Annotated in this window: 97 protein-coding genes and 1 pseudogene (2 of these 98 cut by a window edge); 49 read left to right on the top strand and 49 right to left on the bottom strand. The window is 57.9% G+C overall.

Going from position 1 to position 115,343, the window contains the following annotated elements; genetic code table 11:
- The 6 genes from ACTJK5_RS14545 to ACTJK5_RS14520 form a co-directional block, all read right to left on the bottom strand.
- Positions 1-734, bottom strand: partial view of an MFS transporter gene (locus tag ACTJK5_RS14545; RefSeq protein WP_440612769.1) — the 5' portion only. 511 nt of this gene lie to the left of the window's left edge; the window shows 734 of its 1,245 coding nt (coding positions 1-734); the start codon lies at positions 732-734; the stop codon falls past the left edge of the window.
- 225 nt (positions 735-959) lie between these two features.
- The gene (locus tag ACTJK5_RS14540) at positions 960-2,399 is read right to left on the bottom strand and encodes a M81 family metallopeptidase (protein ID WP_113225986.1); all 1,440 of its coding nucleotides are present in this window, start codon (positions 2,397-2,399) and stop codon (positions 960-962) included.
- 14 nt (positions 2,400-2,413) lie between these two features.
- Positions 2,414-4,333 (bottom strand): beta-N-acetylhexosaminidase, encoded by a 1,920-nt coding sequence (locus tag ACTJK5_RS14535; RefSeq protein WP_113225987.1) that lies wholly within the window; start codon positions 4,331-4,333, stop codon positions 2,414-2,416.
- A gap of 27 nt (positions 4,334-4,360) precedes the next feature.
- Entirely contained in the window at positions 4,361-5,143 is a 783-nt protein-coding gene (locus ACTJK5_RS14530) for an SDR family oxidoreductase (protein ID WP_440612768.1), read from the bottom strand.
- A gap of 4 nt (positions 5,144-5,147) precedes the next feature.
- The gene (locus ACTJK5_RS14525; RefSeq protein WP_062600045.1) at positions 5,148-6,014 is read right to left on the bottom strand and encodes a MurR/RpiR family transcriptional regulator; all 867 of its coding nucleotides are present in this window, start codon (positions 6,012-6,014) and stop codon (positions 5,148-5,150) included.
- Between the two features lie 10 nt (positions 6,015-6,024).
- Positions 6,025-6,411, bottom strand: coding sequence for a RidA family protein (locus ACTJK5_RS14520; protein ID WP_440612767.1), 387 nt, complete (start codon positions 6,409-6,411; stop codon positions 6,025-6,027).
- Positions 6,412-6,523: 112 nt separating this feature from the next.
- Here ACTJK5_RS14520 and ACTJK5_RS14515 point away from each other — a divergent pair, with 112 nt between their 5' ends.
- Together ACTJK5_RS14515 and ACTJK5_RS14510 are read left to right on the top strand one after the other, a co-directional pair.
- Positions 6,524-7,012, top strand: coding sequence for a hypothetical protein (locus tag ACTJK5_RS14515; protein ID WP_313058298.1), 489 nt, complete (start codon positions 6,524-6,526; stop codon positions 7,010-7,012).
- A 34-nt stretch (positions 7,013-7,046) separates the two neighbouring features.
- On the top strand, positions 7,047-8,522 hold the full coding sequence (locus tag ACTJK5_RS14510; protein WP_440612766.1) for a M81 family metallopeptidase: 1,476 nt from the start codon (positions 7,047-7,049) through the stop codon (positions 8,520-8,522).
- Positions 8,523-8,661: 139 nt separating this feature from the next.
- On the opposite strand, the gene ACTJK5_RS14505 is transcribed toward ACTJK5_RS14510, so the two are convergent.
- From ACTJK5_RS14505 to ACTJK5_RS14485, 5 genes are all read right to left on the bottom strand, one after another.
- Positions 8,662-9,780: an ABC transporter ATP-binding protein gene (locus tag ACTJK5_RS14505; protein ID WP_062600583.1), complete on the bottom strand. Its 1,119-nt coding sequence runs from the start codon at positions 9,778-9,780 to the stop codon at positions 8,662-8,664.
- 127 nt (positions 9,781-9,907) lie between these two features.
- Positions 9,908-11,071 carry an ABC transporter substrate-binding protein gene (locus ACTJK5_RS14500; protein ID WP_440612812.1) on the bottom strand — a complete coding sequence of 388 codons (1,164 nt, stop codon included), beginning with the start codon at positions 11,069-11,071 and terminating at the stop codon, positions 9,908-9,910.
- Between the two features lie 95 nt (positions 11,072-11,166).
- Positions 11,167-12,027, bottom strand: a complete 861-nt coding sequence (locus ACTJK5_RS14495) for a carbohydrate ABC transporter permease (RefSeq protein ID WP_062424129.1) — start codon at positions 12,025-12,027, stop codon at positions 11,167-11,169.
- Positions 12,024-12,908 carry a carbohydrate ABC transporter permease gene (locus tag ACTJK5_RS14490; protein ID WP_112954070.1) on the bottom strand — a complete coding sequence of 295 codons (885 nt, stop codon included), beginning with the start codon at positions 12,906-12,908 and terminating at the stop codon, positions 12,024-12,026. Before ACTJK5_RS14490 ends, ACTJK5_RS14495 begins: the two co-directional genes overlap by 4 nt.
- Positions 12,909-12,921: 13 nt before the next feature.
- Positions 12,922-14,100, bottom strand: coding sequence for a Gfo/Idh/MocA family protein (locus ACTJK5_RS14485; protein ID WP_113175931.1), 1,179 nt, complete (start codon positions 14,098-14,100; stop codon positions 12,922-12,924).
- Positions 14,101-14,570: 470 nt separating this feature from the next.
- Here ACTJK5_RS14485 and ACTJK5_RS14480 point away from each other — a divergent pair, with 470 nt between their 5' ends.
- Genes ACTJK5_RS14480 through ACTJK5_RS14465 form a run of 4 tightly spaced genes read left to right on the top strand, consistent with a single transcriptional unit; the run spans position 14,571 to position 18,455 of the window.
- Complete coding sequence (locus ACTJK5_RS14480) at positions 14,571-15,320, top strand: GntR family transcriptional regulator (RefSeq protein ID WP_062424132.1); 750 nt, start codon at positions 14,571-14,573, stop codon at positions 15,318-15,320.
- A 23-nt stretch (positions 15,321-15,343) separates the two neighbouring features.
- On the top strand, positions 15,344-16,366 hold the full coding sequence (locus ACTJK5_RS14475; protein WP_440612765.1) for an SIS domain-containing protein: 1,023 nt from the start codon (positions 15,344-15,346) through the stop codon (positions 16,364-16,366).
- Positions 16,363-17,544 (top strand): N-acetylglucosamine-6-phosphate deacetylase, encoded by a 1,182-nt coding sequence (gene nagA / locus ACTJK5_RS14470; protein WP_440612764.1) that lies wholly within the window; start codon positions 16,363-16,365, stop codon positions 17,542-17,544. Before ACTJK5_RS14475 ends, nagA begins: the two co-directional genes overlap by 4 nt.
- Positions 17,541-18,455 (top strand): ROK family protein, encoded by a 915-nt coding sequence (locus ACTJK5_RS14465; protein WP_440612763.1) that lies wholly within the window; start codon positions 17,541-17,543, stop codon positions 18,453-18,455. The genes nagA and ACTJK5_RS14465 overlap by 4 nt, the downstream gene beginning before the upstream one ends.
- Positions 18,456-18,488: 33 nt before the next feature.
- Here ACTJK5_RS14465 and ACTJK5_RS14460 read toward each other — a convergent pair whose 3' ends face one another.
- Positions 18,489-19,421, bottom strand: coding sequence for a methylenetetrahydrofolate reductase (locus ACTJK5_RS14460; RefSeq protein ID WP_440612762.1), 933 nt, complete (start codon positions 19,419-19,421; stop codon positions 18,489-18,491).
- A 262-nt stretch (positions 19,422-19,683) separates the two neighbouring features.
- On the opposite strand from ACTJK5_RS14460, the gene ACTJK5_RS14455 reads away from it, so the two are divergent.
- The 11 genes from ACTJK5_RS14455 to ACTJK5_RS14405 all read left to right on the top strand — a co-directional run bounded on the left by ACTJK5_RS14455 (position 19,684) and on the right by ACTJK5_RS14405 (position 34,613).
- Positions 19,684-21,894: a putative bifunctional diguanylate cyclase/phosphodiesterase gene (locus ACTJK5_RS14455; RefSeq protein WP_440612761.1), complete on the top strand. Its 2,211-nt coding sequence runs from the start codon at positions 19,684-19,686 to the stop codon at positions 21,892-21,894.
- A 10-nt stretch (positions 21,895-21,904) separates the two neighbouring features.
- The gene (locus ACTJK5_RS14450; protein ID WP_440612760.1) at positions 21,905-22,846 is read left to right on the top strand and encodes an amino acid ABC transporter substrate-binding protein; all 942 of its coding nucleotides are present in this window, start codon (positions 21,905-21,907) and stop codon (positions 22,844-22,846) included.
- Positions 22,843-23,745: an amino acid ABC transporter substrate-binding protein gene (locus tag ACTJK5_RS14445; RefSeq protein WP_313591069.1), complete on the top strand. Its 903-nt coding sequence runs from the start codon at positions 22,843-22,845 to the stop codon at positions 23,743-23,745. Before ACTJK5_RS14450 ends, ACTJK5_RS14445 begins: the two co-directional genes overlap by 4 nt.
- 438 nt (positions 23,746-24,183) lie before the next feature.
- A complete protein-coding gene (locus ACTJK5_RS14440; RefSeq protein WP_062424591.1) occupies positions 24,184-24,405 on the top strand; it encodes a hypothetical protein in 222 nt (73 codons plus the stop codon).
- 42 nt (positions 24,406-24,447) lie between these two features.
- The gene (locus tag ACTJK5_RS14435) at positions 24,448-25,008 is read left to right on the top strand and encodes a DJ-1/PfpI/YhbO family deglycase/protease (protein WP_440612759.1); all 561 of its coding nucleotides are present in this window, start codon (positions 24,448-24,450) and stop codon (positions 25,006-25,008) included.
- A gap of 668 nt (positions 25,009-25,676) precedes the next feature.
- On the top strand, positions 25,677-26,357 hold the full coding sequence (locus ACTJK5_RS14430) for a sugar transferase (protein WP_062424139.1): 681 nt from the start codon (positions 25,677-25,679) through the stop codon (positions 26,355-26,357).
- A gap of 119 nt (positions 26,358-26,476) precedes the next feature.
- On the top strand, positions 26,477-27,760 hold the full coding sequence (locus ACTJK5_RS14425) for a polysaccharide biosynthesis/export family protein (RefSeq protein WP_113265682.1): 1,284 nt from the start codon (positions 26,477-26,479) through the stop codon (positions 27,758-27,760).
- A 7-nt stretch (positions 27,761-27,767) separates the two neighbouring features.
- Complete coding sequence (locus tag ACTJK5_RS14420) at positions 27,768-29,039, top strand: O-antigen ligase family protein (RefSeq protein ID WP_440612758.1); 1,272 nt, start codon at positions 27,768-27,770, stop codon at positions 29,037-29,039.
- Positions 29,040-29,156: 117 nt separating this feature from the next.
- On the top strand, positions 29,157-29,918 hold the full coding sequence (locus ACTJK5_RS14415) for an ImuA family protein (protein ID WP_335323713.1): 762 nt from the start codon (positions 29,157-29,159) through the stop codon (positions 29,916-29,918).
- Positions 29,833-31,350, top strand: a complete 1,518-nt coding sequence (locus tag ACTJK5_RS14410) for a DUF6504 family protein (protein WP_335323714.1) — start codon at positions 29,833-29,835, stop codon at positions 31,348-31,350. Before ACTJK5_RS14415 ends, ACTJK5_RS14410 begins: the two co-directional genes overlap by 86 nt.
- Positions 31,347-34,613: an error-prone DNA polymerase gene (locus ACTJK5_RS14405; protein ID WP_440612757.1), complete on the top strand. Its 3,267-nt coding sequence runs from the start codon at positions 31,347-31,349 to the stop codon at positions 34,611-34,613. The genes ACTJK5_RS14410 and ACTJK5_RS14405 overlap by 4 nt, the downstream gene beginning before the upstream one ends.
- Positions 34,614-34,664: 51 nt before the next feature.
- On the opposite strand, the gene ACTJK5_RS14400 is transcribed toward ACTJK5_RS14405, so the two are convergent.
- The 5 genes from ACTJK5_RS14400 to ytfQ form a co-directional block, all read right to left on the bottom strand.
- A complete protein-coding gene (locus ACTJK5_RS14400; protein ID WP_111847082.1) occupies positions 34,665-35,396 on the bottom strand; it encodes a FadR/GntR family transcriptional regulator in 732 nt (243 codons plus the stop codon).
- Between the two features lie 21 nt (positions 35,397-35,417).
- Positions 35,418-36,398: a galactofuranose ABC transporter, permease protein YjfF gene (gene yjfF, locus ACTJK5_RS14395; RefSeq protein WP_312804543.1), complete on the bottom strand. Its 981-nt coding sequence runs from the start codon at positions 36,396-36,398 to the stop codon at positions 35,418-35,420.
- Positions 36,395-37,438, bottom strand: a complete 1,044-nt coding sequence (locus ACTJK5_RS14390; protein WP_440612756.1) for an ABC transporter permease — start codon at positions 37,436-37,438, stop codon at positions 36,395-36,397. Before ACTJK5_RS14390 ends, yjfF begins: the two co-directional genes overlap by 4 nt.
- Positions 37,438-38,961: a sugar ABC transporter ATP-binding protein gene (locus ACTJK5_RS14385; RefSeq protein ID WP_116493546.1), complete on the bottom strand. Its 1,524-nt coding sequence runs from the start codon at positions 38,959-38,961 to the stop codon at positions 37,438-37,440. Before ACTJK5_RS14385 ends, ACTJK5_RS14390 begins: the two co-directional genes overlap by 1 nt.
- 174 nt (positions 38,962-39,135) lie before the next feature.
- Positions 39,136-40,095: a galactofuranose ABC transporter, galactofuranose-binding protein YtfQ gene (ytfQ, locus tag ACTJK5_RS14380; protein WP_062441680.1), complete on the bottom strand. Its 960-nt coding sequence runs from the start codon at positions 40,093-40,095 to the stop codon at positions 39,136-39,138.
- A gap of 495 nt (positions 40,096-40,590) precedes the next feature.
- Here ytfQ and ACTJK5_RS14375 point away from each other — a divergent pair, with 495 nt between their 5' ends.
- On the top strand, positions 40,591-42,402 hold the full coding sequence (locus ACTJK5_RS14375) for an IlvD/Edd family dehydratase (protein WP_062424148.1): 1,812 nt from the start codon (positions 40,591-40,593) through the stop codon (positions 42,400-42,402).
- Between the two features lie 80 nt (positions 42,403-42,482).
- Here the strand turns inward: ACTJK5_RS14375 and ACTJK5_RS14370 are convergent, their stop codons facing one another.
- Together ACTJK5_RS14370 and ACTJK5_RS14365 are read right to left on the bottom strand one after the other, a co-directional pair.
- Positions 42,483-43,205, bottom strand: coding sequence for a metallophosphoesterase (locus ACTJK5_RS14370; RefSeq protein WP_112954044.1), 723 nt, complete (start codon positions 43,203-43,205; stop codon positions 42,483-42,485).
- Between the two features lie 170 nt (positions 43,206-43,375).
- Positions 43,376-44,296: a LysR family transcriptional regulator gene (locus tag ACTJK5_RS14365; protein ID WP_440612755.1), complete on the bottom strand. Its 921-nt coding sequence runs from the start codon at positions 44,294-44,296 to the stop codon at positions 43,376-43,378.
- A gap of 109 nt (positions 44,297-44,405) precedes the next feature.
- Here ACTJK5_RS14365 and ACTJK5_RS14360 point away from each other — a divergent pair, with 109 nt between their 5' ends.
- The 12 genes and pseudogenes from ACTJK5_RS14360 to ACTJK5_RS14305 all read left to right on the top strand — a co-directional run bounded on the left by ACTJK5_RS14360 (position 44,406) and on the right by ACTJK5_RS14305 (position 57,220).
- Complete coding sequence (locus ACTJK5_RS14360; RefSeq protein ID WP_440612754.1) at positions 44,406-45,182, top strand: SDR family NAD(P)-dependent oxidoreductase; 777 nt, start codon at positions 44,406-44,408, stop codon at positions 45,180-45,182.
- A gap of 93 nt (positions 45,183-45,275) precedes the next feature.
- Positions 45,276-46,269 (top strand): annotated as a pseudogene (locus tag ACTJK5_RS14355) (aldo/keto reductase).
- A gap of 198 nt (positions 46,270-46,467) precedes the next feature.
- The gene (locus ACTJK5_RS14350) at positions 46,468-47,103 is read left to right on the top strand and encodes a hypothetical protein (RefSeq protein WP_440612753.1); all 636 of its coding nucleotides are present in this window, start codon (positions 46,468-46,470) and stop codon (positions 47,101-47,103) included.
- Positions 47,104-47,105: 2 nt separating this feature from the next.
- Complete coding sequence (alkB, locus tag ACTJK5_RS14345) at positions 47,106-47,759, top strand: DNA oxidative demethylase AlkB (protein ID WP_440612811.1); 654 nt, start codon at positions 47,106-47,108, stop codon at positions 47,757-47,759.
- 179 nt (positions 47,760-47,938) lie between these two features.
- Positions 47,939-49,681, top strand: coding sequence for a chemotaxis protein (locus tag ACTJK5_RS14340; protein ID WP_440612752.1), 1,743 nt, complete (start codon positions 47,939-47,941; stop codon positions 49,679-49,681).
- A gap of 254 nt (positions 49,682-49,935) precedes the next feature.
- Complete coding sequence (locus ACTJK5_RS14335) at positions 49,936-50,829, top strand: DMT family transporter (RefSeq protein ID WP_440612751.1); 894 nt, start codon at positions 49,936-49,938, stop codon at positions 50,827-50,829.
- Positions 50,830-50,933: 104 nt separating this feature from the next.
- Entirely contained in the window at positions 50,934-51,185 is a 252-nt protein-coding gene (locus ACTJK5_RS14330) for a DUF2188 domain-containing protein (RefSeq protein WP_440612750.1), read from the top strand.
- Positions 51,160-51,696, top strand: coding sequence for a 2'-5' RNA ligase family protein (locus tag ACTJK5_RS14325; protein WP_440612749.1), 537 nt, complete (start codon positions 51,160-51,162; stop codon positions 51,694-51,696). The genes ACTJK5_RS14330 and ACTJK5_RS14325 overlap by 26 nt, the downstream gene beginning before the upstream one ends.
- Positions 51,697-51,747: 51 nt before the next feature.
- Positions 51,748-52,407: an ABC transporter ATP-binding protein gene (locus ACTJK5_RS14320; RefSeq protein WP_440612748.1), complete on the top strand. Its 660-nt coding sequence runs from the start codon at positions 51,748-51,750 to the stop codon at positions 52,405-52,407.
- The gene (locus ACTJK5_RS14315; RefSeq protein ID WP_440612747.1) at positions 52,404-54,812 is read left to right on the top strand and encodes an FtsX-like permease family protein; all 2,409 of its coding nucleotides are present in this window, start codon (positions 52,404-52,406) and stop codon (positions 54,810-54,812) included. Before ACTJK5_RS14320 ends, ACTJK5_RS14315 begins: the two co-directional genes overlap by 4 nt.
- Positions 54,802-55,872, top strand: a complete 1,071-nt coding sequence (locus ACTJK5_RS14310) for a lipocalin-like domain-containing protein (RefSeq protein WP_440612746.1) — start codon at positions 54,802-54,804, stop codon at positions 55,870-55,872. Before ACTJK5_RS14315 ends, ACTJK5_RS14310 begins: the two co-directional genes overlap by 11 nt.
- Positions 55,873-55,978: 106 nt before the next feature.
- The gene (locus ACTJK5_RS14305; protein ID WP_440612745.1) at positions 55,979-57,220 is read left to right on the top strand and encodes a glucoamylase family protein; all 1,242 of its coding nucleotides are present in this window, start codon (positions 55,979-55,981) and stop codon (positions 57,218-57,220) included.
- Between the two features lie 17 nt (positions 57,221-57,237).
- Here ACTJK5_RS14305 and ACTJK5_RS14300 read toward each other — a convergent pair whose 3' ends face one another.
- On the bottom strand, positions 57,238-57,978 hold the full coding sequence (locus tag ACTJK5_RS14300) for an MOSC domain-containing protein (protein ID WP_440612744.1): 741 nt from the start codon (positions 57,976-57,978) through the stop codon (positions 57,238-57,240).
- Positions 57,979-58,030: 52 nt separating this feature from the next.
- A complete protein-coding gene (locus tag ACTJK5_RS14295; RefSeq protein WP_440612743.1) occupies positions 58,031-59,710 on the bottom strand; it encodes an FAD/NAD(P)-binding protein in 1,680 nt (559 codons plus the stop codon).
- 202 nt (positions 59,711-59,912) lie between these two features.
- Between ACTJK5_RS14295 and ACTJK5_RS14290 the strand changes: the two genes are divergently transcribed.
- Entirely contained in the window at positions 59,913-60,146 is a 234-nt protein-coding gene (locus ACTJK5_RS14290) for a DUF2171 domain-containing protein (protein WP_062424162.1), read from the top strand.
- A 77-nt stretch (positions 60,147-60,223) separates the two neighbouring features.
- On the opposite strand, the gene ACTJK5_RS14285 is transcribed toward ACTJK5_RS14290, so the two are convergent.
- The 3 genes from ACTJK5_RS14285 to fba all read right to left on the bottom strand — a co-directional run bounded on the left by ACTJK5_RS14285 (position 60,224) and on the right by fba (position 63,928).
- Entirely contained in the window at positions 60,224-61,852 is a 1,629-nt protein-coding gene (locus ACTJK5_RS14285) for an ABC-F family ATP-binding cassette domain-containing protein (protein WP_111847097.1), read from the bottom strand.
- A 166-nt stretch (positions 61,853-62,018) separates the two neighbouring features.
- Positions 62,019-62,678 carry a peroxiredoxin gene (locus ACTJK5_RS14280; RefSeq protein ID WP_062424164.1) on the bottom strand — a complete coding sequence of 220 codons (660 nt, stop codon included), beginning with the start codon at positions 62,676-62,678 and terminating at the stop codon, positions 62,019-62,021.
- A 185-nt stretch (positions 62,679-62,863) separates the two neighbouring features.
- Complete coding sequence (fba, locus tag ACTJK5_RS14275; RefSeq protein ID WP_062424165.1) at positions 62,864-63,928, bottom strand: class II fructose-bisphosphate aldolase; 1,065 nt, start codon at positions 63,926-63,928, stop codon at positions 62,864-62,866.
- 413 nt (positions 63,929-64,341) lie between these two features.
- On the opposite strand from fba, the gene ACTJK5_RS14270 reads away from it, so the two are divergent.
- The 4 genes from ACTJK5_RS14270 (at position 64,342) to ACTJK5_RS14255 (ending at position 68,578) form a co-directional block, all read left to right on the top strand.
- Positions 64,342-65,343 (top strand): ABC transporter substrate-binding protein, encoded by a 1,002-nt coding sequence (locus ACTJK5_RS14270; RefSeq protein WP_062424166.1) that lies wholly within the window; start codon positions 64,342-64,344, stop codon positions 65,341-65,343.
- Between the two features lie 152 nt (positions 65,344-65,495).
- Complete coding sequence (locus ACTJK5_RS14265; RefSeq protein ID WP_062441642.1) at positions 65,496-66,383, top strand: ABC transporter permease; 888 nt, start codon at positions 65,496-65,498, stop codon at positions 66,381-66,383.
- The gene (locus ACTJK5_RS14260) at positions 66,376-67,464 is read left to right on the top strand and encodes a quaternary amine ABC transporter ATP-binding protein (protein WP_113260919.1); all 1,089 of its coding nucleotides are present in this window, start codon (positions 66,376-66,378) and stop codon (positions 67,462-67,464) included. The genes ACTJK5_RS14265 and ACTJK5_RS14260 overlap by 8 nt, the downstream gene beginning before the upstream one ends.
- A gap of 91 nt (positions 67,465-67,555) precedes the next feature.
- A complete protein-coding gene (locus tag ACTJK5_RS14255; protein WP_113260920.1) occupies positions 67,556-68,578 on the top strand; it encodes an LLM class flavin-dependent oxidoreductase in 1,023 nt (340 codons plus the stop codon).
- A 133-nt stretch (positions 68,579-68,711) separates the two neighbouring features.
- On the opposite strand, the gene ACTJK5_RS14250 is transcribed toward ACTJK5_RS14255, so the two are convergent.
- The 8 genes from ACTJK5_RS14250 to ACTJK5_RS14215 all read right to left on the bottom strand — a co-directional run bounded on the left by ACTJK5_RS14250 (position 68,712) and on the right by ACTJK5_RS14215 (position 77,151).
- Positions 68,712-70,433 carry an ABC transporter substrate-binding protein gene (locus tag ACTJK5_RS14250; protein WP_113175941.1) on the bottom strand — a complete coding sequence of 574 codons (1,722 nt, stop codon included), beginning with the start codon at positions 70,431-70,433 and terminating at the stop codon, positions 68,712-68,714.
- A gap of 80 nt (positions 70,434-70,513) precedes the next feature.
- On the bottom strand, positions 70,514-70,795 hold the full coding sequence (locus ACTJK5_RS14245; protein ID WP_062441633.1) for a DUF2160 domain-containing protein: 282 nt from the start codon (positions 70,793-70,795) through the stop codon (positions 70,514-70,516).
- A 14-nt stretch (positions 70,796-70,809) separates the two neighbouring features.
- A complete protein-coding gene (locus ACTJK5_RS14240; protein WP_062424172.1) occupies positions 70,810-71,625 on the bottom strand; it encodes a carbohydrate ABC transporter permease in 816 nt (271 codons plus the stop codon).
- A gap of 14 nt (positions 71,626-71,639) precedes the next feature.
- A complete protein-coding gene (locus ACTJK5_RS14235; RefSeq protein ID WP_427927935.1) occupies positions 71,640-72,506 on the bottom strand; it encodes a carbohydrate ABC transporter permease in 867 nt (288 codons plus the stop codon).
- Between the two features lie 3 nt (positions 72,507-72,509).
- Positions 72,510-73,580 (bottom strand): ABC transporter ATP-binding protein, encoded by a 1,071-nt coding sequence (locus ACTJK5_RS14230; RefSeq protein ID WP_440612742.1) that lies wholly within the window; start codon positions 73,578-73,580, stop codon positions 72,510-72,512.
- A 12-nt stretch (positions 73,581-73,592) separates the two neighbouring features.
- Positions 73,593-74,675: an ABC transporter ATP-binding protein gene (locus tag ACTJK5_RS14225; RefSeq protein ID WP_440612741.1), complete on the bottom strand. Its 1,083-nt coding sequence runs from the start codon at positions 74,673-74,675 to the stop codon at positions 73,593-73,595.
- Between the two features lie 87 nt (positions 74,676-74,762).
- On the bottom strand, positions 74,763-76,271 hold the full coding sequence (gene glpD / locus ACTJK5_RS14220; protein WP_440612740.1) for a glycerol-3-phosphate dehydrogenase: 1,509 nt from the start codon (positions 76,269-76,271) through the stop codon (positions 74,763-74,765).
- A gap of 82 nt (positions 76,272-76,353) precedes the next feature.
- Positions 76,354-77,151 carry a DeoR/GlpR family DNA-binding transcription regulator gene (locus ACTJK5_RS14215; RefSeq protein WP_440612739.1) on the bottom strand — a complete coding sequence of 266 codons (798 nt, stop codon included), beginning with the start codon at positions 77,149-77,151 and terminating at the stop codon, positions 76,354-76,356.
- A 379-nt stretch (positions 77,152-77,530) separates the two neighbouring features.
- Here ACTJK5_RS14215 and ACTJK5_RS14210 point away from each other — a divergent pair, with 379 nt between their 5' ends.
- The 5 genes from ACTJK5_RS14210 (at position 77,531) to ACTJK5_RS14190 (ending at position 83,376) form a co-directional block, all read left to right on the top strand.
- Positions 77,531-79,129 carry a peptide ABC transporter substrate-binding protein gene (locus tag ACTJK5_RS14210; RefSeq protein ID WP_111847107.1) on the top strand — a complete coding sequence of 533 codons (1,599 nt, stop codon included), beginning with the start codon at positions 77,531-77,533 and terminating at the stop codon, positions 79,127-79,129.
- Positions 79,130-79,189: 60 nt separating this feature from the next.
- Positions 79,190-80,113: an oligopeptide ABC transporter permease OppB gene (gene oppB / locus ACTJK5_RS14205; RefSeq protein WP_062424177.1), complete on the top strand. Its 924-nt coding sequence runs from the start codon at positions 79,190-79,192 to the stop codon at positions 80,111-80,113.
- Positions 80,106-81,236: an ABC transporter permease subunit gene (locus tag ACTJK5_RS14200; RefSeq protein ID WP_113272532.1), complete on the top strand. Its 1,131-nt coding sequence runs from the start codon at positions 80,106-80,108 to the stop codon at positions 81,234-81,236. The genes oppB and ACTJK5_RS14200 overlap by 8 nt, the downstream gene beginning before the upstream one ends.
- A 1-nt stretch (position 81,237) precedes the next feature.
- Positions 81,238-82,845, top strand: coding sequence for an ABC transporter ATP-binding protein (locus ACTJK5_RS14195; RefSeq protein ID WP_111847108.1), 1,608 nt, complete (start codon positions 81,238-81,240; stop codon positions 82,843-82,845).
- 183 nt (positions 82,846-83,028) lie between these two features.
- The gene (locus ACTJK5_RS14190) at positions 83,029-83,376 is read left to right on the top strand and encodes a hypothetical protein (protein WP_062441615.1); all 348 of its coding nucleotides are present in this window, start codon (positions 83,029-83,031) and stop codon (positions 83,374-83,376) included.
- A gap of 224 nt (positions 83,377-83,600) precedes the next feature.
- Here ACTJK5_RS14190 and ACTJK5_RS14185 read toward each other — a convergent pair whose 3' ends face one another.
- Both ACTJK5_RS14185 and ACTJK5_RS14180 read right to left on the bottom strand, forming a co-directional pair.
- Positions 83,601-84,341: a hypothetical protein gene (locus ACTJK5_RS14185; RefSeq protein ID WP_440612738.1), complete on the bottom strand. Its 741-nt coding sequence runs from the start codon at positions 84,339-84,341 to the stop codon at positions 83,601-83,603.
- A 292-nt stretch (positions 84,342-84,633) separates the two neighbouring features.
- Positions 84,634-88,437, bottom strand: a complete 3,804-nt coding sequence (locus tag ACTJK5_RS14180; RefSeq protein ID WP_062441610.1) for a vitamin B12-dependent ribonucleotide reductase — start codon at positions 88,435-88,437, stop codon at positions 84,634-84,636.
- Positions 88,438-89,192: 755 nt separating this feature from the next.
- On the opposite strand from ACTJK5_RS14180, the gene ACTJK5_RS14175 reads away from it, so the two are divergent.
- Together ACTJK5_RS14175 and soxR are read left to right on the top strand one after the other, a co-directional pair.
- Complete coding sequence (locus ACTJK5_RS14175; protein WP_440612737.1) at positions 89,193-89,771, top strand: histidine phosphatase family protein; 579 nt, start codon at positions 89,193-89,195, stop codon at positions 89,769-89,771.
- A gap of 187 nt (positions 89,772-89,958) precedes the next feature.
- Positions 89,959-90,426 (top strand): redox-sensitive transcriptional activator SoxR, encoded by a 468-nt coding sequence (soxR, locus tag ACTJK5_RS14170; protein WP_440612736.1) that lies wholly within the window; start codon positions 89,959-89,961, stop codon positions 90,424-90,426.
- 103 nt (positions 90,427-90,529) lie between these two features.
- Here soxR and gpt read toward each other — a convergent pair whose 3' ends face one another.
- From gpt to purC, 5 genes are all read right to left on the bottom strand, one after another.
- Complete coding sequence (gpt, locus tag ACTJK5_RS14165) at positions 90,530-91,027, bottom strand: xanthine phosphoribosyltransferase (protein WP_062424236.1); 498 nt, start codon at positions 91,025-91,027, stop codon at positions 90,530-90,532.
- Between the two features lie 186 nt (positions 91,028-91,213).
- A complete protein-coding gene (locus tag ACTJK5_RS14160) occupies positions 91,214-91,618 on the bottom strand; it encodes a hypothetical protein (RefSeq protein ID WP_062424237.1) in 405 nt (134 codons plus the stop codon).
- Between the two features lie 66 nt (positions 91,619-91,684).
- Positions 91,685-92,356 (bottom strand): phosphoribosylformylglycinamidine synthase subunit PurQ, encoded by a 672-nt coding sequence (gene purQ / locus ACTJK5_RS14155; protein WP_062424238.1) that lies wholly within the window; start codon positions 92,354-92,356, stop codon positions 91,685-91,687.
- Between the two features lie 119 nt (positions 92,357-92,475).
- A complete protein-coding gene (purS, locus tag ACTJK5_RS14150; RefSeq protein WP_062424239.1) occupies positions 92,476-92,718 on the bottom strand; it encodes a phosphoribosylformylglycinamidine synthase subunit PurS in 243 nt (80 codons plus the stop codon).
- Positions 92,719-92,735: 17 nt separating this feature from the next.
- Positions 92,736-93,500, bottom strand: coding sequence for a phosphoribosylaminoimidazolesuccinocarboxamide synthase (gene purC, locus ACTJK5_RS14145; RefSeq protein WP_027673419.1), 765 nt, complete (start codon positions 93,498-93,500; stop codon positions 92,736-92,738).
- A gap of 247 nt (positions 93,501-93,747) precedes the next feature.
- Here purC and ACTJK5_RS14140 point away from each other — a divergent pair, with 247 nt between their 5' ends.
- The gene (locus ACTJK5_RS14140) at positions 93,748-94,089 is read left to right on the top strand and encodes an ATPase inhibitor subunit zeta (protein WP_111847114.1); all 342 of its coding nucleotides are present in this window, start codon (positions 93,748-93,750) and stop codon (positions 94,087-94,089) included.
- A gap of 194 nt (positions 94,090-94,283) precedes the next feature.
- Here the strand turns inward: ACTJK5_RS14140 and ACTJK5_RS14135 are convergent, their stop codons facing one another.
- The 9 genes from ACTJK5_RS14135 to bcp all read right to left on the bottom strand — a co-directional run bounded on the left by ACTJK5_RS14135 (position 94,284) and on the right by bcp (position 103,234).
- The gene (locus tag ACTJK5_RS14135; RefSeq protein WP_111847115.1) at positions 94,284-94,871 is read right to left on the bottom strand and encodes an RBBP9/YdeN family alpha/beta hydrolase; all 588 of its coding nucleotides are present in this window, start codon (positions 94,869-94,871) and stop codon (positions 94,284-94,286) included.
- A 152-nt stretch (positions 94,872-95,023) separates the two neighbouring features.
- Positions 95,024-96,331: an adenylosuccinate lyase gene (purB, locus tag ACTJK5_RS14130; RefSeq protein ID WP_440612735.1), complete on the bottom strand. Its 1,308-nt coding sequence runs from the start codon at positions 96,329-96,331 to the stop codon at positions 95,024-95,026.
- Between the two features lie 114 nt (positions 96,332-96,445).
- On the bottom strand, positions 96,446-97,123 hold the full coding sequence (gene rpe / locus ACTJK5_RS14125) for a ribulose-phosphate 3-epimerase (RefSeq protein WP_062424243.1): 678 nt from the start codon (positions 97,121-97,123) through the stop codon (positions 96,446-96,448).
- A gap of 139 nt (positions 97,124-97,262) precedes the next feature.
- The gene (locus tag ACTJK5_RS14120) at positions 97,263-98,336 is read right to left on the bottom strand and encodes an ABC transporter substrate-binding protein (protein WP_082479279.1); all 1,074 of its coding nucleotides are present in this window, start codon (positions 98,334-98,336) and stop codon (positions 97,263-97,265) included.
- A 149-nt stretch (positions 98,337-98,485) separates the two neighbouring features.
- Positions 98,486-98,896, bottom strand: coding sequence for an NUDIX domain-containing protein (locus tag ACTJK5_RS14115; protein WP_440612734.1), 411 nt, complete (start codon positions 98,894-98,896; stop codon positions 98,486-98,488).
- A complete protein-coding gene (locus ACTJK5_RS14110; RefSeq protein ID WP_062424246.1) occupies positions 98,896-100,398 on the bottom strand; it encodes a DEAD/DEAH box helicase in 1,503 nt (500 codons plus the stop codon). The genes ACTJK5_RS14115 and ACTJK5_RS14110 overlap by 1 nt, the downstream gene beginning before the upstream one ends.
- 187 nt (positions 100,399-100,585) lie before the next feature.
- Complete coding sequence (locus ACTJK5_RS14105; RefSeq protein ID WP_440612733.1) at positions 100,586-101,848, bottom strand: peptidoglycan DD-metalloendopeptidase family protein; 1,263 nt, start codon at positions 101,846-101,848, stop codon at positions 100,586-100,588.
- A 72-nt stretch (positions 101,849-101,920) separates the two neighbouring features.
- A complete protein-coding gene (locus ACTJK5_RS14100) occupies positions 101,921-102,742 on the bottom strand; it encodes a ferritin-like domain-containing protein (protein WP_440612810.1) in 822 nt (273 codons plus the stop codon).
- A gap of 24 nt (positions 102,743-102,766) precedes the next feature.
- Positions 102,767-103,234 carry a thioredoxin-dependent thiol peroxidase gene (gene bcp / locus ACTJK5_RS14095; protein WP_440612732.1) on the bottom strand — a complete coding sequence of 156 codons (468 nt, stop codon included), beginning with the start codon at positions 103,232-103,234 and terminating at the stop codon, positions 102,767-102,769.
- 175 nt (positions 103,235-103,409) lie between these two features.
- On the opposite strand from bcp, the gene ACTJK5_RS14090 reads away from it, so the two are divergent.
- The 6 genes from ACTJK5_RS14090 (at position 103,410) to ACTJK5_RS14065 (ending at position 115,058) form a co-directional block, all read left to right on the top strand.
- On the top strand, positions 103,410-106,811 hold the full coding sequence (locus tag ACTJK5_RS14090; protein ID WP_440612731.1) for a YhdP family protein: 3,402 nt from the start codon (positions 103,410-103,412) through the stop codon (positions 106,809-106,811).
- Positions 106,812-106,917: 106 nt separating this feature from the next.
- Positions 106,918-109,845: a valine--tRNA ligase gene (locus ACTJK5_RS14085; protein ID WP_440612730.1), complete on the top strand. Its 2,928-nt coding sequence runs from the start codon at positions 106,918-106,920 to the stop codon at positions 109,843-109,845.
- A 403-nt stretch (positions 109,846-110,248) separates the two neighbouring features.
- On the top strand, positions 110,249-111,466 hold the full coding sequence (locus ACTJK5_RS14080; RefSeq protein WP_440612809.1) for an OmpP1/FadL family transporter: 1,218 nt from the start codon (positions 110,249-110,251) through the stop codon (positions 111,464-111,466).
- 181 nt (positions 111,467-111,647) lie between these two features.
- Positions 111,648-111,983: a hypothetical protein gene (locus tag ACTJK5_RS14075; RefSeq protein WP_440612729.1), complete on the top strand. Its 336-nt coding sequence runs from the start codon at positions 111,648-111,650 to the stop codon at positions 111,981-111,983.
- Positions 111,977-112,771 (top strand): exopolysaccharide production regulator ExoR, encoded by a 795-nt coding sequence (gene exoR / locus ACTJK5_RS14070; RefSeq protein WP_062424253.1) that lies wholly within the window; start codon positions 111,977-111,979, stop codon positions 112,769-112,771. Before ACTJK5_RS14075 ends, exoR begins: the two co-directional genes overlap by 7 nt.
- Positions 112,772-113,072: 301 nt before the next feature.
- Positions 113,073-115,058 carry a methyl-accepting chemotaxis protein gene (locus tag ACTJK5_RS14065; protein ID WP_440612728.1) on the top strand — a complete coding sequence of 662 codons (1,986 nt, stop codon included), beginning with the start codon at positions 113,073-113,075 and terminating at the stop codon, positions 115,056-115,058.
- Positions 115,059-115,145: 87 nt separating this feature from the next.
- Here the strand turns inward: ACTJK5_RS14065 and xth are convergent, their stop codons facing one another.
- A protein-coding gene (xth, locus tag ACTJK5_RS14060; protein ID WP_113180485.1) for an exodeoxyribonuclease III crosses the window boundary here: on the bottom strand, positions 115,146-115,343 show its 3' portion. The gene runs 597 nt beyond the window's last position; only the last 198 of its 795 coding nucleotides appear in the window; the start codon falls outside the window, past its right edge; the stop codon is at positions 115,146-115,148.

Here is a 115,343-nt window from a genome sequence, read left to right as displayed (position 1 = left end):
AGCGGCAGCACGATGCCGTTGACATGCAGGGTGCATGAGATCAGCGCGATGGCAAGCACGAAGGGCCAGATCTGGCGTGAGCCGAGATGGCGAAGGGATGCCAGGAACGCATAAGCTGGCTCCTGCCGTTCGGCATGGGCAATGGTTTCTTCACGCATGAAGCGGGCAAAGAGAATGAAACAGAAGGCGCATGCGATCGCCGCCAGCAGAAAAGCCGGGAGCATGCTGGTTCGGCCCGCAAGCGCGTAACCGACAATGCCGGGCACAAGGACCCAGGAGAGCGATATCGCGGCACGAACCGCGGAGTTGACGGCGATAAGATCACGCGGCGGCATGCCGGTGCAGCTTGCGCGGACATAAGCAAAAATCAGCGAGTTGAGCGCTCCATAAACCGGAACGGGAATGAGCAGCGCAAGTGCGAAGGTCCAGATGGTCGGAAAGGCATAAACCACGCCATAGCCAAACGCCCCGGATATACATGCTCCGAGAATTGGAAGCTTATAGTGGCCGAGCCGGTCCGAGAGGATGCCCATGCTGATGCTGGCCGAAACGTTGACCAGCGCTGCAACGAAACTCAGGATCGAGAAACCGGCATCTGTCAGGCCAAGCTCGCGAATGCCGATCAGCGACATATAGGGCGCGGTCGCCGCACCGGTGAAACCGAAGACGAAAATACCGGCAGCAGAAAGCCGCAACTGGTCATGTCGATAAACAAAGGGCAGCGCCGACAGCATGGATCGTCCACTTAAAGCATGGTCCAAGCAAAAGTGTGGAGTGATTTTGCGATGACGACATGCGGTAAAAACAGGACCTGAAGCGTATGAGCGAATCTGAAAGATCGCGATATTCTTCAGGAGAGACAGCCTGCGCTCACGCAGGATGGGAAAGTTGAAGGGGCGCTCGGAAGGTATCCCGAGCGCCCGCGAGCAATTCAGCAGTCAGCGGCTTGGCCGAAAGCCTCAACGCCATCGTGCGGATGGTTTCGCAGACGGGGTATAGTCGAAGTCTTTGACGAAAGGAAATATCGGTTGCACCCGCCGCTTCGATGGCAATGTCTCGATGTCCTGATTGATAACGCCATCCGTCAGCGCCATCAGGTTGGGATTGGACAGCGGCTGAAGCTCTGGCGAGAGATAACCGGATTTCACCACCAACAGCCTCACCTTGGCGGGGTCGATGCCATGACGGGTGAAGTCTGCGATATTGTGGTAGGGGCGACGGCGGGCTGCCAGAATGAGCGTTATGCCGCCGATCTTGACGACAGCCTGTCGCTCATCCGCTGCGCCTGGATCATCGAGGCTGACAATCTCGGCACCAACTTCGACAAAGGGACTGGCGGGATCGAGTGAACCGCCGATCTTGAGGCTGAGCGTCTTGCCGATGCCGGCGGCAAAACACGCTTCCACCGCTGGACGGTCGGTAATGCCGCCAATGACGGCACCTTCGAAGCCACGCAGGATCAGCGACTTCAACACGTCCGCACGATCGCCCACGCCACCACCAGTGGGATTGTCGCCGGAATCGGCAAGAATGACCGGCTGCGTCTCAGCCTTTTCGGCCAGGTCAAGCATATCTTCGAGATCGCCGGTGACGGGACCAAAGCGAAAGTCTTCTCTCGCCTGCCAATAGGACAGTGCAATCTCTTCCGCAGCGCGTTTCGCCGCTTCGGGATTTGACCCCGTTACCACGGCGCAGGCGGTTGCTCTCGGCTCATCTGCCCAGACATAGCCGACCATCAGATTGGCATCCCAGACGCCGTCGATCCGATCATGCTCCGGCAGGCGGTGGTAGAGCGATTTGGCAGGCTCATCTTCCGTCGAGGTTTTCTCGCCCGGCAGCAGAACCGGAACCGGAGCCCAGGCGACACCTGGCTTTTCGCCCGTTTTCAGCGTCCTGATCAGCATGGACCAAGTCCGCACCATCGTCTCGCGCACATCGATATGAGGCGCGGTACGATAGGCAGCGAAGATGTCGATCTGATCGACGATCTTCTGGGTCACGTTGCCGTGCAGATCGTAACTGACTGCCAGTGGAATATCCGGACCGATGATCGAGCGGGCATTGGCAATCCAGTCGCCTTCGGCATCATCCATGCCTTCGACATTCATTGCGCCGTGCATGGCAAGATAAAGACCGTTGAGCGGCAGGGCCGCCCGCAGCTTCTCGGAAAATTCTTGCCTGAATTCCTCATAGGTCGCCCTAGAGACCGGCCCACCTGGAATGGCACGAGCGTGAAGGAGCGGAAAGATTTCCACACCCTCGGTCGGCAGGAAGCTGAAATACTCAGCGCCCGTCAGATCGCCACCACGCAACACGCGAAAATCTTCCGGCTGCATGAGAACCGGCGAATAGGTGGAGCACTCCGTATGAATGCCGCCGACTGCAATGCGTAACACCATGGCACTGTCTCCGATCAAAGCGTGGGGCTGAGGCGCACGAGCGCCGAGAAGCGATCCCAATCCTTGCGCTCACGCGGTGTCCAAGCGGCTTCTGCCACGGCGGGAAGACGCGGGAAGACCAGATGGTTGAAGTAGTCGCGGTTGAGAAAGTGTTCGGTCCAGATGCAGGCCTGCACGCCACGAAGACGCGGCTTCAGGTCCTCGGGAAAATCACCCACGGCCTCGTAGTGATAGGTGTGATGCGGCGGCACGGTGCCGGCCCAGCTGGCGCCCGGCTCCTGCCAGGCTTCGTCCTGCACCATGTCGAGATAATAGGCCTGTCCCGGCGTCATCACGACGTCGTAACCTTCTTTCGCCAGCTCGACGCCGACTTCGGGCGCGCGCCATGCCATCAGCAATGTGCCGTCCGGATCGACGCCGCCGCCATGGGAGACTTCGTCCCAGCCGGCCATGCTGCGGCCTCTGTCGGCCAGCATTTTCTGAATCCGCTTCATGAAGTGGCTCTGGAGCCCGAAGGTGCCATCCAGCCCCTCCTTCTCCATCAGCTTGCGCGCCAGCGGCGAGGCCATCCAGGTGTTGTCGGCGACTTCGTCGCCACCGATATGGATGAGCTTTGACGGGAAGAGCTCGACCATTTCATCGAAGACCTTGCCGAGGAACATATAGGTCTCTTCGATGGCGGGATTGAGGGCGTTGTTCGGGAAGCCTTGAACCGAGCGATAGCTGTCCGGCGCTTCCTGACCATCGACCAGTTCGGGAAGAGCGGCCAGGATTGCAGTGCTGTGGCCGGGAATATCGACTTCCGGCACGACTTCGACATTCAACTCGCTCGCATGGGCGATGATGGCAGCGACATCCGCCTGGGTGTAGAAGCCCCCAACCGGTTCTGCGGCGTTGCCAAGCTGCGGAAGCATCGGCTCATCGGGGCCACGCATAACGCCCACGGTGGTCAATTGCGGATAGGCACGAACTTCGAAGCGCCACGCCTCATCATCGGTCAGGTGCCAATGGAACACGTTCATCTTGTACCAGGCGAGAATATCGATGAGACGAAGCACGTCTGGTGCCGGAGCAAACTGGCGCGATACATCAAGGTGGCACCCGCGCCATCCGTAACGCGGTTCGTCCGTGATGGTGCCCGAAGCTGGGAAGCGGAACAGCGCCGCATTTCTACGCGCGCCATCATGGAGCTGCGCCAGTGCTGTCAGACCATATTGGCGGCCCGCATCGCCGCCATAGGCAAGCACGATCTCATCTTCGGCGAATGTCAGCTCATATGCTTCCGCTGCAAGCGAACTGCTGTGTTGAAAACCAATAGCCTTACCCTGTTCAACCGCGATCAGCGAAAATGGCTGGTGGGCTGCAGAAAACAGGCGGCGATGGAGGCTGAGGACTGTATCCATCGCCTTCACGTCGGCGGGCGTGCTGCCCGCTGCCGGGAAGAGCACGACGGGTGTTTCACCGGCTTGCAAGTGCGCATGCTTCGGCCAGGGTAAAAGCGAGAAGGGCTCAGTGATGCGTCCTTCCGGCAGGAGCGGCTTTTGTGGATCGCTGACCCTGCCTTCCAGCATCAGATCGGCAACGTCGATGGTGTGATGGGTGCCATCGGAGAATGTCAGATAGGCGGATTTCGCCCCGTCGGTTCTATGCTTGGCAGGCCGCCAGAGGCCGCGCACGGTAAAGCGCCAGCTGGCGCCGGGCTCCAGAACGAAGCCGGCAGGCGGCGCGTATTGGTGGAAATTGGCGTTGCGCAGCAGGAACGTCGCGTTCTCGCAAGCCGGATTGTCTATGACGCGCGTCAATGCCGTATAGGCGAGTTTGAAGTCGCTGATTGGCGTGTCGGTGAGGTTGACGAGGGTAAAGACAAACCCGCCTGACGGGTCGCCCTCAATGGGATGCCATGCGTTTTCGAGGCGGAATCCGGTCTTGCTCATCGTCGTTCCCTTGATTTTTATGCGTGTTCAGTAATGTTCGGATTGAGAGAAGGTGTGGGCCAGTTCGGCCTGGCCTGCCGTCAGCCCGCAATCGACGGGCAGGCAGACGCCGGTGATCGCCGCTGCCTGATCGCTTGCCAGAAAATGGACGGCATTGGCGACGTCGTGCGTGGTGGCGATACGGCGCAGCGCATACCAGCGTTTCACCTCCTCGAAGACATTCGGATTGGCCGCGGCGCGCGCTTCCCAGGCTTGGGTGCGCACGGTTCCGGGTGCCACGGCGTTGGCTCTGATGCCGAATTTTCCGTATTCGACCGCAATCAACTTGGTCAGATGGATCAACCCCGCCTTGGCGGCGCTATAGGCCGGATGGCCGAAGACAGCCATGCCGTTGACGGAGGCGATGTTGACGACGGATCCTTGCATTTCCGTCAGGTCGCGCTCGACCGCGCGGAAGGTCAGGAATGCAGCCTCCAGATTGAGGCTCGAATCCATGCGCCAGATTTCCGGCGTCGTGTCGTGCAGTGAAACGGCGCGTGCCGCACCGGCATTGTTGACGAGGGTTACGACCTTGCCGAGCGCCTCTAATTGGTCCGTCATGGCCTTGAGGCTATCGGCATTGGTGACATCAGCGACGATCGTCACGTAAGCGGCTCCACCGCCAAGCGCGGCAACCGCGCTTTCCAGAGCACCCTGATCAATATCGACAAGGGCTATAAGGTCATGGCTTGCTGCGAGACGGGCAGCGATTGCGCGCCCGATATCGCCGGCAGCGCCTGTCACCACGGCGATGCGCTTATGGATCGTCATGTCGTCAGTCTCCCAATATCTGGCGGTCGTCGCCGCCATCGCGATGCTCCAGCAACTGCTGCTTGATCTGGCGCAGCGTGATGGTGGAGTGTTTGCGGTTCTTGTAGGCCACCAGGCTGGCAAGCACGTCGATCACCGCGAGATAGGCAAAGCGCGTCGAGGTGGGGCGATAGATGTTGTCGCCTTCCGGAAGGTCGATGCCGATGACATGGTCTGCGAGCCTCGCCACCGGGCTTTTCACTTGAGTGAGTGCAATGGTGCGAATGCCGTTTTCTCTTGCGAGTTTGAAGCAGCGCATCAGTTCCTGATTGCGGCCCGAAAAGGACGAGCCGATAATCACATCGCCCTCCTGCGCTGCCGCCGTCAGCATGAGTTGCATATTGTGGTCGTTGCTGGCGGTGATGCGGGTGCCCAGGCGAAAAAGCCGGTTCTGCAGTTCGAGGGCGACCATGGAGGAATTGCCGCCGGAGCCGAAGGCATAGACCATGGAGGCCGCAGCAATCCGCTCGGCCACGGTATCGAGTGCCTGCGGATCGAGCGCGCGGTGAACCATGAAGAGTGCGTTCTGCGCTTTGGTTATGATGTCTTCGGCGACATCCTCCGCCGACGTGCTCTTGGCTTCCGGGTTGAGGTAACGGACGCCGACGAAAGCGGTCTTGGCAAGACGGACCTTGAAGTCAGCGAAGTTCTGGCAGCCGAGCCGGCGGCAGAAGCGGGTCACCGTCGGCGGAGAGACATCCGCCTTTTCCGCCAGTTCGATGATCGAAGCGCCGACGGCGAAGTCGAACTCGTTCAGCAATATCTCCGCGATGCGCTGTTCGGATGGCGAAAACTGCGCTCTTTCATCCTGAATGGTCGCAAAGATATCCATCGGCCTGCTTTCAGGACTTGGGTTTATAGGCGATGCAGTCGATCTCGACCTTGCAGTCCACCATCATCGAGGCCTGAACGCAGGCGCGTGCCGGCGGATATTCGCCGAAATAGCTCTGGTAGATGCGGTTGAACGTCCAGAAGTCGCGCGGATCATCCAGCCACACGCCGCAGCGCACGACATGCTCGACGCCGTAGCCGGCTTCGTGCAGAATAGCGATCACGTTCTCGATGGTCTTGTGAGTCTGTTCGATGATGCCGCCGGAGATGATCTCGCCATTTTCCATGGCCACCTGACCGGAAACGTGCAGCCAGCCATCGGCCTCGACCGCGCGTGCAAAAGGAAGTGTCTGTCCACCTGCTCCGGATTTTTCAGCGCCATATCGTTTGATGCTCATGGGATGGTCCTTGCAAATTATTTTCGTTATTCATTGACAAGTGACCATAGAAAACGGATTTTTGCCAGAGATTTTTGGTCATCATGAAAATAATTTAGATATGGAGCCCTCGATGCGTGACCCCTTCAGAAACCCGTTTCCTGCCTCGGATGCGGCGCGACACGCCATTTGGGAGATGTTGGTTCCGCGCGATATCGATGCATTTCTGGCCGCAGACTGGTCGATGGTGGCAGATGACTTCGTGGAAGACGGTTTCATCGGCATCAGCGGCAATCGCGAACCGAATCCCGACAAGTGGGCGCTGGCCTTCCCCAATCTTCCCGCCTACCGCGACGAGTGGCTGAAACAGGCACGCGAGTTTGCAGAAGGCAGTTACGGCGAAGACCCACGGACGGCGATTTTCACCACGACGACCCTGGAGGAGATCGAGATTTCTGGCGAAACGGCGTTGGTGCGCAAGAAATTCGACGGCAGCATCAAGAAGGCTGATGGCTCGACCGATGTGATGAAGTGGCAGACACTCTATTATTGCCGCCTGCATGAAGGTCGCTGGAAGATTTCCGGCTTCACCGGTTATCTGCCGAACCCAATGGGCCAATAAACGTCCTGCCCTTCAGCAAAAAAGGCCCAAGCCCTTGCGCATTTTTACCGCGGCTCTCGCCACTGAGACCAACACTTTCGCGCCGATCTGCATCGACAGGCGGGCTTTCGAGGAATCGCTCTATGCACCGCCGGGCCAGCATCCCGTCACACCCACGCTTTGCACCGCTCCGATCACTGTCGGTCGCGCGGTCTGCGCCGCCAAAGGCTGGACGCTGATCGAAGGAACGGCGGCATGGGCGGACCCGGCGGGCCTCATCAACCGTCAGGCCTTCGAAAGCCTGCGGGATGAAATTCTCGATCAGTTGCGCGCGGCAATGCCGGTCGATGCGGTGGTGCTTGGCCTCCATGGCGCGATGGTTGCGGATGGATACCTCGACCCGGAAGGCGATCTTTTGGCGCGCGTCCGCGAGATCGTTGGGCCTGATATTCTGGTCTGCGCCGAGCTCGATCCGCACAGCCACCTGACGAGAAAGCGCGTCGATGCCGTGAACTTCTTCGTCGTCTTCAAGGAGTTTCCGCATACGGATTTTGTCGATCGCGCTGAGGATCTGTGGCGGATCGCGGTGGATACGCTGGAGGGGCGCGTCAAACCGGTCATGTCCGTGTTCGATTGCCGCATGATCGATGTGTTTCCGACGTCCCGCGAGCCGATGCGCAGCATCGTCGATCGGATGATGGCGACAGAGAAGCAGGACCCGGAGGTGTTGTCGCTTTCCGTCATCCACGGCTTCATGGCGGGCGATGTGCCGGAGATGGGAACGAAGACCATCGCGGTGACCGATGGCAATGCGGCCAAGGGCGTGGCGCTGGCGCGTTCGATCGGGCTTGAGCTCTTCGATAAGCGCGGCACCTTCATGATGCCGCAAATCGGTGAGGCCGAGGCAGTGTCACTTGCGATGAAAGCGGATACCTCAACCGGTCCGGTGGTGATTGCCGATGTCTGGGACAATCCGGGTGGAGGTACGGCTGGCGATGCCACGGTGCTGTTGCGTGAACTGATGGCCCAGGGCGCTACAAGCGTCGCTGCCGGTCTCGTGTGGGATCCAATTGCCGTCCAAATCTGCATGGCGGCAGGCGAGGAGGCTGAAATTCCTTTGCGCTTCGGGGCGAAATCCGCACCCAATACCGGCGATCCTATCGATGCCCTGGCGAAGGTCGTCAGGGTCGTGCCCAATGCCGAGATGAAGTTTGGAGACAGCATCGCGCCATTCGGTGATGCTGCCCATATCCACTTCGACGGGATCGACGTGATTTTGGGGACGGTGCGGGTTCAAAGCTATGACCCGTCTCTCTTCACGGCCCTCGGCATCGATCCGCTGTCGAGGAAGATCCTGTTGATCAAATCCACCAACCACTTCTACGCCGCTTTTTCGAAGATCGCCTCGCAGATCCTCTATTGCTCGGCTGGGAAACCCTATCCCAACGATCCGGCAACCAACCCTTATCGCCGCGTCAGGCGGGATATTTGGCCGATCGTGCAGGACCCGCATGGACACAAGGCGGCCTGAACGGTTGCCGACGGTCGTGAAAGCTCGCAGATGCGCTCTCGGCGTCTACAGGAATGAACACATAGTTTAAGGGCGCTTCCTTCAAGCAAGGAAACGCCCTTAAACTTTATTTGCGCTTCAAGCCGCCTCGTAACGGAGGTCAGGCCAGAACGGGCAGCTCCTGTGTCTTCCAATCGATACGACGTTCCAGCGCATTGCCATCGCCATCGAAGAGGTGGCAGTCCGCGCCGTTGATGGCAACCGAAACAGGCTTCTCGACTGCAACAGGCGCGGAGCCCGACAGAAGAGCGCACCACTGCTGGCCGGTAGAAAGCGTCGAATAGGAAATCGTGTTGATGCCGAGGCGCTCGATGACGCTTGGGACTGTAGTGATAGTCATATCGCCCGTGCCGAGGCTCAAATGTTCCGGACGGATGCCGAGGGTCAGCGTATCGCCTGCACGCACATTTCCACGCGCGACAGGCACCGTCAGCTGCTTGCCTTCATAGGCGATGGTCACGCCGGTGTCCGAAGCTTCCACACAGGTTACTGGCAGGAAGTTCATTTTTGGATTGCCGATGAAGCCTGCGACGAAGAGATTGTCCGGCTTGTGATAAAGCTGTAGCGGCGAACCGACCTGCGCAATGCTGCCGGCATTGAGAACCACGATGCGGTCGGCCATGGTCATGGCTTCCACCTGGTCATGGGTCACGTAGATCATTGTGGCTTTTAGCTGCCGGTGAAGCTTGGTCAGTTCGATGCGCATGTCGGAGCGAAGTGCTGCATCAAGGTTGGACAGCGGCTCGTCGAACAGAAAGATTTTCGGTTCGCGCACGATCGCGCGGCCAATAGCAACGCGCTGGCGCTGGCCACCAGACAGCATGCCGGGGCGCTGTTCGAGGCGATGCTCAAGCTGCAGGATCTTGGCGACCGCGTGGACCTTTTCGCGGAGCTTGTCTTCCGCCATCTTCTCGACCCGCAGCGGGAAGGCGATGTTCTCGAAGACGGTCATGTGAGGGTAAAGTGCGTAGGACTGGAAGACCATGGCGATGCCACGCTCGACCGGCGGCTTGTCGTTGACGCGGATACCATCAATGACGATATCGCCGTCGCTGATCGATTCCAGGCCTGCAATCATGCGCAGCAGCGTTGATTTTCCGCAGCCGGATGGGCCGACGAAAACGACGAATTCTCCGTGCGGAACATTGAGTTGCACGCCTTTGAGGACTTCAAAGTCGCCGTAGAATTTTTGAACGTTGTTGAGATGAAGCTGACCCACGATCGTCTCCAGAGGGCCGTTTGCACCCGGTGCATTCGGCAGCGCTGTTTGGTGTACCGCAAGGCTGTTCGTCACATGCGGTGGTGTCGAAGGGGACGTTTGAGAGAACGCCCCCTTCGGTTCGATATTACTTGTACTGCTCGAGGTCGGCCGACGCCTTCTTCAGCGCGGCTTCAGGCTCAGCCTTGCCGGTGACGACAGACTGGACCATCTCGATCATGGTGTTCTGGAAGCCCTTGTAGTCGGTGAAGAGCGGCTCAGGACCACCATAGGTGATGCCTTCGATCAGAGGCTTCCAGTAAGGGTCCTTTGCAACGAATTCATCGACCTTTGGAGAAGGACGCAGAGGCGTCAGGCCGGCATCGCCCTGAAGCTCATACTCGCCCTGCGGACCAGGAGAGGTGATGAACTTGGCAAATTCGATCGCCTTGTCCTCAACGCCCGAACCCTTGAAGATGGCAAGGCTGTCGGTGATGAGCAGCGTGCCCGGACCCTTGGCCGATGGGCCAAGCGGAAGCGTTGCGATGCCCCAGTTGATGCCGGTCTTTTGCAGACGCGAAGCGGCACCCGAGCCAGCCTGGATCATGCCGACCTTGCCGTCGAGGAAGATCGCGCGGATTTCGTTCTGCTCGTAGGCCGTTGCGCCTTCGACGGAATAGGGGGTGATGTCCTTGTAAGCCTTCAGAGCAGCCAGCACTTCAGGGCTGTCCATGACGATCTTGTCGCCATCGATGACCTTGCCGTTGTTGGTGTAAACCCAGTGCATGAACTGGTGCATGGTGTTGTCGAAGGTCTTGGCAGGCAGGCCATAACCGGCAATACCGGTCTTTTCCTTGATCTGCTTGGCAAAGGCGATTTCTTCCGCCCAGGTCTTCGGTGGCGTTTCAGGATCGAGACCGGCCTTCTTGAACAGATCCTTGTTCCAGTAGAGAGCCTTTGTGGAGAAAGCGACCGGAACGCCCCACTGTTGATCATCAATGGTGACCGTATCGACGATGTGCGGATAGTAGGACTTCTTTTCCTCGTCCGTCATCGGAACGGGAACGATCATGTCGTTTTCGGAGAACTGCTTCAGCGTGCGCGAGCCGACATAGGCCATGGCGGCTGGAGAGCCGGATGCAGCAAGCGTCGTTGCCTTGTCCTGGCACTGTTCCCAGCCCACGACTTCCGGCTTGACGGTCCAGCCTGCGTTCTTGCCTTCCCATTCCTTGATGTACTTTTCATGGATCGGGTCGATCTTGTCGCCGCAATAGATCCAGGAAATTTCCCTGTCGGCGGCGTGTGCGGACATGGCGCCCAGTGCTGTCGAAGCAGCAAGGCTCAGCGCGTAGAGGGTAAACTTGAATTTGGTATTCACGGTCAGTCTCCCATTCTCTGGTGGTTATCTTATTGTTTCACCGCGCCTGCGGTCAGTCCGCTGACGAGATAGCGTTGCAGGAAGAAGATCACGATCATCGCCGGGGCAATGCCGACGAAACTTGCGGCCATGAGTTCGTTCCAGATGACCTCCTGGCGGCCGAAATAGGCAAACAGGCCGACCGGCAGAGGCATGTATTCCGTTTTTGAATTGAAGGTCAGCGCGTAGATGAACTGTTGCGCGTAAGAACCGATGAACGTCGTGATCGCGACCACCACGATGCCGGGCATTGCGATTGGGATGATCACGCGGCGTAGCGTATAAAAGTAGCTGGCGCCATCGACATAGGCTGCTTCATCCAGCTCACGTGGGATGCGCATCATATAGGTTCGCAGCAACCAGATAGCGGACGGGATGAGGAAGGCCACGCCCGGCACGATCATGGCGAGATATGTATTGAGAACGCCGATCGAGCGCATCAACCGGAAGAGCGGGATGAGCAGGACCGCGCCGGAGAACATGTTGACGGCGAGAAAGGCGCCGAGCAACAGACCGCTGCCGCGAAACTCGAAGCGAGCAAAGGCATAGGCTGCAGGAATGACAAGTGCCAACACGACGGCCGTGACGATGCCGGAGATAAAGAACGAGTTGAAAATGTATCGGGCAAAGCCCGGTACGCTGACCCACATCGTCCGGTAAGCTTCGAAAGAGCCATTTTCTGGCCAGAAGCGATAAGGTGACGAGAAGAGCTGGCTGAGCGGCTTTAGCGACACCAGAAAACCCTCGACAAAGGGCGACAGCACGAAGATCAGGAACAGCGCGATGCCGCAATAGATCGCGAGGATTTCGTACCACTTGTAGCGGTTGATCAGTGCGGGAGGAGGTGTCATCGCTTGTCTCCGGCAGAAAGCTTGCTGACAATGCGGAAGTAGGCAAGGCAGAAGATGGACAGGAAGATGCAGATCAACACGGCGCGGGCAGCACCCTCACCATACTTATAAGACCCGATGGCGGTCTTATAAGTGTCGATGATCATCGTCGTTGTTTCGCCGTTCGGGCCACCGCGGGTCAAGATCCAGATGATGTCGAAGGAGTTGAAGGTCGAGATCAGCGACAGCATCGACATGGTGATCATAGAAGGCACGAGAAGCGGCAGCGTGATGCGGCGGAAACGATAGAAGCGTCCGGCACCATCAACCCAAGCGGCTTCGTAAAGATCCTGCGGAACGGCCTGCATGGCGGCGAGAAGGTAGAGCGTCACCATCGGCACGCCGATCCACACATCGGTGATCACGGTTGCCCAAAACGCGGTGGAGCCCTGCGCCAGAAAGGCAACCGGTCCATCGACCAGACCGGTGCGCTGGAGCATGCCGGAAATCATGCCGAACTGGCCATTATACATCCAGCCCCACATGAAGATGCCAATTGCCATTGGGACGATCCAAGGCGGCATTGTCAAAATGCGGAAGATCGCACGGCCTGGTACTGCGGCATTCAGCATGGTCGCGCCAAAGGTGCCGATAATCATCTTGATGGCGACCGAGAAGAACGTCCAGATGAAGGTACGGATAATGACTTCCGCAAAAGTAGCGTTGAAAATCTTGTCGTAGTTGGCCCAGCCCACCCAGTTGGTGGTCTTCTTCAGCGATGCATCGGTAAAGGACAGAATAAACGTATCGACAAGCGGGTAGGCGACAATTGCAAGAACATAGAGGAGGGCTGGCGCTAAAAGCAGCCAGGCAAAGAAAACGGCGCTTCGTCTGGTGTCCATGATCACCCTTTCATCAGGCGGAGCGCTTTTGCGCGTCTTCGGTGCCGTGAAGGCAAGCGTCGTACTTTGCCCAGACTGGTGCCAGATCGACTACCTTGCGGGCAGCACGCGCTTCGTCCATGGCAATCGCCAGGATGCCGGCTTCGATGGCGTCGAGCGCCGAAACCGGCAGGGCAGCACCTGTCGTGACATGGGCAAAGACATCGGCGGCCATCTGCTCGTCCGCGCCGTAATGGTGCGATTTCACCGATGGGGCCTGATAGGTATTGCCGATCAGCTTGGCGCTGTCATGGGCGCGGTGAACGTCGAGGAAGCCGCGGACGAAATCGCCTTCCGCCATGCCTTTCGCGCCGACGACGCAGAAGCGACGGAACTCGTCCGGCACGTTGAGGTTCGTGTGGAAGGCTAGCGACGCACCGTTTTCATATTCGACGATGGCGGTCTGGAAGTCGATGATGTCGCCGTCGCTGTCGAACACCTTGTCGGCACCCATCCAGCCGCTTGGCTTGCGGAAATAGATATCAAGATCATTGACGCCGCTATTCTGCGGGGCGTTCTTCGGCACGAAACTGCGGCGTCCGCCGAAGCTCGACACATAGCGCGGGCGCACGCCCATGACGCCGTTATAAAGGTCGAGGTCGTGGCAGCACTTTTCCAGCATGAAGCCGCCTGCTAGCTTGTCGTAACGGCGCCAGTCGCGCATGAAGAAGGCGCCATGATAGGGGGCAATATGCTCGGAGGCTTCGATCGAGGCGATATCGCCGAGAAGTCCCTGAGCCTGTGCCTGCCGCAGATCGCGGTAAAGCGGTGAGTAACGAAGCACGAGACCGACCATCAGACGGTCCTGGCCGTACTGGTTCAGAAGCCGCGCGAGTTCGAAGCTTTCTTCGATGGTGGTGACGATCGGCTTTTCGGTGAACACCGTCAGGCCTGCCTCCAGACCGATGCGAATATGCTCCAGATGGAAAGTATTGGGGGAGCCGATCATGAGCAGATCGAAGGTTTCCTTCGCGATCATCTCCTCAGGGGTTTCGTAAGCGCGGCCGGCCGAAATATTCTCTGCCTCCAGCTGTTTCATGCCCGCTGGTTCGGGGTCGACATGGGCGACGATCTCAAAATCAGGATCGATTTCCGTAAAGACCTGGCCAAGATAGCCAAGGCGGAATCCGAGTCCGATTATTGCGACTTTCATGGCTTTGCAGCTCCCCTTTTCGTAATTTATTTTCGTAGCCTGTTGCAAATTTCCAGTATGGTCAACCGGAAAAACCGCGATCGAGTGTGGCTATGAAAATAATTTTCACGCGCTGAATGTTCTTCTTTGTCTCCCGCTTTTTGGGCGTGGAGGATAAACGTCTAAACACTGGAGTCTTGGGTATTTCCCCTCGCCAGCCACTTTCGGTTTTCCGCAGGCCAGTCGTCGTTGTTAATAACTAATACCAAAAAAATACCTTCTGTCTACAGTGGAACAAAAATTTGTTTCGAAGCAGCCGTGGAATATATGTTCGGCGTTGAAATCACTGATATTTTGGCACTTGTCGATTGATTGGTCCAGCATATTGCCAATGTGGCGTTGTATTGGTATCAGTTTTGGTATGGTGTCTGAGAGACGATTTCTGCCGTAGGTGGCGGACCGTCTCCCCATGCAAAGATCGGAGAGGCGCAATGGACGGTGTTTTGCCGTTTGGTGAATTGCAGGCATTACGGGGCGGGCCGCTTTACCAGAAGTTGCGCCGCTTGATCGAGGATGCCGTATCCAATGGGCGATTGAAGCACGGCGATGCCCTGCCAGCCGAACGGGACATCGCCGATGCCGCAGCGATCAGCCGGGTGACTGTGCGAAAAGCGATCGACGAGTTGGTGGAGCAGGGCATTCTGGTCCGGCGCCGCGGTTCTGGAACCTTCGTCGCCAAGCCGGTGCCGAAGATGCAGCAGCCTCTGACACGGTTGACGTCCTTTACCGAAGATATGCGTCGTCGTGGAATGGTGGCAGGATCGCGCTGGATCGAGCGCGGGCTTAAGTTTCCCACAGCTGAGGAAACCATGATGCTCGGCCTTTCGGGCGGGGCTCGCGTTTCACGTATCCTTCGTTTGCGCACCGCCGACGATATGCCGATTGCGCTCGAGCGGACCAGCCTTCCGGACGATATTCTGCCCGAACCTGAGACGGTCGAAGACTCGCTCTATCTTGCGCTCGCCGCCCGCGACATTCGCCCGGTGCGCGCCAATCAAAGAATCTCCGCGGTGCTGCTGCGCGATGACGAAAGCGAGTTGCTGGAGGTTCCACCCGGCTCCGCAGCGCTTTCCGTGCAGCGTATCGCCTATCTCAATACCGGGCGCGTGATGGAAGTCTCCACTGCGCTTTATCGCAGCGACGCCTACGATCTCGTCGCAGAACTTACGATCGGTGCCTGATCAAAACCTTAGAGGCCATACTGATGACGACAATGATGCGACGCGAAATCGACGAAATCCCCCAGGCCGTGGCCCGGCTTCTGGATGCTGGGAAAGACGATATTTCGCGGGCAGGACGCGCTCTTGCGGCCCATGATCCGGCCGTTGTGGTCACTGTCGCTCGCGGCTCTTCCGACCATGCTGCCTATTTCCTGAAGTATGCGATAGAGCTTGAACTCGGCCTTCCGGTCGCGTCTCTCGGCCCGTCATTGGCCTCGATCTACAAGGCGCCACTGCGCTTGCAGCGGGCTGCGGCCTTCGCGGTCTCCCAGTCGGGCGCGAGCCCGGATATCGTCGCGATGTTGGAAGGTGCAAAGGCGGGCGGCGCCTTGACCCTATCCCTCGTCAATACGACACCGTCTCCTCTCGCCGACACCGCCTCGATTGCCCTTAATATCCAGGCTGGACCGGAAATCGCGGTGGCAGCCACCAAGTCCTACGTCAATTCGATCGTCGCAGGACTGGCGGTTCTTTCCGAATGGAGCGGCTCAGACTCCTTGAAAAAAGCTGTGGCAGCGCTCCCCGACCACCTCGACAACGCGCTTGCGCTCGACTGGAGTGTGTTGGTGGAGCCGCTGGTCAAGGCTGAATCTCTTTACATGCTCGGCCGCGGCCCGGCACTTGCAATTGCAACGGAGGCGGCGCTGAAGTGCAAGGAAACCTGCGAGTTGCACGCCGAAGCCTATTCATCGGCTGAGGTGCTGCATGGTCCGGTTTCGCTGGTTGCCGAAAGCTTCCCGGTGATCGCCTTTGCTGCGCGTGACAAGGCGGAAGCCTCGATTGCCGAAACGGCATCGGGTCTCGTCGGCAAGAATGCCAATGTCTATCTGACGTCCGACAAGGGCAGGGGCGCCACCATTCTTCCCTTTGTAGAGACGGGTCACCCGCTGACCGATGCTCTGGCCCTGATCGTTCCTTACTATGGCATGGTCGAAATGTTGTCGCGCGCGCGCGGCTTTGATCCTGACAAGCCTGCAGCCCTCAAGAAGGTGACGGAAACACGATGATTGGCTCATTCGCGCTGTGTGGCGGCCGGATTTTCGACGGGGCTGTCTTTCTGGATGGCCACGCGCTTGTTGTCGAAAACGGCCGGATCAAGGCCATTACGCCGGTGGCAGATCTATCGTCTTCCATCGAGCGTCGTAATGTGGCCGGTGGCCTCATCGTTCCAGGGTTCATCGATCTTCAGGTGAATGGCGGCGGCGGCGTATTGCTGAACAACCAGCCTGATCTCGACGGCATTCGCACGATCTGCTCGGCGCATGCTGCCTATGGCACGACTGCCCTTCTGCCCACGCTGATTACCGATACTGTCGATATCCGGAGCAAGGCCGTTGCAGCGGGTATTGCTGCCTTTGCGGAAAAGGTACCAGGCTATCTCGGTCTCCATCTGGAGGGCCCGCATCTCTCGGTCGCCCGCAAGGGAACCCACGATCCCTCGTTGATCCGCCCACTTGAGAGCGACGATCTGCAATTCCTCGTGGAAAAAGCCGGTCACTTCGGCGAGGCTCTTATCACGCTAGCGCCCGAAAGTGTCTCGACCGCCGATGTCACCAAATTGGTTGAAGCCGGATATGTCGTCAGCCTTGGTCACACCAATGCCAAGGCGCAAGACATTTTGCCTTACGTTTCGGCCGGCGCATCCATGGTCACGCATCTCTTCAATGCGATGAGCCAGATGGAAAATCGCGAGCCGGGTCTGGTTGGTGTGGCACTGGCCAATGGCCGCTTGTCCTGTGGCCTGATTGCGGATGGCTTTCATGTCGATCCGATCGTCATTCAAGTGGCGCTCGCTGCCAAGCAGGGACCGGGGCGGATATTCCTGGTAACCGACGCCATGTCGACCATCGGCACCGATCAGCAGGGTTTCCTCCTGAATGATCGTGAAGTGTTCCGCCGTGGCGGACGCCTGACGCTTGCTGATGGCACGCTTGCGGGCGCCGATATCGATATGCTCTCTTGCGTGCGCTTTGCCCATGAGCATATCGGACTGCCTTTGACGGAAGCGTTGAATATGGCCTCGCTCTATCCGGCCGAGGCGATTGGCTGCGCGACCAAGGGCAGTCTCGCCGCCGGGATGGATGCCGATCTGCTGGTACTGAAGCCGGATCTATCTTTGGTGGCCACCTTCATCGCCGGCGCCTGCGTCTTCGGCGAAGATTTTTCAAAAGGGGCTGCGGCTTGATCGTCTGTTTCGATATTGGCGGCACCGCCATCAAGGGCGCTGGCGCCTGGGCTGTCGACGACATCCGCCCGGTTGCGCGCCGGCAAACGCCGATCCATGATTTCGATGCCTTTGTCGATGTGTTGAAGTCCGTGATCGAAGAAATCGGAGAGAGGCCGGACTGCGTCGCTCTGTCGATTGCAGGCGTCATCGATCCCGATACCGACCGTGCCAACATTGCCAATATCCCTTGCGCTCATGGACGCCTGTTGAAAGCAGACCTTGAGGCAGCGCTTGGGCATCCCGTGCTGATTGCCAATGATGCGGATTGCTGCGCGCTTGCAGAATATGGCGCAGGCGCAGGGCGCGGACATCGCGTCGTCTTCGGGGCCATTCTCGGCACGGGTGTCGGTGGCGGCCTTGTTGTGGATGGCAAGTTGATCAACAGCGCCGGCGGTTTTGCCGGAGAGTGGGGCCATGGCCCCGTTGCTGCCACGCGTGCCGGCAATCCCCCTGTGGAACTGCCGCGCTTTGCCTGCGGCTGCGGCCTGGATGGATGTGTCGATGCCATTGGCAGCGCTCGCGGCATGGAGAAGCTCCACCGTCACATGACCGGCATCGAAATGAAGGCGGAAGAAATCCTTGCTGCCTGGCAGGACGGCGATGAAAAAGCCGCGCGCACGATCGATATCTATATCGACATTCTCTCCGGCCCCCTGTCGCTCGTCATCAACATGACCGGTGCGACCATCGTTCCGGTCGGCGGAGGCCTATCCAACTCGCTGCCGCTGATCGAGGCACTCGATGAAGCGGTGAGAGCGAAAATTCTCCGCAAATTCCAAAGGCCGCTCGTGGTACAGGCTGAGTGTGCCATTGAGCCCGGTCTCGTCGGGGCGGCCGTGCTGGGACTGGCATTCGCTTCAAGTCGGTAGAGGCTCGGTCGCGCCAACGCCTTCTGCTCTATATTACGACGTACCAGTGGCAGCCTGAGCCTGGGTCATGGTGTTGTCTCCAACCCAGCGCGCTGCCGGCTCAATTCCGCCCAGAGGAAAGAGGTGGAGTTGCGATATCAGCGACGCCGGATTGTTCTCGACATAAGCCGTCAGCGCGTCCACCATCTCGGTCGGCTCATAGGGCATGAGCAATCGCGTCACGTCCAAAGCCCGCTTTTGCAGCACCTTCAATGAGGGGCCGACGCCGCAGGAGATGGCGAACTTGATCAGGGTCTGGAGTTTGGCCGGGCCCGCGATCCCCACATGGATTGGAAGACTGACGCCCGCCTCTGCAATTCGCTCCGCCCAAGTTGTGATCACCCCGGGCTCGAAACCGAACTGCGTGACGATCGCCATCTCGGCATCGGTCAGTCTAGAGAAGTCTGTTTTCCACTTCAAAGCGCTATCGACATTGCTGGTCGTGCCGTCTGGATCGATGTCACGGCTCCCTTCCGGGTGGCCCGCCACATGCAGCCGTTTGAAACCATGCCGGTCGAAGAGACCGCTCTCCAGCAAGTGGATCGAGCTTTCGATCGTACCGACCGGACGCGCCTCTCCGCCACCCAGCAACAGGGCCTCGGTCACGTCAGCCTCATTGCGATAAAGTTCTATCCAACTCCCCAGAGTGGTGATGTCAGGAATGCTGCGTGCAGGAAAATGCGGCATGACGGCGAACCCGTCCCGGCGCAGCCTTTTCGCCGTCGCGACCATATCCTGGATCGATGTCCCGGTGATGTGGGCGATATAGACTCGTGTTCCAGGCGGCAGGAGCCTGGAAAAGTCAGTGATCTTCGCGGCCGTCTTCGGCGTCACCTCGATGGAATACGGATTGAGGAGAAAACTCAAATCTTTCGCGCCAAGCGCGCTCTTGTTCTTCGTCCGATCGGTAAACTTCAGTATTGCCATAAGCCGATTTTCTTTCCGCATGCCACGCGCGATATTTATAGCCGCAGCGATCTTCAATCCAGACCTAAAACTGGACAGCCGTGCGGTTAGCCGGATCGATTTATTTGCTCTTTTTTATCCATTGCATCGAATCCTGCCGAACCATGTGAGGATATTTTTACTCTCTTGCTGAACAGTGGTGTTTCAAACTGCGACGTAACGAGACGCTAGAAGATAATTTTGACCTGATTTCTCTTTCATAAGAGGCCAAAGTGAGAGCCAGATGCTCTTGAGCACGGAAAGTGCGGATCATTTTGAGGCAGAAGCGCCAGCACGGCCGGCCAGAATTGTCTGGTATCAGTCGTTGTTCTGGAAGATCACCGTTTCGCTCGTGTCCAGTGTCGTGCTTGCCTATCTCGTTGGCGCTGCTGTCGGCTGGGTCATGGTCCAGCGGGACTCGCTTGACCAATGGCGTCGCGAGGCGGAACTGAACGCGCAGGTGACGAGTTCTGCGATCCGCACCATCTACACCTTTATCTCCATCGACAGTGATAGTAGCGGCCAGATCGTCAAGATCACCAGCGAGCGACCGCTGGGTGACGATGCCTCCATTTTGGATACGGGCTTCAACCCCGGGGACGTTCTGGCGCTTGCCGCTGCGCAAACCAAGAACAATGTCTGGATTTTTCAAAAGGACCCCGCTGGTCAGACCTTTACCAGTTCCGCCGACGCGCTGGGGGAGGTGGAGAATATCTCGCTGACATTGCCAGAAGGCACGGCGATGGATGCGTTCTACGTCGGCTTTGCCGAGCTTGGTACTGTGCGGCACTTCATTGCTTTCGTTCCGGTGGTCGATCAGAATGGAAAGCTGCAGGGCAGTGTGGTCACGACGATCGGCGAGGCTTCCGAGCTTCTCGAAACACAAACGAAGCTTCTACAGAATTCGCTAGCGCTTCTGATCACCATTCTGCTCGTGACCGGCGGGGTCGTTGCACTTCTGATGCGCAAGGTCTTCATGCCGGTGCCGGCGCTGATCGAAGCACTCACCAAAATCGCCCACGACGACACGGCCTCGGTGACGCCGTTTCAACATCGCAAGGACGAGATCGGTCGCGTGGCGGTCGCGATCGAGAAGGTGCGCGAAGCGGTGGTCGAGCGGGAGAACCTGCGCCAGATCCGCGATGTGGCGAAACAGATGGAGCATCTTGCCCATCACGATCCGCTGACCGGACTGCCAAACAGAGCCTTCTTCAGCAAGCGGCTGGAGAGCGAGATTGGGGAACTGGCGAATGACCGGCGGTTCAATGTCATGCTTCTCGATCTCGATCGCTTCAAGGCGGTCAATGATGTGTTGGGCCACGCGAGCGGCGATGCTCTTCTCGTATCCTTCGCAGAGCGCCTGCTGCAACTGATCGGGCCGCAGGACATGGTGGCTCGACTAGGCGGTGACGAGTTCGCAATCCTGCAGATCGTCCGTAAAAATGCGGTGCGTGAGGCAAGTCGCCTGGCGAAGGGCATCATCACCTCCGCATCGCACCCGTTCATGTTGCTGGGCAAAGAGGCCTCCGTCGGGGCCAGCGTCGGTATTTCGATAGCGCCCCTTCACGGTCACGAGATGTCCGAACTGCTCAAACATGCCGATGTGGCGCTGTACTGCGCCAAGTCCGGCGGCCGCGGGAATTTCCAGTTCTTCGAACATGGCATGGAAATGTCGAAAGAACAGGACCACGAACTGCAGCAGGACCTGGACCTCGCGGTTCAGCGGGACGAATTCGTGCTGCACTACCAGCCGATCTTCTCTTTCTCCAATCCCGAGCCTGTCGGCTATGAAGCGCTGGTGCGCTGGCAGCACCCGGTTCGCGGCTGGGTAACACCCGACGACTTCATTCCGCTGGCCGAAAAGACCGGCCAGATCTGTGCGATCGGCGACTGGGTGTTGAAGCGGGCCTGCCAGGAGGCCATGCGATTGCCGAACGAGGCAACGGTGGCCGTCAACATCTCGGCGATCGAGCTACAGCAGGGCGATCTTGTCGAGAAGGTGCAAAGGGCACTGAGTGACAGCGGCTTGCCGCCATCTCGGCTCGAGATCGAGTTGACGGAAACGGTTCTGCTCTCCGGATCGGAGGCCATCACATGTCTGCAAGACATTCAGGCGCTTGGGGTCAGGTTCGCGCTTGATGATTTCGGAACCGGCTATTCGAGCCTTGCCTATCTGACCAAACTGCCGATCAGCAAGATCAAGATCGACCGCAGCTTCATTGCCGACGTGATGACCAGCACGCAGAGCCTGGCAATCATTCAAGGTGTGATCCACATCGCCGCAGGACTTGGATTGAAAACGACGGCGGAGGGGGTGGAAACGCTAGAGCAGCTTTCGCTGCTCCGTGCTGCCGGATGCGACCTGTTGCAGGGCTATTACCTTGGCCGCCCCATGCCACTTGCCCATATCGAGAGCCATTATCGTTCCGCACCCGCAAAGATGGTGCACCGCTAGGAGTAGAGACATGAAGCATATTTCTCTTACCCTCCGTGGGCTGATGCGCCGCTCGGTCATTCCCACTTTGTTCGCCGCGCTCGCCTCCTCGCCGTTTCTCACGCTTTCTGCTGGGGCTGAGGAGTTGAAGAGCCCGACCCTCGATAAGATTGCGCGTACCAAGACGATCACGTTCGGGCACCGTCAGGACGAACTGCCGTTTTCCTATGTGACGCCGGATGGCGTCGTGCGCGGTTACTCCATCGATATATGTCAAAGGATTGCGGATCACGTTCGAGACGCGCTTAAGCTCGATACCCTGAAGACCGATTATGTGGTGGCGACGCCCGCAACCCGTTTCCTGTTGGTGAAGTCCGGCAAGATCGACATGGAATGCAGCGCGACGACCAACAATGCCGAGCGGCGAGAGCAGGTGGCATTCTCCTATCCCCACTTCATCACAGCCACCCGCTTCGTGACGAAAAAATCGAGTGGGTTGAACAGTATCAAGGATCTGGCCGGACGAACGGTGGCTTCGACCACGGGGACCATCAACATCGCGCAATTGCAAAACGTCAACAGGGAGCAAAAGCTGAACATCTCCGTACTGATCAGCAAGGTGAATTCCGAAGCCTTCGCCATGGTCGAAAACAATCGCGCCTCCGCCTTCGTGATGGATGATGTTCTTCTGGCTGCCCACGTGGCTTTTTCAAATGCACCTGGAGACTATATGATCTCGAAAGAAACCTTCGGGCCGCCTGAGCCCTATGGTATTCTTCTGCCAAAGGGCGATGATGCGTTCAAGACGTTGGTGAATGAAGCTCTCTACAAGATGTTTACGGATGGCGAAATCGAGACGATCTACAACAAGTGGTTCATGTCGCCCTTGCCGCCGGACGGGCGCAATTTCAACCTTCCGCTATCCCCAGAGCTGAAGGCCGCCTTCAAGGAGCCAAAGGAGTACCTGCAATGAGAATGTACATCTTTCATTGCCTCCTGCTTGCATTCTGCGCGCTCGGCTCGATTGAAGCCAAGGCGGAGGAAAAGGTTTTCGACACGCCCACCCTTGATCGAATTGCCCAGACGGGCAAGATCAGGATCGGCTATGGTTCGACAGCACCCTTCTCCTTTCTCAATGCGGACGGCCAGGTTCTCGGCTACTCGATCGACCTTTGCCGTGCTGTGGTGGAAAAACTGAAGCAGCGGCTCAAGGTGCAATCCATCGATGTCGAGTTTGTGCCGCGCACGCCCAGCAATCGCGTGCAGCTTCTCAATGATGGAACGATAGACATCGAGTGCAACGCAAGCACCAACACGGCAGAGCGGCGCAAGAGCGCAGCCTTCGCCTACCCGCACTTTTTCACCGTGACACGGTACGTTTCCCTGCGGAAAAGCGGTTTCAAGACATTGGATGATCTGAAGGGACGCTCGGTGAGCGTGGCTCTCGGCACCGTCAATGTCAATGAAATCAATGAGAGTAGCCGCAGGCGGAAACTGAATATCTCAGCCGTTCCTGTTGAAAGTCTCCAGGCTGCGTTCGATATGGTCACAGAAGGTCGTGTTGCGGCCTTTGCCATGGACGAGGTTTTGCTGAAAACGATGATTGCCCGCACGCAAAACCCGTCCGATTATGTGCTTTCCGAGGAGCAGGTGACAGACGCCCAGCCATTTGGTTTTATGATGCGCGTGAACGACAAGGCGTTTGTCGGGGCAGTAAACGAGGCGCTGAGCGAGATTTACAAGTCAGAGACTGCCAAAGAGATTTACAAGCGCTGGTTCGAGGAATCCATGCCGGGGCTCAACATCAACCTTGGTCTGCCGATGAGCAATTTCCTTGCGGAAGCTCTCCGCAACCCGAAGTTCGTTGAATAAGCGCAGACGTGCGTAAGATCACCCCTCTTCTTTCCATCTCTAAGCATGTGTCGCGGTTTTAAGATCATGCTACGCGGCAAAACGAGAACGAGAGCGTAAATCTGAAAGATTGCGACCCGCTTAGGTCCATGCTGCAAATATTTCGCTAGACGTCGCGCCCGCGTGTCAAAGCCTGAACGCCGGCCTCGCGCATCCCGTTTTGTCTTCTCCCCGAGTTGTTCCGGCCTTTGCGCCGTTAATTTTTCAGGAACCAATGCCTGGGGGGCACGTTCGATTGGCAGGAGACGCGCCGTGTTAAACGGACGTGATGGTGCCGGAGAACATCGGGATTTTTCCGTTTTCTCGCGATGGCCAACGAAAAGGCAGACGAGCTTCTTATCCATCCGGCCGTCTCCGCCCAATCTGCCAATACAATTTGGCTGCCAAGGAGGTTTTGACGTGGAAAAGACCGAAACGCGAAAGCTTGCGGAAGAATACATGCTCCTTGGCGGCACCCGCCAGGTCATGATCGACGACAACAAGACATTTGTTCGTCAATACGACCATGAGCCGGAAGAAGCCGAGCGCTTCTGGCAGGAGCGCATCGCAACCCTCGACAAGGCACGGATCGCCGATGTCGAATTTTTTCTACCGTCTGTCAACTCAGACGTAGAATCCTAACGAGCCCACCCCAACAGAATATAGACCAGGAAGGAAACAGTCATGACTGCTATCAATTCTGCCAAGATCGTCATTCTCGCGACAGACGGATACGAGCGCTCGGAGCTTCGCGTGCCGTACGAAGAGCTGCAGCGCAAGGGCGCAGACGTCAAGATCGCCTCGATCAAGGATGGCGAGATCAAGAGCTGGGACGAGAAAGACTGGGGCGACAGCGTGAAAGTCGACCTGCTTGCCAAGGACGTGCGGATCGAAGATTTCGACGCTCTTGTCCTTCCTGGCGGCCAGATCAATCCGGACGTCCTGCGCACCAATGACGACGCAATGCGCGTGGTCAAGGAATTCGTGAAGTCCGGTAAGGTCGTGGCTGCCATCTGCCACGCACCATGGCTTCTGGTTGAAGCCGATGCGGTTCGCGGCCGTGAAGTGACGTCTTACGGCTCTATCAAAACCGACGTGAAGAATGCCGGTGGCATTTGGAAGGACGAAAAGGTCGTTTGCGACAAGGGCATCGTCACCTCCCGCAACCCCGACGATCTGGAAGCTTTCGTTGCAAAGATCGTCGAAGAGGTCGAGGAAGGCCGTCACGAACGTAAGGCAGCATAAGCTATTTTTCATAGCTTCAAGGTCGATGAAGGGCTGGTGCACCATGGGTGCGCCAGCTTTTCTTTTGGGCGCGGCCGATATGAGGCGAATATGAAGAAGGAGGCGCAGTGCAGGTGCCTTCCAATCGCGAGTCGGGGCAGGCAACACTTCGTGAGGCAGAGATTTTGCCACATTCTTGCCTTATTTAAGCCACTCTTTCGTCTCGGAAACGTTTCAGAAAGCGGTTGAAATTAATTTTTCCCAACAAAAACGGTTTATTTTTAATTATTTTACATGTGCGGCGCCATAATTTTGCTGCGCTGCACATAAGAAATATTACACGTCTCTTATTTAATTGAGCCTTACAAAGACGCTCCAGCTTACCGGCGAGACCAGTAAACCAGAAGAACAGTTTTAATATAAATGGCTGCGCAATACATAGAGATGGTCACCATGCGTCAACTGCATGACGCCTGCCCGTCTTTGTTCCTTTTATAGGCGTTCATCAATAGTCTTAGCCAACATGATGTGAGGAATTTGGGGCGGCCGGTTTTAGGCAGCCGGGTAACGTTGCCTCACAAAAAATTCAAAAGCACCAAATTCCGACCACAGACTTCATGTCTCATGATGACTGCATGACGCGCCCAACGGGTACCGACCTATCGCAAAACATAAATGGAGTTCTCTCTATGAAGTCCGCGACTCGATCGGCTGTTTCGCCGCTTAGTGGTTCTGAAGAGTCTGATGTGAGCTTTCCTATCGGGGGCATCGTGAAACGCAGTTTCGATGTTTCCTCGGCACTGCTCGCCCTTCTTGTCCTCAGCCCGATCTTTCTCATGATCGTGGTCTTGGTCAAACTCTCCGACAAGGGACCCGCTTTTTACGGCCACCGCCGTATCGGCCATAATGGCCGCACGTTTCATTGCCTGAAATTCCGCACGATGGTCGTGAACGGAGATGAGGTGCTGAAACAATATCTGACGTCTGACCCGCAAGCTGCGGAAGAATGGCGCCAGACGAGAAAACTGAAGAACGATCCGCGTGTCACAGCTGTCGGTAGCGTTCTTCGCAAGCTGAGCCTTGATGAACTGCCACAGCTCATCAACATCATTCGTGGTGAAATGAGTGTTGTGGGTCCTCGTCCTGTCGTGGACGAAGAGCTCAACTACTATGAAAGTGCCGCGCGCTATTATCTCAGCACGCGTCCTGGTCTTACCGGTCTCTGGCAGATCAGCGGTCGCAACGACGTCTCCTACAAGGAGCGCGTTGATTACGACACGCAATATGTTCAGAACTGGTCGATGATGAGAGACATTTCCATCATCATGAAAACCGTGCCAGCTGTCTGCATGTCCCGCGGCAGCTATTGAAGCCAGATTAGATACTCGGCGTGAACGCAGGCCCTCCCACCTGTGCCATGCCTTGCGGCTGCGACCGGACCTGAGCCGGTCGCACATTCACTTTTCAAGGCATCAACATGGAGTTTTACATGGTTGGCATTGCCGACGAAGCCCTCCCTAAAAAACGGCGCACCCAAACATGGTGCAAAGGTACTGCTCTGGCTGTTGCCGCGGCGCTGCTCTTCACCAGTCCGCTCAGCGCGCTTGCGCAGGATGGCCAATACCGCCTCGGAACCGCTGACAAGCTTCGCATCCGCGTTGCCGAATGGCAGCCGGCAGACGGCACCATCCGCAACTGGGATGTGATCAATGGCGATTACTCGGTCGGCCCGTCAGGCACGCTGGCGCTTCCCTTCATCGGCCAGTTAAATGTTGCCGGAAAGACGGCAGGCGAGGTGGGAGAGGCGATCGGGGCGCAGCTTCAAAGCAAGTTTGCTCTGCGCAACCTTCCATCAGCCTCCGTCGAAGTTGCCCAGTTCCGTCCGGTCTTCCTGACGGGTGATGTGCAAACGCCCGGCGAATATCCCTATGCGCCCAATATGACGGTTCTGAAGGCTGTCAGCCTCGCGGGTGGTTTGCGCCGTTCCGATGCAGGGCAGCGTTTTGCCCGTGACTTTATCAATGCCCGTGGCGACGCCGCCGTCTATGACGACCAGCGCGGCCGTCTTCTGGCGCGTCAGGCAAGGTTGCTTGCCGAAGTGAGCGGCGATCAGGAGATCAAGAAGACGCCTGAAATGGAAAAGGTCGTCAATATCGATGCGCTCCTGGAAAGCGAAAGTGCGCTGATGAAGTCTCGCACCGAGCGCTATACGCTTCAATTGAAAGCGTTGAAGGATTTGCGTGAACTGCTGGATGCGGAAGTGGAATCTCTGCGCAAGAAGGCAGAGAGCCAGCAGCGTCAGTTGCAATTGGCAAATGAAGACCGGGAAAAGGTCAATCGCTTGAACGAGCAGGGTCTTGCGCTTGCTCAGCGTCGTATCTCGGCGGAAGAACGCGCAGCCGAGGTTGAGGCGACGCTTCTCGACATCGATACGAATGCTTTGCGCGCCAAGCAGGATATCAACAAGGCGATCCAGGATGAGATCAACCTGCGAAACGACTGGGACGCGCAGCGCTCCAAGGAATTGCAGGATACGCAGGCCGAATTGCAGAAGCTGAACCTGCAGCTTTCCACCAGCCGCGAACTCATGTCGGAGGCCTTGGCGCAATCGGCGGAAGCTCTGCGCTTCGATCCGTCCGGCAAGTCGGCCTCGATTTCCTATGTCGTTGTGCGTGAGGACAAGGGAAAATCGAAGGAAATCAAGGTTGACGAAACCACGGCCCTTGAGCCTGGCGACGTTATCAAGGTTTCCTCGGAAGTGCTGATGCAGTGAGGCTGCCATGCGGATTGCGAAATCGGCACTGATCGATCCTGACAGAAACGGGCTCTACGGAACGGCGGCAGTCGCGCTGTCCTTCTTCGTCTTCGCCTATTCGTCGAAGTTCGGCCAGGTTTCGATCCTTGCCTATTACGCCATCTGGCTGCCTCTGGTCGTCGTGGATTATCGCCGGGTGCTCGGCAATTACACCCGCTACTTCTGGATTTTCGCCTTCGGCATTCTGGCCGTGCTGTCGAGCTTCTGGTCGGACGCCATGTCCGTCAGCCTGCGCGCCTCCATTCAGTACATGACGCACATCGTTTGCGCGCTGATTGCCATGCGCGTCATATCGATCAAGACGCTGACGCGCGGGGCGCTGATCGGCATTACCATCGTTCTTCTCTATTCACTGCTGTTTGGAACCTATCTTTTCGATGCGCTGGATGGCACGACCAGCTTCGTCGGCGCATTCTCTTCCAAGAACCAGTTGGGCTTCTATGCCTCGCTTGGCGTCCTCTTTGCCGCAGCTTCTGTGCTTGTGCTGCGCCAAAGAGGTTTGTGGCTGCCGATCGCGGGCGTTGCCGGTCTGATCTCGGCCTACAGCCTGCTTGCATCGCAATCGGCAACATCCGCGATCACCACTGCAGCCGTCGTCATCATGATGGCGGGTCTGCTGCCGCTCTGGGCCTTATCCCCTGGCAATAGGAAGATGCTGTTTTTTGCAGCCGTTGGCTTGGGCGGTCTGTTTGTCGTGGCCGCGCTACAGTTCGGCCTCTTCGACGCGATCCTCGGTGTCTTCGGCAAGGACACAACACTGACAGGACGCACCTATCTCTGGCAGCAGGGGATCGAGGCGGCCAAGCGGGCGCCAATTTTCGGTGTCGGTTATCAAGGCTTCTGGGTGCCGGGCTTTTCCGATGCCGAAAGGCTCTGGGACGATTTCTTCATTTCCGGTCGCAGCGGCTTTCATTTCCACAACACCTATATTGAGGTGGTGGTGGAGAACGGTTTCGTCGGTCTCATTCTGCTTGTCATCCTGCTCTACGGCACGCTTTTGGGTCACTTGCGGTCAATCCTCATGCGCAATCAGGATCCGCAGGCGCTGATCCTGTTTTCGCTCTGCGCCCTGTTTGTCGTCCGCTCTTTCGTCGAGATCGACATTATTTTCGCATACCAGATCGGCTCGTTCATGCTGTTTTACGCGGCTGGCAAACTCTGCCTGCCGCGGCGCACCCCTGCGGTCACATCGCCCTTCTTGGCAGGTATCGCGGTACGGCCATTGGCCGGGAGATAAAGGAATCGTCCACCTCTCCACAGGAGTCCGGCTGACTCGTGTTGACTCTTTTGTGAATCTAGAACAAAAAGTGAACATTAGTTTTTTAGCGTGGAATGCTCTGAGAAGTTTCGTGTCATGCAGAAGCGCGCAGAACAGCTTGTCGTGGAGGAATTGCGAGAAAGGCTGGAGAGGATCACCCAAGGTCCTGCCAGACAGCAGCAGACTCTGCCCTTCAATATTCCAGCCATAGATGGGCGTCTTCCCGGCCAAGGCCTGAAGCTTGGCAGCCTGCATGAGGTGAGCGGCGGCGGAAATGGTGCCGTGGACGGTGCAGCGTCAGCGCTCTTCTGTGCGGGGATCGCTGCCCGGTTGAAGGGCAAGATTCTTTGGTGCGTGACCCGTCCCGATCTCTTCATGCCTGCTCTCACACAGGCAGGACTTTCGCATAACCGGCTGATCATCGTCGAATGCCGCGACGAAAAGGGCGTGCTGGATTGTTTCGAGGAGGGGCTTCGCTGCAACGGCTTTGGTGCGGTGATCGGTGAAGTGTCGAAGCTGCCGATGAACATGTCGCGGCGTCTGCAACTGACGGCGGAAGCTTCGGGCGTGGCAGCCATAGCGCTTCGCCGCTGGCGTCATGTGAGCGGTGTCGCCGATTTTGGTCAGCCGACCGCCGCCGTCACCCGATGGCGCATTTCCATGCGTCCCTCCACCCCGCTGCCGGTACGCGGGGTAGGGCGGTCACGCTGGTTTGTAGAATTGCTGCGTGTTCGGGGCGGCGAACCTTTTGAACTGGAAGTGGAAGCCTGTGATGCAGAGGGTCGTCTCGCTATACCTGCCGACATGGCAGACGGATCGATACCGCAGGATGCTTGGGGACGAAGCGCCGCCGGTTGAAACTCCGGTCGTCATGATCGCCCGCCAGGGAAGCCGCCGGCTCGTGGCTGCTCTGAATAGTGCCGCGCTGAAGGCGGGCTTGCGCCCCGGCATGCCGGCCAGCAAGGCGCAGGCCATTCTACCAGGCCTTATTGTCGAAGACTTGAAGCCGGTGGAGGATGCAAAAGCCCTTGAGGATCTGGCCTTCTGGTTTCTACGCATCTATGCCCCCATCGTCGCGCCGGATACGCCCGATGGGCTGGTGCTCGATACGACAGGGGCCGATCACCTGCATGGCAATGAAAGACTGATGCTGACGGGAATGATCAATCGCCTGCATGCGCTGGGTTTTACGGCGCGTGCGGCAATTGCCGAAAGCTGGGGCGCGGCTCACGCGCTTGCCCGTTTCGGGCGCGAAGCCGTCACCATTTTACCTGAAGGCAGCGTGCGAGAAGCGCTCGCGCCTCTCCCGCTTGCCGCCCTGCGGCTGGATGCACATCTGGTCAATGAGCTGAAGGTCCTGGGCTTTCGCCGCATCGGAGAATTGGCAGCTGCGCCGCGCGCGCCGATCACCTTGCGGTTCGGACCGGAGGTTGGGCGCAGGCTGGATCAGGCTCACGGTATCCTGTCGGAACCGATAGAGCCGGTCCGCGTGGCGGAACTGGTAACCGTGCGCCGCTTCTTTCCCGAACCGATTGCTGCTGCAGAAACCATTGCAAAATACGCTCGAAAGCTTGTGTCCGACCTCTGCCTGGATTTGGAGAAGCGGGGTTTAGGTGCGCGTCGTGTCGATCTCGTTTTCCATCGTGTTGATAGTGGTGTACAGGCCATTCGGGCCGGAACCTCCAAACCCGCACGCGATAGCAAGCAATTGTCGCGCCTTCTGACCGACCGTATCGAGACGATCGATCCGGGTTTCGGCATCGAGAAGATGACGCTGACGGCGACCCATGCCGAGCCGCTTCTTGCCGGGCAGACGCGCTCCGTTCTTCTGGATGAGGCGGGAGGCGATATTGGCGAGGCTGTCGATATCATCCTCAATCGAGGCCACAAGGTCTATCGCTATGCCGCCGTTCAAAGCGATGTGCCGGAACGCTCCGTTCAAAAGATACCAGCAGAGGCCACGGAAGATGCACCCGGTTGGCCGGAACATTGGCCGAGGCCGGTGAGGTTGTTGTTCAAGCCGGAGCCAATCCAGACGGTGGCGCTCTTGCCCGATCATCCTCCCCGAAACTTCACATGGCGCGGGGTACGTCACATCGTCAAGCGGGCCGACGGGCCGGAGCGCGTCTTTGGCGAATGGTGGAAGCGCGATCGAGAGCTCTCGGCAGTGCGCGATTATTTCCGTGTCGAAAACGAGAGCGGCGAGCGTTTCTGGATCTTCCGTTCCGGCGATGGCGAGCACACAGAGACCGGCTCTCTGGAGTGGTTCATGCATGGATTTTTCGCATGAGTCCGGGTGTTCGTTATGCCGAACTGCAGGTCACCTCGCATTTTTCCTTTCTGCGTGGCGCCAGTTCCTGTGAGGAGCTTTTTGCTCAGGCGAAAGCGCTCGGCATAGAGGCACTGGGCATTGTCGATCGGAACAGCCTCGCGGCCATTCCTCGCGCGCACAAGATTGCGAAAGAGCTTGAGCTTCGGCTGGTGGTCGGCTGCAGGCTGGATCTGGTGCAGGATGTCTCCGTGCTGGTCTATCCCACGAACAGAGAGGCTTATGGTCGGCTGTGCCGACTGCTGACATTCGGTAAGAGAGACGGCAAGGCTGGCAAGTGCTCACTCACATGGAGCGATCTGGTTGCCTATGGCGAAGGGCTGATCGTGGTCCTCCTGCCGGATGAGACGAGTGAAGGGCTTGCCAGCCATCTACGCAGGATTAAAGCGGACTTTGCCGATCGCGCCTATGTGGCGATGAGCCTGCGCCGCCGGCCCAATGATGCGCTGCGCCTGCATGAGCTTTCGCAGATGGCAGCGCGCGCTGGCGTGGCAACGGTCGTCACCAATGACATTCTTTTTCACGAGCCTGGTCGTCGCATGCTTCAGGACGTCGTCACCTGCATTCGCCACAACTGCACCATTGACGATGCCGGCTTTCGGCGGGAGCGACATGCCGATCGCTATCTGAAGCCGCCGGAGGAAATGTACCGGCTTTTTTCTGCCTATCCGGATGCGTTGGAAAACACACTGAAGATCGTGAAAAAGTGCCGGTTTTCCCTCTCGGAATTGGAATATCAATATCCGGACGAGCGGCAAGTTCCGGGGATGACAGCACAGGAAGCGCTGGAAAAGTTCGTCTGGGAAGAAGCGCCGAAGCGCTATCCCGATGGCGTGCCGGAGAAGGTGGAGAAGACGCTGCGGCATGAATTGGCCATCATCGCCAGAAAGAAATACGCAGCCTATTTCCTGACCGTCAACAAGATTGTCCGGCAGGCGCGAGACATGAAAATCCTATGCCAAGGGCGGGGATCTGCGGCCAACTCCGCCGTATGCTTTGTTCTCGGCATCACCGCAATTGATCCAAAGGAAAGCGACCTTCTATTCGAACGCTTCGTCTCCGAAGACCGTGACGAGCCGCCGGATATCGATGTCGATTTCGAACACCAGCGGCGGGAAGAGATCATTCAGTGGATCTACGATCATTACGGGCATGACAAGGCAGCGCTTTGTTCTGTGGTCACCTGTTATCGCGGCAAAGGTGCGATCCGCGACGTGGGCAAGGTGCTTGGTCTTCCCGAAGACCTGACCAAGCTCATGTCCTCGCAGATATGGTGGTGGACGGAAGGCACCGGCGAGAAGCACGCCAAGGAATTGAACATCAATCTGGAGGATCGACGCGTCAGGTTGGCCTTCGATCTCTCGCGCCAACTCATCGGCACGCCCCGCCATTTCAGTCAGCACCCGGGCGGCTTCGTCTTGACCCATGACCGGCTGGACGAACTCGTCCCCATTCTTCCAGCAGCGATGGAGGATAGGCGGATTATTGAATGGGACAAGGACGACATTGAAATCGTCGATTTCATGAAGATGGATTGCCTGGCACTCGGCATGCTCTCCTGCATGCGAAGGGCCTTCGAGATGCTGACGGGGCGCAATGGCGAGGAGTTTGGGCTGACCAGCATAAAGAACGACGACGGGCCGACCTACGACATGATCTGCAAGGCCGATACGATCGGCACGTTCCAGATCGAAAGCCGGGCGCAGATGTCGATGTTGCCCAGGCTGAGACCGAGGGAGCTTTACGATCTGGTCATTCAGGTCGCAATCGTGCGGCCGGGTCCGATACAGGGCAATATGGTCCATCCCTATCTGAAGCGGCGCCAAGAAATAGCAGAGGGTAAGACGATCGTTTACGAACATCCCACCCTCGAAAAGGTTCTTCGCAAAACGCTTGGCGTTCCGTTGTTTCAGGAACACGCCATGCGCATTGCCATCGACTGTGCCGGCTTTACCCCCAGCGAAGCGGATAAGCTGAGAAGAGCGATGGCGACATTCAAGAATGTCGGAACCATCAAAGATTTTGAAAAGCGGCTGATCGGCGGACTGATCGAAAACGGTTTCAGCGAAGAGTTTGCCAAAAGGCTCTTCGCGCAGATCCAAGGCTTCGGCAGTTACGGCTTCCCAGAAAGCCATGCTGCCTCCTTTGCCTTGATCGCCTATGCATCGGCATGGGTGAAGTGCCACCATCCCGATATCTTCTGTGCGGCGCTGTTGAACTCCCAGCCCATGGGATTTTATGCACCGGCACAGCTTGTTCGCGATGCGCGCGATCATGGGGTCGTGGTCCGGCCCGTTTGCGTCAATGCCAGCCGCTGGGATTGTACGCTCGAGGAAAAGACTGCACCGGACCGCGAAGCTGTGAGGCTGGGCATGTGCCTCGTGAAAGGCTTGTCCAACAAGCATGCAGCAGCGATTATTGCATGCCGGGAGGAGCGACCTTTCCAGTCTATAGACGATCTGTGGAGGCGAGCAGGGGTACCTGTTTCAACACTGGTATGTCTCGCGGAGGCGGATGCGTTTCTAACCGCGTTCGGACTTTCGCGCCGTGAGGCGCTTTGGGCCATCAAGGGGTTGCGGGATGAGCCACTACCGCTCTTTGCCGCTGCCGCAGCGAGAGAAAACACCTTGATCGAGGAGTTGCAGGAGCCGGAAGTCAACCTGCTGCCCATGACCGCGGGCGGAGAGGTTGTGCAGGACTATGGTCATGTGGGCCTGACGCTGCGAGACCACCCCATGAGCTTCCTACGCCAGGATCTCGCGCGACGTCGGATCGTGACATGCGCTGAGACGCTCAAGACGAATGACGGTCGCTGGCTGGAGGTCGCTGGTCTCGTGCTCGTGCGGCAGCGCCCTGGCTCGGCAAAGGGCGTCATCTTCATGACGCTTGAAGACGAGACCGGCATTGCCAATGCCGTCGTCTGGGTGAAGACCTTCGAGAAATACCGCCGTGTCATTCTGTCGGCGGGTATGGTGGGGATTTACGGCAAGCTTCAGCGTGAAGGCGAGGTCGTGCATGTCGTCGCACACCGCATCACCGATCTGTCGGATGTTCTGAGAAGTGTCGGCGAAAGGGATAAGCCGTTTCCGCTACCGCATGGTCGCGGCGACGAGTTTCACCATGGGATACCGAGGACGCGTGACAGACGCGGCTTGCCGCCGAGATCAGCTCTTCAGGAGAGCGATGACGATCACATCACCGTCAAGGGCCGCAACTTCCATTGAAGAGCCACAACGCGCCTTCGTTGCAAAATCGAGTGACGCTCTCGCGACGCTTCACGTGAGAGTGGAGTTCTTGATCCGATCTTTGCCGACTTCGATCACGTGCCGCATCGCCTTTACGGCGGCGGTCTCATCGCGTGCCGCAATGGCATGGACGATGCGCAAATGGTTGGCGGCAATCTCCGCGATGGTGGCCGGAGCAGAGGCTGGCGACGATAGCTTGAAGGAGATGGCGAGTGCCGCCTCAATCAGACCGCTGGCAGAACGCATGAAGGGATTGCCGGAAATGCTGGCAACGGCCAGATGGAATTCCAGATCGATCTTGGCAATGCTTTCGGCGGTATGGGCAGGGTTGTCGAATTTCGCCGCGATCGCGTAGAGCGCGACGATATCTTCACTGGATGCATGCCGAGCAGCCGCTGCCGCCGCTGCCGGCTCAAGCGCCAGGCGAATTTCGGCCAGATGCTCGATGAACTCAGGATCGAGCCCTGCCTCGCAGCGCCATCCCAGCACATCCGGGTCAAAGAAGTTCCAGCTCGATTTGTCGAGAACGCGTGTCCCGACTTTCGCTTTGGCTTCCACCAGCCGCTTTGCGGCCAGCGTTTTCATCGTCTCTCTGAGAACGGTCCTCGATACGCCGAAGCGAAGCGAGAGTTCTGCATCGTTGGGAAGAAGGGAACCCTCCGGTATCCGGCCCGAAACAATAGCGCTGCCAAGTTCCGCCACGACGTGCGCATGGCTGTTGCGCCGCTTTCGTCCCGATATCGTGTTTTCCAGTAGCCCCAACAACTATCTCCCTCGCTGATGTTATGCCGGGTGAGCCGCCGCCATTCTTCTGTTTGAGTACCAGATGATTGTGCGTTGCAAAACGATGAATATGAACAGAAGTATGCCGATGACGATTTTCGTCCACCAGGATGACAGTGTTCCATCAAAAACGATATAGGTCTGAATGAGGCCCTGGATCATCAAGCCGATGAAAGTGCCGGCAACGAGGCCTGTTCCGCCTGTCAGCAGCGTCCCGCCGATCACCACGGCAGCAATCGCATCCAGTTCAACGCCGACGGTTGCCAGAGAGTAGCCGGAGGAAGTGTAGAGCGTGTAGACGATGCCCGCGAGACCGGAGAGAAAGCCGGACAGCGCATAGATACCGATCGTGGTTTTAGCGACGGGTACACCCATCAGTTCCGCCGATTGCTGGTTTCCACCAAGTGCGTAGACATTGGCACCGAAGCGGGTGCGGGCTGCCACCAATATGCCGACTGCAAAGACAATCAGCATCAGGATGGCAAGCGCCGTCAATCGACCGCCACCCGGCACACGAATATAGAAGCCCTGGATGGCATCGATGACCGGATGGGAGATCGGGACGGAATCGGTCGACATGAGATAGGCGGCCCCGCGTGCCAGAAACATGCCCGCGAGGGTGACGACGAAGGGCGGGATTGCGAGAAAGCGGATCATCGCGCCCATCAGGCTGCCAAAAATCGTGGCGATGACGAGTACCGCCGCGAAGGCAACGAGTGGATGAACACCATATCCGTTGACGAGCACGGCGACGAAAACGCTGGCAAAGGCGATGACCGAGCCGATCGATAGATCGATGCCGCCAGACAGGATCACGAATGTCATGCCGACGGCCGCAATGCCGAGAAACGCATTGTCGGTCAAAAGATTGCCGATGACCCTTGTGCTGAGAATGCCCGGATATTGGGAAACGCACAGGGCATAGGCAATGATGAAGATCGCCAGCGTGGTGAAGAAGGGAAGGTTGCGTGTGTGTATCATCGCGCAGCTTCTCCTTTGTTTGTGGTGGGCGCCGGTGCCGCCGGGCTTGGTTTTTTCGGCGTCCTGGTAAAGCCGAGCAACGTGACAAGTGCCGGCGATTGAAGCGTCAGAACCACGATGATGATGCCTGCCTTGATGATCAGGTTGAATTCGGGCGGGAAGCCTGAGACGAGAATACCGGTATTGATCGTCTGGATGATCAGTGCGCCGATGAGCGACGCGGTGATCGAGAAGCGACCGCCATTGAGCGACGTGCCGCCGATGACCACCGCAAGGATCGCATCGAGTTCAAGCCAGAGACCAGCATTGTTGGCATCCGCACCACGAATGTCGGCGGTCACGATCATGCCGGCGATGGCGGCACAAAGGCCTGAAATCGCGTAGACGAAGAATAGCAGGAAGCGGGCGCGAACACCGGCAAGTGCGGCGGCGCGGCGATTGATGCCGGTTGCCTCGATCAGGAAGCCGAGCGCGGACTTGCGCACCAGAAGACCGATAAGAATGGCACTCGCCACCCAGATCACCACAGGCAGTGGAGCGCCTGCAAAGGACCCAGACCCAATGGCGGCAAAGCTGTCATTGTTGAAGGTCAGGATGACGCCTTCGGTGATCAGCTGTGCAATGCCGCGGCCGGCAACCATGAGGATGAGGGTTGCAATGATCGGTTGGATGTCGAGGACGGCGACGAGAATGCCGTTCCATATGCCGCAGGCGATGCCGACTGCCAATGAGACGGCAATCACGACGGGAATGGAATGCCCGGCACTGATCAGCGTGGCTGCAACCGCACCGCAAATGGCGATGACCGCGCCTATGGAGAGATCGATACCCTTGGTGGCAATGACCAGCGTCATGCCGATCGTCAAAAGCGCCACGGGTGCGGCGCGCACCAGAATATCGATAAGGCTGCCATAGAGGCGTCCATTCTGCATCGAGACGTTCAGGAAGCCGGGCGATATCACCGTAATGGCGGCTAGAATGATGAACAGCGCAATGAACTGCGGTGCCAGTCTCTTCAATTTCAACGTTATGCTCTTCATCACGCGGCCTCCGTGCGGGCGGAGGTCGCAATCGCCTTCATGATGTTTTCTGCAGTCACGTCGGATCCCTTGAGTTCTTCAACATGGCGACGGTCCGACAGGACGATGACGCGATGGGCGACCGCCGTCAGTTCTTCCAGCTCCGACGAAATGACGACGAGCGACATGCCCTCCTGGCAGAGCTTCTCGATCATCTTGAGGATTTCGGCGTGTGCACCAATATCGATGCCGCGCGTCGGCTCATCAAGAATGAGGAGGCGAGGCTCGGTTGCCAGCCAGCGGGCAAGGATTGCTTTCTGCTGATTGCCGCCGGAAAGGAACTTGATCGGACGTTCACGATCGGCGGGACGAATGTCGAGCGACTTGATGAAGTCGTCGGCAAGCGCTGCCTTCTGACGCTTGGAAATCGGGCGCATCCAGCCCTGACGGGCTTGCAGGGCAAGCGCGATGTTATCGGCGACGGAAAAATCGCCAATAATGCCGTCCGTCTTCCGCTCTTCAGGACAGAAGCCGAAGCCCTGGTCGATGGCCGCTTCCGGTGATTGGATGGACACCTGCTTGCCATCGATGGTCGCTGTTCCGCTTTCCGGCTTGTCGATGCCAAAGAGAAGGAAGGCGGTTTCGCTGCGGCCTGAACCGAGGAGCCCTGCAATGCCGACTACTTCTCCCGGACGAATATCAAGATCGAAGGGTTCGACGCTGCCGCGCTTGCCATAGCCTTGAAAACGGATGGCAGGCGCCCCTTCGACCACATCATTGTCGGAGGGCTGTCGGTTATGGGTGACATTCTGCAATTCGCGCCCGAGCATCATGGAAATGAGCTCGCCTCTCGGAAGCTCCGAAATGGTGCGCGTGCCCACCAGTTTGCCATTGCGCAGGACCGTAACGCGGTCGGCAATGTCGTAAACCTGGTTGAGGAAGTGGGTGATGATGACGATGCCAAGACCCTCGGCGCGAAGCTGTCTCAGCACCGTGAAAAGCATCTCGACTTCATGCGCGTCGAGGCTGGCTGTCGGCTCATCCAGAACGAGCACCTTGCCGGAGAGATCGACGGCGCGCGCAATCGCAATGATCTGCCGGATGGCGACCGAATAGCTGGAGAGCAGGGCATTGACGTCGATGGTCAGGCCATAGCGACCAAGCAGCTTCTGGGCCTCGTCGCGCATGGTGCGCTTGTCGATGAGGCCGAAGCGGCGCGGCTGGCGGCCGAGAAAGAGATTTTCGGCAACGGTCAGGTTTTCCAGGAGATTAACCTCCTGGTAGACGGTGCCAATGCCAAGCGCCTGGGCTTCACCGACATCGGCTGGGGAAATCTCGTCGCCATCGAGGCGCACTGTTCCTTTGTCGCGGGTGTAAACGCCGGTCAGGATCTTGATGAGCGTGGATTTGCCGGCACCATTTTCGCCGAGCAGCGCATGGACTTCACCGGCACGAAGGGTGAAATCGACATTGTCGAGAGCGGTTATGCCGAGGAAGGACTTACCGATGGCACGTGCTTCCAGAAGGGACGGTTGTTCGGACATTCTGAAGCATTCCATTGAAGAAAAAGCGTGAATGGAAACGGTGCTGAAGCACCGTTCCGATCGCCTGTTCCGATATGAGGCATGTAAAGCAAAGAACCAGCGGCACTCTGCAATGCGCAAGAACGGAAGCGTTTGGATATCTGGGGTGAAGCGGACTTCACCCCCAAACCGGTCTTAGTAGCCGAGGCCTTTCTTTGCCTCGTAGACCTTCATCGGATCGTCAGACGCCGTATAAAGCTTGGATTCCGTCTGGATCCATTTCTTCGGCTCTTTCTTGTCCTTGAGGTAAGCGTCAAGTGCATCGAAGGCAGGACCAGCCATGTTCGGCGTCAGTTCGACCGTTGCGTTCGCTTCACCGGCAGCCATGGCCTTGAAGATATCCGGAACGGCGTCGATGGAGACGACCTTGATGTCTGTGCCGGGCTTCAGACCAGCTTCCTTGATCGCCTGGATCGCGCCGACAGCCATATCATCATTGTGGGCGTAGACAGCGCAGATGTTCTTGCCGCCATTTTCAGCCTTGATGAAGCTTTCCATGACTTCCTTACCCTTGGTGCGGGTGAAGTCGCCGGTCTGCGAGCGCGTGATCTTGATGTTCTTGTGCGAAGCGATGGCTTCTTCGAAGCCCTTCTTGCGGTTGATGGCAGGCGAAGAACCGGTCGTGCCCTGAAGTTCGACGACATTGCAGTCCTTCGAACCGACATCCTTGACCAGCCAGTCGCCGGCAACCTTGCCTTCGTGAACCTGGTCGGAGGTCACAGCGGTCAGGTAGAGGCTGTCTGGAGCTTCGATCTGACGGTCAAGAAGAATAACAGGAATGTTTTCTTCCTTGGCTTCTTTCAGAACTGCGTCCCAGCCGGTGGCGACGACAGGGGCAATCAGAATGGCATCGACGCCCTGGGCGATGAAGCCGCGAACGGCCTTGATCTGGTTTTCCTGCTTCTGCTGCGCATCGGCAAATTTCAGAGTGATGCCACGCTTTTCAGCCTGTTGCTTGGTGACGGTGGTTTCTGCAGCGCGCCAGCCCGATTCGGAGCCGATCTGCGAAAAGCCGACGGTGAGCGACTTTGCGGATACGCCAGAAGCCAGGCATACGGAAAAAGCGACGGTAACCGCCGCGAGTGCTTTTTTCATCTTTAATCCTCCCAGAGATGATGTCGGCTGACGGGGCGATATGAGCATATAGTATTATCTTTGAAAAGCGATTTTTTGCTTCGGATCGCTACTCAGCTTGAAATAGAACGGGTCATTCTAAATAAAGATAATTAGATTCAATGGGATAATTTAGTAATATTTTTTCAGCGGCATTGCCGCGTCTGTCTTTGCGTTCCTTGACAATTGCGTTCATCCCGAAATAGTAATACGAATATAAAGAACAATCTGCGGCATTGACCGTATTCCTCAATTGCCGCAGATCAGGCAAGGGATGAAAAAGATTGAGGCGGGAGGAATCGTGCGAATCGTCAGCGAGAGTTTGGACGCAGTGGAAGGTTTGGGCAGATGTCCGCCTTGCCAGATGTCGTCGTCTCCGCTACGCGTCTGCGTGGTCCCATTGTCGACGCTTCACCATGAATTCGTCGCACTCCCGTTGACCTACCCGTTCGCCACTTCCGGCTGGAGACCATTATCATGACAGACTCGAAGAATTTGACCGCCCCACAAGGCAAGCTGCGTTCGCGCGCATGGTTCGACAATCCCGCAAATGCCGACATGACGGCGCTCTATCTCGAGCGTTACATGAATTTCGGTCTGAGCCAGGCCGAGCTTCAGTCGGACCGCCCGATCATCGGCATCGCGCAGACAGGTTCCGACCTTTCGCCTTGCAATCGCCATCACCTCGAACTGGCGAACCGCCTTCGTGAAGGTATCCGCGAAGCGGGCGGCATTGCTATCGAGTTCCCGGTTCATCCGATTCAGGAAACCGGCAAGCGCCCGACTGCCGGTCTCGACCGTAACCTTGCCTATCTGGGCCTCGTCGAAGTGCTGTATGGCTATCCGCTCGATGGCGTCGTTCTGACGATCGGCTGCGACAAGACGACGCCTGCCTGTCTTATGGCGGCGGCCACCGTCAACATTCCGGCGATTGCTCTGTCCGTCGGCCCGATGCTGAATGGCTGGTTCCGCGGCGAACGCACCGGCTCCGGCACCATCGTCTGGAAGGCTCGCGAACTTCTGGCGAAGGGCGAGATTGATTACCAGGGCTTCGTCAAACTCGTTGCCTCCTCCGCGCCGTCCACCGGCTACTGCAACACCATGGGCACGGCGACCACGATGAACTCGCTGGCCGAAGCGCTCGGCATGCAGCTTCCGGGCTCTGCCGCGATCCCTGCACCGTATCGCGATCGCCAGGAAATCTCCTATCTCACCGGTCTTCGTATCGTCGAGATGGTCAAGGAAGACCTGAAGCCGTCTGACATCATGACCAAGGATGCCTTCATCAACGCCATCCGCGTCAACTCGGCAATCGGTGGTTCCACCAACGCGCCGATCCATCTGAACGGTCTTGCACGCCATGTCGGCGTCGAGCTCACCGTCGATGACTGGCAGACCTATGGCGAAGAAGTTCCGCTGCTCGTCAACCTGCAGCCGGCTGGCGAATATCTCGGCGAAGACTACTATCACGCCGGTGGCGTTCCGGCCGTCGTCAACCAGTTGATGGAACAGGGCCTCATCATGGAAGACGCCCTGACGGTCAACGGCAAGACGATCGGGGAAAACTGCCGTGGTGCGATCATCGAAGACGAGAAGGTCATCCGTCCTTACGATCGTCCGCTGAAGGAGCGTGCAGGCTTCCGCGTGCTGCGCGGCAACCTCTTCTCTTCCGCCATCATGAAGACCAGCGTTATCAGCCCTGAATTCCGTCAGCGCTATCTCTCCAACCCGAACGATCCCGAGGCTTTCGAAGGCCGTGCTGTCGTCTTCGACGGTCCGGAAGATTATCACCACCGCATCGACGATCCGTCGCTCGGCATCGACGCGCAGACGGTTCTGTTCATGCGTGGCGCCGGCCCGATCGGCTATCCAGGTGCGGCAGAAGTCGTGAACATGCGTGCTCCCGATTACCTGCTGAAGGAAGGTGTCAACTCGCTACCGTGCATCGGCGACGGTCGTCAGTCCGGCACGTCGGGCAGCCCGTCGATCCTCAATGCCTCGCCGGAAGCGGCAGCAGGTGGCGGTCTTGCCATCCTGCAGACCGGCGACCGCGTTCGCATCGATGTGGGCAGAGGCACCGCCGATATCCTGATCTCGCCGGAAGAACTGGCGAAGCGTCATGAGGCGCTGAACGCTCAGGGTGGCTACAAGTATCCGGATCACCAGACGCCTTGGCAGGAAATCCAGCGCGGCATCGTCGGACAGATGGAAACGGGTGCAGTGCTCGAGCCAGCCGTAAAGTACCAGCGCATCGCCCAGACCAAGGGTCTTCCGCGCGACAACCACTAAAACATGGTCCGATGTGCCGGAGCGATCCGGCACATCATTCCTCGCCGCCGGTTGTTACTTAGCCGGCCGCTTTTCTTTGTCTACCTGTCCGACGTCATGACGGTGATCTCGCCGCTGCGTTTGATCTTCACGCCTGAAAGTCGTCGCGTCATGAAGGCGCCGGTATCGACATTCAACCTGTTATGGACCATGGCGACGTTGCGCACCGGCGTATGACCGTGGACGGTCAGAAATGGGTTTGCCACCGAAGGTGCTCCCTGTTGGCTTGGTCGAATCCAGAGGAGGTTCTTGTCCTCCTGCTGTTCGAGGGGAACGTCGTTCAAAAGTCCGGCATGGACAAAACACAGCCCCGGCACCGCAATGAGCGAAGGAAGGCTGGCGGCAAAGCTAATGTGATGTGCCGGTATGGCCTTCTGCACGGCTGCTCGCAATTGCCGATTATCCTCTGGCAACCTGGCAATGCCATAAGACCGCAAGGTTTCAAGACCGCCGAATTCCAGCCAACGATGATCACCATGCGGATTTCGGATGAAATCCACCATCGATTCCTCGTGGTTCCCAGCGAGGCAGAAACGCCGAATTCCGTCGGGCTGGGTCGTGATCAACTCTTCGAGGACCGCAGAGGACTTCGGTCCGCGATCCACATAGTCGCCGAGCATGATGATCCACTTTTCCCCGCCCTCACGTTCGGCGTCGGCCATAATCTTCTCCTGCAGAATGTGAAGAAGGTCGAGGCAGCCATGGACATCGCCTACTGCATAGATGACCTCCGGTCGTTCGGAGAAGAAGAGCTTCTGGCGCATGGCTGGACCATTTGATCTGGAGAAGTGGCTAGAGCCGGGAAATCTCTACCAGCCTTAGAGCACTTCGAGTTGAAAAGGAAACCTGTCAGCGCGATCCTGCGGGACTTGAAAACTCCTCATCCCCGACGCGCAACAACGCCGCGCTTCACCGACTGGCCGTCGGTCGTGTATCATCGCACCAAAGGCGGCAGTCCTTCCCGTGCCCGAATGAGTTCGATCAGGTGACGCAGCGCCGGGTGGTTTTGCCGTCGGCTCGGATAATACATGTGGAAGCCGGCACCGGTCGATGACCATTGAGGCAAAACGACTTCCAGCCGTCCATCGCGCAGCTCCGCATCGGCACGGCGTTTCAAGACGTAGCCGAGACCCAAACCATCGGCAGCGGCATCGATGGTGCTCTGGGTATCGCTGATCGTGCAGTTGCCGGGCACGTCGATCCGTATCATGGCATCGCCGTTGCCCAGTTCCCATCGGAACGCCGAATTGTCACCCAGAAGAAGGCGCAGGCAGGAATGGTGCATCAGGTCGTCAGGCTTCTTCGGTCGGCCATGCCTGTCGAGATAGGTGGGCGAACCGACGATGACCCACTCCAATGCTTGCGTGAGCGCGACTGCGATCATGTCCTCAGGAACAGTGTCCCCGTATCGTATTCCGGCATCGAAGCCTTCGGCCACCATATCGACCGGGCGATTTTCGACGACGACCGTAAACCGCATATCAGGCAAGAGCTTCAGAAAACTCGGGAGTACCGGGCTTACCAGAAGGCGACTGGCGTCGGCGGGAATGTTCAGGCGCAGTTCGCCGAAGGCGCCGGCATGCACGTCGTCCATCTCGGAGAGCGCCGAGCCGATCTCATCGAACCCTGCCTCCAGACGCGCGGCGAAGCGCAGCCCCGCGGGCGTCGGCGCGACGCTTCGGCTTGTACGATTGAGGAGCTTCGTGCCCAAACGCTCTTCCAGCCGGCGGATTGCGTGGCTGAGAGCAGACGCCGTGATCCCCAGTTCGATTGCGGCTGCCTTGAAACTGCGGCGCCGAACGACAATTGAGAAGGCGGCAAGGTCGGGCAGCTCCGAGCGGAGAAACGGCGGCATGAATGAGTTCCGTTCAGTGCATCGTTGAATGTGATGCAAGCATAAGAACTTGCTTCTGTGTCTGCAAGGCCTAGGCTCGTCCCAACCGAAGCGTGCGGAGGAGCACCCCATGTGGCACGAATTGAAGATCCCGGATTTGAGCGACAGAGCCGTTCTTGTCACAGGCGCCTCCACCGGTATCGGCGCGGCAGTGGCCAAGGCCTTGGCGGCGCAAGGCGCAAAGGTTGCTGTTCATTATAATGAAAGCGCTGCGGCTGCCGAAGCGGTGCTTGCCGACATTCGCCACGCTGGGGGTGAAGCCTTCCTTATTCAAGGAGATGTATCAAAGCCGGGCGGGAGTGAACGCGTGGTCGAGGCTGCAGCTGAAAAGCTCGGCGGGCTTGACGGGCTCATCAATAATGCCGGAGGCATGCTCGGTCGCGTGCCGACGGCGGAGATGGACGACGCCCATTATGCGCGTGTCATGGACCTCAATGCCCGCTCGGTGTTTGCTGCGACAAAGGCGGCCGTCCCGTTCCTGAAGCGGCGGCAGGGCTTCGTCATCAACACGACCTCGATTGCGGCACGCAATGGCGGCGGCAATGGCGCAATCCTCTACGCTGCGGCCAAGGGCTTCGTCTCGACGATTACCCGCGGCCACGCAAAGGAGTTCGTCGGCGACGGTATTCGCGTCAACGCCGTCGCACCCGGCATCATCGCGACTCCCTTTCATGATCGCTACACCAGCCCTGAAATGCTCGATGCCCAGCGTCAGAGCGTCCCGATGGCCCGTGTCGGCACACCGGACGAATGCGTCGGCGCCTATCTCTTTCTCGCCTCGCCACTCCTGTCCGGCTACATCACCGGACAGATTATTGAGGTCAACGGCGGACAGCTGATGCCGTAGGGCGCCTCTGGCGCCTTTGTCTCGTCTAATCTTTGCCCAAGCAGCCGACCGGCACACCGCCGAAGTCGTCGGCCTCTCTTACGGAGTACATTCATGACCATTCAGACACGCCGTCTCGGTCGGACGGACTGGAATATCTCGGAAATCGGTTTTGGCGCCTGGGCCATCGGCGGCTCATGGGGAGACGTGGACGAGAGTGATGCGAAGGCCAGCGTCCATGCCGCGCTTGATGCCGGTATGACATTCATCGACACGGCTGATGTTTATGGTGATGGTCGCTCCGAGCGCATCATCCGTGACGTGCTGAAGGAGCGCGGCGGTGAGCGGCCGATCGTTGCAACGAAGGCCGGACGCAGGCTGAGCCCACATGTGGCCGATGGATATACCAAGGCCAATCTCGAGGCTTTCGTTGATCGGAGCCTTACGAACCTTGGCGTTGAGGCTCTTGACCTCGTCCAGCTCCATTGCCCGCCGACAGAGGTCTACTATCGCCCCGAAGTCTTCGGCGCGATGGACGACCTCGTTTCGGCCGGCAAGATCCGCTTCTATGGCGTATCGGTGGAGAAGGTGGAGGAAGCGCTCAAAGCCATCGCCTTCCCGAACGTATCGACGGTTCAGATCATCTTCAACATGTTTCGGCACCGCCCCGCCGACCTGTTCTTCTCCGAGGCCAAGCGCCGCGACGTCGGCGTCATCGTGCGCGTGCCTCTGGCAAGCGGGTATGCTGACGGGGAAGATGGGCAAGGACTCGACTTTCGCTGCTGACGACCACCGCAACTTCAATCGCCATGGTGAGGCATTCGATGTCGGCGAGACCTTTTCGGGTGTTCCATACGATGTTGCGCTTGAGGCAGTCGAGGAACTGCGAGCGCTCGTTCCGAGCAACGTGACCATGGCGCAGTTCGCGCTGCGCTGGATATTGATGGAGGAGGCCGTCTCGGTCGTCATTCCCGGTGCTAAAAACCGCGATCAAGCAACCTCCAACGCTGCGGCGAGCCGTGTGGCGGCAATCCCCGCAGAAGTCATGGATAAGGTGCGGGCCCTTTACCGTGACAAAATCGCGCCACATGTCCATCAGCGTTGGTAGGTAAAGAGATGAAGAAGAACGCCGTGGGCCGCATCGCGCACGGCGCTACCGCGGGTCAAGGAATTGTATCAGCCGACCTCTTGAGATCAAAGAAAGTCGTATGACGCGTTATTTGTCCATCTACTCGTTCTGACCCTAAAATGGTCCAGTTTCTGGAAACTACTGTTGATGTTGCTCTGGAAGCAAGGGAGGAAGGACATGCCGCTGCAAAACCGTGTCGATCCATTCGGGGATATTCTCGAGCTGCCATTGCGAGGCCTCTTCACCGGCAATCGCGGCATCATTCACGACCCCGCCTCACGAACGCTGACGACCAAACGATGGGCTTCGAAATCCTGGTTGATTTGCAGTTGCAGCTATAAAGGCGTCCGCCGCGACGTCATGGCGTCGCGAAGCTGGACAGAGCTGTTCTTTCTCGATGAGGCGACTGCACTGGCAGCCGGGCATCGCCCCTGCTTTCAATGCCGGCGTGAGGAGGCAGGCAAGTTTGTTGCCGCCTGGGTTGAGGGCAATGGTTCCCCGGCGGGTTCCATCCGCGATATCGACGCAACGCTGCACCGCGAACGCCTGCAGATGAAACGAAAGCGCGTCAATGTCCTTTTGACGCCTGTCGAGGAGCTGCCGGACGGGACGATGATTGCGGCACAAGGCGAGGCCTATCTCGTTGCCAGTGGCAATACCTACCGCTGGAGCCCTGAAGGTTATCGTCAAACATCCACGCTGCCTTTCGTCGATGGGCTTTTGACGCCGCCATCGACGCTAAAAGCTTTGGAGGCAGGCTATCGACCGGTGCTGCACCCGTCTCTTGAAACAGCCGATCTGGATGCTGCGTAATGATGAATGACCTCTTCGCCGGGCTTGAGCCTCAGCAGGCGTCCCGGCAGGATATGGCAGAGGGTGCCGTGCTCATGCGCGGCCGTGCACTTGCCCAGGCAGATGAACTGATCGCCGATATTCACCGCATTTCATCGTCTGCCCCTTTTCGCCACATGGTCACACCCGGTGGTTTTTCCATGTCGGTCGCGATGACCAATTGCGGCACCTATGGCTGGGTGACAGATCGGCGCGGTTATCGCTATGAGCGGCAGGATCCTCTGACGGGTGAGAACTGGAGCCCGATGCCAGAGAGATTTCTGTCACTTGCGGTAAGCGCTGCAAACGAGGCCGGTTATCCCGACTTCCTGCCGAATGCCTGCCTTATCAATCGCTATGAGCCAGGCGCGAAAATGTCGCTGCATCAGGACAAGGACGAGAAGGACTTTTCCAGTCCCATCGTTTCCGTGTCGATTGGTCTCCCCGTTGCCTTCCAGTTTGGCGGATTGCAACGCACCGATCCTGTGACGAAGTATCCGTTGCAGCATGGCGATGTGGTGGTCTGGGGCGGACTGTCCCGGCTCTTCTATCACGGCGTGCTGACGTTGAAGGACGGCATCCATGAGAAAGCCGGCCCCTTCCGTTATAACCTCACCTTCCGCCACGCCGTCGTGTAATCAAGGCGTCGCCCACGCCTACGCTGTGCTGAGGTCTCGACGATCGTCGCGGAAAGACAGGACTTTAACGAGTGTGTTAACTCTAAAAACGATCTCCGCCCTTTCCTCAGGTCGCGTTTACCTGTCGTTTCGTCATTCCTGTGTAGCGTGAAAGCACAACACGAGATCGGGAAACGACCATGGGTGCAATGCTCAAGCCGAACAGGGCCTACGATACAGACCAACAGATTGAGTTTAACAGCAAGCTGACGGCTGCGCATGCACGCATCGAGAAGCGGTTTCTTGATGGCGGCGCAGTGCTCGTTTCCGTCATGGAGATGCTCAACGATCTTATCGGCATTCTCGATGGGATCACAGGAACAATGGACCAGGGCAAGACCGAGGAGACGGTTGCCGGTCTGCGCAGGACGATGACGGATCTGGCGCATCTGCCGGAAATCGAGCGCGATCGTAAATCCGGTTTCGAAGCACTGACCACCATGTGCGCCTCGACCCGCGGCCATATTGACGACATTCACGAGACCATCCGCTACCTCAAGACCTTTGCCATAACGGTGAAGATTGCCGGTGCGGGGCTGGCGGAGTTCTCCGGTTTTGCCGACGAAATTCGCGATCGCATCCAGTCGGGTGCGGATGAGGTTGCCCGCTTTGGTGCCAATCTTGAGGCGATGCGCGCGCAACTCACCGATGCCCGCTCATTCTCATCGAAAACACTGACCGACTTCGGCTCGATCATTCCGCCCATCATCAAGGGGCTGACGGAAAACTCCGCCCGCATCGTTGCCCAGCATCGGGAAATGGCGGAAATCGCAGGTCAGGTAAAAAAGATCGCCCAAGGGGTGCAGGGCAAGATCGGGTCCGTCCTGTCCAATCTGCAGATCGGCGACATTACCAGACAGCGCATCGAGCATATTCAGAGCATTCTCCAACTCCTGGAAGAGTTCGTCGCCTCGTCGGAAGGCGAAGCGTTGACCGAGACCGAACATGAGGTGCTGCGCGAAGCGGTGCTGCAGCTCGTCAGTGCGCAGATGGACGAAACGGCTGCGGACTTCCAGCGAGATTGCAGCAAGATCTTCACCAGCATTTCCAGCTTTATCGATGATGCGGGCCGCATTTTGTCCTTGCGGGACGAACTCGTGGATCGCAGCTCGAACGGCGACAACAACGTGCTTGCGCTGATGGAAAGAGATATCGTCGAGGCCTGCAAGCTGGCTGAACGCGTTCAGGGCAGCAGCGGCGACGCGGACAAGGTCGTGTTTTCCGTTGCCGAGAGCGCCCAGGAATTGCTGCGCGGTATCGAGGTGCTGCGTTCGATCAAGATCGACATCCATTACATGGCGCTGAACTCCAACCTGCGTTGCTCCAAGCTTGGCGAAGCTGGACGTTCCGTCAACGTCGTCAGCGGCGAGATGCGGATCTTCGCCGGCAAGCTTGAAACGCCGGCTGACGCCATCGTCGAGGATCTGCGCGGCGTGGAGGTTGCCACACAGGCGCTGGTGGAACAGGGGCAGGGGCTTTCGAAGAACTTCAGCGCGCCGCTCAATGAAGCGCTGGATTCGATCCGGAATGCCAAATCTCAAATGGAGCAAGGGACGCAGGCGCTCGCCGAAGAGGGACAGGCCGTCTTCAGCCGCATCAGTGCTGTGGTCACTACCCTCGATTTCGAAAGCGAGCTCGGTGCCACCTTCAACGATTGCTGCAATATTGCAGCCCAGCTGTCGCAGGGGTTCCAGGCCGATGTATCGGGCTTCGCAGACAAGATCGAAGGCTTTTCGTCGCGCGTCTACAAGCTCTACACCATGGCACATGAGCGCGATATCCACGTGCGATATCTGCCGGCAAACAGCGCCAGCGCTCACGCGACGGCCACACAGTCGGCGGAAGCAGACGATGACGATCTCTTTGCCGATGCACTGTTCTGATCACTTGGAACCGTTTTAGCACATGTGCGAAAGCCGTGGGGTTCGCTCCGCGGCTTTCTGCTATTCTGACAAGCGTTGGTCGGGGTTAAAACTGGTGAACCAGCCTGATGCATTTTTGGGTTGCAAAAGCCGGCAGGATATCCGATCCATCCTGCACTGCGTTGCCTGAGGCGGACGCATCCATGTTTGCTCGATAGTCCGGTCGCCGATCGGTATTTCAACGGGCGAGCATCGACAGCCAGTGGTGAATGAGCATGACGGGTTCTTTGGAGGCTAGGCCGCTTTTCGGCATCAGTCTCGCGGCTATGGGCTATTCCTGCTTTGCCATGCAGGATGCGTTGGTGAAGTACCTGGTGGAAACCTATTATGTTCCGCAGATCCTTTTCGTCCGTAGTGCCGTCATCGTGGCGATCACCGGAACGCTGGCTTATTTCTACGGTCACCCATCCATTTTGAAGAGCAAGTATCGCGGCACGCTGGTGCTTCGCGCAACGCTGATGCTGATCGCCTGGATGCTGTTCTACAGTTCGTCGCTCTATCTCGGTCTGGCGGAACTGACGACACTTTACTTTTCTGCGCCGATCATGGTCGTCGTCCTTTCCATCTTTGTCTTGAAGGAAAAGGTCGGCATGGGGCGCTGGATTGCATGTGCCTTCGGCTTCATCGGCGTGCTCGTCGCAGCCAATCCGACGCACTCGCCGAACTGGCTTCCGGCGCTTCTATGCATCGTTGCCGGTTTCTGCTGGGCCTGGAGCACCATTCTCGTTCGCATCGTCAGCAAGAGCGAAACGACGCTGACGCAGATGTATGCGACGAGCGCATTGTTCGGCATCGCCTGCGCGCTGGCACTGCCGTGGCTGTGGAAGAACCCGGACATGCAGGGCTGGGCGCTGATGATCGGGGTCGGCCTGATCTCCACACTCGGCCAGTTTCTGCTTTATGAGGGGTTCCGGCACGCCGAAGCTTCCTCACTCGCCTCGGTCGAATATACCGGGCTGATCTGGGCGTTTCTCTATGGCTATCTCATCTGGTCGGAAATCCCGGCCGCCAACGTCTTCATCGGCGCCTTTCTGATCGTGACCGCAAGCCTTGTGCTTGTTGGCTGGGAGCGCCGCACAGTGCGATCGCCGAAAGAGCGTATTCTTTAGACGTCCAGTTTCTTCGCTGCCCATGCTTTCGCTGTCGAAGCCACCTTGCTTGGGAACATCCACGCTGTCGCGACGTTTTCGAGAGCCTCTAAAAGGAGATTCTCATGGCAGTTGTTTATCATGTCGATCAACATGACGGTGGATTTGCGTATCGCGTCGATGACGTCTGGTCCGAGACCTTTCCAGACCACGATACGGCTCTGGAAGCCGCGCGGGATGCGGCGCGCCGCCAGCAGATCGGCGGAAACGAAGTGGAAATTTCCTACCAGCTTGCCGATGGGCACTGGCAATCGCAGCATGTGAAGGGTGGAGACCGGCCGGAGACGGACGTTGTCGACGACACCGCAGACCGATAAAATGACGCTTCCGCCCATCATCGTCACGGCACATGCCGCACCCGGCGATATGGCATATTTTGACCAAATGAGGCGGAAGCATTTTCCGCCCCATCGGAACTTCCTAAACGCCCACATCACCCTGTTTCACCACCTGCCGGGACGGGTCTTTGGCGAAGCGTCAAGTCTTGCTCAAGAGGTTGTGGCGCAAACGCAGCCCTTCACCGCAGAGGTTTCTGGCGTCAGGCATCTGGGCGGTGGCGTCGCCTTCGAGATCAGGAGCCTTGAACTGGAAACCCTGCGCGCCAACCTTTTCAAAGCCTTTGGCTCGTGGCCCGGGCCGCAGGATCGACAGAAGTTCAAACCGCACATCACTGTCCAGAACAAGGTGGAGAAGGCGTCCGCGGATAGTCTCTACGAGGCGTTGCGGACAGGCCACGAACCGCGCCATATCACGATCCTTGGAATTGACCTGTGGGACTATCTTGGTGGACCATGGGGACACCGCGCTTTTCTACCTTTTCCGCAGTAGAGTGCTGCTCCCGGCGTTCCGCCGGCCAACACGAAAGTGATGCCTTCAGCAATGCTTCTCACACTGTCCAATGTCAGCAAGTCCTACCGAACCGCGGAGGGGCCGATTGCGGTTTTGCGCGGTATCGACCTGTCGGTGGATGCGGCGCAAAGTGTGGCTCTGACGGGAGAATCCGGCAGTGGCAAGAGCACGCTTCTCCATCTTGCCGGCGGGCTGGATCGGGCCGACACCGGCTCGATCACAGTCAATGGCGAAGATATTACCGCGCTGGATGAGGCTGGACGTGCCAGCTATAGGCGCAAGACGGTCGGGCTGGTGTTTCAACAGTTCAACCTCATTCCTTCCCTCAGCGTCGCAGACAATATTGCCTTTCATGCGAAGCTTGCCGACCGCTACGATGCGGACTGGGCACGTGAACTCACCGAGACGCTTGGCCTCGGGACGCTCCTCAATCGCTATCCCGAGCAACTGTCGGGCGGGCAGCAGCAACGCGTGGCGATCGCCCGCACACTTGCGGCACGCCCCGCGCTGGTTCTGGCCGATGAGCCGACCGGCAATCTGGATGAGACAACTAGCGAAGTGGTGCTCGACCTGATGATCTCGCTGAGCCGAAGTGCGGGCTCGGCATTGCTGCTGGTGACACATTCAAGCCGCATGGCGAGCAAGCTGGACCGGCAGGTGGTGTTGCGCGGCGGAAAGATCGTCGCATGATCTGGGCCGTATTCCACGCGCTGCTCTCGCACTGGCGCTACCGCCCGCTGCAGCTTGTGACGCTCGTGCTCGGGATCGGTCTTGCGACTGCATTGTGGTCCGGCGTTCAGGCCATCAATGCGGAGGCCAGGGCGAGTTATGCGCGCTCGGCGTCGATCATCGAGCAAGGCAGCCTTCCGCGCCTCGTTGCCAGCGGCGGAGGCTTGATCGCGCCGGAAAATTTTGGCGCGCTTCGGCGAGCGGGATGGAACGTCTCGCCCGTGATCGAGGGTGACTACCGTTTCAATACGGTGCGGATCAGGCTGATCGGCGTCGATCCGCTGACGATGACGGGTCAGGGCGGTCCGGTTCAGATTGCCGGTTCGTCCGATCTCGTGGACTTCATGGCAGACAAGGGCCTGCTGATCGTATCGCCTGCGACCGCAGCGCGACTTGAAGGTCAGATGCAGATCCCCTTGAAGATTTCGCCGGATGTGCCGGATGACGCCGCCTTCGTCGATATCGGATTGGCGGATAGGTTGTTGGTGCGAGACGGGCGATTGAGCCGTATCGTGATGGCACAAAACCAGCGCTCCGGCTTGCCGGATGTGCAAACCATTGCGCCGGAGCTTCACCTCCAGCCGATGGAAGACAGGGGAGATATGGCCCGCCTGACCGACAGTTTCCACCTCAACCTCACCGCTTTCGGCTTTCTTGCTTTCATCGTCGGTCTCTTCATCGTCTACTCGGCAACCGGCTTGTCTTTCGAACAGAGACGAGCCAGCTTTCGCACCATCCGCGGGCTTGGCGTTTCGCTGCCCATGCTGACGGTGCTGCTCCTGGTGGAAATCCTGGTTCTGGCTTTGTTGGCTGGCGTGATCGGTGTCGCCCTTGGCTACGTCATCGCTTCGTCCTTGCTTCCTGGCGTGTCATCGACGCTGCGTGGTCTCTATGGCGCGTCCGTTCCTGGAAGCCTCCAATTGCGACCGGAGTGGTGGGCCACGGGAATGGGCATGGCGCTTGTCGGCACCCTGCTGTCCTCCATCCAAAGCCTATGGCGGGTGCGTCGCATGCCGCTGCTTGCCTCCTCGCAGCCGCAGGCCTGGGGCCTTTCATCGGCTCGCGCGCTCCGTCTGCAGGCTATCGCGGGCGCCGGCCTTCTCCTGATCGCAGTGATGGTGGCGCTGTTCGGCAAAGGGCTTGTCGCCGGTTTCACAGTGCTGGGCGCATTGCTGTTGGGGGCAGCACTGCTTCTGCCTGCCTTCCTGGCAAGAGCGCTGACATGGGCGCAACGGCGTGCAAAGGCGGCGCTGAGCGTCTGGTTCTGGGCGGATACGCGCTTGCAATTGCCGGGCCTGTCTCTTGCTTTGATGGCGCTGCTTCTGGCGCTCTCGGCCAATATCGGCGTGGGCACGATGGTGTCGAGTTTCCGAATGACCTTCATCGGTTGGCTCGATCAGCGCCTGGTCTCTGAGCTCTATGTTACCGCCAGAAACGACGAGGAAGCCGCTCGCCTCAGAGCATGGGTGCCACAGCACGCCGATGCCGTGCTTCCGATCTTCAGTGCTGAAGGGGAGGTCATGGGCGAGCCGGTGCAGATATCAGGCGTCGCGGACCATGCGACCTATCGCGATCACTGGCCGCTTTTGTCCCAGCAGCCAGATGCCTGGGACGCCGTTGCAACGGGGGCTGGCGCTCTCATCAATGAGCAGCTCTGGCGCGGAGAGAGTTTGAGACTCGGAGAAACACTGCGGCTTGCCGATGGCTGGACCGTGCGGATCGTCGGCGTCTATTCCGACTACGGCAACCCACGCGGTCAGCTGATGGTCGGTGCGAATGCTCTGACAACGCATTACCCGCAAGCCTCGAAATTGCGCTATGGCATCCGCGTCGAGCCCGCTCGCGCTGCCGCGTTGAAGAGACAGATGGTGACGGAGCTTGGCTTGCCGGAGGGAAACATTATCGATCAGGCGGCGATCAAGCGGCAGTCCCGGGCAGTCTTTGAGCAAACCTTCACCGTAACGGCGGCCCTCAACATATTGACACTTGGCGTTGCCGGTTTCGCCATGTTCGCCAGTCTTCTCACCCTTTCGGGCGCTAGACTTCCGCAGCTCGCACCGGTGTGGGCCATGGGCATCAGGCGGCGCAATCTGGCGTTTTTCGAAGTGTGGCGAACGCTCGCTCTCTGGTTTACCACCTTCATTTTCGCTATTCCCGTTGGCCTTGCACTGGCATGGGTGCTGCTCGCGATCGTCAATGTCGAGGCCTTCGGCTGGAAGCTTCCGATGATGATCTTTCCGTTAGAGTGGCTGCGCCTTGGCGTCATAGCGCTGATTGCGGCGCTGCTCTCCATCGTCCTGCCCATCCGACGCCTGGCCTCCATCGATCCGGCCGATCTCCTCAGGGTGTTTGCCAATGAGCGTTAGAATGCATCTCAGCCTTCTGTTTCTGTGCCTCACCCTGTTGCAGCCGCTTGCGGCATCCGCCCAAGGCTTTGCGGGGCTGGGCTCGGAGGCGCAAGGCTTTGCAATACCACAGCGTGGCGTGAGCTTGGTCTTTCCCAAGGATCATGGAGCGCATCCGGACTATCGTATCGAGTGGTGGTATGTAACCGCCAATCTGACGACCGAAGATGGCCGTGCTCTCGGGGCGCAGTGGACGCTTTTTCGCTCTGCCCTTGCGCCCACCGACAAGCAAGGCTGGTCCAGTTCTCAGATCTGGATCGGCCACGCTGCGGTCACCACCCCTGAAAAGCATTTAGTTGCCGAGCGATTGGGCCGGGGCGGTGTCGGGCAAGCCGGCGTAGAGATCGCGCCCTTCAATGCCTGGATCGACGATTGGCAGACGGCGGCCCGTCCGCAGGATTCCGGTGACGCCCTGGATCATTTGACGCTGACGGCCAACGGCACGGACTTCGCCTATCGACTGCGACTGGATGCCAAAGGACCTCTCGCGCTGCAGGGAGACCGTGGTTTTTCGGTCAAGTCGCTCGCGGGGCAAGCAAGCTATTACTACTCCCAGCCCTTTTATCAGGTCACAGGCAGTGTCGAACTGAATGGTCAGCCGATCAAGGTCAGCGGGCACGCGTGGCTTGATCGGGAGTGGTCGTCGCAGCCGCTTGCCGCAGATCAGACAGGATGGGACTGGTTCTCGCTTCATCTGGCATCGGGCGACAAGGTCATGGCCTTCCGGTTGCGGGACAGCAAGGGTGGGTACACGTCTGCCAACTGGATATCCGCCGATGGCAAGACGACGCCGCTGTCGCCCGATGACGTCATTCTCGATCCGTTGCGGAGCGCCGATGTGAACGGCAAAACCATTCCAGTCGCCTGGCGGGTGAGAATTCCGGGCAAAGGTCTTGATATCACGACGCGCCCCCTCAACGAGCAGGCCTGGATGGCAACGTCCACGCCCTATTGGGAGGGGCCAATTTCCTTCGAGGGTAGCAGCAAGGGTGTGGGTTATCTGGAGATGACGGGCTATTGATACATAAGCCTATGCACAGCATCGTCTTTTCGAGACGGAGAAAGCGAGTTTTATACATGATCTCGATGCCAGGGGCGGCTGTCGCAAAGGCGATAGCCGGACAAGAGTGCGAATAGAAACGTCCGAGACGAGTGCCTTTCCCTCCGTCAATCTTTTCGACGATATCCATCGGTCGACCTTCGACTATTTCTGGTCGGGCGCTCACCCCGACACAGGTTTGCCTTTCGACCGGCTGAGTGCCGAGGGAAAGCCGATCAACGATATCGTCTCGATATCCGGCGCTGGCTTTGGCCTCATGGCCATTCTTGTCGGTGGCGAGCAGGGATGGATCGGTCGCGGGCAAGCGCTCGAGCGGGTCGCACGCATGCTTCAGTCGCTGTCCTCCGTGGAGCGGTTTCACGGTGCCTTACCGCATTTCGTGCATGCGCAGACGCTGACGATTCTCCCCTTCGGCCGCAGGGACGATGGTGCCGATCTGGTGGAAACTTCGCTGTTTCTGCAGGGCCTCATCTGCGCTAGGGAGTATTTCGCAGGACAGGCTCCGGACGAGACGGCCTTTAGAGCTTCTGCGGATCACATCATTCAAGGCGTGGAGTGGTCGTGGTTCACCCGCAAGAAGGATGGGCCGCTCTATTGGCATTGGAGTCCAAAGTATCACTGGGCGCGCAACGTGCCTATCACCGGCTGGAACGAGGCGCTGATCAGTTATGTGCTTGCAGCTGGCGCAGAGGATCATGCCATCAAGCCGGAGAGTTACCATGCCGGCTGGGCAAGGCATGGCGAGATGGTCAACGGTAACACCTATCTCGGCACGGTCTTGCCGCTGGGCGAGCCCTTTGGTGGCCCGCTGTTCCTGTCGCAATATTCGTTCTGTGGCCTCAACCCATTCGGGTTGCGCGACCTCTATTGCGACTACGCTGAGCAGGTTACGGCCCATGCCCGGATCAATCACGATTACTGCAAGGCGCAGCTTGGTGCTCACGGTGGCTGGGGAATGACGGCCTGCGACGGGCCGAAAGGCTATCGCGCCTTCTCGCCGACAGTGGATGGCGGCATTATCGCGCCGACGGCTGCCCTTTCGAGTTTTGCGTTTCTGCCAGATGAAGCGGAGGAGGCGCTGGAGATCTTCGCGTCCCATCAAAATGGAAAGCTGCGTGGACGATATGGTTTCGTCGATTCCTTCTCACCTGCCACCGGGTGGACGGCGAAGACGCATTTGGCCACCAATCAGGGGCCGATCGTCGCGATGATGGAAAACCATCGCTCCGGTCTGCTCTGGCGGTTGTTCATGAACGCACCCGAAGTACAGCGCGGACTGGACAGGTTGGGGTTCGAGCGACCGAAATGAAGCCGAACGGCCGGTCCTCAGCCTTCGATGAAAACGTCCGTTCCGGTGCGCAGAACCCCGCTCTCCACCACGTCGCAATAAACGCCAAGGCATCTGTGGTTCGTCCGCAGGATGGTTCTCAAGACATCCGGCTGCTCAGGCAGGTCCGGTTGCGGGATCAGTGTAACGCCGCAGCGCTTGGTCTTCTCAATGACGATGGCGCGGATGTTGCCGATATGCAAAATGGCACCGATCCAGTCGTCTTCGGGAAAGGCATCCGTTACCGATGCCTGGAGAAGGATCGACGGTCTGAAGCGCCTGCGATCCGCCTCGCCCGAGGTCAACCTGTTTCGGATCTGCTCAACGGAGGCCGATGAGAGTAGATGAAGCGGGCTTGCCTGATAGGCCCTGCCGATGACGGGGAGCCTCTGTTCGAGCTCCTCCGCCGCGTCAGCATATTTGCCGATGGAGACGCCGAAGCCGAAATGCGCAGACAGTCTTCTTGGAAGATGGTGATCGTCAATGGGCAGCTCATCGCCATCGGGAAACAGAAGCCAGGTTTTCCCCGCACTATCGATTCGGCTGGAGAGCATGAGAGCAGGGCGCCAGCGTGCGTCCTTTTCCGGTGTGGCGATGGCGCCGGTGCTGGTCTCGAAAAGTCCAAAGCACCGATCGCCGGCGATACCTCTCTCATGGAGGGTAACGGTTTCACATCTTTCGCCTCCAGTTGAACTGACGGGGTAACGCCAGATTTCCTGGATGTGGCCGACTTTATTCATGCTGCGAATTCCAACGGTTGATCAGAGTGCTTCCCTGTTACGGGAAGCGTCCTCAAGCCGTAAGACGCTCGTGCAGGTCAATTTTCGCCAAGTCCTTGATAATCGACCCTGCAACGACTTCTCCTATTTCAGCGGCACTAGTGATCCCCTGTATAAACGGATGTTTGTGCAGGAGATAGGGAATTGCAGCACAATAGAGCGCTGTCTGAAGTGCACCCCCGGAGATCACGCGATACTCCTCATCCACATCGATGCCACCAAGATGGGCAACTGCGCGCGCATTGTCATCCGAGAATACGCTGCGTTCCAGCACGGTTGGCGCCTCCCGCACCACCTCACCGCTGACAAGGCTGGGGAAGGGGATGTCCGTGGCGGAGTGCGCGCTCTGGCCCGTCGCATCGATGAAGGTGTCGAACTGGAGTGTCGTATCGTCCGTCGTCACCGTCGCGCCACGACGCCCGGGATCGGTTGCGATCTCATAATCGTTTCCGAGTTTCTGGATCGACAGCACGCCGGCATTGCGAAGCGCAAGGACACGCTCAATGGAGAGATGCGGGACAGTCGCATACTCATCAATGAAGATGCTCTTGAAGGACTTTCCGAACCGCTTGAAGTCCTCGAGATCCAGATGAGGCACGATTCTCGCAATGATCTCATGGGTGATCATGATCGCATTGCGCCACGGCACCGTGATCTCATTGGCCATATTGCTCTTGGCTTCGGCGAGATTGAGCGCTGCCCAGGCAAAGGGGTCAGTTCCAGAGCGATACGCATAATAGGCATCGGCAAAGGTGTCGACGTCGAGATCCGACAATCCGATCTGCATGGCATAGTCCGGATCGCGCAGCGAGAGTTCTTGACGGAAAAGCTCGAATGTCGCATCGAGAAGGCCGCCTGGTCCTTTGGCAATCAGCGCATCGACCGCTTCTTCGGTACAAATGCTTGGCGTCTCATAGGGAATGGGGAAATAGAAGTCGGCTTCCGGCAGCAGACCTTTTCGCGACATCAAGGTCGCGTGAAAATCACCGGCGTCGCTTGCAGCCTTATAGGTCAGCGCGCCCGCCTCGTCATAGAGGAAAGAGCCGTTCGACGTCGAGACTGTCATCAGGGCGTCGATGGCGCTCAGCGACGTTCCAAGAATGCCGAGCCGTCCGCCGCGAATGCTCTCCAGAGCTGTGGCTGGCCAAGGCGAGACGAAGTATCCGGGCTTCGTCTCGGTCGTTTCAGGCCAATCATGGCCGGTCGCCATGATCACATGACCAAAGGCGCTCCCCAACTGCTCGGCATGCTCCGTTTTCACCTGAATAGCGCCTGGACCGACGACAATGTCCGACACGCGATGGCCAGGCTTTACGGTGACCGCATGCCCTCTTTCCTCTGCCGCTGCGAGAAGGAAACGGAATTGCGTATGGAAATAGTCTCCCAGCACCACGCGGGGATAAAACTGGCGCTCATTGATCTCGCTTTTGACGATGCCGAAGCGCTGGAGATAAGCGTCCGGCTGCTGTTTCAGCCAGTCCGTCAAGATCTGGCCGATCAATGGAATTTCTATGCTCGGGATGTTGCACAGCATCACCGGGTCGTTGATGCCGGGAAGATAAGGGGTTCCCTTGCCTGCCTCGCTTTCGGCCTCGTAGATGGTGATGTCGAGAGGCGTGGCGGATTCAATCAGGTTCTTCAGCGTGTAGATGCCGGTCGGACCCGATCCGATGATGCAGATTCTGTTTTTCACGTGGATCCCGCCCAGTCCGGATGATGATGGTGACCACATTAAAGGCTAGGATCGGAATGTTGTTCCATCGTCTCTTAAAGCGTCCGCTAACGGACGGTCAGTCTGGGTCTTTTTAACAGATTGAGTGATTTTTTTGTCGGAACGAAACGGCGGCGGGCTCATTTCCTTCGCATCCGAAACGATAAAACAGGAGGAAATACCAATGGTATCTGCAGACAATATTCGCGAGCATATGGAAGTCAAAGCCGCTGATGGCAGCCATGTTGGCACCGTCGACCATCTCGAAGGCCAGAGCCGCATCAAGCTCACCAAGAACGATGCCGATGACGGCAAGCATCACCTCATCCCGCTTGACTGGGTCGACCACGTCGATTCCCATGTTCATCTCAGCAAGTCCGCATCGGACGTGCGCCAGAACTGGGAAACACTCAACTAATCGAGTGACCTTCCTTCACGAAAAATGCGGCCTTCCAGCCGCATTTTTTTTGCTCATTTGTCTTGCTACGAGCGCCATCAGGCGGCGCGTTCCAGACCCGGCGCTTCCATGCCTGTCCGCTCGACATATTCGGTGTAGCCACCATCATATTGATGGATGCCATCCGGCGTCAGTTCGAGAACGCGGTTGGAGAGGGCGCCCAAGAAATGGCGGTCGTGCGATACGAAGAGCATGGTGCCTTCATATTCCGAAAGCGCCTTGATCAGCATTTCCTTGGTGTCGAGATCCAGATGGTTGGTCGGCTCGTCGAGGACGAGGAAGTTCGGCGGATCGAACAGCATCGCGGCCATCACCAGGCGCGCTTTCTCGCCGCCCGAAAGAACGCGGCACTTTTTCTCCACATCGTCACCGGTAAAGCCGAAACAGCCGCTCAGTGCACGAAGGGGCGCCTGTCCCGCTTTCGGGAAGCGTTGTTCCAGCCATTGCAGGATGGTGGCATCACCATCCAGAAGATCCATGGAATGCTGAGCGAAATATCCGAGCTTCACGCTCGCACCGATCGTGACGACGCCTGCATCCGGCTCGGCGCTGCCCGTTACCAGTTTCAAGAGCGTCGATTTGCCAGCGCCGTTGACACCCATCAGGCACCAGCGTTCCTTGCGACGGATCATGAAATCCAGGCCGTCATAAATGGTGCGGCTGCCATAGGCCTTCTTGACCTTTTTCAGCGACACGACGTCTTCCCCCGAGCGAGGGGCAGGAAGGAATTCGAAGGCCACTGACTGGCGACGACGCGGCGGCTCGACACGTTCGATCTTGTCGAGCTTCTTCACCCGACTCTGGACCTGGGCGGCGTGCGATGCGCGCGCCTTGAAGCGTTCGATGAACTTCAGTTCCTTCGCAAGCATCGCCTGCTGGCGCTCGAATTGCGCCTGCTGCTGCTTCTCGTTCTGCGCCCGCTGCTGTTCGTAAAAGCCATAGTCGCCGGAATAGGTGGTCAGCGAACCGCCATCGATCTCGATGATCTTGTTGACGATGCGGTTCATGAACTCCCGGTCGTGAGAGGTCATCAACAAAGCGCCGTCATAGGTCTTCAGGAAGTTTTCCAGCCAGATCAGGCTTTCGATATCAAGATGGTTGCTCGGTTCGTCGAGAAGCATCACGTCCGGACGCATCAAGAGAATGCGGGCGAGCGCCACGCGCATCTTCCAGCCGCCCGAAAGCTTGCCCACATCGCCGTCCATCATTTCCTGGCTGAAGCTGAGGCCCGCCAAGACTTCGCGTGCACGGCCTTCAAGCGAATAGCCATCAAGCTCCTCATATCGGGCCTGGACCTCGCCGTAACGTTCGATGATCTCGTCCATCTGGTCAAGTTGATCGGGATCGACCATGCGGGCCTCAAGCTCGCGAAGTTCAGCGGCAATGACGCTGACGGGGCCGGCGCCTTCCATGGCTTCGGCAACCGCGCTGCGACCGGCCATCTCTCCGACATCCTGATTGAAATAGCCGATGGTGATGTTCTTCTCGGCGGCGACCTGACCTTCATCGGGCAGTTCCTCGCCGGTGATCATGCGGAAAAGCGTGGTCTTGCCAGCGCCGTTCGGTCCCACCAGACCGACCTTTTCGCCGCGGTTGAGCGCCGCGGACGCCTCGATATAGAGAATGCGATGGCTGGCGGATTTGCTGATATTTTCAATGCGGATCATGGGGAGCGGACCAAACTGTCAAAACGTTGCGCCCCTATGCCACGGCCTGCCTGCGGTGTCATCCGTTGAATGCTCGGGGTGGCCAAGAACAATGCCGAAGCCGCTTTCAAATGGAAAAAGCGGCCGCTTATGGCCGCTTTTTCCTCTTCTCGCCTTGGGAGGCTGGTTATGCCTGGGGCTGCTTGGTCTTGCGCAGATAGGGCAGCACGGTATCAAACGACCCGAAACGCTTCACCGCATCTTCATTCGAAACGGCAGCGGTGATGATCACATCGTCGCCCTGCTTCCAGTTGGCAGGCGTTGCCACCTGATGCTTCGCCGTCAACTGGATGGAGTCGATCGTGCGCAGGATTTCATCGAAGTTGCGGCCGGTCGTCATCGGGTAGGTCAAGATCAGCTTGATCTTCTTGTCCGGGCCGATGACGTAGACGGAGCGCACGGTGGCGTTATCAGCCGGTGTGCGGCCTTCGGAGCTGCTGCCTGCGTCTTCCGGCAACATGTCGTAAAGCTTGGCGACCTTCAGTTCCTTGTCGCCGATCAGTGGATACTCGACATTGAAGCCAGTTGCGGTCTTGATGTCCTGCTTCCACTGCGCGTGGCTTTCGACCGGATCGACGGAAATGCCGATAACCTTGACGTTGCGCTTCTTGAATTCCCCATCAAGCCCGGCCATCGCGCCGAGTTCGGTGGTGCAGACAGGAGTGAAGTTCTTTGGGTGAGAGAAGAGTACCGCCCAGCTATCGCCGATCCAGTCGTGAAAGCTGATCTGGCCCTGGGTCGTGTCCGCCGTAAAATCCGGTGCGGTCTGGTTGATGCGCAATGTCATTGTCTGCTCCCATTCACATGTTGACGGAATAGTGCCGTGAAACCCACTGCATGTCGCCGCAGATTTGTGCTTGCTGCAAAGGTTCAAAGAAAAATGAGTCTGAATTTTGTATGAGGGCGCAAAGTTTATCCTACAAATGATCGATGGCCGAACCAGATGTTCGGCCATCGATAGGATGTGCGCTCTTAGGAAATGACCGGATCGAGCGAACCGGAGGCGTAACGCTTTGCCATGTCGCGCAGCGGGATCGGCGTGATCTTGGATGCCTGACCAGCGGTGTTGAACAGCTCGAAACGCTCCTTGCAGAGCTTGGTCATGGCTTCGCGCGCAGGCTTCAGATACTTGCGCAGATCAAATTCAGCAGGCTCTTCGACAAGAACCTTGCGGATTTGACCGGTAATCGCCATACGGCAATCGGTGTCGATGTTGATCTTGCGAACGCCGTTCTTGATGCCGCGCTGGATTTCCTCGATCGGAACGCCGAAGGTCGGCTTGATCGCGCCGCCATAGGCATTGATGATGTCCTGCAGATCCTGCGGAACCGTCGAGGAACCGTGCATCACAAGGTGCGTGTTCGGCAGCTTGCGGTGGATTTCTTCGATGACGTTCATGGCCAGAACGCTGCCGTCCGGCTTGCGTGTGAATTTGTAGGCGCCGTGGCTGGTGCCCATGGCAACGGCCAGCGCGTCAACCTTTGTCTCGCGAACGAATTTCACCGCTTCATCCGGGTCGGTCAAAAGCTGGTCGTGCGAGAGAACGCCTTCGGCACCATGGCCGTCTTCGGCTTCGCCCATGCCGGTTTCGAGAGAGCCGAGAACGCCGAGTTCACCTTCGACCGAGATGCCGCCATAATGGGCCATGTTCGTGACCTGGCGCGTCACATCGACATTGTAATCCCAGTCGCCCGGCGTCTTGCCGTCAGCCTTCAGCGATCCGTCCATCATCACCGAGGTGAAGCCAGCCTGGATGGCCGTCATACAGTTTGCAGGCTCGTTGCCATGGTCGAGGTGAACACAGACGGGGATGTCCGGATAGATTTCCACCACAGCGTCCATCATGTGCTTAAGCATGATGTCATGCGCATAAGCACGGGCGCCACGCGAGGCCTGCATGATGACGGGCGAGTTGGTTGCGCTGGCGGCATCCATGATGGCCAGTGCCTGTTCCATATTGTTGATGTTGAAGGCGGGCACGCCATAATCGTGTTCAGCTGCGTGATCGAGCAGTTGGCGGAGCGTAATTCGAGCCAAGGTTTCTCCCCTTAATTGAGGTCGCCGTCGATTGCGGGGACCATTTGAACCGAGTGTGTGACCGATTTTTCATCACGGAAAACACTCTTGTCTTGAAGGACATAACTCGCCAAGCACTTTTTAACGGCACGAGTTTTTCAAACGATTTGGATCGAATCTTTTTTTGAAATGGCCATTTAAACCGGTACCGCGACCGTCATTTTCAACTTAAACGAGAATCGAATCGGTTCTTTCAATAAGCGGATTCAAAAGAAATTAACCTGTCGTAGTTGAGCGAAAACCCGTCGCTTTTTGCGCAGGCTGTCGGCGGTCTTCACGCCATCATCCACCCAAGCTTGCAAAAGACAAGAAATGAGCCTGGTGCCAGCGGCGCACTTGCGCTTTCATAGATGCCGCCAACAAAGGGAACAGATATGAAGAAACTTCTTGCATCGACCTGTCTTGTATTTGGACTGCTGGGTGGCGCCGTCGCCGCCAACGCTGCCGAATGCGGTAGCCCCACCATTGCCAGCATGAACTGGCAAAGTGCCGAAGTGCTCTCCAACATCGACAAGATCATCTTGAACGAAGGCTATGGCTGCACCGCCGAGATCACGGTTGGCGACACCGTTCCGACCATTACCTCTATGGCTGAAAAGGGCCAGCCGGATATCGCGCCGGAAGCCTGGGTGGATCTGCTTCCAGATGTCGTCAAGCGCGGCGTCGATGAAGGCAAGCTGGTCGTTGCGGCCAAGGCGCTCAAGGATGGCGGCGTTCAGAGCTGGTGGATCCCGAAATATTTCGCGGACGCGCATCCTGAAATCAAGACCTTCGCAGACGTCTTCAAGAACCCGAAGCTGTTCCCCGATCCTGAAGATCCGAGCAAGGGTGCTGTTGTCAACGGTCCGCAGGGCTGGGGTGGCACGGTCGTAACCGCGCAGCTCTTCAAGGCCTATGGCGGTGAAAAGGCTGGCTTCACTCTGGTCGACAGCGGTTCAGCCGCCGGTCTCGATGGCTCGATTGCAAAGGCTTATGAGCGCAAGCAGCCATGGGTTGGCTATTATTGGGCGCCGACCGCTATCCTCGGAAAGTACGAGATGGTGAAGCTGGCTCAGGACGTGCCGAACGATCCCGCAGAATGGAAACGCTGCAACACGGTTGCCGATTGCCCGGATCCCAAGCCGAACGCTTGGCCGGTTGACCAGGTCGTGACGCTCGTTGCCAAGCCCTTCTCCGAAAAGGCGGGCCCTGATGTTATGGCCTATCTCAACAAGCGTTCCTGGGACAACGCCACCGTCAACAAGCTGATGGCGTGGATGACCGACAACCAGGCAACCGGTGAAGACGGTGCCAAGCACTTCCTCAAGGAAAATGCCGACGTCTGGACGACGTGGGTATCGCCAGAAGCAGCCGAGAAGATCAAAGCGTCTCTCTAAATACTCCCCCGCGCCACGTCGTTCTTTTTTCAGGAACGCTTGGCACGCGAAACGACATGCGGCGCCCATCTGCCGCATGTCAACGCCGTGGGTGACGATACGTCACTGTTCGACCGTTCCCCCTGTCGGGGCAACGCTCACAGGGGATGACTATGGATTGGTTTTACACATTTCCGCATATGAATGATGAGGCTCTTCGGAACCTCAAGAAGGTGATCGACGACGGCTTCCGCGGCTTTACCCGGGAATGGGGCGGCACGATCGAAACGTTCTTTTCGCCGCTTCAGCATTTCCTGATTTCGGCCGAACGCTTCATGACACAGACACCGTGGCCGATCATCATCCTGATCATCATGGCAATCGCCTGGTTTGCCAGCCGCAGCATCAAGATCGTTTTCGGCTGTCTGATCACACTCCTCCTCATCGGTTACTTCGACATGTGGACCGATACGATGCGAACGATCTCGATGATCTTCGTCTGTACGGTGCTGTCCATTGCCATCGGCCTTCCACTGGGCATTGCCATGTCGCGGTCCGATCGCTTTCAGCGGATCGTCAATCCCGTGCTGGACGTGATGCAGACGATGCCGAGCTTCGTCTATCTGATCCCGGTTGTCATGCTGCTCGGCATCGGCAAGGTGCCAGGCCTGATCGCCGTCGTTATCTACGCCATCCCGCCAATGATCCGCCTGACCGATCTCGGTATTCGCCTCGTCGACAAGGATGTGCTGGAAGCGGCGGATGCCTTCGGTTCCTCCGGCTGGCAGAAGCTCTTCAAGGTGCAGCTACCGCTCGCCTTGCCGACAATCATGGCCGGTATCAACCAGACGATCATGATGGCACTTGCCATGGTGGTGGTCGCATCCATGATCGGCGTGCAGGGGCTGGGTCAGCCGGTGCTCAAGGCCATCGCCAACCAGTACTTCACGCTCGGCATCTTCAACGGTCTTGCCATTGTCGGCATCGCCATCATCTTCGACCGGATCAGCCAGGCCTATGGCAAGCGGCTCCAGAAGCACCAGGAGGTCGCCCATGGCTGATGGTTTCGGCGGTATTGAAATCCGCAATCTCTACAAGATTTTCGGTTCCAACCCTGCGTCCCATGTGGAGGCCGTGCGCAACGGTCTGACGAAGCAAGAGTTGAACGAGAAGTATGGCCATGTGCTCGGGCTTCGCGATATCAACATCACCATTCCGTCCGGCTGCATTCAGGTCATCATGGGCCTGTCCGGTTCCGGCAAATCCACGCTGATCCGCCACATCAACCGGCTGATCGATCCGACCGCCGGTGAGGTGCTGGTGGATGGCGTGGATGTGGTGAAGATGTCTCCGACGGAGCTTCGCGAGTTCCGTCGTCATCAGACGGCCATGGTGTTTCAGAAGTTCGCGCTTCTGCCGCATCGCAACGTGCTGGACAACACGATCTACGGTCTCGAGGTTCAGGGTGTTGCCCGCGAAAAGAGCATCGATATTGCCATGCGGTGGCTGGAGCGCGTCGGCCTGAAGGGTTTCGAACAGCGTTACCCGAACCAGCTATCTGGCGGCATGCAGCAGCGCGTGGGCCTTGCGCGTGCGCTTTCCAACGACGCGCCGGTGCTTTTGATGGATGAAGCCTATTCCGCGCTCGATCCGCTGATCCGCACGGACATGCAGACGGTGCTTCTCGATATTCAAAGCGAAATCAAGAAGACCATCGTCTTCATTACCCATGACCTGGATGAGGCGCTTCGTCTCGGCGACCAGATTGCAATCCTTCGCGATGGCGAAGTCATTCAACAGGGAACGAGCCAGGATATCGTCTTGCGCCCTGCGGACGCTTACATCGAAAGCTTCGTCAAGGAAGTGAACCGCGGCCGGGTTGTCCATGTGGAAGCCATCATGACGCCGGTTCGCAGTGGCGTTGTTGCGGATGCTCCGCCGATCCCCGCCGGCACCAGCATCGAAGATGCCATGCGACTGCTTTCTACGAGCGGACATGAAGTTGCTACGGTGGTGGGCAAGAAGGCAGAGCCGCTCGGCATGATCACCTTCCGTCAGCTGGCAGGTGCCATGGTCAATGCGCCGGGCTCCGGACCAGCGGAAACCTCTCACGGAGATCATGTCGTGCGTGCACAGGCCTGAACGCACTGTTCACCAATCGCTTCGGTACATCCTGCTGGCGGCGCACTATATGTGGGACAACCACATCAATTAAGCCAGCAGGTTTGACCTCATGAAGAAGATCGGTTTTCTGTCCTTCGGCCATTGGAGCCCTGGATCCCATTCACAAGCGCGTTCCGCCAAGGACGTTTTGCAACAATCCATCGAACTCTCCGTCGCCGCCGAGGAAATCGGCGTTGATGGCGCGTATTTCCGCGTGCATCACTTTGCACGTCAGCTTGCTTCGCCCTTTCCATTGCTTGCCGCGGTCGGTGCGCGCACCAAGTCGATCGAGATCGGCACGGCCGTCATCGATATGCGCTACGAGAACCCGCTCTACATGGCGGAAGATGCCGGCTCTGCCGATCTGATTTCGAACGGACGCCTGCAATTGGGCTTGAGCCGCGGATCGCCGGAACAGGTGATCGACGGCTGGCGCTACTTTGGTCATCGCCCCGCCGAAGGCGAGAGCGATGCCGATATGGGTCGACGCAACGCAGAGATCCTGTTGGAGGTCCTGAAAGGCCAGGGCTTTGCCGAGCCCAATCCGCAGCCAATGTTCCCCAACCCTCCCGGTCTCTTGCGACTGGAACCCCATTCGGAAGGCTTGCGCGAGCGCCTTTGGTGGGGTGCCGGCTCCAACGCCACGGCCCGATGGGCGGCACAGCTCGGCATGAACCTGCAAAGCTCCACCTTGAAGGACGACGAAACGGGTGAACCCTTCCACGTCCAGCAGGCGGCGCAGATCCGAGCCTATCGCGAGGCATGGAAAGAGGCCGGTCACGAACGGACGCCCCGCGTATCGGTCAGCCGCAGCATCTTCGCGCTGGTGGATGATCGCGACCGCGCCTATTTCGGTCGCGGTTCGAAGGAAAGCGATAGCATCGGCTACCTCGACGCCAATACGCGCGCCATCTTCGGCCGGTCCTATGCCGCCGAACCGGATGTGCTGGTCAAGGAACTGGCGAAGGATGAAGCGGTTGCGGAAGCCGATACGCTGTTGCTGACCATTCCGAACCAACTTGGCGTCGACTACAACGTCCATGCGCTAGAGGCGATCTTGAAATATGTAGCGCCGGAACTCGGCTGGCGCTGACTTCAGGGGGCTCTAACTCTTTGAGTTTTTGCGTAGCGCTTACCGAGAACAGATTTCCGTTTTCGATAAGTGGCAGTCATAAAAAAGCCGGAGCGAATGTCGCCCCGGCTTTCTTTTTATCGGACAAGCAGGCTTACTTCTGCCAGCTCTTCACCAGTTCGTCGTAGTTGACGGTTACCGGCTTTTCCTTCTCGTTCTCGACCTTCAGCTGCGGTGCCAAGTTGCCCTTGGCGACGGCATCCTTGTGCCAGTATTCGAGATCGTGCTCTTCCGCCAGCTTCGGGCCCTTGTCGCCCTGAACGCCTGCACGTTCCAGGCGCTGCATGACCTTTTCCTGTTCGGCGCAAAGCGAGTCCATGGCTTCCTGCGCGGTCTTCGCACCGGAAGAAGCGTCACCGACGGCCTGCCACCACAGCTGAGCCAGCTTCGGATAGTCAGGAACGTTGGTGCCGGTCGGCGACCACTGAACGCGAGCAGGCGAACGGTAGAATTCGATCAGACCGCCAAGATCCTTGGCGCGCTTGGTGAAGCTCTCGTGGTTGATGGTCGATTCACGGATGAGGGTAAGACCCACATGCGCCTTCTTCACGTCCACCGTCTTGGAGGTGACGAACTGCGCATAGAGCCAGGCGGCCTTTGCGCGGTCGGTCGGAGTGGACTTCATCAGCGTCCAGGAACCCACGTCCTGATAGCCGAGCTTCATGCCGTCTTTCCAGTACACACCATGAGGGGAGGGGGCCATACGCCACTTTGGCGTGCCATCCTCGTTGACGACCGGCAGACCCTTCTTGACGGCATCTGCGGTAAAGGCGGTGTACCAGAAGATCTGCTGCGCCACTTCGCCCTGCGCCGGCACGGGACCGGATTCGGAGAAGTTCATGCCCTGCGCTGCGGGAGGAGCGTATGCCTTCAGCCAGTCAAGGTATTTCTGAATGGCGTAAACAGACGCAGGACCATTGGTGTCGCCGCCACGCGCTACGCAGGAGCCGACCGGCTGGGACTTTTCGTTGACCTTGATGCCCCATTCGTCGACCGGCAGACCGTTTGGCAGTCCCTTGTCGCCGTTGCCAGCCATGGAGAGCCAGGCATCGGTGAAGCGCCAGCCTAGCGACGGGTCCTTTTTGCCGTAGTCCATATGGCCGTAGACCTTCTTGCCGTCGATTTCGCGACCGGTGAAGAACGCGGCGATATCCTCGTAGGCAGACCAGTTGACCGGAACGCCGAGGTCATAGCCGTACTTCGCCTTGAAGTCGGCCTTGTTCTTGGCATCGTTGAACCAGTCGTAGCGGAACCAGTAGAGGTTCGCGAACTGCTGATCAGGCAGCTGGTAAAGCTTGCCGTCGGGAGCAGTGGTGAACTTGGTGCCGATGAAGTCGGGGAGGTCGAGACCTGGATTGGTCACGTCCTTGCCTTCGCCCGCCATCCAGTCTGTCAGGTTGCGAACCTGCTGGTAGCGCCAGTGCGTGCCGATGAGGTCGCTGTCGTTGACGAAGGCATCATAGATGTTTTCGCCCGACTGCATCTGCGTCTGTAGCTTTTCAACGACGTCACCTTCGCCGATCAGGTCATGGGTGATCTTGATGCCGGTAATGTCCGAGAAGGCCTTGGCCAGTACCTTGGACTCATATTCGTGCGTCGTCAGCGTTTCGGAAACGACCTTGATGTCCATGCCTGCAAAGGGCTTTGCAGCGTCGATGAACCATTGCATTTCCTTTTCCTGGTCCGCACGGGAAAGGGACGAAAGGTCGCCGACTTCCTTGTCGAGAAAGGCTTTGGCTTCATTCATGCCGGCGTGAGCCACGCCGGTGATTGCCAGCAGCGCTGCTGCTGTAGTGGTAAGAAGATGCATTCGCATAAGAGGTCCTCCCAAGGTTTTGCGATTGCGTCATGTGTAGAACTGCCGGGCCGTCCTCCGCCCCGGTATGTTGTCGGCATCTATACGAAGCGGAACACGCCGATCGCATAGACAACCGAAAGAGCGAGCGCCCACCAAAGGCCTGTGCCGACGAAGCCGAGCCAGGCGAGGTTGATGAAGGCGGAGCCGAGCAGCGAGACGAAGAGCCTATCCCCCCGTGTCGTCTCGAAGCGGAGAATGCCAACGCGCGGATTGCCGCCGGGCGAAAAATACTCCCACACCGCCATGCCGATCATCAGGGTCAGGATCGTCAGGAAAAACAGTGCCGTCGGTAACGTCCACGCCATCCAGGAAAAATTCATTTCTGTTCTCCTTCTCAGACGCGACCGAGGGCGAAGCCCTTGGCGATGTAGTTGCGGACGAAGTAGATGACGAGCGCGCCGGGAATGATGGTCAACACGCCGGCTGCAGCCAGAACGCCCCAGTCCATCCCCGATGCGGAAACCGTGCGCGTCATGGTCGCGGCAATCGGCTTTGCTGCTGTCGTCGTGAGTGTTCTGGCGAGCAGTAGCTCGACCCATGAGAACATGAAGCAGAAGAAGGCCGCGACACCGATGCCACTTGCGATCAGGGGCATGAAGATCTTCACGAAAAAGCGCGGGAAGGAGTATCCATCAATATAGGCGGTCTCGTCGATTTCCTTTGGAACGCCGGACATGAAGCCTTCCAGAATCCACACGGCCAGCGGCACGTTGAACAGGCAGTGGGCAATCGCCACGGCAATATGCGTATCGATCAGGCCGAATGCCGAATAGAGCTGGAAGAAGGGCAGGGCGAAGACGGCGGGTGGAGCCATTCGGTTTGTGAGCAGCCAGAAGAACAGATGCTTATCGCCAAGGAAGCGATATCGAGAGAAGGCATAGGCCGCTGGAAGCGCCGCCGCGACCGAGATGACGGTGTTCAGCGCCACGTAGATGATCGAGTTGATATAGCCATTATACCAGGCCGGATCGGTAAAGATGATCGTGTAATTGCGCAGCGTCGGGTTTTGCGGCCAAAGCGAGAAGGCGCCGAGGATTTCGGCGTTCTCCTTGAAGCTCATATTCACCAGCCAGTAGATCGGCAGCAGCAAGAAGATGATGTAGATCGTCGGGATCAAGAAGGAGAAGCGGCTCATGGTTGAATTGCTCATATCGATCTCCTTTCTCACGCATCCGCGTCGCTGTTGGTCATGACGGTGTAGAAGATCCAGGACAGCGCCAGGATGATCAGGAAGTAGATGATCGACATGGCCGCTGCCGGACCAAGGTCGAACTGACCGATGGCCATCTTCACGAGATCGATGGAGAGGAAGGTCGTGGAATTGCCAGGGCCGCCGCCGGTGACGACAAAGGGCTCGGTATAGATCATGAAACTGTCCATGAAGCGTAGCAGCACGGCAATCAGCAACACGCGTTTCATCTTAGGCAGTTGAATGAAGCGGAAAACGGACCACCGCGAGGCCCCGTCGATGCGAGCCGCTTGATAATAGGCGTCCGGTATGGAGACGAGGCCGGCATAGCAGAGCAGCACGACGAGGCTTGTCCAGTGCCACACATCCATGATGATGACGGTCGCCCAGGCGTCCACCGGGTCCTGCGTGTAGTTGTAATCGATGCCGAGCATAGAGAGGTAATGGCCGAGGAAGCCGATATCGACCCGGCCGAAAACCTGCCAGATGGTACCGACGACATTCCAAGGGATCAGAAGCGGTAGCGCCATCAGAACGAGGCAGACGGGAACGCCAAGCCCCGTCTTCGGCATGTTCAGTGCGATCAGAATGCCAAGCGGAATTTCGATCGCCAGAATGACGAGCGAGAAGATCAGGTTGCGGATCAGCGCGTCCCAAAAGCGTGGCGAGTGCAGCATTTGCACAAACCAGTCAGTGCCTGCCCAGAAGAACTCATTGTTGCCGAACGTATCCTGCACAGAATAATTCACGACCGTCATCAGCGGGATGACCGCCGAAAAAGCGACGAGCACCAGAACCGGAATGACGAGGAACCAAGCCTTGTTGTTGACTGTCTTGTCCATCGCTCAGGCTCCTGTTCCCACGCGCCAGCTATCGGCATAGATGCCGATGGCTCTCGGATCGAAGGTCACGCGCGGGTCTGCGGGGATTTCACCGTCCTCTGGTACTACGATCGTCAGCGGCTGGCCGGCAAAGCTGGAGCGCACCACCTTTTGACGACCGAGGTCCTCGACCTTGGTGATCGAGACCGGCATGCCGTCGCGGCCAAGCGAGATGAATTCAGGCCTGATGCCAAGTTCCGTCTTGGCACCTGCATTGATGTTTGGAGCGGAAGACAGTGCAATTGTCTGGTCACCAATCTTAGCCTGCGCGCCGGTCAGAGAAACAGGCAGCACATTCATGCCGGGCGAGCCGATGAAGTAACCGACGAAGGTGTGGCTTGGGCGCTCAAACAATTCAGCTGGCGTACCGATCTGGACGATCTGGCCGTCATACATGACGACGACCTTGTCGGCGAAGGTCAATGCTTCGGTCTGATCGTGCGTGACATAGACCATGGTGAAGCCGAACTGGCGGTGCAGGCGTTTCAACTGCGAGCGAAGCACCCATTTCATATGGGGATCAATGACGGTCAGCGGTTCATCGAAGAGAATGGCGTTGACGTCGTTGCGCACAAGACCGCGACCGAGCGAGATCTTCTGTTTCTGGTCTGCGGTCAGGCGGCGCGCGCGGCGCGTAGCCATGGCGCCGAGATCGATCATCTCCAGGATTTCGTTGACGCGGCGATCGACGTCGGGCTCGGAAACACCGCGGTTTCGCAACGGAAAAGCAAGATTGTCGTAAACGGTCATCGTGTCGTAGATAACCGGAAACTGGAACACCTGGGCGATGTTGCGCTGTTCGGTCGGCAAATTCGTCACATCCTTGCCATTGAACAGAATGCGGCCGTCGGACGGATGGATGAGGCCGGAAATGATATTGAGCAGGGTGGTCTTGCCGCAGCCGGAGGGGCCGAGCAGCGCATAGGCGCCGCCATCGCTCCAGTCGTGGTGCACCTCCTTCAAAGCGTAATCGTTGGCCGCTTTTGCTTTGGCGTTATATGCGTGGCGGATATGGTCGAGACTGATACGTGCCATGTCTCTATCTCCTCACGCGGCAGCGAGCTTTGGGGTTGCAAGGGAGCGGCCATTCATGTCGAAGGCCATGAGATGGCGGGTGTCGAGATAGATGTCGATCTGGCGGTCCGGCTCTATGTCGAGAATGCCACGGGTCAGCATGACCCAGCGATGGCCGGCAAAGTCGAGATGGATGAAACTTTCAGAGCCGGCAATTTCCGAGACCAGCGTTTTTGCCTGAAGCTTGGCCGCAGCAGCATTGGTTGGGCCAGGATAAAGGTGATGCGGATGAAACGCCGCTGTTATCGGGCCGTCGGGAATGCCGGCAAGGTGAGCCGGAACGGCGAAAGCCGGTTGGCCGTTTTGTAGAAACGAACCGCCTGATTTGGCCAGTTCGACGATGTTCAATGGCGGATCGGCAAAGGTTCTGGCAGAGACAAGATCGACCGGATTGCGATACATGTCGATGGTCGGACCGTATTGGGTGATCTGACCTTGGTTCATCGTCGCAGTGTTGCCGCCCAGAAGAAGTGCCTCCGAGGGCTCCGTCGTCGCATAGACGAAAATCGCGCCGGAGGAGGCGAAGATCTTTGGCAGTTCCTCACGCAGTTCTTCACGCAGCTTGTAATCGAGGTTGGCAAGCGGCTCATCCAGGAGAACGAGGCTGGCATTCTTGACGATGGCGCGCGCAAGTGCGGTGCGCTGCTGCTGGCCGCCGGAGAGATTGAGCGGCGTCCGCTCCAGATAGGGCGTCAATTTCAACAGGTCGGCCGCTTTTCGAACCTCGCGGTCGATCGTCGCATTATCCTTTTTTGCAATCCGCATCGGGGAGGCGATGTTTTCGTAAACGGAAAGCGAGGGATAATTGATGAATTGCTGGTAGACCATGGCAACGCTGCGATCCTGCACGCGTTTGCCGGTGACGTCGGTGCCATCAAAGACCAGCGAGCCCTCGGTCGGTTTGTCGAGGCCTGCCATCAGTCGCATCAGCGACGTCTTGCCGGACAAGGTTGGTCCAAGCAGGACATTCAGCGTGCCCCGCTTGAGTGTCAGATTGGTGGGGTAGATGTGATAATCCCCGCCCACCATCTTCGCGATGTTGCGCAATTCAAGCATTCTGTCCCGCGGCCTCCTCCACCAGCAAGATGTCTGCAATCAATACGTCTTATGCAGCGCCGTTACGGCGCGTCCAAATCAGTCGTCTCAGGCAGCCTTTGTCGTCATGTAATCGCTGAGCGCTGCAGCTTCCTCCCGGGAAAAATGCAGGCCCTGCTTCGTTCTACGCCAGAGCACGTCCTCGCTGGTTCTGGCCCATTCCTGTTCCATCAGCCAGGTAACTTCGCGCTCGTAAAGATCCCCGCCGAAATGCCTGCCCAGTGCCTCCACACCGGTCGCATCTCCCAGGAAGATGGCAGCTTTCGTTCCGTAAAGGCGGACCAGCCGACGGGCATGGCGATCCGAAAGAAAGCCGTAGCGGGCCTTCAGTTTCGCCACTTCCGCATCATAACCAGTCGGTGCAAAATCGCCGCCGGGCAACGAACTCTTCGCGGTCCAGGGCGAACCCTTGGTGCCGATCGCTTCGTTGATCTTTTCCAGCGCATGTTCGGCCAGACGGCGATAGGTGGTAAGCTTGCCACCGAAAACGTTGAGCAATGGTGGCTCGCCGGTGTTCTGTTCAAGCTTCAACACGTAATCGCGCGTGGCTTCCTGGGCCTTGGATGCACCGTCATCATAGAGCGGGCGAACGGCGGAATAGGTCCAGACGATATCGTCTTTCGTCACGGGCTCGGCGAAATACTCGCTGGCTGCCTTGCAGAGATAATCCGTTTCCTCTTCGCTGATCCGCACCTGCGATGGGTCGCCGTCATAGTCCCGGTCGGTGGTGCCAATCAGCGTAAAGTCCGTTTCGTAGGGAATGGCGAAGATGATGCGGTTATCGGGGTTCTGGAAGAAATAGGCGCGCGGATCGTTGAACTTCTTCTTCACGACGATGTGGCTGCCTTGAACGAGGCGCACATTATGGACCTGGTTCTTGCCCGCCGCGTTGGACAATACCTGATCCACCCAGGGACCGGCCGCATTGACCAGCATCCGCGCCTGCACGGTTTTCACGTAGCCGCTCTCGATGTCCTGCACGTCGATGGTCCAAAGACCATTCTCCCGGCGAACGGAGATGACTTTCGAGCGGTTCATGATGTCGGCGCCGCGGTCTGCCGCGTCACGCGCGTTCAGCACCACGAGGCGGGCATCATCCACCCATCCATCGGAGTATTCGAAGGCCTTGGTGAAGAGCGGCTTCAATGGCTTGCCGGCTGGGTCACGCCGCATGTCTAGTGACTTGGTGGCAGGCAGTAATTTGCGGCCGCCAAGGTGGTCGTAGAGGAAAAGACCAAGCCGGATCAGCCAGGCGGGACGAATGCCACCCTTGTGGAAGGGCAGAACAAAGCGCATCGGCCAGATGATGTGGGGCGCCATGGCCCACAGAACTTCGCGTTCCATCAAGGCTTCGCGCACGAGACGGAACTCGTAATGCTCCAGATAGCGCAGCCCGCCATGGATCAGCTTGGTGGCACCAGAGGACGTGCCGGAGGCAAAGTCCTTCATCTCAGCCAGCGTCACGGAATAGCCTCGACCGGCCGCATCGCGCGCAATGCCGCAGCCATTGATGCCGCCGCCGACGACGAAGATGTCGCGAACCGCCTCTTGAGCCACCTGTCCCTACTCCCTGTTGTTGCGCGTGCAAGCCGAACGATTTTTTTGTTGAAGGGAAAATAAAAGGAACTCAAAGCGAATGTCAAACGAAACTATCGTCTATAGTATCTGTATTCGCGGGAGCTGTTTCGATCAGCTGGACGCCTGCTTCTCTGCAGATGTCTCGTATCGACTCCGATGGGCAATGGTCTGTAATAAAGGTCTGAACCTGCGAGAGATGGCCGATCCTCACCGGTGCTGTGCGCTCGAATTTGCTGGAGTCACTGGCGAGAATCACGTGACGCGCGTTGGCGATGATTGCCTGGGCCACTTTCACCTCGCGAAAATCGTAATCGAGCAAGGCGCCGTCCGGATCGATGGCCGAGACGCCGATCACCGCATAATCCACCTTGAACTGACGAATAAAATCGACTGCCGCCTCGCCGACAATGCCACCATCGGTGCCGCGCACCACGCCACCGGCTATGATGACTTCAATGGAGGGGAAGATCCGCAGCCGGTTTGCGACGTTGATATTGTTGGTAATGACCATCAGTTCGTGGTGATCGAGAAGCGCGTCGCCGACCGCCTCAGTCGTGGTGCCGATATTGATGAAGAGGGAGGACTTGTTGGGAATAATGCTCGCTGCTGCCTTGCCTATGGCCTGCTTCTCGCTCGCTGCAATCGAACGTCGCGCCTCGTAGCGCATATTTTCGGTGCCGTTGGGGAAAATCGCGCCACCATGAATGCGGTTCAGCGTCCGGTTTTCGCACAGTTCGTTCAAGTCCTTGCGGATCGTCTGCGGGGTGACGGAAAAGCGTGCAGCGAGGTCTTCGACGAGCACGCGTCCTTCGGATTTTGCAAGCTCTATGATCTCAGTTTGACGCGCGCTGAAAAACATCGGATGGCCCCCTAAAGCCTTTTCGTTTTGTTTCAGTTTAGCCAAAAACGAAAGCTGCTCAAGCGTCCTTCACTCTCTATCTCCATCAGCCCTCAGCGTAGGGATTCTCCTGAGGGATCGGCCACCTTCAGCTTCGTGGTCAGCTTTTTCCACAGCTGGACACGAAATTCAGCGTAAATTTGTCAGTCAGCTAGACGGATTGCGGCGTGACGTATCCCGATATTTTTTCAGCATATTTTGCATCTGCCGCATTGTTGCGCAGTCACGGTTGTGCCTGTTCAAGGGGCAGGTTTGAAGTGGCTGAAAATATTGGGGGTTGCGCGTCAAGCCAATATGCCCTTGTTTTAGGCCTCTCAAACTGTCTGGGAGCATTAAAAAAATGATTTCGTTTAAAACGACAACGCGGGCCGCACTTCTTCTTGGCTCACTTCTGATTGGCGCCAGTTCCGCTCTTGCTGAAACCGTTCTGCATCGCGGTAATCCAGGGGAACCCCAAACTCTCGATCAGGCACAGACCTCGATCAATATCGAAGCCTTCATCCTGAAGGACCTCTATGAAGGTCTGACGATTTATGACTCCGCCGGCAAGATTGTGCCCGGCACGGCCGAAAGCTGGAAGCTGTCGGATGACGGCACCGTCTATACATTCAAGCTGCGCGACAATGCGAAGTGGTCGGATGGCTCTCCAGTTACCGCAGAGGACTTCGTGTTCTCCTACCAGCGCGTTCAGGACCCGAAGACGGCTGCCAAATACGCCAATATTCTCTATCCCATCAAGAATGCCGAAAAGATCAACAAGGGCGAGTTGCCGCTCGATCAGCTTGGCGTGAAGGCGGTGGACGACAAGACGCTCGAAATCACGCTTGAGCGCCCGACCCCCTTCTTCCTCGAACTGCTCGCGCACCAGACGGCACTGCCCGTCTCCAAGGCAAGCTTCGACAAGAACGGCAAGGATTTCGTCAAGCCGGGCGTCATGGTCTCGAACGGCGCCTATACGCTGCAGTCGCATGTTCCCAATGACAGCCTGACTGTGGTGAAGAACCCGAACTTCTGGGACGCTGCCAATACCAAAATCGACAAGGTGATCTTCTACCCGATCGACGACCAGGCAGCCTCGGTTCGTCGCTTCGAGGCGAAGGAAATGGATCTCGCCTACAACTTCTCGGCCGATCAGCTCGATCGCCTGCGCAAGGCCTATGGCGAGCAGGTCCATGTGTCGCCTACACTTGCAACCTACTACTACACTTTCGATACGCGCGAAGCGCCCTATAGCGACGTTCGCGTTCGCCGTGCGCTCTCCATGGCTGTCGACCGCGACTTCCTGGCCAAGGAAATCTATAGCGGATCGCAGGTTCCGGCCTATTCCATGGTGCCACCCGGCATGGACTCCTACGGCGAGCCAGCCAAGGCCGATTTCGCAACCCTGTCCCAGCTCGATCGTGAAGATGAAGCCGTCAAGCTGATGAAGGAAGCCGGTTACGGTGAGGGAGGCAAGCCGCTCTCCATCGAAATCCGCTACAACACCAACCCGAACCACGAGCGCGTGGCAACCGCCATCGCCGATATGTGGAAGAATACGTTCGGCGCCAATGTGTCGCTGGTGAACCTCGACGTGGCGTCGCACTATGGCTACCTGCAGGAAGGCGGCAAGTACAATGTCGCGCGTGCCGGCTGGGTCGCCGATTACGCAGACGCGGAAAACTTCCTGGCGCTCTCCATCTCCTCCAACAAGACCTTCAACTACGCGAAGTTCAACAACGCGGAATACGACGCGTTGATGAAGAAGTCTTACGAGGAGAAGGATCCGGCTGCCCGCTCCAAGCTGCTGCATGAGGCTGAAACGATCCTGATGAAGGAACAGCCGGTGGCACCGCTTCTGACCCAGGCCGATCTCTGGCTCGTATCGGATCGCGTCAAGGGTTGGCACGACAACGCTGCCAATGAACACTTGAGCCGCTTTCTGAGCGTTTCCGAATAAGCAGCGCTGGCACGGCGGCTGAATAAGCCCGCCGTGCCATGCCCCGGAGCCTGAAAAGCCATGATTTCATTTGTTCTGCGCCGTCTGGCGAGCGCGGTGCCGACGCTGTTTATCGTCGTCACCATTTCCTTTTTCCTGATGCGTTTTGCACCGGGCGGTCCGTTCAACCTTGAACGGCCCCTGCCGCCACAAACGATGGAAAACCTGATGAGAACCTATCATCTGGATGAACCATTGTGGCGTCAGTATCTGATTTATCTGCGCAATGCAGTGACAGGCGATTTTGGTCCGAGCTATATTTACAAGGATAACACCGTCGCGCAGCTGATCGGCAAAGGCCTGCCTTACTCGCTGGAGCTTGGCTGCTATGCGCTGCTTCTGGCTGTGATCGGTGGCGTCATTGCCGGTACCTTCGCGGCCCTTCGGCAAAACAGCGCCTTCGATTTCTCCATCATGTCGATTTCGACGGTGGGTGTGACGGTGCCGAACTTCGTCGTCGCACCTGTGCTCACACTTGTCTTTGCTGTGTTCCTCGGCCTTCTGCCAGCCGGCAGCTGGGGCGACGGATCGCTGCGTTATCTCATCCTGCCAATGATTGCGCTTGCTTTGCCGCAGCTTGCGGTGATCGCGCGTCTGACGCGTGGTGCGATGATCGAAGCTCTGCGCATGGACCATATTCGCACCGCCAAGGCCTATGGCCTTCCAGCAAGAAGCGTGGTCGTCTTCCATGCCATGCGCGCTGCCATGCTGCCGGTCGTCTCCTATCTGGCACCTTGCGCTGCAGCGCTCTTGACCGGTTCTGCGGTGATCGAAACGATCTTCACCATTCCAGGTGTCGGTCGCTACTTCGTTCTCGGCGCCATCAATCGCGATTACACGCTGGTCATGGGAACCGTCGTTCTCGTCGCCATCTTCGTCATCCTCTTCAATCTCGTGGTCGATATTCTCTACGGCCTTCTCGATCCGAGGGTCCGACATGACTGATATTTCGACCAATCTTCCACCCCAAGCCGAGGTGCAGAGCCGAAGCCTGTTCCAGCTGGCAGCGATGCGCTTCCGCCGCAATAAGGCGGCGATGGCGGGCTCCGTCATGCTGGTGCTGATCACGCTCTTCTCCTTCATCGGTCCGCATTTCCTCACCCACACCTATGACCAGGTGTTCTCCTCCTACGTTTCCGTGCCACCGAGCCTTGAGCCGCGTCCGGATGTGAACAATCTGCAGGAGGTGATGGAAGGCGTTGCAGGCCGTGCCCGTGTCGATCTGAAGGAATTTGCCGTCAGCGGCCAGACCTTCACGGCAACAGTGACCTCCAGCAGCGCCATCGATCCGCGCACGACACGCTATTTCGACCGTGCCAACGAGTTCGAAAACACCAAGGTCGTGGCAACGGAAGACGAGGGACGGACACTGAAGCTGGAGGGCGAGGTGAACCGAGAGTACTTCTTCTTCGGCACCGATACCAACGGACGTGACATGCTGGCCCGTGTCATGCTGGGCGGGCAGATCTCGATCGCGGTCGGGGTTCTGGCAAGCCTCGTGTCGCTCGGCATCGGCGTGGTCTATGGCGCAACGGCCGGCTATATCGGCGGACGCGTCGACAATGTGATGATGCGCTTTGTCGAAATCCTCTACTCGCTGCCCTTCGTCTTTCTCGTCGTCGTCCTCGTGGTGTTCTTCGGCCGAAGCTTCATCCTGATCTTTCTGGTGATCGGGGCGGTGGAGTGGCTGGACATGGCACGTATCGTCCGAGGCCAGACGCTTGCGCTCAAACGAAGGGAATTCGTCGGGGCGGCGCAGGCTTTGGGTTTGAGCGACTGGCAGATCATCCGCCGCCACATCATCCCCAATACCATTGGCCCGGTCGTCGTCTTCGTGACCGTGGTGGTGCCGAAGGTCATTCTTCTGGAAAGCTTCCTTTCCTTCCTCGGCCTTGGCGTGCAGGCGCCGTTGACGAGTTGGGGGGCGCTGATTTCGGAAGGCGCCAACAACATGCAGTCGGCACCCTGGCTGTTGATCTTCCCGGCTCTGTTCTTCGTGCTGACCCTGTTCTCCCTCAACTTCGTGGGCGACGGGTTGCGTGACGCACTTGATCCAAAGGATCGCTGACATGACGACATCTGAAACCATATTGACGGTTCGCAATCTCAAGGTGGACTTCACCACGCCGGACGGCATGGTCAATGCCGTCAAGGGCATTGATCTTGATGTTCGCCAGGGTGAGACGCTTGCCGTCGTCGGTGAATCCGGCTCCGGCAAGAGCCAGACGATGATGGGCATCATGGGGCTTCTCGCCTCCAATGGCGTCATCAATGGCTCTGCGAAATATCGCGGGCGCGAGTTGATCGGCCTTCCGGTCGATGAACTCAACACCATCCGCGGCGCGAAGATCACCATGATCTTCCAGGAGCCGATGACCTCGCTCGACCCGCTCTACCGCATCGGCGCGCAGATCGCCGAGCCGATCCTGCATCACCGTGGCGGCAGTAAGAGCGAGGCGCGCGCCCGTGTACTCGAACTTCTGAAGCTCGTCGGTATTCCCGATCCGGAACGCCGGATTGACAGCTATCCGCATGAGCTTTCCGGCGGGCAGCGTCAGCGTGTCATGATTGCCATGGCGCTGGCAAACGAGCCGGACATTCTCATTGCGGACGAGCCGACGACAGCACTGGATGTCACGATCCAGGCGCAGATCCTCGATCTGTTGAAGTCGCTGCAGCAACGCTTCGGCATGGCTGTGGTGCTGATCACCCACGATCTTGGCGTGGTGCGCCATTTTGCCGACCGCGTCACGGTGATGCGGCGTGGCGAGGTGGTCGAGGCGGGCACGACGGAGGATATCTTCGAACGCCCGCAGGCGGACTACACCAAGATGCTGCTGGATGCCGAACCGAGCGGCCACAAGCCGCCAGTGGCAGACGGCACGCCAGTCGTGCTCTCCGGCCAGAATGTCACTGTCGATTATGACATTCCCGGCGGCTTCCTTTCCAAGGCAAGCGTGTTTCGCGCAGTCGATGGCGTGAATATCAATCTACGCCAGGGCCAGACCATCGGCATCGTGGGCGAATCCGGTTCTGGCAAGTCGACGCTCGGCCGGGCGCTGCTCCGGCTCACCAATGCCAAGGGGCGGATTACCTTCGAGAAGAAGGAGATCAACGGGCTGGATCGCAAGGCCATGCGGGCGCTGCGCCGGCGGTTGCAACTCGTGTTCCAAGACCCCTACGGTTCGCTCTCGCCGCGCCAGACGGTGGGCGAGATCATCACCGAAGGCCTCTTCGTCCACGAGCCGCAATTGAGCCGTGCGGAGCGTGACAAGCGCGCCATCGAAGCGCTGAAGGAGGTCGGGCTCGATCCTGCAGCCCGCAACCGCTATCCGCACGAGTTCTCCGGCGGCCAGCGTCAGCGTATCGCGATTGCCAGAGCCATCATCCTGAAACCGGATGTGGTCATCCTCGACGAGCCGACCTCTGCTCTGGACCGCTCGGTGCAGGGCCAGGTGATCGATCTGCTGCGCGAATTGCAGAAGACGCATGGCCTCTCCTACATTTTCATCAGCCACGATCTCTCGGTGATCAAGGCGATCTCAGACTATGTGATCGTCATGAAGGATGGGAAAATCGTGGAGGAGGGAGAGACCGACGCGATCTTCAACGCGCCGTCTGCCGACTACACAAGGACGCTGATCAAATCCGCCTTCACTGCGGATGTCGCAGCCTGACGTGTTGATCCTCAATACGGACTAGCAATCTCTTATGCCCCGCTTCGGCGGGGCATTTTATTGCGATCTGCCTGCCATCCCAAGATCATCGTAAAACAACCATGAAGGAACCAGTGAGACGTCTCGACGTTATAGCGCGGTGAACATTTATGTGTGCCGAAGTAATGGCACTGAGGAGGCAACATGCGGAAGATTATTCAAGTTGCAGGACTTGCTGTTACTATGGCAGTTTCAAGCGTCGCCGTGTCCGGCGTGGCACAGGCTCAGGATGTGGAGCTGCGGATCGGCCCCGATGGCGTTCGCCCCGTTATCCGCGATCGCGATCGTGACCGCCGCGACATGGACCGCCGTGGCCCGCCACGTATGGCGGGTTGCAGCGAACGCGAAGCCCGCGCTGCTGCACGAGCATCCGGCCTGCGCGATCCCGAAGTGGTCCGCATCACGCCACGCCGCGTGGTCGTCGAAGGCGATACCCGCCGCGGCCCCGACACCATCACCTTCGCCAACCAGCGCGGTTGCCCGGAGATTTGAACGAAGATCTTTAGACGACTTGAAAAAGGCCCGCTTAAGCGGGCCTTTTCTGGTTCATCTGAAGAATTAAGTAAGCCATCTAATTGCGAGAATCCTCACGCGGTACGCCTGCCCACTATGATTGTCCATCGCCATTAAAGACTGCTGCGAGGAAATCCACTGCTCGCTTTACCTTTGCCGCGGATCTCCTGAAGTGCGAAACTGACACGCACAACGAGCTGAATCTACAACGATCCGGTCCGGGAAGCAGGACTCTTTTTTTCTAAGCGAAGGCGGATGGCGTCCCAGCGATCGGAGATTTCAACCGCCAGCGCTTCCAACTGCTTTCGACGCTGTTTATACCTTTTGGCCGCAAAGTGGCTCTCTTCACTGAAGACATCCGCCACGAAGCACATTGAAGGATCAGCGGTGCCGGTCGAACTTAAAGTTTCCTCTACGTACCAATGCAACAATGTAGCAAACAGGATGCCTCTTTCATCGTCTTTTCTAACTCTAAGAGGGTAGGTTTTTCCGAAGAAGGATTTTACGGCCCCCACAAATGGATAACGGAAACCAGGTTGCCTCCTTTTGATGATTGCCGTGGGCTTTACACGAATGATGACCCCACCGATCTCCATCTCATTGAGTTCCTTCGGTGTGTTTTCGATCTCCCAGAAATCTGACAGCGGCCATTTCACCGCTGAGACGTGCGAGATTGCGTCCAATGCGTTCATGAGTCGTTGCTCATGGTGATCGCTATGCGCCTTCCGATCTTTATAGAGGTCGTCCAATCCACTCAGGCCGCTTTGATCCTTGCATCCTGATATCAGAAACGATGCTGTAGCACGTTCGATGTCTGGATACATTGTATCCAAAATGAAAGTCGGTGGCTGTAAGGCGTTCTCGATAATTGAGACGCGTCTTTGTGGAGTTGCAAACGCGTATTCAATCAACTTATGGGCACTCAGGTTTTTTTCATTTTTCATTTATGCATCGTCCTGTGTTCAAGGTTTTGGATAAACCTCCCGCGCAACTCGACACCAAGAACGACTCTCCATAGTATTGCCTTGCTACAGGGCAGAGAGCGTCCTTTTTGCCCCACGAGAGCGAGAGCTTGTTCGTGGAATTCAAAGCCGAGACCGTCACGTCTCGGCTTTGTCGTTTTTGGCTTCCTCCAAATTTTATGGCCCGTTCCCTCCAAGAACAAAAAAGCCCAAGGATGTTTTCCTCGGGCTTTTCGTCTTCATAACAAGGGGTTAGTCATTTTCTAAGCCCTATTTAGCTGCAACCGCTCGTCGCGCCACAAGTATCGCACTTCTCGCAAGTCCCGTTCCGAACCATGGTGAAGTTCTGGCACTCGGAGCACATGTTGCCCGTGTAGCCCTGGGCAATCGAGCGCATGCGGCGTTCGTTTTCCACCTTCTTGGCGTCGGCCTTGGCAGAGGCTGCGTCCGCTGCGGCCTTGTCCGAGAAGAGGCCGGTGGCGCTCTGTTCGGTTTCGACCACTTCTTCTGCAATCTCTTCGGCCAGTTCGCGGGCGCGTTCCTCATAGTCACGCTTGAAGGCGACGACTTCCGATGTGGCGACTGAAACTGTTGCCTCCAGCTTGCGGGCTGCGTTGCCGGAAATCGCCGTAACATTGGCCGAGGCGCGGGCAGGGGCTGCGGTTGCCGAACCCTTGATTTCTGCCGAGCCGCGTTCGCTTCCATTGTTGGAAACGAGCGTTGGCTTGTAGCCGCGGGTCAGGCCCTTGGAGACGACATCTGCCTTGCCTTCGGATACGCCGCGACCAAGTGCGGTGTTGGAGAAGTCCGACGTATCGACATGCGCCAGATCGTGGCGACCGAGATAGGAGATGGCGAGTTCGCGGAACACGTAGTCGAGGATCGACGTGGCGTTCTTGATCGCGTCATTGCCCGTGACCATGCCGGCAGGTTCGAACTTGGTGAAGGTGAAGGCGTCGACATATTCTTCCAGCGGCACGCCATATTGCAGGCCGAGCGACACGGAAATCGCGAAGTTGTTGATGAAGGCGCGCAGCGCGGAGCCTTCCTTGTTCATATCAAGGAAGATTTCGCCAAGACGGCCATCGTCATATTCGCCGGTGCGAAGGAAGATGGTGTGACCACCGATCTTGGCCTTCTGGGTATAGCCCTTACGGCGGGTCGGCAGCTTTTCCTGGCTGCGGACGACACGCTCGATGATGCGCTCGACGATCTTTTCGGTGATGGTGACGGCCTGGGCTGCCTGTGGCTGAGCCAGCAGCTCTTCCATGGCGTCCTCGTCGTCCTCATCTTCCACCAGCGAAGCATTGAGCGGCTGGGACAGCTTGGAGCCATCGCGGTAAAGGGCGTTTGCCTTCAGTGCCAGCTTCCAGGACAGCATGTAGGCTGCACCGCAATCTTCCACCGTCGCATCGTTCGGCATGTTGATCGTCTTGGAGATCGCGCCTGAGATGAAGGGCTGTGCCGCCGCCATCATGCGGATGTGGGATTCGACCGAGAGATAACGCTTGCCGATCTTGCCGCAGGGGTTGGCGCAATCGAAGACGGACAGATGCTCGTCCTTGAGGAACGGCGCGCCTTCCAGTGTCATCGCACCGCAGACGTGAACATTTGCCGCTTCAATGTCCTTCTTCGAGAAGCCGAGGTGCTCCAGCAGGTTGAAGCTGATGTCGGAAAGCTGCTCGTCGGAAACCTTCAGCGTGTCCTTCAGGAAGTCCGCGCCGAGCGTCCACTGGTTGAAGACGAACTTGATGTCGAAGGCGCTTTTCAGCGCGCCATTGACGGCGTCGATCTTCTCATCGGTGAAGCCCTTGGCCTTCAGCGAGCCGGGGTTGATGCCAGGCGCCTGGTTAAGGTTGCCGTGGCCGACAGCGTAAGCTTCGATCTCGGCGATCTGGCTTTCGGAGTAGCCGAGCGAACGCAGCGATTCCGGAACCGCACGGTTGATGATCTTGAAATAGCCGCCGCCGGCAAGCTTCTTGAACTTCACCAGCGCGAAGTCAGGTTCGATACCGGTGGTGTCGCAATCCATGACGAGGCCGATCGTGCCGGTCGGCGCGATAACGGTGGTCTGGGCGTTGCGGTAACCGTTCTGCTCGCCAAGTTCCAGCGCCTTGTCCCAGGCCGCAACGGCGTGCTTGATCAGGTCCTGATCGGTGCAATCGGCATGGATGAGCGGAACCGGGTTTACCGACAGGCCTTCGTAACCATAGGCAAGGCCCTGGGCCGCACGGCGGTGGTTGCGGATGACGCGCAGCATGTTGTCGCGGTTCGGCGCAAAGCCCGGGAAGGGACCAAGCTCGCCTGCCATTTCAGCAGACGTGGCGTAGGACACACCGGTCATGATCGCGGTCAAGGCACCTGCAATCGCACGACCTTCATCGCTGTCATAAGGAATGCCCGACGACATCAGCAGGCCGCCGATATTGGCGTAGCCGAGGCCGAGCGTGCGGTACTCGTAGGAGCGTTCCGCAATCTGGCGCGATGGGAACTGCGCCATCATCACCGAGACTTCGAGAACGACGGTCCACAGGCGCACCGCATGTTCGTAATCGGCAATGTTGATCTTCTTGGTCGCCGCGTCCTTGAACTGGAGGAGGTTCAGCGAAGCAAGGTTGCAGGCCGTATCGTCCAGGAACATGTATTCCGAGCATGGGTTGGACGCGCGGATGGAACCTGCGGCTGGCGAGGTGTGCCAGTCGTTCATGGTGGTGTTGAAGTGCAGACCCGGATCGGCAGAGGCCCAGGCGGCATGCGAGATCTTTTCCCACAGGTCGCGTGCCTTCAGCGTCTTCATCACTCTGCCGTCGCGGCGAGCGGTCAGGTTCCAGTCGCCGTCGCTTTCGACAGCGCGCAGGAAGTCGTCCTTCAACGACACGGAGTTGTTGGAGTTCTGGCCGGAGACCGTGAGGTAGGCTTCCGAATCCCAGTCCGTATCATAGGTCTTGAATTCGATATCCTTGTAGCCCTGCTGGGCGAACTGGATGACGCGCTTGATGTAGTTTTCTGGAACCTGATCCTTCTTGGCAGCGCGGATTTCGCGCTTCAGGGCAGGGTTCTTGGAAGGATCGAAGCAATCGCCGTTATCGCCTTCGCAGTTGAGGCAGGCCTTCATGATCGCCTTGAGATGCTTGGCGACGATCTTGGAGCCAGTGACGAGGGCGGCAACCTTCTGCTCTTCGTTCACCTTCCAGTCGATATAAGCTTCGATATCGGGGTGATCGGCATCGACGACGACCATCTTGGCCGCACGACGGGTGGTGCCGCCGGACTTGATCGCGCCGGCTGCACGGTCACCGATCTTGAGGAAGCTCATCAGGCCGGAGGACTTGCCGCCGCCGGAAAGCTTTTCGCCTTCGCCACGCAGATAGGAGAAGTTGGAACCGGTGCCGGAGCCGTATTTGAACAGACGCGCCTCACGAACCCAAAGGTCCATGATGCCGCCTTCGTTGACGAGGTCGTCTTCAACGGACTGGATGAAGCAGGCATGCGGCTGCGGATGCTCGTAAGCGGACTTGGACTTGGTCAGCTTGCCGGTGAAGGGGTCGACATAGAAATGGCCCTGGCCCGGACCGTCGATGCCATAGGCCCAGTGCAGGCCAGTGTTGAACCACTGCGGCGAGTTCGGCGCGACGCGTTGGGTGGCGAGCATGTAGGCAAGCTCATCGCGGAAGGCGAGAGCATCTTCTTCGGACGAGAAATACTTGCCCTTCCAGCCCCAATAGGCCCAGGTGCCGGCGAGGCGATCGAAAACCTGACGCGCGTCGATTTCCGAGCCATAACGCTCAGCCTCAGGCAGATCCTTCATGGCAGCCGTATCGGCAACGGAGCGCCACAGGAAGGACGGGACGTCATTCTCTTCGACCTTCTTCAGAACCTTGGGAACGCCGGCCTTGCGGAAATACTTCTGCGCCAGAACGTCGGTCGCCACCTGGCTGAACTGCGCCGGCACATCAATATCCGCGAGGCGGAACACGACGGAACCATCCGGATTCTTGATTTCGCTGATTGCCTTGCGGAATTCGATTTCCGCGTAGGGCGACTGGCCGGGCTTCGTAAAGCGGCGTTCGATGCGCATCGTTGGTGTCCTTGTCCGTTGGCGCCTGATCGGGCGCAAAATATCGTTCCGGCGTCGCATGGGCCATGCGCCACCAGTTGTCTGCCGATGAATGGAAACGATCATCCTTGGATGTCGTTCCCTTATGTCGTGGTTATGATGGCTGCAAGCATACTATATATAGTATTAACAGTTTCTTGTCGCCAGACCCCGCCTCACGTTTTGGCAGCTCCCGAACATGGAGACGCCCCAGCGTTCCTCACCCCTCGTGGTTGGAACGCAAGACATCGCGTGAACTGATACAGGAGAGAACCGCAGATGAACCTGCCGATTCCGTTGCCGCCGCAACATGGATCTACTTTTAGAAAACGTGCTGATTCCGTCAAGGCCTAGTTTGTAAGTGTTCATTTACCACAAGATGTGGTGTGGATAGGGTGTGGAAAACGGGGAAAGAAAAACCTTCCATAAATATCAGGCACTTGCGGCGCGTTATGGCTCGCCGCTTACCTTGCGTGAAGCTTGCCTGCTGTTGCGGAGAGGGCAATATGGCAGCATTCTGGGAACGCGTCGTTGTTGCGTACAAGCAACAAGTGCCGGCCTATCCACAATGTTTGCGATGCGTGGGGCATGCGGAAGCGGTGCGCTACAAGATATAGCGGTACCTGAAAGGGTTTCAGCTCCGGCGCTCACACCAGAAACGGAACAGAACACCACAATCTTGAAACGATGAGCGAGCTTATCTAACCTCGGACCAACACTCATGGAAGGGATACGCGGTGCAAACATCGCTGCCACAGATTTTTCTGGTTCGACACGGCGAGACTGCCTGGTCGGTGTCCGGTCGTCACACCGGAAGGTCGGATATCGATCTGACGCCCAACGGCGAAAATGCTGCAAGATTGCTCGCCGGGCGACTGAAAGGGATAACCACTGATGTGGTGTGGTCGAGCCCGTCTTTGCGAGCGCGCAGAACATGCGAGCTTGCGGGATTTGCGTCCGCAATGTCTGTCAAGTCGGACCTCAACGAGTGGGACTACGGACAATATGAAGGCGTCACCACAAAGGACATCCATCAGACGGCGCCCGGCTGGCAGCTTTTCCGTGACGGCGCTCCCGGTGGTGAAAGCATTGAGCAGGTGGGCGTGCGAGCAGATCGCATCATCCATGATATCAGGGCCAGCGGCACGACCATCTTGATCTTCTCAAGTTCACATTTCCTGCGCGTGCTGGCAGCCAGGTGGCTCGGGCTTCCGCCTGAACACGGGAGAAGCTTCGTCCTCGATACCGCAGCTCTCTGCGTATTGGGCTACGAACACAATATGGAAGAGCCAGTCATCCGAGCATGGAATACGTGATCAGTCCCGATTACTGCTGCATGTGATTGATCTCGATATTTTGCAGATCAATTCGCATGTGGCCTTTGGCACGGGCGCTGCCCAGAATAATGCGGAGCGAGAGCGGTTTGTCTGTCATGGATGGATATCCCCTTTCAGCGTTGACCTCCACGTGGTAATTCCTCAAGTAAAGTTGAGGTCAACAGGCATGACGAAAAAACTTCAGCAGATTCCTCTGATACGCGACCTCTCGGTCGGCGATGTTGCCGAGCGCGCTGGCGTGGCGGTCTCGACGCTCCACTTTTACGAGGCTGAAGGGCTGATCAAGGGCTGGCGCAACAGCTCAAACCACCGCCGCTATGGGCGCGAGGTGCTGAGGCGCATCGCCATCATCAAGGTGGCGCAGAGGGCAGGCATTCCGCTGAAGGAAATACAGCAGGCTCTGAACACCCTGCCGGATGGCCGCACGCCAACGGGAAAGGACTGGCAGAGGCTTGCGACCCATTGGCAAGCGCAACTGGATGACCGCATCGCGCGGCTTATGCGGCTGCGCAATCAGCTCACCGGTTGCATTGGCTGTGGTTGTCTTTCGACGGATGAATGTCCGCTGCGCAATCCGGCCGATATATTGGGGGACAAAGGCCCTGGACCGGTGCTGCTGGAGCCTGGGGAATAAGCCAAAGGTGTCAGGCCAGTAAGGCGATCATTTGGGAAACAGGATCGGACCGCGTCGCGCAAAACCCATCAGGATTTCGCGCGACGTGAATTTTGCGTGGCGATCAGCCGGGCGCGCCCTTGGCAATCGGCTCCTGATAGGTGAAGCCCATGTCCCACGGGAAATAGATCCAGGTGTCCTGGCTCACTTCGGTGACGAAGGTGTCGATGGTGGGAACGCCGGTTGGCTTGGCATAGACGCAGGCAAAATGCGCCTTTGGCAACATCTCGCGCACCTCGAGTGCTGTTTTGCCGGTATCGGTCAGATCGTCGACGACGAGAATGCCCTCACCGGACTTTTCCAACAGTTCAGGAGAGATGCCCTTCAGCAGAACGGTATCACCCTGATTCAGGTAATCGTGGCGGGTGGCAATGCAAACCGTGTCGATCAAGCGGATGTTGAGTTCGCGGGAAATGATCGCTGCCGGAACGAGACCGCCGCGGGTAATGCAGACGATGGCCCTGAACTCCTGGTTCAGGCCGGCAAGACGCCACGCCAGCGCGCGGGCGTCGCGGTGAAACTGATCCCAGGACACTGGGAAGGCTTTATCGGGAAGGGACATGGTGGGTCTGCCATCTCATTCAATTGCTGATGGCTTTGGCTAATAGCGGCAAGAAACGGCAAAAAGCAAGTCTATGCGCCTGCAACGATCATGATCTTGTTGACGGTGCCCGATGCAGAGCCGCCATGGACTTTGGGGGGCTCTTTCAAAGAGGCCACAATCGGTCGTGGCCTCTTTGGCTGGCTGTCAGCAGCCTTTACCGCCATTCGCCCAGCGCTTGATGTCGGCGGAAATGCGCGGTGCATGACCGTCATTCATGACCGGGCCGAAGGCCTGGAGATTGGCCGGATTGCCTTCAGCCTGAACCACCAGCATCGGGCGTGATTCCGGGCTGTTACGCGGAACGAGCAGAATACGGGGGCGACCGGAGAAGGAGTTGAGTTCCGGTGCCAGGCGATAGGCCTTGAAGGCCGGATCGCCGGACTTGAACCAGCAGGCATTGGCGCCGAGCGCGATACGCTCCATGACCGGAAGGGCGGCCTGCGACGCGGCCCTCGGGGGCTCAGGCTTTGGCTGGCATGCGGCAAGTGCGAGTGCAGCGAGGGCCAGAGCGGCAATGCCAATGGAACGTCCAGAAAGGATATGGTTCATTCTTCAATCCAGCATGAGCTGCAAAAATAAAGCCGGGCGGATGCGCCCGGCTTGATGTGCCCGATATCAGGCAGCGATCACGCCAAGCGCTGAGGCAAATATGCCTCGGCCATCTTTGCCACCATGCGCCGCCTCGATCAGATTTTCCGGATGCGGCATCATGCCAAGAACATTGCCCTTGTCGTTGATGACGCCGGCAATATCGTTCAGCGAACCATTCGGATTGGTACCTTCGGCGTAACGAAACACCACCTGGCCATTGTCTTCCATCGCCTTCAACTCGTCGGCTTCGACGAAGTAGTTGCCATCGTGATGGGCAACGGGCGAGCGGATGATCTGGCCCTTGTCGTAGGTGCGGGTAAACTCCGTGTCGTTGTTGACGACCTCGAGCTTGACTTCACGGCAGACGAATTTGAGCGAGGCATTGCGCATCAAGGCGCCGGGCAACATGCCGGCCTCGACCAAAATCTGAAAGCCGTTGCACACACCCAGAACCTTGACGCCCTGCTCCGCCTTTTCGCGGATTGCCTGCATGACGGGCATGCGGGCGGCGATGGCACCACAGCGAAGGTAATCGCCATAGGAGAAGCCGCCGGGGATGACGATCAGATCGACATCCGGGATCTGGGTTTCCGTCTGCCAGATGGTGACGGGCGCCTGACCTGAAATCTTCGTCAAGGCCGCGATCATGTCACGGTCGCGATTGAGGCCAGGAAGCTGGACGACTGCGGATTTCATGGGCCTTGGCTCCGAAATTCAGAGCATTTCCAGCTAGAGTGCCTGCGGTTCTGCATGGAAAATGCGTCAAACAAAGAGTTGAGAGCAATGGGGGTGAACGATCGTCCACCACACTTGCCTTAGAGGATGGCGATCGCGTAGTTTTCGATGACCGTGTTGGCGAGAAGCTTCTCGCACATCGCCTTGAGGTTTTCTTCGGCTTTCGCCTGGTCGGTGGTGTTCAGTTCAAGATCGAAGACCTTGCCCTGACGGACCTGGCCCACGCCGTCAAAACCGAGGCTGCCCAGCGCGCCCTCGATTGCCTTACCCTGCGGATCGAGAACGCCATTCTTCAGCGTAACAGTCACCCGTGCCTTGATCACCTGATGGTCTCCTGATTTCACTTGACGAGAACCGGGCCTGTGCCGCGGATCGGTTCGTTTTCATTGATGATGCCGAGACGGCGCGCGACTTCCGAATAGGCTTCCACGAGCCCACCCATATCGCGGCGAAAGCGGTCCTTGTCCATCTTTTCCTGCGTCTCGATATCCCACAGGCGGCAGCTATCCGGCGAAATTTCATCCGCAAGGATAATGCGCATCATATCGCCTTCGAACAGACGGCCGCATTCGATCTTGAAATCGACGAGCTGAATGCCGACGCCGAGGAAAAGACCAGAGAGGAAATCGTTGACGCGAATGGCAAGCGCCATGATGTCGTCGAGTTCGGCGGGATTGGCCCAGCCGAAAGCAGTGATGTGCTCCTCGGAGACCATCGGGTCTTCCAGCGCATCCGACTTGTAATAGAACTCGATGATCGAGCGTGGCAGCACGACGCCTTCATCGATGCCGAGGCGCTTGGAGAGCGAGCCTGCCGCAACGTTGCGCACGACAACCTCAAGCGGGATCATCTCCACTTCCTTGATCAACTGCTCGCGCATGTTCAGGCGGCGGATGAAGTGGGTGGGAATGCCGATCTTGTTCAGATGCGTGAAGACGTATTCCGAGATGCGGTTGTTCAGAACGCCCTTGCCGTCGATGACTTCATGCTTCTTTTTATTGAAAGCAGTCGCATCATCCTTGAAGAACTGGATGAGCGTTCCGGGTTCCGGACCTTCATACAGGATCTTGGCCTTGCCTTCGTAGATTCGGCGGCGACGGTTCATAGTGACATATCTCTTGTTTTAGCGCCGGTGCTGATGGCGGTCGTTTCGTTTCTTGAAGCGGTCCCATAGCGGAAAAGAAGCCATTTCACAATGCGACGGCACGCGGTTGTTTGCAATTCTTCAACCCTGTTTTTGGCTGTTCCAAGGCAACATCTCAAAGTTACGCTTTTTCAATAGTTGTATTCTAGAACAGTGGTGTCCCGATCAAGAGGACGCAAATAACGACACAGTAAAACGGGGTATAATCATGGGTCTGAGACAACGCGGTAAAGCGCTCGAGAATTTGTATTTTCACGAAGAAGAACTGAGCTTCCGTCTTCACGGCATGCGTAGCAGGTTGATGGGCCTTTGGGCTGCATCCCTGATGCACAAGGACGACGCCAATTCCTATGCCAGCGAGATCGTTGCCGCGTCCATCGGCCGCGAAGGCGACGACGCGATGTTCAACAAGCTGCATGACGATTTCGTCGCCGCCGGCGTCGGCGTTACCGATGATGTCATCCATGATCAGATGACCAACCTTCTGCGCTGTGCCGCCGACGAGCTCCGCAATGGGATCGCGCAATTCGATGGCAAGCGCGCCGCCTGAACTTTCATTTCATATTTCAAACATCCGACGGGCCTTTGCGTCGTGCATGGAGATCAGCAATTCTCCGTGCGAGCTAAGATGCGGGATGTTTGAGCATAAGTGCCGAAAGGCCGGAGCCGCGCAGGGTATACTTGCGCGGCATTTCCGTTTTACTTTCTATTCGCCAAAGCCGCCGCGAACAGAGCTGATCTTGTTCAGCTTTTATTCTCAGTAATCGCAAAGCCCGACGGGGGCTTGAGCTTGCTCAGGAACTGAGCAAAGACCATGGTGCCTTCCGGCCACGGGCCATGGCCCGATTCCGCGTTGATATGCCCTGACATGCCAGCATCGATCAGAAGCGAACCCCAGGCGGCGGCAATGTCATCGGCATGCTCATACGTTCCGAAGGGATCGTTACGGCTGGCGATGGTGATGGCCGGGAATGGCAGCGGATCGCGAGGATAAGGCCCGAACGTCATCAGATGCTTCGGCCGGATTTCGGGATTGGCGACATCAGGCGGCGCGACAAGCATGGCACCGGCCACTCTGTGCGCGATCTCCGGCAAGGCATGCATAACCGTCGGCACCCCTAGCGAATGTGCGACGAGGACCACCGGCTTCGTCGAGGCGTTGACTTCCTCGACAAGGCGGGCGACCCAGTCTTCACGCACGGGCTTCGACCATTCCGCCTGCTCGACGCGGCGCGCTGTCGACAGCTTCTCTTGCCAACGGGTCTGCCAATGGTCGGGGCCGGAATTGGTGTAGCCGGGAACGATGAGGATATCTGCTTCTGATGCTTTCATGCCGCTTATCTTGGTGTGTTGGCTGGCGTTATCAAGGTGCAAAGCAAAGGATCGCTCACAAAGCTCCAGGGTTCTTTGGTATCAGAATATAGTGGCGCTCACCTCGGTATTGGCCGAGGTGAGCAATTCCTACCTTTGCCGGCTACTAAGGATCAAGCCTCGCCGAAAACGCGCTTGAAGATCGTGTCGACATGCTTCGTGTGGTAGCCAAGATCGAACTTTTCGCGGATCGTCTCTTCCGGAAGGGCCGCGCGCACTTCCTCATCCGACAGCAGTTCTTCTAGGAAGTCCTTGCCTTCTTCCCAGACCTTCATCGCATTGCGCTGAACGAGGCGATAGGAGTCCTCGCGCGAAACGCCGGCCTGTGTCAGAGCCAGGAGCACGCGCTGCGAGTGAACGAGGCCGCGGAACTTGTTCATGTTCTTCAACATGTTTTCCGGGTAGATCACCAGCTTGTCGATGACGCCTGCCAGACGGTTGAGGGCAAAATCGAGCGTGATGGTGGTGTCTGGACCGATGCCGCGCTCGACGGACGAGTGGCTGATATCGCGCTCGTGCCAGAGGGCAACGTTTTCCAAAGCAGGAACCACAGACATCCGCACCAGACGGGCCAGACCCGTCAGGTTTTCGGTCAGAACCGGGTTGCGCTTGTGCGGCATGGCGGACGAACCCTTCTGGCCGGGCGAGAAGAACTCCTCCGCTTCCAGGACTTCGGTGCGCTGCATGTGGCGAATTTCGATGGCGACGTTCTCGATCGACGAGGCGATGACGCCGAGCGTGGCAAAGAACATGGCGTGGCGATCGCGCGGGATCACCTGCGTGGAGACAGGCTCCGGCGACAGACCAAGGGCCTTGCACACATGTTCTTCGACGGATGGATCAATATTGGCGAAGGTGCCGACAGCGCCGGAGATAGCGCCGGTGGCGATTTCGGCGCGGGCGTTGACGAGGCGGGCGCGGTTGCGGTCCATCTCGGCATAGAAGCGCGCAAATGTCAGACCCATCGTCGTCGGCTCGGCATGGATGCCGTGGCTGCGACCGATACGAACGGTGTTCTTGTGCTCGAAGGCACGGGTCTTCAGCGCGGTCAACACGCGGTCCATGCCGGCGATCAGCAGGTCGGCAGCGCGGACAAGCTGAATGTTCAGCGTCGTGTCGAGCACGTCGGATGAGGTCATGCCCTGGTGGACGAAGCGGGAATCCGGACCGACGAATTCTGCTAGATGGGTGAGGAACGCGATGACGTCATGCTTGGTGACGGCTTCGATTTCGTCGATGCGGGCAACGTCGAACTCGGCCGCACCACCCTTTTCCCAAATCGTCTTTGCCGCTTCCTTCGGGATCACGCCGATGTCCGCCAGCGCGTCGCAGGCATGCGCCTCGATTTCGAACCAGATCCGGAACTTGGTTTCCGGCGACCAGATAGCGACCATTTCCGGCCGGGAATAACGAGGGATCATGGCAAAGCCTTCTTGAACTGAGAAATCTGGTGCCCGTTTAGCAAAGTGTTTCGGCAATCTCAACGCATTCGGCGCGTCAGGGTAAACCCGGCGACACGGACGTCTGCCTGGAGATCAAGCTCTGCCGCTTTCGGCGGATGCTCTGAGAGCGGAGACGGTTTTCGTATAGTCATCCACACCATCGCCCTTGAAGACGGCAGAACCGGCAACCAGCACGTTGGCGCCGGCTGCAATGGCGCTGCCTGCCGTCTCGGTGGTGATGCCACCATCCACTTCCAGTTCGATCGGGCGATTGCCGATGAGCGACTTTGCCGCGCGGATCTTGTCGAGCATGGCTGGAATGAACTTCTGGCCGCCAAAGCCCGGATTGACGCTCATGATGAGGATGAGGTCCACATCGTCGAGAACGTTTTCGAGCACGGAGAGCGGGGTTGCCGGATTGAGCGTGACGCCGACCTTCTTGCCGAGCGCGCGGATGGTTTGCAGCGAGCGGTGCAAATGCGCGCCGGCTTCGGCATGGACCGTGATGCTGTCGCAACCGGCCTTGGCGAAGGCCTCAAGATAAGGATCAGCGGGGGCGATCATCAGATGGCAATCGAAGAAGGCCTTGCTGTGGGGGCGCAGTGCCTTAATGACATCCGGCCCGAAGGAAATGTTCGGCACGAAGTGACCGTCCATCACGTCCAGATGAATCCAGTCGGCCCCAGCGGCCGTGACATCGGCGACTTCCTGTCCGAGCTTGGCGAAGTTGGCGGCAAGAATGGAGGGGGCGATCCGGACGGGGAGGGTCATTTGCAAATGTTCCTGATTGGCAAGGCGTAGCTGGCCCTTACCATCGCACGCATGGGTCAACAAGCGTCGATCCGAACCTCGAAAGGGACAAATCGATTAGATAGAAACCGATTTTCCGATACCACGTTTCTTGAGGGCTCTAATTCAACGCCTTGTCGACGACGACGAAGTCGGTTCCAGTCCAGCGCTGAAGCCGGTAGGGATTGTCCTGCAACTCGTGGCGTTCGTTGAAGATGACGGGGCCGATGACCGTATTGAAGGTGGTACCAACCATCACGACAGGTGTTGGTTTCGATTGCTCCGATGCCTTCTCCAGCGCCTGCGCTGAGAGTTGGGCGGCGGCATAGGCCGGAAGCACGTAGCCTTCGGGTTCGATACTGGCAGCGCGCAACTGCTGCACCGCCTCCGCCGCGGAGGGCAGTGCTGCGTAATCCGGCAAGGCGACAGCAAGCGTGCCCGGCTGCAGCGGAACAGGCGCGTTTGCCGCCCGCAGCGCATCGCTGCCCATAAGCACGAGGGGAATTTTCTCTGCGGCAGCGTCGCGTGCGATGATCGATAGGTCGTTGCGTTCTGTCGCCGCGAAGACATGCGTCACGCCGGTGCGGCTCAGGCGACGCACAAGGGCAATCTGCTGTTCCTGCGAAGGGCGTAGCGTGTCCGTGAAGGTCGGTTTCAAACCTGCCTCTTCCAATCGCGCACGTACACGATCCACGAGTTCACGGCTATAGATCGTCCCGTCATCAAGAAGCGCAAAGGGCAAGCCCTTCCAATCGCGCAGCATGATCTCCGCAACCGCCGAGGTTTCATCGTTTTCCGAGGGTGCCATACGGAAAAGCGGCCAGCCGCGCTTCAATGCATCTTCCATCAGAATGGGCGAGCGGCTCGAGAGAGTGATGGCCGGGATGGCGGCATTCTTCAATGTCGGCAGAGCATCCGCGAGAGTTTCCGTACACAGGAAGCCGACGACCACGGAGACTTTCGACGCCACAAGACCGTCGGCGATGGCACCACCGCTGCCGTCCTCACAGCTTTCATGAATTTCCATGACATCAAGGCCAACCTTCGCGGCTGCCGCCTTTACACCCTGCCGGATTTGCAAGCCCAGCATCTCATATGCGCCGTTCTGCGGAGCAACGACTGCGATGGTCGCAGCATTTGCAGCGCCAGCGATGCTGAGACTGAAGGCAAAACTAAGCAGGCGGAGTGAATTCATGGACGGCATTATCCTGTGCGATTGTCCGATGTTATCGAGGCTTAGCAGGATGCAAAAGGTTCAATACCAAGAAAAATGCGCTTTATGACAAACAATCCTCGTTCGTCGGGTGATTGGCGAAATGCCGACGCCGGCAAAGCGTCACCCAGTCACGATGCGAGATGGCGAAACGCATCCCGGGCAAAAAGAGAGAGAGGGGAGGGAAGGTCGTCGACATCAAACCACCCCATATCGGAGAGCTTGTCCGGCTCGGTCAATTGCGCCGTTCCCGTCACGTCGTCTGTCACGTAGATAAGCGACAGCCAATGTTGCCTGTCGGCTGGTATGATCTGCTCGCTGATACAGAGGAAGCGGACGTCCCCAATGGCCAGCCCGCTTTCTTCCTCGGCTTCGCGACGGGCAGCCTCAAGGGCGTGCTCCATGTGATCGACCTTGCCGCCCACAATGCTCCAGTGGCCGGCTTCGGGTGACTTCACGCGTTTATAGAGCAGCACCTTGCCGTCCCGCCTGATGACGAGACCGCATCCGACACCGGGAAAATCGATGCCTGGCTGTGCCATCAGCCTTTGGCGTTTGCGACGATCAGCATGAAGGCCGGGATGTCGTCGCCGAAGCCTACGGGTGTCGGGCCATCATCATGGTCGCGGTAGTGGCGGCGGCGATCACGATTGTCGTCATTCGCATGGGAAGCACCGTGGCTCCGCTCGAAATTACGCGGTGCCTTCTCGTGCCTGCGCTCTGCCTTCACTTTGTCGCCTCCATTTGCCGCAACCTGGATGGTGTCAGCCGGTTTCACATTCGGGATTTCTGCTTCGACCTCTTGAGGCGTTTCGCGGCGGTTCCGATCGCGGCCACGACCACGATCCTTGTCTTTGTCCTTGCCGCGGCGCGGACGATCGGTGGCGAAACTTTCCATGGGTGCCGGAAGTTCCGAAAGATCTCCGCTCAGCCACTCAATCTTTTCGCCGATCAGCTTTTCGATGGCGTCGAGATACTTGGTGTCACGGCGATTGACGAGCGTGAAGGCAGCACCCGAGCGACCCGCGCGGCCGGTACGGCCGATGCGGTGGACATAGTCTTCCGCATGGATCGGGACGTCGAAGTTGAAGACGTGGCTCACATCTGGAATATCGAGGCCACGGGCGGCAACGTCGGACGCAACCAGCAGCGTGATCTGGTTGTCCTTGAAACCCGCCAGCATCTTCGTGCGCGAGTTCTGGTCCATATCGCCATGCAGGGCACCGACGGAGAAACCGTGCCGTTCAAGCGAACGGTAAAGATCAGCCACGTCTTTCTTGCGGTTGCAGAAAATGATCGCGTTCTTGAGCTCGGTCTGCACCTTGATGAGTTCGCGAAGCACGGCGCGCTTTTCGTAATCCTTGTCGTGGGTCGCAACGATGCGCTGTGTCACGGTCTTTGCCGTCGAAGAAGGCTTGGCCACTTCGATGCGGACTGGATTTTGCAGGAAGCGATCGGCCAGCTTCTGGATTTCCGGCGGCATGGTGGCCGAGAAGAACAGCGTCTGGCGCGTGAAGGGAATCATCTTCGCAATGCGCTCGATATCGGGGATGAAGCCCATGTCGAGCATGCGGTCGGCTTCGTCGATGACGAGGATTTCCACGCCGGTCATCAGAAGCTTGCCGCGTTCGCAGTGGTCAAGCAGACGGCCGGGGGTGCAGATAAGGACATCCGCTCCGCGCTCCAGCTTGCGATCCTGCTCTTCAAACGAAACGCCGCCGATGAGAAGCGCAACGTTCAGCTTGTGATTCTTGCCGTACTTTTCGAAGTTCTCGGCAACCTGTGCCGCCAGTTCGCGCGTCGGCTCCAGAATGAGCGTCCGCGGCATTCTTGCGCGCGCTCTGCCCTTTTCAAGCAGGGTGAGCATCGGCAGCACGAAGGAGGCCGTTTTGCCGGTTCCTGTCTGTGCAATGCCGCAAATGTCGCGTCTTTCCAGCGCCGGAGGAATAGCGCCCGCCTGGATAGGTGTTGGCGTGCTGTAGCCAGCATCGGCAATAGCGGAAAGGACTTTTTGGCTCAGGCCAAGATCAGAGAATGTTGTCAAAGGAAAAACTGTTTCCGTTCTGGTTCGAAGAACAAACGACTGTCGTAGCGTTAGTGCCGCAGATCGTGGTCCGCGACATAGGCCTAAATCGCCGAAAAGTCAAGGAAACAGGGATTTGTCTCGAAATGGCACATGAAACTGGCCGACGGAAGAAAATCCGGGTCGAATTCTGATGCGTGACGGGTCTTTACTGCAGATAGGTCTTTAATTCGGTGCCCGCAACGAGGAAGCGCATAGGGTCAACCGCCTCGTCATTTAACCGCACTTCGTAGTGGACGTGGGGTCCCGTGGAGCGCCCGGTGCTGCCAGCCTTGCCGATAACATCGGACAGCTCGATCTTTTCGCCGGTACGAACGAGGATTTGCGACAGATGGCCATAGCGCGTCGTGACACCCTTGCCGTGATCGACCTCTACCATGTTGCCGTAACCGCCTGAATAGCCTGCAAAAGACACGGTTCCGGCACCGGTGGCGCGCACATCGGCGCCGGTTTCGGCGCGGAAGTCTATGCCGGTATGCAATGCGGGCCGACCGAGGAACGGGTCCATGCGATTGCCGAAGCGGCTGGTAATGTCGCGACCGGGTGCCGGATTGCCGAGCGGCAGGCGCTCTGCAGTGCCACGAACGGTTTCCAGGCGATCCAGGGCGCTGTCGAGATCCGCGAGCGAGGCCTGAAACGGGTTGGTCGAGGCTTCGACAAAGGGACCGCCAACGGCATCGTCAGCCTTATCATCGATCTTCAGGCCGGTGCTACGAATAATATCGGCCATGGCGTCGGCGCGGCTCTTCGCGCCGATCGTCAGCGAAGCGATTCGCCCGAACTGATCCGATTCGATGCGGTTGAGCGAGACGAGCATGCGTGTCAGCGCGCGACCGGATACGGCGTCCCTGGTGTCGCTGTAGGTCAAGCTGCCTTTAAGCGTCGATCCTTTTTCCGGACCACGCAGTGCACGGTCGATGGCGGACGCCCCGCCGGAAAGGCTGGCCTTTTTCTGGGGAGCGAAAGCGTTGGCCGACGGCGTGACACTCTGTTCATCCGGTGCCGATCGAGTGTCTTCCTCATTGAGGAGTTCGTTGGCGCGTCCGTGGCGGGAGGAAAGGGCGTTCTGCTGGGCAAGAAGCGTTTCAACCTTCTTTTCAACAGCTTGCTGGTCAATGAGCTGACGCGAAGTAATCTGATCCACCTGCGAGCGTAGTGCTGCGATGCGGTCCTCATAATCCTTTTGCATGCGCGATTGCCGCGCGATCATTGCACCCAGCATATCGTCGCGGAAGACGAGATAAGCCGTCGAGCCGATAAAGCCGAGGCTCATGACGAGGATAATCAGCAGTGTGGGGATGACGAGCAAGGGTCTGATCGTGACATGGCGAACCTTTTCGCCGCTCGCCAGAATGAGGACGTGCTGCTTGCGCTTCTTGCCAAAGGCCAGGTTTGTCCTCGCTTCCGTCATTTCTGCTCCAGCGGTTCGTCGTCCACTGAGGAAGATAATTTGTTAAGGTTAACGAAGCTTTTACAAACGCGCTCAGCTTTGGCTGACGGCGGTGAGCGAACGATAGAAGGACGGAGTCAAACCCGCCTCGGCGCGGGCGAGATCGTTGAAGGGCGGCTTCAATGGTCCACGGAAGTTGATCCTGACGAGTTGCTTGAACGTTTCCGCAGGGTCCTTCTTTTCCCGCGCGCACAGGAAGCGGAACCATTTCGCGCCGATCGCGACGTGACCCTTTTCGTCATTATAAATGACGTCGAGAACAGCAGCGCTCTCAAGATCGCCAGTCTCGCGCATCTTGGCCTGGAGAGAGGGTGTGACATCGAGACCGCGTGCTTCAAGAATGAGCGGCACGACCGCAAGCCTTGCGGTCAGGTCGTTGCGCGTCTGGTGCGCGGCCTGCCAAAGCCCGTCATGGGCAGGAAGGTCGCCGTAATCGGCGCCCATCGCCCGCAGGCGATCTCGCACCAGCCGGAAGTGCTTCGCCTCTTCGAAGGCGACCTGCATCCAGCCATCGAAAAAGGAATGCGGAACAGGCTCGCTGGCGTAGCGGGCAACGATGTCGAGTGCGAGATCCACCGCGTTGAGTTCGATATGGGCAATGGCATGCAACAGAGCGATCCGGCCCTTCACACTGTGAAGCGACCGTCGCTTGACCGCGGTTGGTGGAACAAGTTCCGGCTTCTTAGGTCGTCCCGGTCGATCCGGCAGCTTGGGATCGAGCGGGGACCGCAAGGAGATACGCCGCTGAAACCAGCGGGTCGCGGCTTCCTGCGCCAATGCCGTCTTCCGGTCGAGATCGGCTGTGGCGATGGCCTCGGTTGCCGCGCCGCGGAGTGATGTCATCGTGAATGGCATGGTCACCGGATCAGGCTCGACCGGTCAAAGCGCCTTTGCCTCATCGAGAACTGCCTGCGCATGGCCTGGGACCTTCACCTTGCTCCAGATTTTTGCGACCTTGCCGTCCGGGGAAATGAGGAAGGTGGTGCGCTCGACGCCCATGTACTTCTTGCCGTACATGCTTTTTTCCTTCCAGACGCCATAGGCTTCCAGCGCGCTCTTGTCTTCGTCGGTGGCCAGCATCACGGTGAGCGAATGCTTGGCGGCGAACTTGTCGTGGCTTTTCACCGAATCGGGCGAAATCCCAATGACGACGGTATTTGCCGCTTCGAACTGTGCGCCCAGTGCGCTGAAGTCGATTGCCTCTGCCGTGCAGCCGGATGTGTCATCCTTGGGGTAAAAATAGAGGACGACCGTTTTGCCCTTCAAATCGGAAAGAGAAATGTCGCCACCGCCGTTTCTGGGAAGACGGAAATCGGGTGCTTCGTCGCCAATCGTCAGTTCTGCCATGGTTCACCTTTCTTTTGCCCGGATTGTTGAGCATGGGGGCAGGTATTCGATATATACCGAATAACAGCTTCGTCCAGTCTTGTGGCGAGTCAAGCGGGATGGCAAGGTGAAACCGCCAAACTGAAGAGGCCCTGGCTTGGGGTTCAGGATATTTCCGGGAGCGGGCAGGGGACGGATGGCGGAAATTCGCGGGGAGAAGGTCAGTTTCAGCAAGCGAGACATCGTGCCGCTGCACGATTTACCGTCTGCGCAGGCAGAAGACCCGATCATCGTTCACTGCCCGGCGCCGCGCTCCATGCTGCGCGCCTTCGCAAAGGTCTTTGTCGCCCTCTTTATCCTCGCCTTCCTGTCCATCGGGGGCATCATTCTGTCCGTCGAAACCGGTTCAGTAGACAGTGTTCTCTCAAGCCAGGCGCAGCAGGCTTTGGAGCGCGCACTTGGTCCCCGCTACCAAGCCCGCATAGGTTCCACGGCAATTCGCTTTTCCTCTGGCCTCCGGCTCTCGCTGGTCGCCCAGGATGTCGATATTACCGATAGCGAATCGGGGCAGCACCTAAGCCGGGCGCGGTCCATCGGCATGGCGCTCGATCCTGTCGCGTTGCTGACCGGACGTGTGTCGATTGCCACGCTGGAAGCCAACGGAATGGAACTCGACACGGCGCTGTTGCCGAAGGGGCAGGCCTTCGATATCGCGCAGCTTCGCATCGATGCAATCCCTGCGCTTTTGGAAAATGCCTTTGGCGATCTCGATCGCCTGTCGCAGACCTTCCAACGCAGCGGCACGGAGGAAATCGATCTTTCCGATATCGCGATCCGCTTGCCGCCGCGCGACGACGGCAAGCCGCGCACGATCAATCTCAGCGAGTTGTCGCTCGTTCCCGATGGCGAGGGAGGCTATACGCTTGATGGCGATGTGGCATTCAACGGCCAGGTTGCGGAATTGGCGCTCGCCGCCACCGCTGTCGATGGCCGCATCAACAATTTCTCCGCTCGGCTCGATGGGTTCGATATCGGTCCCCTTCTGGAACAGTTCGATAACGAAGGGCTGATGCACCAGGGGCTCAACGTCAAGACCGGCATCAACATCGCTGCGGCCCGCGGTGCCGAGAATGAGAAGCCTGCCCTCGATTTATCTTTCGCGCTTGGAAACGGTGAGCTCTATATCGGCGGGGAAGCACAGCCTGTCAGCGGTGGCGTGGTCAACGCGCACTACGATTTCGACGGCAAGGCCGTTCTGGTCGACAATTCGAACCTTCAATTTGGCCGCACGACGCTGCCCATCCAGGCCAAGATCCTCGACAACGACAAGGGTTTCGATCTTTCCGTCCATCTGCCCAATGCGACGGCCGTTGCCGATGCAGGGGGCGAGGAGCCCGTGACATTCGATCTGAAGGCGGACGGCACTTTCGACCGCACGACACGAGAGATCAATGTGCCGTCCCTTTATGTTTCAAGCCAGCTCGGCAACATGGCGGGCTCGCTCAAGGTCCATTTTGGACAAGGGTCTCCGGAAATCAGCTTTGGCGGGCAAATCCCGAAAATGGAGGCGACGGCCGTCAAGCAGCTTTGGCCGTTCTGGATGGCGCACAAGGCGCGGCCATGGGTCATCGCCAACCTGTTCGGCGGCACGGTGCGCAACGGCTCTATTGCCGTGTTCATCCCGGCAGGTCGAATGTGCGGACCGAACTGCCCGCTGGAGCTGTCCGCCAGCGAGTTGCAGATCAAATTCGACGTCGAGAACACCCGCTTGAATGTCGCCGGCGACATTCCGCCGCTTCGCGATGCCTACGCTCATTTCGAACTCGTGGGCGAAAAGATCGACGTGACCGTGTCGAAAGCAACCTCCTTCTTTCCATCGAACCGCAGTCTCGAACTTGAAAACAGCCGCTTCTCGATTGCCGATGTTTACGACAAGCCGCTGATGGCCGACCTCGATCTCAATGTCAAAGGATCGGCCGACAGTATTGCGGAACTGGCGTCCTTCCAGCCGATCAATGCGTTGAGGGACACCGAATTTCAGCCCGGCGATTTCTCCGGAAATGTGACCGCCCATGCCAAACTGCGGGTCGGCCTGTTGAAAAGCCAGTCTCCGCCCGATCCGGTATGGACTGCCGATCTGGCGCTCAACGACGTTTCGCTGGCGCGGCCAATCTCCAACCGCAAGGTTTCTTCGGTCAATGGCAGCCTGAAGCTCAACAATGAGACGCTGCATCTTCTCGGCAAGGGGCGGATCGATGATGTGGCGATGAACATCGATTTCACCCAGCCCATTCGCAAGACCAGCACAGCGGGCCGAAAGCTGGTGCTGAACGCGGTGCTGGAGCCAGGCCAGATTGCCAAGTTAGCACCGGAACTCTCCAGCGTGCTGGGCGGAACGACGTTGCTCGAAATCGACAGCACCGATCCCGACCGGCAGGATGTGAAACTTGATCTTTCCAATGCTTCCATGGTTCTGCCGGGGCTTGGCTGGACGAAGGGTGTGGGCGTCAAGGCGAATGCGTCCTTCAGCATGGAGACCGTCGCCGGTCGTACCAGCATTCATGATCTGGCGTTCAAGGGCGATGGCTTTGGCGCCGCTGGCGATCTCGCCTTTGATAAGAGCGGTCTGATCTCCGCCAATTTCTCCCGGTTTCAATTATCGCCTCAAGATGATTATGCCATCTCCGTTTCCGCGGCAAAAAGAAGCTACACGGTCGATATCAACGGCAAGTCGGCTGATCTCAGGCCCATCATCGCCAAGCTGCGCAATTCCGATAGCGGACCCTCTGGCGCGTCCGCCGGTACGGCCCAAAGCGGCGATCTCGGCTCGCTCAACATCAAGGCAGATCTCGACCGGGTCTATGGCTTCAATGACGAGGCGCTATCCAATGTTACCGCCAGCGTTGGGGTCAGGGATGGCAAGGTGCGCTCGGTGGATTTCAAGGGCGTGTCCGGTCGTGGTCAGGCCGTGGTGGCGCAGACGACCAACCAGGGCGATGGCGGCACGATCAATCTGACCAGTAGCGATGCCGGCGCCTTTGCGCGCTTCACCAATCTCTACACCCGCATCCGCGGTGGTCTATTAAATCTGGTCATGACCACGTCCAATGGAACGTCGTGGAGCGGTTCGCTCGATCTACGTAACTTCGCCGTTCTCAATGAAGCCAAGCTGCAGGATATTGTTGCGACCCCTTCCGGTCAGGATGGACGCAGTCTGAATGCGGCGGTACGGCGCAACATCGATGTCAGTTCGGAGAAGTTCCAGCGCGGCTTTGCTCGCGTTGTCGTTGTCAACGGCGTCGTGGCATTGGAGAACGGCGTGGTCCGTGGCGAGCAGATTGGCGCCACCTTCCAGGGCGTTTTGAAGGACCAGAACGGCAATATCGATATGACCGGGACCTTCATGCCTGCCTATGGTCTCAACCGTCTCTTCGGCGAGTTGCCGTTCATCGGCATCTTTTTGGGCAATGGTCGTGACCGTGGTCTTCTCGGCATCACCTTCAAACTGACGGGTCCGACGGCCACGCCGCGGTTGCAGATCAACCCTCTTTCTCTGATCGCCCCCGGCGTTTTCCGGCAGATATTCGAATTCCAATGATAAAGCGGTTACGCATACGCCTGATGCCGCGTCGGCAGCTGTTGACTCTCAACCTGCCATCCTTATTTAAAAACCAAAAATAGAACTCCAGATTTCAGGCCAGGAAATGCTCGATAAGACCTACGATTCCGCTTCCGTAGAACCCAAAATTGCCAAGGCCTGGGATGAGGCCGATGCATTTCGCGCTGGCGCGAATGCCAAGCCGGGTGCCGAGACCTTCACGATCGTCATTCCGCCGCCGAATGTCACCGGCTCTCTGCATATGGGCCACGCGCTGAACAACACGCTCCAGGACATCCTGGTTCGTTTCGAGCGTATGCGCGGCAAGGATGTTTTGTGGCAGCCGGGCATGGACCATGCGGGCATCGCCACGCAGATGGTCGTCGAGCGCAAGCTGATGGAGAACCAGCTTCCGGGCCGTCGCGCCATGGGCCGCGAAGCCTTCATCGATAAGGTCTGGGAGTGGAAGGCCGAATCCGGCGGTTTGATCTTCAACCAACTGAAGCGCCTTGGTGCGTCCTGCGACTGGTCGCGCGAACGCTTCACCATGGATGAGGGTCTGTCGAAGGCCGTTCTCGAAGTCTTCGTCACGCTTTACAAGCAGGACCTGATCTATCGCGGCAAGCGTCTGGTCAACTGGGACCCGCATTTCGAAACGGCCATTTCCGACATCGAGGTCGAGAACCGCGAAACCGACGGCCATATGTGGCATTTCAAATATCCACTCGCCGGTGGTGAGACCTATACCTATGTCGAGAAGGATGCCGACGGCAACATCGTCTTCCAGGAAGAGCGCGACTATATCGCGATCGCGACCACCCGTCCGGAAACCATGCTGGGGGACGGTGCTGTTGCCGTTCATCCGTCCGATGAACGCTATGCGCCCATCATTGGCAAGCTGTGCGAAATCCCTGTCGGCCCGAAGGAAAGCCGCCGCCTGATCCCCATCATCACCGACGAGTATCCTGATGCGACCTTCGGTTCCGGTGCCGTCAAGATCACCGGCGCGCATGACTTCAACGACTATCAAGTCGCCCGTCGCAACAATATCCCGCTCTATCGCCTGATGGATACGCAGGCGCAGATGCGCGATGATGGCGAGCCTTATGCGCGCTGCGCGGAACTTGCCGGCGAAATCACCCGCTCCGGCAAGCTGCCGTCCGAAGCCGACGTCGACGCCATCAACCTCGTACCCGACGAGTATCGTGGTCTTGACCGCTACGAGGCGCGCAAGCGCGTTGTCGCGGCTATCAACGCCGATGGTCTTGCCGTCACGGTGAAGGATGCTGAAGGCAACGACGTTCCGTACGTCGAAAACAAGAAGATCATGCAGCCCTTCGGTGACCGTTCCAACGTCGTCATCGAGCCGATGCTGACTGACCAGTGGTTCGTCGATGCAAAGACGCTCGCCGAACCTGCCATGGAGTCGGTTCGCGAAGGACGCACGAACTTCGTACCGAAGAACTGGGACAAGACCTACTTCGAATGGATGGAAAACATTCAGCCATGGTGCATCTCGCGCCAGCTCTGGTGGGGCCATCAGATTCCCGCGTGGTATGGCCCTGATGGCCAGGTCTTCGTCGAAAAGACAGAGGAAGAAGCGCTTGACGCTGCCGTTCAGCATTATTTAGCCCATGAAGGCCCTTGGAAGGCCTGGGTGCAGGAGAAGCTTGAGAACTTCAAGCCAGGCGAAATCCTGACGCGTGACGAAGACGTTCTCGACACATGGTTCTCCTCTGCGCTTTGGCCGTTCTCCACTCTCGGCTGGCCGGACAAGACGCCGGAGCTTGCGCGCTATTACCCGACCAACGTTCTCGTCACCGGCTTCGATATCATCTTCTTCTGGGTCGCGCGGATGATGATGATGGGTCTTCATTTCATGAAGGACGATGCCGGTCACGCCGTTGAGCCGTTCAACACCGTCTATGTCCACGCGCTGGTTCGCGACAAGAACGGCCAGAAGATGTCGAAGTCCAAGGGCAACGTCATCGATCCGCTGGAACTGATCGACCAATATGGTGCCGACGCGCTGCGCTTTACGCTGGCCATTATGGCGGCGCAGGGGCGTGACGTGAAGCTCGATCCGGCACGTATCGCCGGTTACCGTAACTTCGGCACCAAGCTGTGGAATGCCACGCGTTTTGCCGAAATGAACGGCGTAAAGCGTGATCCGCACTTCCTGCCGGAAGCTGCAACGCAGACGATCAACCGCTGGATCTTGACCGAACTTGCCAACACGGCAAAGGAAGTCACGGCATCCATCGAGAACTACCGCTTCAATGATGCGTCCAGCACGCTTTACCGTTTCGTCTGGAACCAGTTCTGCGATTGGTATCTCGAACTCCTGAAGCCTGTCTTCAACGGCGAGGACGAGGCAGCCAAGGCAGAAGCGCAGGGCTGTGCGGCCTATGTTCTGGAGGAAATCTACAAGCTGCTGCATCCCTTCATGCCGTTCATGACGGAAGAACTGTGGGCGCATACGGCCGGCGAGGGTGCGAGCCGCGATCAGCTGCTTTGCCACGCCGACTGGCCGGCGCCAGAGTTTACGGATGAGACGGCTGCCGATGAAATCAACTGGCTGATCGATCTCGTCTCCGGCATTCGCTCGACGCGCGCGGAAATGAACGTGCCGCCAGGTGCCACCGCACCTCTGGTCGTCGTTGCGGCCAACCCGACGACCGAAATGCGTCTCGACCGCCACTCCGCCGCGATCCGCCGTCTTGCGCGCGCCGACGAGATCCTGGCTGCCGACACAGCACCGAAGGGCTCGGCGCAGATCGTCGTCGGCGAGGCGACCGTGTGCATCCCGCTCGGCAATCTCATCGATGTCTCTGCCGAACGGAGCCGTCTCGAGAAGGCAATCGGCAAGTCGGAGGCCGAACTGGAGCGTATCGACAAGAAGCTCTCGAATGAGAAGTTCGTAGCCAATGCTGATCCAGAGGTGGTTGCAGCGGACCGTGAGCGTAAGGCGGAGCTTGAGCTTCAGATCAAGAGCCTGAAAGTTGCCTTGCAACGGGTCAACGAGGCCGGGTAATCAGATATCAAAACGATCATGAGAGCGCCTTCACAACGGAGGCGCTTTTTTTGTTCGTTTCTTGAGGAGGCCATTTGAGTCGTTGATCGCTCCTATCCTCGCCGGAGCGACGGCCAAGTTCCTCAGAACATGACAGAATTGGGACTTTTCTGAGTGAAAACTATGAATGTTGTGTCGAGGTCACACATGTGACTAAGTGAGCAAAAAATTTCTTGAGAATAGAGTTTTTTGGCTAAATATTTGAAAAAAAATTTCGTTTAATTGCTGGTTTTTGTCTCACTATGATTGTTCACGTAAAGCATTGATCAATATCATCTCCTCTACCCAAAGGAGGTATGGATTGTCATTTTCTCCAAAGCATTTCAATTTCCAATCATTACATTGCCTTTTATTGGGGAGAGAGATGGCAAAAAGAGTTTCAATCATACACGGTGCGGTGTGCCTTGCTGTCGGCATCACTTCTGTCACCCCCGCATTTGCTGGTGGACTCGAGCGCGGCGGTTACAACATCGATCAGCTGTTCGATACCTCCCGTTTTACGATGGACACAGCAGCAACATTTGTCGCTCCTCAGCGCAAGTTGAAGAACGTAGTTGACACCAGCCCCGCTAGTGGTGGCAACCTCAACGGGCGTCCAAACTCCGCTGATGACAGCGAGAGTTACTGGGTTCCTCGCATCGGCTTCAAGGCCGGGTTGACTGACGACATCGACTGCTTGGCAGATTACTCGCAGCCGTGGGGGGCGCACACAAAACCCGGCACAAACTGGGCAGGTGCAAACGAAAACGTCGAGACCAAGGTCAGGAGCAACAACTACGCTTTAACTTGCTCTTACAAATTCGACGTCGGACAGGGTCAACTTCGCTTGATCGGCGGTGGCTTCTACCAAGAGCTTTCCGGATTTAAGGAGCGCGAAGTAGCTCCTACGGCCGTGGGCCGATTGGACCTTGAAGGTGATGGCTGGGGATGGCGCGCTGGTGTAGCGTATGAGATACCGGAATATGCGCTTCGTGCCAGCTTGGTCTACAACAGTGCGGTAAAGCTCAATGATATTACTGGCACGCTTGACCTCTCCCAAGTCGCGGCCCTAGGCAGGCCAGTCGTTGGGGTCTATGGCGCACAAGACATGCCAGACTCTTTGGAATTCAAATTCCAGAGTGGTATCGCTCCGGATTGGTTGGCGCTTGGCTCCGTCAAATGGACGGACTGGAGCCAGTTTACTACGATTCCGTTCTATTGCCGGACGGCTACACCGGGCTTGTGTGCTGCGGGCGGACAGGCGACATCTCTGGATCTCGGCTATCGTGATGGCTGGACCGTGTCTGGCGGTATCGGCCATAAGTTTAACGATCAATGGAGCGGTGCGGTGACCGTAACATGGGATCGCGGAACGTCACAGGGCTTCGGTAGCCAGACGGACACATGGACCCTCGGTGCTGGTTTGCAACGTGCAATCAATGAGAATGTTGACTGGCGTATCGCCGGCGCAATCGGTGTATTGACGAGTGGAAGTTCGTCCCAGCGGACGATCGATGGCGCTGCACTCGGCAACGGCGTTTCTTACGACTTTGGAAATGACATCGTCGCTGCAGTGTCAACTTCGCTGAAGGTCAAGTTCTAAAAACTGTAATTCTGGCCTACAAAACCCGGTCCATCGTGACCGGGTTTTTTTGTTGCCGATCGGCAATATTGTGACGATTTGGCAACAAATTTCTGCAACCTTCACGTAGCGTAAGAATGTGGTCGTATTTGTCCACTTCCCGCCACAAAGCATGTGCTTGAGTGCTTTCGACGGCGCGGGAATGGAAGAATATGCAGACATCAAAAGTGGTGCTGCGGAAGTGGTGGAAGTGAAAACAGGTGCGGATTCAGGCTTTAAGCAAGTAAAGATGGGGTGTTCCCGTCAAAGCTTGTTTGGTGGAGTCCAGACGGCGAACAGACGCCGTGATGTTGCCGGAAACGGTGCTTATACCTGTGCTCATGAGATTGCTGATGTATTACCGCTCAGGACCACCGGCAGCACATTGAAAGCTGGTGCCGGAACGACGCAGTGTGTTGAGAGATCGCGGCCGGCTATGGACGTAAGGTTCGCCTTCGCCATGTGCGGGAAGAGTGAGAGAAGTTCGTTGAAATGCTGAGATGTGACATCAACGTTTTGAAACCGCTATGTCTGGGGCTGATGCTCGCATCGCTTTCAGTGCCGGTTCTGGCATTCGATATCAATTCAGGCGTTACCAAGGAATCGGGCCCTTTCGATCTCTTCAAGTTCGGCTTCAAGTCCTACAAGAATGGCAAGAAGGAAGATGCTGTCGAGGCGTATCGCTACGCGGCTGAAAAGGGGCATACCGGCTCTCGCTGGGCTCTTGCCAATATGTACGCCTATGGTGATGGCGTCGCCAAGAACGACTTCGAAGCCTTCAAGATTTACAGCGAGATTGCCAGCCAAGGCGTGGAGCCCGGTTCGGAAGACACGGGCTTTTTCGTCAATGCGTTGCTGTCTCTCGCCGATTATTACCGGCACGGTATTCCCGGCAGCCCTGTGAAGATGGATCTTGGCCAGGCACGCCAGCTTTACTTCCAGGTCGCATCGACCTTCGGTGTGGCCGAGGCGCAGTTTCAACTGGCCCAAATGATCCTCGCAGGCGAGGGCGGTCGTGCGGACGCACAGCAGGCCAAGAAGTGGCTGAACCAGGCTCGCAAGCACGGTCATGCAGGTGCCATGTCGATCTTCGGCAACCTGCTGTTCCAGGAAGGACAGACAGTTCGAGGACTGGCCTTCATGACCGCCGCGCTGGACAAATGCGCAGCCGCGAACTGTGTGTGGATACAAAACCTTCAGGAGCAGGCTTTCTCTGTCGCCGCTGAAGATGACCGTCGCGTAGCAATTCAACTCGCACGCAACATTTCCTCCGGTGATGCGGATTAAGCAGATGTCTGCGGAATTTCCGGAACTTCTGTTCTAAAGCATGTCGTGATCTTTCAGATACGCTCGTTCGCTTTAGGCCCTTGTTTTATCGCATGTCTTTATCGCAAAACCGCTGCACACTTTTGCGCGACATGCTTCAGCGAACTCTTAGTCGTTCACAATAACGTTATATTAAGCGTAGAGAGCGACCATAGGTTGCTTTCGTGTCTCCTTCTACTCTTGCGGGCTGAATGAATCGCGCCCGAGTTGCTCCACAAAGCATGTCCTGTTCATTCTGAATTTTCGTCAATGGGATGCTGCTATGGCGTTGGATTTTTCCCGCATTCGTACCAAACTCGCCCTCATGTCAGGTGCGGGCGTTGTCCTCGTTCTGACTGCTTCTGTGACGGGCTGGTTTCTCTCTCAATCCGTGGACGCCGCTGTCTCAAAGGGCCGCGTTCAGGCTGACCTCGCCCGCAACATGGTGGATATGAAGGCCTCGCTGCGAGGCATGGAAATCGGTGTGGGCGACATAAGGTTAGCGTCTACGCCGACTGAACTGAAAGAGGCGCAGACCTACACGACAAAACGCCATGAGTCGGCTGTCAAATATCTTGAGCTTGGGACAGCCGCGATGGCGGCCTCCAGCAATAAGGACCGTGCTCAGAAAATTTCCGACGTGCTCGCAAAGTACAGCGCTGACGTCGGAAAGCTCGCGACCGATCGTGCCGCAAACGCCGATATCTCTCAGCAGCTTGCTCCTTTGAAAAATGCGAGCGCTCAACTGGCGTCGCTGGCTGATGAAATCGTCAATGACGCGAAAGCGAAATCAGACGCAGCCAATGAAGAACGCCGGCAGCTACAGGCGCTTGCCTCCACGATTACTATCATTCTCTCAGGCCTCATGGTTCTGCTGATGATCGTCTCCGCCTTCTTTGGCCGCCGGGCCATTGCGACGCCGATTACGAGAACCACCGATTGCATGAAGACGCTGGCGGACGGTGATCTGTCCGTCGCTATCCCCTACGCCGACAATAAGGACGAGGTAGGTGATATGGCCAGAGCTGTTCTGGTGTTCAAAGAGAATGCGGTGCGGGTTCGTGATCTTGCGGCACAGGAGGCCGCACTCCAGGAGCAGAATGCGGATTTACAGAGCAATATCGCCCAGGTCGTCTCCTCTGCGGTTGCGGGTGATTTCTCCGCTCGCATCAGCAAGCGTTATGAGAACCCGGACCTCAATCGCTTCGCGCTCAGCGTCAACGAATTGGTCACATCGGTAGACCGTGGCGTGGCAGAGACCAATCGCGTGGTCGCGGTGCTTGCGGATGGCGACCTGACGGAATCGATGCAGGGTGATTTCCGCGGTGTGTTTCTCGAACTGCAGCGCAACGTCAACGCAACGATGGACAGCCTTCGCTCCGTGATGATGGAGGTCCGTTCCGCAATCGACATGATCAGGAGCGGGGCGGGCGAGCTGCGCATCGCCTCTGACGACTTGTCGAAACGCACCGAACAGCAGGCGGCTTCGCTTGAAGAGACGGCAGCGGCACTCGAGGAGATCACGTCGGCCGTGAAGAACTCCACCGCCCGCTCGAGCGAAGCCTCCGAAATGGTTGCGCAGGCCCGCCAGAGCACCGAACAGTCCAGCAATGTCGTCAGAAACGCCGTCTCGGCTATGGGGCGCATCGAGCAGGCGTCCAATGAGATCGGCAACATCATCAATGTCATTGACGAGATCGCCTTCCAGACAAATCTTCTGGCATTGAATGCGGGTGTGGAGGCTGCCCGTGCCGGCGAGGCTGGTAAGGGCTTTGCTGTCGTTGCGCAGGAAGTGCGGGAGCTTGCCCAACGTTCAGCAACAGCGGCGAAGGACATCAAGACGCTGATCGTCAGATCCCGCAATGAGGTGACTGCCGGCGTTTCGCTCGTGACAGAGACCGGTGGAGCGCTGGAAGCGATCCGAGACCATGTCGGGAAAATCGATGAACATGTTCACTCGATTGCCACCGCCTCGAAAGAACAGTCCACCGGCCTCAGTGAAGTGAACGGCGCCGTCAACCAGATGGACCAGACGACCCAGCAGAACGCGGCGATGGTGGAGCAATCCACAGCGGCGACCAGCAAGCTTGCTGACGAGGCAGTCAATCTCAGCAATCTCGTGGCCCGCTTTAAGACGGGCAGCAGTCCAGCCGCACCCGCGCAGACAGCAGCGAATTCCCAGCATCATGCGCCAGTGAGGAGGTCGACCGTATCGCCATATCGCGGCAATGCAGCGGTGGCCATGAAGAGCGAGTGGGAAGAGTTCTGACCTGCAGTCTCTTCCGATACCAACGAGGCACGGGGCCGGGCGTGAGATGATCGCGTCCGGCCTCATCCCATCTTATCCGCCGCGATGTCAGGCTGCTTCGAAGTCAAAGTAGCCGGAGACCGGCACGTGGTCGGATGGCTTTTCCCAGGCGCGGACATGTTTCTCGATGGAGACGGAATGCAGCCTGTCTGCTGCTTCCGATGACAGCATCAGGTGGTCAATGCGGATGCCGTTGTTCTTCTGCCAGGCGCCTGCCTGATAGTCCCAGAAGGTGTAAAGCCCGGC

It is taken from the genome of Agrobacterium sp. 22094 (assembly GCF_052046015.1).
Lineage (GTDB): Bacteria > Pseudomonadota > Alphaproteobacteria > Rhizobiales > Rhizobiaceae > Agrobacterium > Agrobacterium cavarae.
This window is presented reverse-complemented; position numbering and strand designations above follow the sequence as displayed.

Excerpts from the sequence above, each read along its gene's own strand:
- ACTJK5_RS14540 (WP_113225986.1), bottom strand. The coding sequence starts at position 2,399 with ATGGTGTTACGCATTGCAGTCGGCGGCATTCATACGGAGTGCTCCACC.
- ACTJK5_RS14535 (WP_113225987.1), bottom strand. The coding sequence starts at position 4,333 with ATGAGCAAGACCGGATTCCGCCTCGAAAACGCATGGCATCCCATTGAG.
- ACTJK5_RS14530 (WP_440612768.1), bottom strand. The coding sequence starts at position 5,143 with ATGACGATCCATAAGCGCATCGCCGTGGTGACAGGCGCTGCCGGCGAT.
- ACTJK5_RS14525 (WP_062600045.1), bottom strand. The coding sequence starts at position 6,014 with ATGGATATCTTTGCGACCATTCAGGATGAAAGAGCGCAGTTTTCGCCA.
- ACTJK5_RS14520 (WP_440612767.1), bottom strand. The coding sequence starts at position 6,411 with ATGAGCATCAAACGATATGGCGCTGAAAAATCCGGAGCAGGTGGACAG.
- ACTJK5_RS14515 (WP_313058298.1), top strand. The coding sequence starts at position 6,524 with ATGCGTGACCCCTTCAGAAACCCGTTTCCTGCCTCGGATGCGGCGCGA.
- ACTJK5_RS14500 (WP_440612812.1), bottom strand. The coding sequence starts at position 11,071 with ATGTCCGCACACGCCGCCGACAGGGAAATTTCCTGGATCTATTGCGGC.
- ACTJK5_RS14495 (WP_062424129.1), bottom strand. The coding sequence starts at position 12,027 with ATGACACCTCCTCCCGCACTGATCAACCGCTACAAGTGGTACGAAATC.
- ACTJK5_RS14490 (WP_112954070.1), bottom strand. The coding sequence starts at position 12,908 with ATGGACACCAGACGAAGCGCCGTTTTCTTTGCCTGGCTGCTTTTAGCG.
- ACTJK5_RS14485 (WP_113175931.1), bottom strand. The coding sequence starts at position 14,100 with ATGAAAGTCGCAATAATCGGACTCGGATTCCGCCTTGGCTATCTTGGC.
- ACTJK5_RS14480 (WP_062424132.1), top strand. The coding sequence starts at position 14,571 with ATGGACGGTGTTTTGCCGTTTGGTGAATTGCAGGCATTACGGGGCGGG.
- ACTJK5_RS14475 (WP_440612765.1), top strand. The coding sequence starts at position 15,344 with ATGACGACAATGATGCGACGCGAAATCGACGAAATCCCCCAGGCCGTG.
- nagA (WP_440612764.1), top strand. The coding sequence starts at position 16,363 with ATGATTGGCTCATTCGCGCTGTGTGGCGGCCGGATTTTCGACGGGGCT.
- ACTJK5_RS14460 (WP_440612762.1), bottom strand. The coding sequence starts at position 19,421 with ATGGCAATACTGAAGTTTACCGATCGGACGAAGAACAAGAGCGCGCTT.
- ACTJK5_RS14455 (WP_440612761.1), top strand. The coding sequence starts at position 19,684 with ATGCTCTTGAGCACGGAAAGTGCGGATCATTTTGAGGCAGAAGCGCCA.
- ACTJK5_RS14450 (WP_440612760.1), top strand. The coding sequence starts at position 21,905 with ATGAAGCATATTTCTCTTACCCTCCGTGGGCTGATGCGCCGCTCGGTC.
- ACTJK5_RS14445 (WP_313591069.1), top strand. The coding sequence starts at position 22,843 with ATGAGAATGTACATCTTTCATTGCCTCCTGCTTGCATTCTGCGCGCTC.
- ACTJK5_RS14435 (WP_440612759.1), top strand. The coding sequence starts at position 24,448 with ATGACTGCTATCAATTCTGCCAAGATCGTCATTCTCGCGACAGACGGA.
- ACTJK5_RS14430 (WP_062424139.1), top strand. The coding sequence starts at position 25,677 with ATGAAGTCCGCGACTCGATCGGCTGTTTCGCCGCTTAGTGGTTCTGAA.
- ACTJK5_RS14425 (WP_113265682.1), top strand. The coding sequence starts at position 26,477 with ATGGTTGGCATTGCCGACGAAGCCCTCCCTAAAAAACGGCGCACCCAA.
- ACTJK5_RS14420 (WP_440612758.1), top strand. The coding sequence starts at position 27,768 with ATGCGGATTGCGAAATCGGCACTGATCGATCCTGACAGAAACGGGCTC.
- ACTJK5_RS14415 (WP_335323713.1), top strand. The coding sequence starts at position 29,157 with ATGCAGAAGCGCGCAGAACAGCTTGTCGTGGAGGAATTGCGAGAAAGG.
- ACTJK5_RS14410 (WP_335323714.1), top strand. The coding sequence starts at position 29,833 with ATGCAGAGGGTCGTCTCGCTATACCTGCCGACATGGCAGACGGATCGA.
- ACTJK5_RS14405 (WP_440612757.1), top strand. The coding sequence starts at position 31,347 with ATGAGTCCGGGTGTTCGTTATGCCGAACTGCAGGTCACCTCGCATTTT.
- yjfF (WP_312804543.1), bottom strand. The coding sequence starts at position 36,398 with ATGATACACACACGCAACCTTCCCTTCTTCACCACGCTGGCGATCTTC.
- ACTJK5_RS14390 (WP_440612756.1), bottom strand. The coding sequence starts at position 37,438 with ATGAAGAGCATAACGTTGAAATTGAAGAGACTGGCACCGCAGTTCATT.
- ACTJK5_RS14385 (WP_116493546.1), bottom strand. The coding sequence starts at position 38,961 with ATGTCCGAACAACCGTCCCTTCTGGAAGCACGTGCCATCGGTAAGTCC.
- ytfQ (WP_062441680.1), bottom strand. The coding sequence starts at position 40,095 with ATGAAAAAAGCACTCGCGGCGGTTACCGTCGCTTTTTCCGTATGCCTG.
- ACTJK5_RS14375 (WP_062424148.1), top strand. The coding sequence starts at position 40,591 with ATGACAGACTCGAAGAATTTGACCGCCCCACAAGGCAAGCTGCGTTCG.
- ACTJK5_RS14370 (WP_112954044.1), bottom strand. The coding sequence starts at position 43,205 with ATGCGCCAGAAGCTCTTCTTCTCCGAACGACCGGAGGTCATCTATGCA.
- ACTJK5_RS14365 (WP_440612755.1), bottom strand. The coding sequence starts at position 44,296 with ATGCCGCCGTTTCTCCGCTCGGAGCTGCCCGACCTTGCCGCCTTCTCA.
- ACTJK5_RS14360 (WP_440612754.1), top strand. The coding sequence starts at position 44,406 with ATGTGGCACGAATTGAAGATCCCGGATTTGAGCGACAGAGCCGTTCTT.
- ACTJK5_RS14350 (WP_440612753.1), top strand. The coding sequence starts at position 46,468 with ATGCCGCTGCAAAACCGTGTCGATCCATTCGGGGATATTCTCGAGCTG.
- alkB (WP_440612811.1), top strand. The coding sequence starts at position 47,106 with ATGAATGACCTCTTCGCCGGGCTTGAGCCTCAGCAGGCGTCCCGGCAG.
- ACTJK5_RS14340 (WP_440612752.1), top strand. The coding sequence starts at position 47,939 with ATGGGTGCAATGCTCAAGCCGAACAGGGCCTACGATACAGACCAACAG.
- ACTJK5_RS14335 (WP_440612751.1), top strand. The coding sequence starts at position 49,936 with ATGACGGGTTCTTTGGAGGCTAGGCCGCTTTTCGGCATCAGTCTCGCG.
- ACTJK5_RS14330 (WP_440612750.1), top strand. The coding sequence starts at position 50,934 with ATGGCAGTTGTTTATCATGTCGATCAACATGACGGTGGATTTGCGTAT.
- ACTJK5_RS14320 (WP_440612748.1), top strand. The coding sequence starts at position 51,748 with ATGCTTCTCACACTGTCCAATGTCAGCAAGTCCTACCGAACCGCGGAG.
- ACTJK5_RS14315 (WP_440612747.1), top strand. The coding sequence starts at position 52,404 with ATGATCTGGGCCGTATTCCACGCGCTGCTCTCGCACTGGCGCTACCGC.
- ACTJK5_RS14310 (WP_440612746.1), top strand. The coding sequence starts at position 54,802 with ATGAGCGTTAGAATGCATCTCAGCCTTCTGTTTCTGTGCCTCACCCTG.
- ACTJK5_RS14300 (WP_440612744.1), bottom strand. The coding sequence starts at position 57,978 with ATGAATAAAGTCGGCCACATCCAGGAAATCTGGCGTTACCCCGTCAGT.
- ACTJK5_RS14290 (WP_062424162.1), top strand. The coding sequence starts at position 59,913 with ATGGTATCTGCAGACAATATTCGCGAGCATATGGAAGTCAAAGCCGCT.
- ACTJK5_RS14285 (WP_111847097.1), bottom strand. The coding sequence starts at position 61,852 with ATGATCCGCATTGAAAATATCAGCAAATCCGCCAGCCATCGCATTCTC.
- ACTJK5_RS14280 (WP_062424164.1), bottom strand. The coding sequence starts at position 62,678 with ATGACATTGCGCATCAACCAGACCGCACCGGATTTTACGGCGGACACG.
- ACTJK5_RS14270 (WP_062424166.1), top strand. The coding sequence starts at position 64,342 with ATGAAGAAACTTCTTGCATCGACCTGTCTTGTATTTGGACTGCTGGGT.
- ACTJK5_RS14265 (WP_062441642.1), top strand. The coding sequence starts at position 65,496 with ATGGATTGGTTTTACACATTTCCGCATATGAATGATGAGGCTCTTCGG.
- ACTJK5_RS14260 (WP_113260919.1), top strand. The coding sequence starts at position 66,376 with ATGGCTGATGGTTTCGGCGGTATTGAAATCCGCAATCTCTACAAGATT.
- ACTJK5_RS14255 (WP_113260920.1), top strand. The coding sequence starts at position 67,556 with ATGAAGAAGATCGGTTTTCTGTCCTTCGGCCATTGGAGCCCTGGATCC.
- ACTJK5_RS14250 (WP_113175941.1), bottom strand. The coding sequence starts at position 70,433 with ATGCGAATGCATCTTCTTACCACTACAGCAGCAGCGCTGCTGGCAATC.
- ACTJK5_RS14245 (WP_062441633.1), bottom strand. The coding sequence starts at position 70,795 with ATGAATTTTTCCTGGATGGCGTGGACGTTACCGACGGCACTGTTTTTC.
- ACTJK5_RS14240 (WP_062424172.1), bottom strand. The coding sequence starts at position 71,625 with ATGAGCAATTCAACCATGAGCCGCTTCTCCTTCTTGATCCCGACGATC.
- ACTJK5_RS14235 (WP_427927935.1), bottom strand. The coding sequence starts at position 72,506 with ATGGACAAGACAGTCAACAACAAGGCTTGGTTCCTCGTCATTCCGGTT.
- ACTJK5_RS14230 (WP_440612742.1), bottom strand. The coding sequence starts at position 73,580 with ATGGCACGTATCAGTCTCGACCATATCCGCCACGCATATAACGCCAAA.
- ACTJK5_RS14225 (WP_440612741.1), bottom strand. The coding sequence starts at position 74,675 with ATGCTTGAATTGCGCAACATCGCGAAGATGGTGGGCGGGGATTATCAC.
- ACTJK5_RS14215 (WP_440612739.1), bottom strand. The coding sequence starts at position 77,151 with ATGTTTTTCAGCGCGCGTCAAACTGAGATCATAGAGCTTGCAAAATCC.
- ACTJK5_RS14210 (WP_111847107.1), top strand. The coding sequence starts at position 77,531 with ATGATTTCGTTTAAAACGACAACGCGGGCCGCACTTCTTCTTGGCTCA.
- oppB (WP_062424177.1), top strand. The coding sequence starts at position 79,190 with ATGATTTCATTTGTTCTGCGCCGTCTGGCGAGCGCGGTGCCGACGCTG.
- ACTJK5_RS14200 (WP_113272532.1), top strand. The coding sequence starts at position 80,106 with ATGACTGATATTTCGACCAATCTTCCACCCCAAGCCGAGGTGCAGAGC.
- ACTJK5_RS14195 (WP_111847108.1), top strand. The coding sequence starts at position 81,238 with ATGACGACATCTGAAACCATATTGACGGTTCGCAATCTCAAGGTGGAC.
- ACTJK5_RS14190 (WP_062441615.1), top strand. The coding sequence starts at position 83,029 with ATGCGGAAGATTATTCAAGTTGCAGGACTTGCTGTTACTATGGCAGTT.
- ACTJK5_RS14185 (WP_440612738.1), bottom strand. The coding sequence starts at position 84,341 with ATGAAAAATGAAAAAAACCTGAGTGCCCATAAGTTGATTGAATACGCG.
- ACTJK5_RS14180 (WP_062441610.1), bottom strand. The coding sequence starts at position 88,437 with ATGCGCATCGAACGCCGCTTTACGAAGCCCGGCCAGTCGCCCTACGCG.
- soxR (WP_440612736.1), top strand. The coding sequence starts at position 89,959 with ATGACGAAAAAACTTCAGCAGATTCCTCTGATACGCGACCTCTCGGTC.
- gpt (WP_062424236.1), bottom strand. The coding sequence starts at position 91,027 with ATGTCCCTTCCCGATAAAGCCTTCCCAGTGTCCTGGGATCAGTTTCAC.
- ACTJK5_RS14160 (WP_062424237.1), bottom strand. The coding sequence starts at position 91,618 with ATGAACCATATCCTTTCTGGACGTTCCATTGGCATTGCCGCTCTGGCC.
- purQ (WP_062424238.1), bottom strand. The coding sequence starts at position 92,356 with ATGAAATCCGCAGTCGTCCAGCTTCCTGGCCTCAATCGCGACCGTGAC.
- purC (WP_027673419.1), bottom strand. The coding sequence starts at position 93,500 with ATGAACCGTCGCCGCCGAATCTACGAAGGCAAGGCCAAGATCCTGTAT.
- ACTJK5_RS14140 (WP_111847114.1), top strand. The coding sequence starts at position 93,748 with ATGGGTCTGAGACAACGCGGTAAAGCGCTCGAGAATTTGTATTTTCAC.
- ACTJK5_RS14135 (WP_111847115.1), bottom strand. The coding sequence starts at position 94,871 with ATGAAAGCATCAGAAGCAGATATCCTCATCGTTCCCGGCTACACCAAT.
- purB (WP_440612735.1), bottom strand. The coding sequence starts at position 96,331 with ATGATCCCTCGTTATTCCCGGCCGGAAATGGTCGCTATCTGGTCGCCG.
- rpe (WP_062424243.1), bottom strand. The coding sequence starts at position 97,123 with ATGACCCTCCCCGTCCGGATCGCCCCCTCCATTCTTGCCGCCAACTTC.
- ACTJK5_RS14120 (WP_082479279.1), bottom strand. The coding sequence starts at position 98,336 with ATGAATTCACTCCGCCTGCTTAGTTTTGCCTTCAGTCTCAGCATCGCT.
- ACTJK5_RS14115 (WP_440612734.1), bottom strand. The coding sequence starts at position 98,896 with ATGGCACAGCCAGGCATCGATTTTCCCGGTGTCGGATGCGGTCTCGTC.
- ACTJK5_RS14105 (WP_440612733.1), bottom strand. The coding sequence starts at position 101,848 with ATGACGGAAGCGAGGACAAACCTGGCCTTTGGCAAGAAGCGCAAGCAG.
- ACTJK5_RS14100 (WP_440612810.1), bottom strand. The coding sequence starts at position 102,742 with ATGCCATTCACGATGACATCACTCCGCGGCGCGGCAACCGAGGCCATC.
- bcp (WP_440612732.1), bottom strand. The coding sequence starts at position 103,234 with ATGGCAGAACTGACGATTGGCGACGAAGCACCCGATTTCCGTCTTCCC.
- ACTJK5_RS14090 (WP_440612731.1), top strand. The coding sequence starts at position 103,410 with ATGGCGGAAATTCGCGGGGAGAAGGTCAGTTTCAGCAAGCGAGACATC.
- ACTJK5_RS14085 (WP_440612730.1), top strand. The coding sequence starts at position 106,918 with ATGCTCGATAAGACCTACGATTCCGCTTCCGTAGAACCCAAAATTGCC.
- ACTJK5_RS14080 (WP_440612809.1), top strand. The coding sequence starts at position 110,249 with ATGGCAAAAAGAGTTTCAATCATACACGGTGCGGTGTGCCTTGCTGTC.
- ACTJK5_RS14075 (WP_440612729.1), top strand. The coding sequence starts at position 111,648 with ATGGAAGAATATGCAGACATCAAAAGTGGTGCTGCGGAAGTGGTGGAA.
- exoR (WP_062424253.1), top strand. The coding sequence starts at position 111,977 with ATGCTGAGATGTGACATCAACGTTTTGAAACCGCTATGTCTGGGGCTG.
- ACTJK5_RS14065 (WP_440612728.1), top strand. The coding sequence starts at position 113,073 with ATGGCGTTGGATTTTTCCCGCATTCGTACCAAACTCGCCCTCATGTCA.